110 protein-coding genes, 1 rRNA gene, 2 pseudogenes, 3 riboswitches and 1 other annotated feature (1 of these 117 running past the window's edge) are annotated in these 115,343 nt (G+C 41.7%); of the genes and pseudogenes, 30 read left to right on the top strand and 83 right to left on the bottom strand.

All coding sequences use genetic code 11. The features are described 5' to 3' along the window. A protein-coding gene (gene resA, locus AC1DIV_RS12220) for a thiol-disulfide oxidoreductase ResA (protein WP_340874162.1) crosses the window boundary here: on the top strand, positions 1 to 342 show its 3' portion. The gene continues 186 nt to the left of window position 1, outside the view; only the last 342 of its 528 coding nucleotides appear in the window; its start codon lies off the left edge, out of view; its stop codon occupies positions 340 to 342. Positions 343 to 372: 30 nt separating this feature from the next. Beyond that, positions 373 to 1,080, top strand: coding sequence for a cytochrome c biogenesis CcdA family protein (locus AC1DIV_RS12215; protein ID WP_340874161.1), 708 nt, complete (start codon positions 373 to 375; stop codon positions 1,078 to 1,080). 800 nt (positions 1,081 to 1,880) lie between these two features. On the opposite strand, the gene AC1DIV_RS12210 is transcribed toward AC1DIV_RS12215, so the two are convergent. From AC1DIV_RS12210 to AC1DIV_RS12200, 3 genes are all read right to left on the bottom strand, one after another. Continuing rightward, the gene (locus tag AC1DIV_RS12210; protein ID WP_048684972.1) at positions 1,881 to 2,195 is read right to left on the bottom strand and encodes a hypothetical protein; all 315 of its coding nucleotides are present in this window, start codon (positions 2,193 to 2,195) and stop codon (positions 1,881 to 1,883) included. A gap of 255 nt (positions 2,196 to 2,450) precedes the next feature. Then, complete coding sequence (locus AC1DIV_RS12205; protein ID WP_318292569.1) at positions 2,451 to 3,686, bottom strand: S1C family serine protease; 1,236 nt, start codon at positions 3,684 to 3,686, stop codon at positions 2,451 to 2,453. Positions 3,687 to 3,876: 190 nt separating this feature from the next. Then, positions 3,877 to 4,557, bottom strand: a complete 681-nt coding sequence (locus AC1DIV_RS12200; protein ID WP_340874160.1) for a hypothetical protein — start codon at positions 4,555 to 4,557, stop codon at positions 3,877 to 3,879. Positions 4,558 to 4,746: 189 nt separating this feature from the next. On the opposite strand from AC1DIV_RS12200, the gene AC1DIV_RS12195 reads away from it, so the two are divergent. Continuing rightward, a complete protein-coding gene (locus AC1DIV_RS12195) occupies positions 4,747 to 5,103 on the top strand; it encodes a hypothetical protein (RefSeq protein ID WP_048684962.1) in 357 nt (118 codons plus the stop codon). A 109-nt stretch (positions 5,104 to 5,212) separates the two neighbouring features. Here AC1DIV_RS12195 and AC1DIV_RS12190 read toward each other — a convergent pair whose 3' ends face one another. The 3 genes from AC1DIV_RS12190 to AC1DIV_RS12180 all read right to left on the bottom strand — a co-directional run bounded on the left by AC1DIV_RS12190 (position 5,213) and on the right by AC1DIV_RS12180 (position 7,934). Further along, the gene (locus AC1DIV_RS12190; RefSeq protein WP_072272349.1) at positions 5,213 to 5,665 is read right to left on the bottom strand and encodes a helix-turn-helix domain-containing protein; all 453 of its coding nucleotides are present in this window, start codon (positions 5,663 to 5,665) and stop codon (positions 5,213 to 5,215) included. A 650-nt stretch (positions 5,666 to 6,315) separates the two neighbouring features. After that, entirely contained in the window at positions 6,316 to 7,299 is a 984-nt protein-coding gene (locus AC1DIV_RS12185; RefSeq protein WP_063595309.1) for a ketoacyl-ACP synthase III, read from the bottom strand. 284 nt (positions 7,300 to 7,583) lie between these two features. Further along, a complete protein-coding gene (locus AC1DIV_RS12180; RefSeq protein ID WP_034305903.1) occupies positions 7,584 to 7,934 on the bottom strand; it encodes a winged helix-turn-helix transcriptional regulator in 351 nt (116 codons plus the stop codon). A 125-nt stretch (positions 7,935 to 8,059) separates the two neighbouring features. Here AC1DIV_RS12180 and AC1DIV_RS12175 point away from each other — a divergent pair, with 125 nt between their 5' ends. After that, positions 8,060 to 8,683 carry a nitroreductase family protein gene (locus tag AC1DIV_RS12175; RefSeq protein ID WP_048685545.1) on the top strand — a complete coding sequence of 208 codons (624 nt, stop codon included), beginning with the start codon at positions 8,060 to 8,062 and terminating at the stop codon, positions 8,681 to 8,683. 82 nt (positions 8,684 to 8,765) lie between these two features. Here the strand turns inward: AC1DIV_RS12175 and AC1DIV_RS12170 are convergent. Further along, a pseudogene (locus AC1DIV_RS12170) lies at positions 8,766 to 9,109 on the bottom strand (ABC transporter permease); the annotation flags it as partial. A gap of 353 nt (positions 9,110 to 9,462) precedes the next feature. On the opposite strand from AC1DIV_RS12170, the gene AC1DIV_RS12165 reads away from it, so the two are divergent. Next, the gene (locus AC1DIV_RS12165) at positions 9,463 to 9,993 is read left to right on the top strand and encodes an NAD(P)H-dependent oxidoreductase (protein WP_063595312.1); all 531 of its coding nucleotides are present in this window, start codon (positions 9,463 to 9,465) and stop codon (positions 9,991 to 9,993) included. Positions 9,994 to 10,064: 71 nt separating this feature from the next. On the opposite strand, the gene AC1DIV_RS12160 is transcribed toward AC1DIV_RS12165, so the two are convergent. From AC1DIV_RS12160 to AC1DIV_RS12135, 6 genes are all read right to left on the bottom strand, one after another. Next, complete coding sequence (locus tag AC1DIV_RS12160; RefSeq protein WP_034305910.1) at positions 10,065 to 10,424, bottom strand: winged helix-turn-helix transcriptional regulator; 360 nt, start codon at positions 10,422 to 10,424, stop codon at positions 10,065 to 10,067. 285 nt (positions 10,425 to 10,709) lie between these two features. After that, positions 10,710 to 11,714 carry an ABC transporter permease gene (locus AC1DIV_RS12155; RefSeq protein ID WP_477576485.1) on the bottom strand — a complete coding sequence of 335 codons (1,005 nt, stop codon included), beginning with the start codon at positions 11,712 to 11,714 and terminating at the stop codon, positions 10,710 to 10,712. A 1-nt stretch (position 11,715) separates the two neighbouring features. Next, positions 11,716 to 13,218, bottom strand: a complete 1,503-nt coding sequence (locus AC1DIV_RS12150; RefSeq protein WP_477576483.1) for a sugar ABC transporter ATP-binding protein — start codon at positions 13,216 to 13,218, stop codon at positions 11,716 to 11,718. Positions 13,219 to 13,274: 56 nt separating this feature from the next. Beyond that, entirely contained in the window at positions 13,275 to 14,387 is a 1,113-nt protein-coding gene (locus AC1DIV_RS12145; RefSeq protein WP_477576482.1) for a sugar ABC transporter substrate-binding protein, read from the bottom strand. A 115-nt stretch (positions 14,388 to 14,502) separates the two neighbouring features. After that, a riboswitch (SAM riboswitch) is annotated at positions 14,503 to 14,608 on the bottom strand. 94 nt (positions 14,609 to 14,702) lie between these two features. Next, the gene (locus AC1DIV_RS12140; protein ID WP_477576480.1) at positions 14,703 to 17,444 is read right to left on the bottom strand and encodes a GTP-binding protein; all 2,742 of its coding nucleotides are present in this window, start codon (positions 17,442 to 17,444) and stop codon (positions 14,703 to 14,705) included. 476 nt (positions 17,445 to 17,920) lie between these two features. Beyond that, positions 17,921 to 18,094, bottom strand: a complete 174-nt coding sequence (locus AC1DIV_RS12135; protein WP_169792912.1) for a hypothetical protein — start codon at positions 18,092 to 18,094, stop codon at positions 17,921 to 17,923. Positions 18,095 to 18,301: 207 nt separating this feature from the next. Further along, positions 18,302 to 18,548, top strand: a binding site (T-box leader). Between the two features lie 98 nt (positions 18,549 to 18,646). On the opposite strand from AC1DIV_RS12135, the gene brnQ reads away from it, so the two are divergent. From brnQ to rluF, 4 genes are all read left to right on the top strand, one after another. Continuing rightward, positions 18,647 to 19,978, top strand: coding sequence for a branched-chain amino acid transport system II carrier protein (gene brnQ, locus AC1DIV_RS12130; protein WP_251542468.1), 1,332 nt, complete (start codon positions 18,647 to 18,649; stop codon positions 19,976 to 19,978). 122 nt (positions 19,979 to 20,100) lie between these two features. After that, positions 20,101 to 21,033: an aldo/keto reductase gene (locus AC1DIV_RS12125; RefSeq protein ID WP_053533641.1), complete on the top strand. Its 933-nt coding sequence runs from the start codon at positions 20,101 to 20,103 to the stop codon at positions 21,031 to 21,033. Between the two features lie 159 nt (positions 21,034 to 21,192). Further along, complete coding sequence (locus AC1DIV_RS12120; RefSeq protein ID WP_477576478.1) at positions 21,193 to 22,092, top strand: DMT family transporter; 900 nt, start codon at positions 21,193 to 21,195, stop codon at positions 22,090 to 22,092. 115 nt (positions 22,093 to 22,207) lie between these two features. After that, on the top strand, positions 22,208 to 22,915 hold the full coding sequence (gene rluF, locus AC1DIV_RS12115; RefSeq protein WP_034305927.1) for a 23S rRNA pseudouridine(2604) synthase RluF: 708 nt from the start codon (positions 22,208 to 22,210) through the stop codon (positions 22,913 to 22,915). A 472-nt stretch (positions 22,916 to 23,387) separates the two neighbouring features. Here rluF and AC1DIV_RS12110 read toward each other — a convergent pair whose 3' ends face one another. From AC1DIV_RS12110 to AC1DIV_RS12045, 14 genes are all read right to left on the bottom strand, one after another. Next, entirely contained in the window at positions 23,388 to 24,137 is a 750-nt protein-coding gene (locus tag AC1DIV_RS12110) for an ABC transporter permease (RefSeq protein ID WP_048685514.1), read from the bottom strand. Further along, positions 24,138 to 24,899 carry an ABC transporter ATP-binding protein gene (locus AC1DIV_RS12105; RefSeq protein WP_048685510.1) on the bottom strand — a complete coding sequence of 254 codons (762 nt, stop codon included), beginning with the start codon at positions 24,897 to 24,899 and terminating at the stop codon, positions 24,138 to 24,140. Between the two features lie 198 nt (positions 24,900 to 25,097). Further along, complete coding sequence (locus tag AC1DIV_RS12100) at positions 25,098 to 25,451, bottom strand: DUF1048 domain-containing protein (RefSeq protein ID WP_034305937.1); 354 nt, start codon at positions 25,449 to 25,451, stop codon at positions 25,098 to 25,100. Between the two features lie 69 nt (positions 25,452 to 25,520). Beyond that, on the bottom strand, positions 25,521 to 25,841 hold the full coding sequence (locus AC1DIV_RS12095; RefSeq protein ID WP_016131412.1) for a PadR family transcriptional regulator: 321 nt from the start codon (positions 25,839 to 25,841) through the stop codon (positions 25,521 to 25,523). Positions 25,842 to 26,459: 618 nt separating this feature from the next. Further along, on the bottom strand, positions 26,460 to 27,428 hold the full coding sequence (locus AC1DIV_RS12090) for a sugar phosphate isomerase/epimerase family protein (RefSeq protein WP_048686708.1): 969 nt from the start codon (positions 27,426 to 27,428) through the stop codon (positions 26,460 to 26,462). Positions 27,429 to 27,449: 21 nt separating this feature from the next. Beyond that, positions 27,450 to 28,490 (bottom strand): Gfo/Idh/MocA family protein, encoded by a 1,041-nt coding sequence (locus tag AC1DIV_RS12085; RefSeq protein ID WP_034305944.1) that lies wholly within the window; start codon positions 28,488 to 28,490, stop codon positions 27,450 to 27,452. A 17-nt stretch (positions 28,491 to 28,507) separates the two neighbouring features. Next, entirely contained in the window at positions 28,508 to 29,530 is a 1,023-nt protein-coding gene (locus tag AC1DIV_RS12080) for a Gfo/Idh/MocA family protein (protein WP_477576476.1), read from the bottom strand. A gap of 13 nt (positions 29,531 to 29,543) precedes the next feature. Continuing rightward, positions 29,544 to 30,272 carry a ThuA domain-containing protein gene (locus AC1DIV_RS12075; protein ID WP_034305948.1) on the bottom strand — a complete coding sequence of 243 codons (729 nt, stop codon included), beginning with the start codon at positions 30,270 to 30,272 and terminating at the stop codon, positions 29,544 to 29,546. Between the two features lie 218 nt (positions 30,273 to 30,490). Further along, positions 30,491 to 31,525 (bottom strand): LacI family DNA-binding transcriptional regulator, encoded by a 1,035-nt coding sequence (locus AC1DIV_RS12070; protein WP_034306559.1) that lies wholly within the window; start codon positions 31,523 to 31,525, stop codon positions 30,491 to 30,493. Positions 31,526 to 31,582: 57 nt separating this feature from the next. Beyond that, positions 31,583 to 32,401, bottom strand: a complete 819-nt coding sequence (locus AC1DIV_RS12065) for a carbohydrate ABC transporter permease (RefSeq protein ID WP_034305951.1) — start codon at positions 32,399 to 32,401, stop codon at positions 31,583 to 31,585. Beyond that, positions 32,401 to 33,261 carry a carbohydrate ABC transporter permease gene (locus AC1DIV_RS12060; protein ID WP_034305954.1) on the bottom strand — a complete coding sequence of 287 codons (861 nt, stop codon included), beginning with the start codon at positions 33,259 to 33,261 and terminating at the stop codon, positions 32,401 to 32,403. The genes AC1DIV_RS12065 and AC1DIV_RS12060 overlap by 1 nt, the downstream gene beginning before the upstream one ends. A 148-nt stretch (positions 33,262 to 33,409) precedes the next feature. Beyond that, entirely contained in the window at positions 33,410 to 34,699 is a 1,290-nt protein-coding gene (locus tag AC1DIV_RS12055) for an ABC transporter substrate-binding protein (protein ID WP_477576474.1), read from the bottom strand. 359 nt (positions 34,700 to 35,058) lie between these two features. Continuing rightward, a complete protein-coding gene (locus AC1DIV_RS12050) occupies positions 35,059 to 35,244 on the bottom strand; it encodes a hypothetical protein (protein WP_034305959.1) in 186 nt (61 codons plus the stop codon). A 154-nt stretch (positions 35,245 to 35,398) separates the two neighbouring features. Then, positions 35,399 to 36,238, bottom strand: coding sequence for a YitT family protein (locus AC1DIV_RS12045; RefSeq protein WP_034305961.1), 840 nt, complete (start codon positions 36,236 to 36,238; stop codon positions 35,399 to 35,401). 423 nt (positions 36,239 to 36,661) lie between these two features. Between AC1DIV_RS12045 and bioF the strand changes: the two genes are divergently transcribed. Genes bioF through bioC form a run of 3 tightly spaced genes read left to right on the top strand, consistent with a single transcriptional unit; the run spans position 36,662 to position 39,412 of the window. Then, the gene (gene bioF / locus AC1DIV_RS12040) at positions 36,662 to 37,861 is read left to right on the top strand and encodes an 8-amino-7-oxononanoate synthase (protein WP_336864986.1); all 1,200 of its coding nucleotides are present in this window, start codon (positions 36,662 to 36,664) and stop codon (positions 37,859 to 37,861) included. Further along, positions 37,858 to 38,607: an alpha/beta hydrolase gene (locus tag AC1DIV_RS12035; RefSeq protein WP_336864988.1), complete on the top strand. Its 750-nt coding sequence runs from the start codon at positions 37,858 to 37,860 to the stop codon at positions 38,605 to 38,607. The genes bioF and AC1DIV_RS12035 overlap by 4 nt, the downstream gene beginning before the upstream one ends. Beyond that, the gene (gene bioC, locus AC1DIV_RS12030; protein WP_477576472.1) at positions 38,597 to 39,412 is read left to right on the top strand and encodes a malonyl-ACP O-methyltransferase BioC; all 816 of its coding nucleotides are present in this window, start codon (positions 38,597 to 38,599) and stop codon (positions 39,410 to 39,412) included. Before AC1DIV_RS12035 ends, bioC begins: the two co-directional genes overlap by 11 nt. A gap of 168 nt (positions 39,413 to 39,580) precedes the next feature. Here bioC and AC1DIV_RS12025 read toward each other — a convergent pair whose 3' ends face one another. From AC1DIV_RS12025 to AC1DIV_RS12010, 4 genes are all read right to left on the bottom strand, one after another. Continuing rightward, on the bottom strand, positions 39,581 to 40,258 hold the full coding sequence (locus AC1DIV_RS12025; RefSeq protein ID WP_340874152.1) for an ABC transporter ATP-binding protein: 678 nt from the start codon (positions 40,256 to 40,258) through the stop codon (positions 39,581 to 39,583). After that, on the bottom strand, positions 40,255 to 41,361 hold the full coding sequence (locus AC1DIV_RS12020; RefSeq protein ID WP_340874151.1) for an ABC transporter permease: 1,107 nt from the start codon (positions 41,359 to 41,361) through the stop codon (positions 40,255 to 40,257). Before AC1DIV_RS12020 ends, AC1DIV_RS12025 begins: the two co-directional genes overlap by 4 nt. A 98-nt stretch (positions 41,362 to 41,459) precedes the next feature. Beyond that, complete coding sequence (locus AC1DIV_RS12015; RefSeq protein WP_477576470.1) at positions 41,460 to 42,839, bottom strand: sensor histidine kinase; 1,380 nt, start codon at positions 42,837 to 42,839, stop codon at positions 41,460 to 41,462. Further along, the gene (locus AC1DIV_RS12010) at positions 42,836 to 43,513 is read right to left on the bottom strand and encodes a response regulator transcription factor (protein ID WP_053533625.1); all 678 of its coding nucleotides are present in this window, start codon (positions 43,511 to 43,513) and stop codon (positions 42,836 to 42,838) included. The genes AC1DIV_RS12015 and AC1DIV_RS12010 overlap by 4 nt, the downstream gene beginning before the upstream one ends. Positions 43,514 to 43,833: 320 nt before the next feature. Between AC1DIV_RS12010 and AC1DIV_RS12005 the strand changes: the two genes are divergently transcribed. Together AC1DIV_RS12005 and AC1DIV_RS12000 are read left to right on the top strand one after the other, a co-directional pair. Beyond that, the gene (locus AC1DIV_RS12005; protein ID WP_340874149.1) at positions 43,834 to 44,811 is read left to right on the top strand and encodes a bile acid:sodium symporter family protein; all 978 of its coding nucleotides are present in this window, start codon (positions 43,834 to 43,836) and stop codon (positions 44,809 to 44,811) included. A gap of 828 nt (positions 44,812 to 45,639) precedes the next feature. Then, the gene (locus tag AC1DIV_RS12000) at positions 45,640 to 46,896 is read left to right on the top strand and encodes a DUF445 domain-containing protein (RefSeq protein ID WP_340874148.1); all 1,257 of its coding nucleotides are present in this window, start codon (positions 45,640 to 45,642) and stop codon (positions 46,894 to 46,896) included. A gap of 213 nt (positions 46,897 to 47,109) precedes the next feature. On the opposite strand, the gene AC1DIV_RS11995 is transcribed toward AC1DIV_RS12000, so the two are convergent. The 8 genes from AC1DIV_RS11995 to AC1DIV_RS11960 all read right to left on the bottom strand — a co-directional run bounded on the left by AC1DIV_RS11995 (position 47,110) and on the right by AC1DIV_RS11960 (position 53,959). Further along, complete coding sequence (locus AC1DIV_RS11995) at positions 47,110 to 47,301, bottom strand: hypothetical protein (RefSeq protein ID WP_057278530.1); 192 nt, start codon at positions 47,299 to 47,301, stop codon at positions 47,110 to 47,112. 211 nt (positions 47,302 to 47,512) lie between these two features. Beyond that, the gene (locus AC1DIV_RS11990; protein ID WP_400450365.1) at positions 47,513 to 47,806 is read right to left on the bottom strand and encodes a hypothetical protein; all 294 of its coding nucleotides are present in this window, start codon (positions 47,804 to 47,806) and stop codon (positions 47,513 to 47,515) included. 107 nt (positions 47,807 to 47,913) lie between these two features. Next, a complete protein-coding gene (locus AC1DIV_RS11985) occupies positions 47,914 to 48,303 on the bottom strand; it encodes a hypothetical protein (protein ID WP_477576468.1) in 390 nt (129 codons plus the stop codon). 122 nt (positions 48,304 to 48,425) lie between these two features. Next, complete coding sequence (locus tag AC1DIV_RS11980) at positions 48,426 to 49,448, bottom strand: ADP-ribosylglycohydrolase family protein (RefSeq protein WP_477576466.1); 1,023 nt, start codon at positions 49,446 to 49,448, stop codon at positions 48,426 to 48,428. A 9-nt stretch (positions 49,449 to 49,457) separates the two neighbouring features. Then, positions 49,458 to 51,611: an ADP-ribosyltransferase gene (locus AC1DIV_RS11975; protein WP_477576464.1), complete on the bottom strand. Its 2,154-nt coding sequence runs from the start codon at positions 51,609 to 51,611 to the stop codon at positions 49,458 to 49,460. Then, the gene (locus tag AC1DIV_RS11970; RefSeq protein ID WP_034306007.1) at positions 51,608 to 51,895 is read right to left on the bottom strand and encodes a YwqI/YxiC family protein; all 288 of its coding nucleotides are present in this window, start codon (positions 51,893 to 51,895) and stop codon (positions 51,608 to 51,610) included. Before AC1DIV_RS11970 ends, AC1DIV_RS11975 begins: the two co-directional genes overlap by 4 nt. Continuing rightward, the gene (locus AC1DIV_RS11965) at positions 51,895 to 52,320 is read right to left on the bottom strand and encodes a YwqH-like family protein (RefSeq protein ID WP_063577498.1); all 426 of its coding nucleotides are present in this window, start codon (positions 52,318 to 52,320) and stop codon (positions 51,895 to 51,897) included. The genes AC1DIV_RS11970 and AC1DIV_RS11965 overlap by 1 nt, the downstream gene beginning before the upstream one ends. 235 nt (positions 52,321 to 52,555) lie before the next feature. Continuing rightward, entirely contained in the window at positions 52,556 to 53,959 is a 1,404-nt protein-coding gene (locus AC1DIV_RS11960; RefSeq protein ID WP_477576463.1) for a M28 family peptidase, read from the bottom strand. Between the two features lie 271 nt (positions 53,960 to 54,230). Here AC1DIV_RS11960 and AC1DIV_RS11955 point away from each other — a divergent pair, with 271 nt between their 5' ends. From AC1DIV_RS11955 to AC1DIV_RS11945, 3 genes are read left to right on the top strand one after another with little or no spacing between them, the layout of a single operon-like run. Then, the gene (locus tag AC1DIV_RS11955) at positions 54,231 to 55,379 is read left to right on the top strand and encodes an iron-containing alcohol dehydrogenase (RefSeq protein WP_251542419.1); all 1,149 of its coding nucleotides are present in this window, start codon (positions 54,231 to 54,233) and stop codon (positions 55,377 to 55,379) included. Between the two features lie 12 nt (positions 55,380 to 55,391). Continuing rightward, the gene (locus AC1DIV_RS11950) at positions 55,392 to 57,011 is read left to right on the top strand and encodes a sensor histidine kinase (RefSeq protein ID WP_477576461.1); all 1,620 of its coding nucleotides are present in this window, start codon (positions 55,392 to 55,394) and stop codon (positions 57,009 to 57,011) included. Position 57,012: 1 nt separating this feature from the next. Then, a complete protein-coding gene (locus AC1DIV_RS11945) occupies positions 57,013 to 58,440 on the top strand; it encodes a sigma-54-dependent transcriptional regulator (protein WP_477576459.1) in 1,428 nt (475 codons plus the stop codon). Between the two features lie 42 nt (positions 58,441 to 58,482). On the opposite strand, the gene adhP is transcribed toward AC1DIV_RS11945, so the two are convergent. Next, positions 58,483 to 59,496 carry an alcohol dehydrogenase AdhP gene (gene adhP / locus AC1DIV_RS11940; protein ID WP_034306567.1) on the bottom strand — a complete coding sequence of 338 codons (1,014 nt, stop codon included), beginning with the start codon at positions 59,494 to 59,496 and terminating at the stop codon, positions 58,483 to 58,485. A gap of 313 nt (positions 59,497 to 59,809) precedes the next feature. On the opposite strand from adhP, the gene AC1DIV_RS11935 reads away from it, so the two are divergent. Continuing rightward, a complete protein-coding gene (locus tag AC1DIV_RS11935; RefSeq protein WP_053533610.1) occupies positions 59,810 to 60,109 on the top strand; it encodes a DUF3892 domain-containing protein in 300 nt (99 codons plus the stop codon). Between the two features lie 83 nt (positions 60,110 to 60,192). On the opposite strand, the gene AC1DIV_RS11930 is transcribed toward AC1DIV_RS11935, so the two are convergent. Both AC1DIV_RS11930 and AC1DIV_RS11925 read right to left on the bottom strand, forming a co-directional pair. Further along, positions 60,193 to 61,005, bottom strand: coding sequence for a CBS domain-containing protein (locus tag AC1DIV_RS11930; protein ID WP_057278518.1), 813 nt, complete (start codon positions 61,003 to 61,005; stop codon positions 60,193 to 60,195). Between the two features lie 106 nt (positions 61,006 to 61,111). After that, the gene (locus tag AC1DIV_RS11925; RefSeq protein WP_340878658.1) at positions 61,112 to 61,633 is read right to left on the bottom strand and encodes a YbaK/EbsC family protein; all 522 of its coding nucleotides are present in this window, start codon (positions 61,631 to 61,633) and stop codon (positions 61,112 to 61,114) included. Positions 61,634 to 61,805: 172 nt separating this feature from the next. Next, positions 61,806 to 61,850, top strand: a riboswitch (PreQ1 riboswitch). A 6-nt stretch (positions 61,851 to 61,856) separates the two neighbouring features. Between AC1DIV_RS11925 and AC1DIV_RS11920 the strand changes: the two genes are divergently transcribed. From AC1DIV_RS11920 to AC1DIV_RS11910, 3 genes are all read left to right on the top strand, one after another. Continuing rightward, positions 61,857 to 62,342: a QueT transporter family protein gene (locus AC1DIV_RS11920; RefSeq protein ID WP_048686195.1), complete on the top strand. Its 486-nt coding sequence runs from the start codon at positions 61,857 to 61,859 to the stop codon at positions 62,340 to 62,342. 123 nt (positions 62,343 to 62,465) lie between these two features. Then, positions 62,466 to 63,122 (top strand): TVP38/TMEM64 family protein, encoded by a 657-nt coding sequence (locus AC1DIV_RS11915; RefSeq protein WP_251542412.1) that lies wholly within the window; start codon positions 62,466 to 62,468, stop codon positions 63,120 to 63,122. A 116-nt stretch (positions 63,123 to 63,238) separates the two neighbouring features. Beyond that, on the top strand, positions 63,239 to 64,864 hold the full coding sequence (locus AC1DIV_RS11910; RefSeq protein WP_323599095.1) for a PAS domain-containing sensor histidine kinase: 1,626 nt from the start codon (positions 63,239 to 63,241) through the stop codon (positions 64,862 to 64,864). 59 nt (positions 64,865 to 64,923) lie between these two features. Here AC1DIV_RS11910 and AC1DIV_RS11905 read toward each other — a convergent pair whose 3' ends face one another. Next, entirely contained in the window at positions 64,924 to 66,417 is a 1,494-nt protein-coding gene (locus AC1DIV_RS11905; RefSeq protein ID WP_477576457.1) for a cadherin-like beta sandwich domain-containing protein, read from the bottom strand. 308 nt (positions 66,418 to 66,725) lie between these two features. On the opposite strand from AC1DIV_RS11905, the gene AC1DIV_RS11900 reads away from it, so the two are divergent. After that, a complete protein-coding gene (locus AC1DIV_RS11900) occupies positions 66,726 to 68,360 on the top strand; it encodes a copper resistance CopC/CopD family protein (RefSeq protein WP_477576456.1) in 1,635 nt (544 codons plus the stop codon). A gap of 18 nt (positions 68,361 to 68,378) precedes the next feature. Continuing rightward, positions 68,379 to 69,041, top strand: coding sequence for a YcnI family copper-binding membrane protein (locus AC1DIV_RS11895; RefSeq protein ID WP_053533603.1), 663 nt, complete (start codon positions 68,379 to 68,381; stop codon positions 69,039 to 69,041). Positions 69,042 to 69,087: 46 nt separating this feature from the next. Here AC1DIV_RS11895 and AC1DIV_RS11890 read toward each other — a convergent pair whose 3' ends face one another. The 5 genes and pseudogenes from AC1DIV_RS11890 to AC1DIV_RS11870 form a co-directional block, all read right to left on the bottom strand. After that, complete coding sequence (locus AC1DIV_RS11890) at positions 69,088 to 70,086, bottom strand: S8 family peptidase (RefSeq protein WP_340878654.1); 999 nt, start codon at positions 70,084 to 70,086, stop codon at positions 69,088 to 69,090. 327 nt (positions 70,087 to 70,413) lie between these two features. Further along, positions 70,414 to 70,491 (bottom strand): annotated as a pseudogene (locus AC1DIV_RS11885) (SEC-C metal-binding domain-containing protein); the annotation flags it as partial. A 619-nt stretch (positions 70,492 to 71,110) separates the two neighbouring features. Continuing rightward, on the bottom strand, positions 71,111 to 71,680 hold the full coding sequence (locus tag AC1DIV_RS11880) for a nitroreductase family protein (RefSeq protein ID WP_048686185.1): 570 nt from the start codon (positions 71,678 to 71,680) through the stop codon (positions 71,111 to 71,113). Positions 71,681 to 71,691: 11 nt separating this feature from the next. Then, entirely contained in the window at positions 71,692 to 72,864 is a 1,173-nt protein-coding gene (locus AC1DIV_RS11875) for a toxic anion resistance protein (RefSeq protein ID WP_477576454.1), read from the bottom strand. Further along, positions 72,861 to 73,517 (bottom strand): 5-bromo-4-chloroindolyl phosphate hydrolysis family protein, encoded by a 657-nt coding sequence (locus tag AC1DIV_RS11870; protein WP_340878652.1) that lies wholly within the window; start codon positions 73,515 to 73,517, stop codon positions 72,861 to 72,863. Before AC1DIV_RS11870 ends, AC1DIV_RS11875 begins: the two co-directional genes overlap by 4 nt. 354 nt (positions 73,518 to 73,871) lie before the next feature. Between AC1DIV_RS11870 and AC1DIV_RS11865 the strand changes: the two genes are divergently transcribed. After that, positions 73,872 to 74,204 (top strand): coiled-coil domain-containing protein, encoded by a 333-nt coding sequence (locus AC1DIV_RS11865; protein ID WP_034306570.1) that lies wholly within the window; start codon positions 73,872 to 73,874, stop codon positions 74,202 to 74,204. Positions 74,205 to 74,720: 516 nt separating this feature from the next. Here AC1DIV_RS11865 and AC1DIV_RS11860 read toward each other — a convergent pair. From AC1DIV_RS11860 to AC1DIV_RS11850, 3 genes are read right to left on the bottom strand one after another with little or no spacing between them, the layout of a single operon-like run. After that, complete coding sequence (locus AC1DIV_RS11860; protein WP_477576452.1) at positions 74,721 to 74,948, bottom strand: hypothetical protein; 228 nt, start codon at positions 74,946 to 74,948, stop codon at positions 74,721 to 74,723. A 45-nt stretch (positions 74,949 to 74,993) separates the two neighbouring features. Beyond that, positions 74,994 to 76,271: an ammonium transporter gene (locus AC1DIV_RS11855; RefSeq protein ID WP_340878648.1), complete on the bottom strand. Its 1,278-nt coding sequence runs from the start codon at positions 76,269 to 76,271 to the stop codon at positions 74,994 to 74,996. Further along, positions 76,268 to 76,672: a hypothetical protein gene (locus AC1DIV_RS11850; RefSeq protein ID WP_340878646.1), complete on the bottom strand. Its 405-nt coding sequence runs from the start codon at positions 76,670 to 76,672 to the stop codon at positions 76,268 to 76,270. Before AC1DIV_RS11850 ends, AC1DIV_RS11855 begins: the two co-directional genes overlap by 4 nt. A gap of 273 nt (positions 76,673 to 76,945) precedes the next feature. Here AC1DIV_RS11850 and AC1DIV_RS11845 point away from each other — a divergent pair, with 273 nt between their 5' ends. The 4 genes from AC1DIV_RS11845 (at position 76,946) to AC1DIV_RS11830 (ending at position 80,006) form a co-directional block, all read left to right on the top strand. Next, positions 76,946 to 77,149: a DUF1657 domain-containing protein gene (locus AC1DIV_RS11845; RefSeq protein ID WP_034306054.1), complete on the top strand. Its 204-nt coding sequence runs from the start codon at positions 76,946 to 76,948 to the stop codon at positions 77,147 to 77,149. A gap of 535 nt (positions 77,150 to 77,684) precedes the next feature. Beyond that, the gene (gene spoVAD / locus AC1DIV_RS11840; protein ID WP_340878644.1) at positions 77,685 to 78,704 is read left to right on the top strand and encodes a stage V sporulation protein AD; all 1,020 of its coding nucleotides are present in this window, start codon (positions 77,685 to 77,687) and stop codon (positions 78,702 to 78,704) included. Between the two features lie 204 nt (positions 78,705 to 78,908). Beyond that, positions 78,909 to 79,115 (top strand): DUF1657 domain-containing protein, encoded by a 207-nt coding sequence (locus AC1DIV_RS11835; RefSeq protein ID WP_340878643.1) that lies wholly within the window; start codon positions 78,909 to 78,911, stop codon positions 79,113 to 79,115. A gap of 30 nt (positions 79,116 to 79,145) precedes the next feature. Further along, positions 79,146 to 80,006, top strand: a complete 861-nt coding sequence (locus AC1DIV_RS11830; RefSeq protein WP_340878642.1) for a DUF421 domain-containing protein — start codon at positions 79,146 to 79,148, stop codon at positions 80,004 to 80,006. A gap of 8 nt (positions 80,007 to 80,014) precedes the next feature. On the opposite strand, the gene AC1DIV_RS11825 is transcribed toward AC1DIV_RS11830, so the two are convergent. Then, positions 80,015 to 80,563 carry a YitT family protein gene (locus AC1DIV_RS11825; protein WP_309247786.1) on the bottom strand — a complete coding sequence of 183 codons (549 nt, stop codon included), beginning with the start codon at positions 80,561 to 80,563 and terminating at the stop codon, positions 80,015 to 80,017. 451 nt (positions 80,564 to 81,014) lie between these two features. Beyond that, a complete protein-coding gene (gene rlmD, locus AC1DIV_RS11820; protein ID WP_340878641.1) occupies positions 81,015 to 82,385 on the bottom strand; it encodes a 23S rRNA (uracil(1939)-C(5))-methyltransferase RlmD in 1,371 nt (456 codons plus the stop codon). Positions 82,386 to 82,574: 189 nt separating this feature from the next. Between rlmD and AC1DIV_RS11815 the strand changes: the two genes are divergently transcribed. Beyond that, positions 82,575 to 82,793 carry a hypothetical protein gene (locus tag AC1DIV_RS11815; RefSeq protein ID WP_034306063.1) on the top strand — a complete coding sequence of 73 codons (219 nt, stop codon included), beginning with the start codon at positions 82,575 to 82,577 and terminating at the stop codon, positions 82,791 to 82,793. A gap of 44 nt (positions 82,794 to 82,837) precedes the next feature. On the opposite strand, the gene AC1DIV_RS11810 is transcribed toward AC1DIV_RS11815, so the two are convergent. The 16 genes from AC1DIV_RS11810 to AC1DIV_RS11735 form a co-directional block, all read right to left on the bottom strand. After that, entirely contained in the window at positions 82,838 to 83,365 is a 528-nt protein-coding gene (locus tag AC1DIV_RS11810) for a GNAT family N-acetyltransferase (RefSeq protein ID WP_477576450.1), read from the bottom strand. Positions 83,366 to 83,472: 107 nt separating this feature from the next. Continuing rightward, complete coding sequence (locus AC1DIV_RS11805) at positions 83,473 to 84,387, bottom strand: diacylglycerol kinase (RefSeq protein ID WP_034306067.1); 915 nt, start codon at positions 84,385 to 84,387, stop codon at positions 83,473 to 83,475. Positions 84,388 to 84,567: 180 nt separating this feature from the next. Next, positions 84,568 to 85,494, bottom strand: a complete 927-nt coding sequence (locus tag AC1DIV_RS11800) for a LiaF transmembrane domain-containing protein (protein ID WP_340878639.1) — start codon at positions 85,492 to 85,494, stop codon at positions 84,568 to 84,570. Next, positions 85,491 to 86,561 (bottom strand): hypothetical protein, encoded by a 1,071-nt coding sequence (locus tag AC1DIV_RS11795; protein ID WP_340878638.1) that lies wholly within the window; start codon positions 86,559 to 86,561, stop codon positions 85,491 to 85,493. Before AC1DIV_RS11795 ends, AC1DIV_RS11800 begins: the two co-directional genes overlap by 4 nt. Beyond that, positions 86,554 to 87,021 carry a hypothetical protein gene (locus tag AC1DIV_RS11790; protein WP_340878637.1) on the bottom strand — a complete coding sequence of 156 codons (468 nt, stop codon included), beginning with the start codon at positions 87,019 to 87,021 and terminating at the stop codon, positions 86,554 to 86,556. Before AC1DIV_RS11790 ends, AC1DIV_RS11795 begins: the two co-directional genes overlap by 8 nt. Next, the gene (locus AC1DIV_RS11785) at positions 87,018 to 87,560 is read right to left on the bottom strand and encodes an RNA polymerase sigma factor (RefSeq protein ID WP_340878636.1); all 543 of its coding nucleotides are present in this window, start codon (positions 87,558 to 87,560) and stop codon (positions 87,018 to 87,020) included. Before AC1DIV_RS11785 ends, AC1DIV_RS11790 begins: the two co-directional genes overlap by 4 nt. Positions 87,561 to 87,723: 163 nt before the next feature. Continuing rightward, entirely contained in the window at positions 87,724 to 89,151 is a 1,428-nt protein-coding gene (gene gatB / locus AC1DIV_RS11780) for an Asp-tRNA(Asn)/Glu-tRNA(Gln) amidotransferase subunit GatB (RefSeq protein ID WP_048680586.1), read from the bottom strand. A gap of 12 nt (positions 89,152 to 89,163) precedes the next feature. Continuing rightward, positions 89,164 to 90,624 (bottom strand): Asp-tRNA(Asn)/Glu-tRNA(Gln) amidotransferase subunit GatA, encoded by a 1,461-nt coding sequence (gatA, locus tag AC1DIV_RS11775; protein WP_034306080.1) that lies wholly within the window; start codon positions 90,622 to 90,624, stop codon positions 89,164 to 89,166. A gap of 12 nt (positions 90,625 to 90,636) precedes the next feature. Then, on the bottom strand, positions 90,637 to 90,927 hold the full coding sequence (gatC, locus tag AC1DIV_RS11770) for an Asp-tRNA(Asn)/Glu-tRNA(Gln) amidotransferase subunit GatC (RefSeq protein WP_034306082.1): 291 nt from the start codon (positions 90,925 to 90,927) through the stop codon (positions 90,637 to 90,639). 372 nt (positions 90,928 to 91,299) lie between these two features. Further along, entirely contained in the window at positions 91,300 to 92,469 is a 1,170-nt protein-coding gene (locus AC1DIV_RS11765) for a CamS family sex pheromone protein (RefSeq protein WP_251542390.1), read from the bottom strand. 11 nt (positions 92,470 to 92,480) lie between these two features. Further along, positions 92,481 to 94,487 carry an NAD-dependent DNA ligase LigA gene (gene ligA / locus AC1DIV_RS11760; protein WP_477576448.1) on the bottom strand — a complete coding sequence of 669 codons (2,007 nt, stop codon included), beginning with the start codon at positions 94,485 to 94,487 and terminating at the stop codon, positions 92,481 to 92,483. A 103-nt stretch (positions 94,488 to 94,590) separates the two neighbouring features. After that, positions 94,591 to 96,837, bottom strand: a complete 2,247-nt coding sequence (pcrA, locus tag AC1DIV_RS11755; RefSeq protein ID WP_048680596.1) for a DNA helicase PcrA — start codon at positions 96,835 to 96,837, stop codon at positions 94,591 to 94,593. A gap of 61 nt (positions 96,838 to 96,898) precedes the next feature. Next, positions 96,899 to 97,582 carry a heptaprenylglyceryl phosphate synthase gene (gene pcrB, locus AC1DIV_RS11750; protein WP_034306092.1) on the bottom strand — a complete coding sequence of 228 codons (684 nt, stop codon included), beginning with the start codon at positions 97,580 to 97,582 and terminating at the stop codon, positions 96,899 to 96,901. Between the two features lie 220 nt (positions 97,583 to 97,802). After that, positions 97,803 to 98,117: a YerC/YecD family TrpR-related protein gene (locus tag AC1DIV_RS11745; protein ID WP_034306094.1), complete on the bottom strand. Its 315-nt coding sequence runs from the start codon at positions 98,115 to 98,117 to the stop codon at positions 97,803 to 97,805. 26 nt (positions 98,118 to 98,143) lie between these two features. Then, positions 98,144 to 99,181 carry a DUF3048 domain-containing protein gene (locus tag AC1DIV_RS11740; protein ID WP_477576446.1) on the bottom strand — a complete coding sequence of 346 codons (1,038 nt, stop codon included), beginning with the start codon at positions 99,179 to 99,181 and terminating at the stop codon, positions 98,144 to 98,146. Positions 99,182 to 99,224: 43 nt separating this feature from the next. After that, positions 99,225 to 100,970 (bottom strand): adenine deaminase C-terminal domain-containing protein, encoded by a 1,746-nt coding sequence (locus AC1DIV_RS11735; protein ID WP_477576444.1) that lies wholly within the window; start codon positions 100,968 to 100,970, stop codon positions 99,225 to 99,227. A gap of 145 nt (positions 100,971 to 101,115) precedes the next feature. Here AC1DIV_RS11735 and AC1DIV_RS11730 point away from each other — a divergent pair, with 145 nt between their 5' ends. Further along, complete coding sequence (locus AC1DIV_RS11730; protein WP_048680606.1) at positions 101,116 to 101,382, top strand: YgaP-like transmembrane domain; 267 nt, start codon at positions 101,116 to 101,118, stop codon at positions 101,380 to 101,382. Positions 101,383 to 101,427: 45 nt separating this feature from the next. Here AC1DIV_RS11730 and purD read toward each other — a convergent pair whose 3' ends face one another. The 14 genes from purD to rrf form a co-directional block, all read right to left on the bottom strand. Beyond that, positions 101,428 to 102,702, bottom strand: a complete 1,275-nt coding sequence (purD, locus tag AC1DIV_RS11725; protein ID WP_063595366.1) for a phosphoribosylamine--glycine ligase — start codon at positions 102,700 to 102,702, stop codon at positions 101,428 to 101,430. A gap of 19 nt (positions 102,703 to 102,721) precedes the next feature. Further along, positions 102,722 to 104,257: a bifunctional phosphoribosylaminoimidazolecarboxamide formyltransferase/IMP cyclohydrolase gene (gene purH, locus AC1DIV_RS11720; protein ID WP_477576442.1), complete on the bottom strand. Its 1,536-nt coding sequence runs from the start codon at positions 104,255 to 104,257 to the stop codon at positions 102,722 to 102,724. 18 nt (positions 104,258 to 104,275) lie between these two features. Next, complete coding sequence (purN, locus tag AC1DIV_RS11715; RefSeq protein ID WP_477576440.1) at positions 104,276 to 104,851, bottom strand: phosphoribosylglycinamide formyltransferase; 576 nt, start codon at positions 104,849 to 104,851, stop codon at positions 104,276 to 104,278. Next, the gene (gene purM / locus AC1DIV_RS11710) at positions 104,851 to 105,876 is read right to left on the bottom strand and encodes a phosphoribosylformylglycinamidine cyclo-ligase (protein ID WP_048680618.1); all 1,026 of its coding nucleotides are present in this window, start codon (positions 105,874 to 105,876) and stop codon (positions 104,851 to 104,853) included. Before purM ends, purN begins: the two co-directional genes overlap by 1 nt. A gap of 42 nt (positions 105,877 to 105,918) precedes the next feature. Continuing rightward, the gene (gene purF, locus AC1DIV_RS11705) at positions 105,919 to 107,334 is read right to left on the bottom strand and encodes an amidophosphoribosyltransferase (RefSeq protein WP_048680621.1); all 1,416 of its coding nucleotides are present in this window, start codon (positions 107,332 to 107,334) and stop codon (positions 105,919 to 105,921) included. Continuing rightward, complete coding sequence (gene purL, locus AC1DIV_RS11700; protein ID WP_340878631.1) at positions 107,319 to 109,538, bottom strand: phosphoribosylformylglycinamidine synthase subunit PurL; 2,220 nt, start codon at positions 109,536 to 109,538, stop codon at positions 107,319 to 107,321. Before purL ends, purF begins: the two co-directional genes overlap by 16 nt. Beyond that, the gene (gene purQ, locus AC1DIV_RS11695; protein WP_048680628.1) at positions 109,522 to 110,208 is read right to left on the bottom strand and encodes a phosphoribosylformylglycinamidine synthase subunit PurQ; all 687 of its coding nucleotides are present in this window, start codon (positions 110,206 to 110,208) and stop codon (positions 109,522 to 109,524) included. The genes purL and purQ overlap by 17 nt, the downstream gene beginning before the upstream one ends. Next, positions 110,205 to 110,459 carry a phosphoribosylformylglycinamidine synthase subunit PurS gene (gene purS / locus AC1DIV_RS11690; protein ID WP_034306118.1) on the bottom strand — a complete coding sequence of 85 codons (255 nt, stop codon included), beginning with the start codon at positions 110,457 to 110,459 and terminating at the stop codon, positions 110,205 to 110,207. The genes purQ and purS overlap by 4 nt, the downstream gene beginning before the upstream one ends. Continuing rightward, complete coding sequence (gene purC, locus AC1DIV_RS11685; RefSeq protein WP_048680630.1) at positions 110,452 to 111,171, bottom strand: phosphoribosylaminoimidazolesuccinocarboxamide synthase; 720 nt, start codon at positions 111,169 to 111,171, stop codon at positions 110,452 to 110,454. The genes purS and purC overlap by 8 nt, the downstream gene beginning before the upstream one ends. A 102-nt stretch (positions 111,172 to 111,273) precedes the next feature. Then, positions 111,274 to 112,566 carry an adenylosuccinate lyase gene (purB, locus tag AC1DIV_RS11680; protein WP_034306123.1) on the bottom strand — a complete coding sequence of 431 codons (1,293 nt, stop codon included), beginning with the start codon at positions 112,564 to 112,566 and terminating at the stop codon, positions 111,274 to 111,276. Next, positions 112,563 to 113,723, bottom strand: coding sequence for a 5-(carboxyamino)imidazole ribonucleotide synthase (purK, locus tag AC1DIV_RS11675; protein WP_340878630.1), 1,161 nt, complete (start codon positions 113,721 to 113,723; stop codon positions 112,563 to 112,565). The genes purB and purK overlap by 4 nt, the downstream gene beginning before the upstream one ends. Continuing rightward, on the bottom strand, positions 113,707 to 114,195 hold the full coding sequence (purE, locus tag AC1DIV_RS11670) for a 5-(carboxyamino)imidazole ribonucleotide mutase (protein ID WP_034306127.1): 489 nt from the start codon (positions 114,193 to 114,195) through the stop codon (positions 113,707 to 113,709). Before purE ends, purK begins: the two co-directional genes overlap by 17 nt. Positions 114,196 to 114,374: 179 nt before the next feature. Next, a riboswitch (purine riboswitch) is annotated at positions 114,375 to 114,476 on the bottom strand. Positions 114,477 to 114,550: 74 nt separating this feature from the next. Continuing rightward, complete coding sequence (locus AC1DIV_RS11665; RefSeq protein WP_048680636.1) at positions 114,551 to 114,751, bottom strand: NETI motif-containing protein; 201 nt, start codon at positions 114,749 to 114,751, stop codon at positions 114,551 to 114,553. Between the two features lie 482 nt (positions 114,752 to 115,233). Further along, a 5S ribosomal RNA gene (gene rrf, locus AC1DIV_RS11660) occupies positions 115,234 to 115,343 on the bottom strand; the annotation flags it as partial.

Genomic DNA, 115,343 nt, shown 5'->3' with positions numbered 1-115,343 from the left:
GGAAAAGGTGTTTTCTTGAACTTTTGGGGAACATGGTGTAAACCATGTGAAAAGGAAATGCCCTATATGGAGCGTCAATACAATTATTTCAAAAATCAAGGGGTTGAAATCTTGGCAGTAAATATAGGTGAAAGTGACGTTGCAATCGAAACATTTGCCAAACGGTATGGCCTAACATTTCCAATACTGAAAGATAAGAAAAGTGTTGTTACAGAAACTTATGATATTACCCCTATTCCAACCACTTTTTTAATTGATAAGAACGGCATAGTAACGAAAGTGATAACAGGAAGTATGACAGAAAGAGATATAGCAAATTACATGGAAGAAATAAAACCATAAACATAATAATACTTTTCAGGTGGTTAAATCATGGAACAGCTTAATTTATTTCTTGCATTTGGTGCAGGGTTTTTATCGTTTTTATCCCCATGCTCTCTCCCTTTGTACCCAGCTTTTCTTTCTTATATTACCGGGGTATCTTTAAATGACTTAAAGAAAGAAAAAGGGATTTTCAAAAAGGAAGCTTTTATACATACTATTCTGTTCTTAATAGGGTTTTCCTTAATCTTTTTAGCTTTGGGGCTTTCCACCTCTTTTATAGGAACATTTTTCATGCAGTACCAAGACTTATTAAGGCAACTAGGTGCTGTAATAATGGTGTTTTTTGGTCTAGTTCTAACCGGTATGCTTAAATTTGATTTCTTACTTACCGATAAGAAAATGAACTTTAAAAGGAGGCCTTCAGGATACACTGGGTCTATCTTAATTGGCATAGGTTTTGCTGCAGGGTGGACCCCTTGTACAGGTCCTATACTGGCTGGTGTCATTGCTCTAGGAGTTACAGATCCAGGAAAAGGCATGCTTTATATGCTGTTCTATATTCTGGGTTTTTCAATCCCTTTTCTAATAATGTCATTATTCATTGAGAAGATGCACTTTATTAAGAAGAAAAGTTCTATATTAATGATGCTTGGTGGCATATTAATGATCTTGATGGGAGTATTATTATACTTTAATATGATGACTAAAATCATCTCCCTTCTGACTCAATTGTATGGAGGATTTACAGGTTTTTAATTTTAAACTAATTATTTATCAGAGTTTATTATTTTTGATGCGGATTTAATAGCCTTCATTGAGTCACAAAAAAAGAGTCATGTGCTATTCTTTTTCATTTAGACACTTATCCCAGTGTTATATACCAATAAAGTTGTTTACCTTTAACATCAAATTTTCATTATTCTTCCATTTGAAAATTCGACTTTTTTTAAAAATTTTTATCTCTCTCTTATTCAGTAGGACTCACTTTAACGACAATATAGTTTTTTACTTTTGTTCTTTAAACAAATTTAACTTCAATTAGGATATCTACTTCTTTTATTACAAGTAAGTCAGGGTGTAAACGGAATTTTGGTAAATAAAAAAACACAGAAAGCGTAGCTTTCAAGATATTTTTATAAATTTCACTTTTAACTACAAATAAGGGTACTTACTACTCAAGAACCCCATATAGATACATGCATCCCTTTGCATCTTCAAGTAAAAGTACAAAAAAAACCACAAAAAAAGGACTTTTGAAAAAATGTCCTTTTCTCGTGGATATAGTTCAAAATGTAAAGTTAGAACTTCCTGAATACGGGCAGTTCTTTGGATATCCAAGCACATCGTATGCATTCAATGAAAGGGTTCCTTAAAATATTTTAATACATAACGAGTGCCGTGTATTGTATTAAAATTTAATCGTTACAAATGATATGAAAGCGCATTCAATGAGTGAAATCAAATTGGCTCCCTGATAAACGAATCAGCTAGTTTTGTTCAAACATGTTAGTGAATCTGATGATAGTAAGCCAATTCATTACGCTATATTCTCGGTTTTAGTTACTGAATTCCGTACTTCTTTTTGTATGAGTTTTAGCCTTTGATTTCATTTTTATGATTTTAGTCGTTTCCGGTTCAATTCTTTCACCTTTATGTGTATTCATTACCATTTCTTCTGTCAGGACAAAAAATATACCAACTAGAAAAATGGCAGCTGCACTTAGTGTGATGGCGATTCCAACAACGGTAAATATATAATCCTTATTGTAATCGCTTACAAAAAAACTTAAAGCAAAAATAATAAATCCGATTACACAACCTGTGCCCGATACCCATTTCACTGCATCTAACATCTTCTGATTAGCTTCCATAATTTCATCCCCTTTCTTTCTATTTTATGACATTTCACAAATTTGTCAAATCTTTTCTATTTTTTAACATATTAACGATGAAAACCTTGACAAATAGAAGCCGCTACCATTCACTCTTAGGTATTCAAGACTATATGAAAAATATGTAAAACAGTGCAAATACACTATCTATTTTTCCGATATTAACCTTTTGTATACTATTAAAAACTTCTAAATAAAAGGCCCCTGATGAATGATCAGGGGCCTTATCTCTTTCTATGGTTTTTGCAAGGTTATCGTTACCGTTTTCTCTTCAGTACCTCGATACACTTTAATTTTTACTTTATCGCCGATTTTCTTATCTGTATATAAGTATTTCCTTAATGCTGCGGCAGTATTTATTTTCGTTCCATCAATATCAACAATGATATCCTGTTGCTTAAGCCCTCCGTTCGCCGCTGCCGAGCCCGCTTCTATACTCGTCACCATTACGCCGGATTCTGCAGCTTCTGGAACATTTTGAATGTAATATTGCGGCAGTTCATCTATACTGGCCAAGCTGACTCCTAAATACGGACGCGTGATTTTTCCATTTTCAATCAGTTCCGTAACAATCGGAATCACATCATTACTTGGTATGGCAAACCCTAAGCCTTCCACACCGTTTTCGGAAATCTTCAGACTGTTTATGCCAATCACTTCCCCAGCGGTGTTGATCAATGCACCGCCGCTATTACCAGGGTTGATCGCTGCATCTGTTTGAAGGACATCAAGTGCCCACTCCCCGTCCGAGGTATCGACTGAAATGGTGCGTCCGGTCGCACTTACGATTCCTTGTGTAACCGATCGTGAAAAATCAAGTCCAAGTGGGTTGCCAATTGCCAATACTTCTTCACCTGGACGCATGCTATCAGAATTCCCGAATTTAATTCCCTCCGGTGCTTTCGAGGAATCAATTGTCAAAACCGCCAAATCCGTCAAAGCATCAGCCCCGACAACAGCTGCCGTTGCCTTTTGTCCGTCATACAATGAAATTTCGACTTCCTTAGCTCCTTCAATAACATGATTGTTCGTGATGATATAGGCTTTCCCATCAGCTTTTTTATAAATGACCCCTGAGCCAGTTCCGCTCTCTACCGTTTCGCTCTCCGTGCTTTGCCGCTGGTACGGGTTCTGGCTTTGCATCTCCTGTAAATTCACGACCCCTACAATCGATTTGGATGCTGATTCGACCATCTCTGCCCTATCATTTGAATCCGTACTTGCCGATAACTTTTCCGCCGTGACACTTTTATCCTTTTCAACACTGTCCGTTTGCTGTATTCCTGCCGTTTCGGTTGACTCATTCACTGAACTTTTCCCTTGATCTATAAAGTCTCCGCCAAATAGAAATACAGACGATGTAACCATAGAAGCAACCGTTCCGGAAACAAGGCTAGTTATCCAGAGAGACTTACCCTTTTTCCGTTCTGCCTTGACTCTGACTTGCTCCTCACCATTATAATTCTCCATCTTTATCCCTCCTATGATTGTCCTTTACTTGCCTCAATCATAAACAGGAAATATTAAAAAATTCTTAAGAAAATAAAGAATTAGGCTACCTTTTAACAAAAATCATAAAATTTTATCGAATCCTGTATGTTTCCGCACCACAAAAAAAAAGGCCACAACAGAGGCCTTCAATTCGACCATTCAGTTATCCTTACATGACTTCATAAACTTCTTTGGTCTCCTTATTCACGCCATACCAGCCCCAAGTGGTTTTGTGGCCGCTTTTCTGACTAGGTTCATCTACCTCGAAAACATGAAAAATATAATCTCCCTTTTCGGCATCATGATCATATTCGATTTGTAAATGTGAAAAGTTTTCCATATCCACGTAATCCTTCACAAGCTTCTCCGCCTGAGATTTACTTAAGGGATGATCCGAATCCTTGCTTCCTTCTTTGCCTTTTGTATCCGTTGCCGCCTCATCTTCTGCCTTGGATCCTTCCTCAGTTGTTTCCTCCGCCGGTTTCGCTTCATCATTTCCCACTACTGCTTCTATCGTGGCTGAGTCTGAAACCGGGTGCATTTCCGCCGCCTTTGAAACCATTTGTTTACCTTCCCGGTATTTTGCTTTATATGCGGTTGCTTCTTCAAAATCTTTTTTGGCCGATTCAAAATCCTGTTCGTCGTATTTCTTCATTCCACTCGCCAGCAAACCGGAAAGATTCATTAACTCCCTTGATTTAGGTGTTTTTCCTTCTTTATAAGCTAATTCAAATGCCTCGTGGGCTTCTAAATAATTTTCCTCATTCAACTGACTTTTCCCTAAATCCATATTGGAGTCATAATTCCTTGTTACGCAGCCTGAAGCAATCAACACAAAAAAAACAACCATGATTGACCTCTTCACTATATCACCACTCCATTTACCATATTATCCTGTAAATCCATCTTAAACCATTTGATAAGGAATCCGATACCTTTATTTCCTATCTTTTTCATTAAGGAAATGTTTACTTTCATGATTAACTTTTTACAAATAGTGGTACAGAATAGATAAACGCTTGAAAGGGTGATGTGCAGAATGATACAGGAAAAACAGACCTACCATGTCGATTTGGTCAGCGGCGACGTACTCGGACAAAAACTTGAAGAGAATCCGAGCTTCACTGTACACGCAACTGATGAGGAACTTGCAGAATTGAAACAATGCTTGGAGGAACACCGGACAGATGACCTGGAGGCATATGCCCGATCACATGTGCCCTACCTTCTCTATCATCATGACCGGGCAAATGATAAATACGATGCAGCCATGAAAAGGCTTTATGCCCTCATTTATAAATTAGGGGATGAAACGGCACGAAATCATATTGAAGAAATTGGCATATTGAAAGATAACAAATTCGAGGGAAATGAAGAAGTGCAAAAGTTCAAATAAGAAATAGGAACAGAACCCGAAATTCAAAGGTTCTGTTCTTTTATGATCAAGTTTACAAAAGGGTTTCATTCCCTTGGGAATCACTATGCATTTTTAGAAGAGAGTATTTTTAATCCACATATTTATCCTTCAAATAATCCGAACCGATGCCGCCAATAACCATCAAAGCTAATGGTAAAAAATTCGATACAACTGGCATGCTTTTTAAAATGGTAATATCGGTGCCAGCAAATTTGTTAAGACCAAAAATAATTAATTTAGACACTAATAAAAATGCCCCTATTACTAACACGATATCAAAAAACATTTTCCTTTTTGGAAATGCTAACTGCTTACTTTCCCGTATTATTTTTTCTTTCAATTCCTCGTCACTCCTTAATAATTCATCTACCGTAATCTGAAATAAATCACTCAGATTAATGAGTACCTCAATACTTGGGTAATTTTTTCCTGTTTCCCATTTGGACACAGATTGGCGACTCACATGAATCTTCTCTGCAAGATCATTTTGTGACCAATTTCTTTTTTCCCGTTCTTTTTTTAATCGTTCGCTAAAAATCATAATGAGTTCATCGCCTTTCCTTCTCCTAGTATTGTGAGATGAATCGTGCAAAGTAAAGATAGTAATGAGCGCAATACTATGCAACCTATGAGTGACACCGAGGAATACCTTGATATATCAGGGTTTTCCGTTTAATTTTATGAAACTGCTGCAGAAAGAAAAAACATGAAAACTTCCAGTTGATTTCAGAAATCCGCTCCCTTTCCGCCGACTGTCTGCCAAGCCTCCTCGGCGCAAGCGCCTCCGGAGTCTCGGCTAGACAGTTATTCGGCAGGAGTGTCGCAAATTTCTTCAATCTAATGAGGGTTTCATAAAACAATAAAACATTAATAAGTATAACCTATTTAGTTTTAAAATCATGGTTCGGGATGTACCCACTCTAGAACCCTTTGATCTGACCCAATAAAGTTAGAATATATCCATTATTACAATCATCAGCTGTTCATAGTAAAATTAAAAGGCATGAGCCCGGTAGATAAACCGGGTTCATGCCCTCTAAATGCCTAACATTTTGGGTACACTTCAGTTCAAAGGTTCTGTTTTTGAAAAAGGATGTTGGGACATACCTCTGGAGAGTCATACCATAAGAAGGAAGCCAATCGGAGGCCTTCTTAAAGTGCAAACTAAATTATTAGTTGTAGAAAATAGCTTTATAGGGTCCAATCGATAAGCAATCCAGCTTGAGCTAGTCCACCGCCGAAACCATATAATAAAACCTTCTCACCACCACGGAGCTTCCCTTCTTTTATCCCTATTTCCAAAGATAATGGAATTGTTGCTGAAGAAGTATTTCCATACTCCACTAGGCTATATAAAGTTCGTTCGATTGGAAAGCCGCTTCTTTCACATATTGACTCGATCATTCTTAAATTTGCACTATGCGGCACGAACCAATCAACATCATTCAATTGATATTCAGCATTTTTCATCACAGTTTGCATTCCTTTTGGAACGGTCGTGACAGCCCATTTATAAACCTCACGTCCATTTTGTACAAGGTTGCCGCTATCATTTAAGTCTTCACCATTTATGCGTGTCGATAGGTTTGTACTATATAAATGTTTTCCGCCTTCACCCTCCGAATATAAATGTGAAGAAAGAAAACTTGGCTGTTTTTCATCATATTCTACAAGAACTGCTCCTCCGCCATCTCCAAATAAAATACAAGTGGCTCGATCTTCATAGTCCATAAGTTTTGATAAAGTATCCGCTCCAATAACTAGGATTTTCTTATTTAATCCCGATGTTACTAATCCATTAGCTACATGCAGCCCATAAGTAAATCCTGCACAGGCAGCGTTTAAATCAATAGCTCCAGTATTCTTAATGCCTAGCTTTGCTTGGACTAAAGATGCTACACTTGGAGTGTTGAAATCAGGAGTAAAGGTACAGACAATGATCATATCAACATCTTCGACAGATTTATCATACCGTTCCATTAAATCCTTTACAGCTTTATAACCGATATCACTAGTAAACTCCTCTTCATGTGCAATTCTTCGTTCTTTAATACCGGTACGTTTAACAATCCATTCATCATTGGTTTCAACCATTTTTTCTAAGTCTTTATTTGTTAACCTTTTTTCAGGAACATACGAACCTATCGCAGTAATACGTGCTTTGGATTTGAACATAGAATAGCCACCTCGTGTGTATGAATTGCATCATTTTATAACTTGATATTAACACCTGGTACTAATTATAAAGCAAAAAAAATCTTATGCAACTAACCGTTACATTAAAAAAGAGCGGGGCGGGGCAAAGCAGCTTTAAAGTAAAGCACCTGTTAGTTTAATACAATCTTTAGAGAGAATGCCAAAAGTCATCTTCAAGACATTTCCTCTAATAATATTAAATTCTGCTTGCCTTACTGAACTTGTCAAAAAAATCAACACTCCTTAGTTGAAGCAGATCTTACTTATTTATGATGACGACAGATTTGATCTTGCCTTTCGAGGTTTTGTTCGACTGCATATGTAGTGCCCCATTCACACATTGTATTTAATACAGGTACAAATGATTGACCTAACTCAGTTAAACTATATTCTACTTTTGGTGGTACTACTTTATATACTTCTCTTCGGACAAGCCCATCTCTTTCCAGCTGCTTTAATTGGTCGGTCAAGACTTTCTGGGTTATGGCCGGTATTAGAATATAAAACTCTTTTGTCCTCATTGGTTTTTGACTCAGAAAAAAGAGAATTAAGCATTTCCACTTTCCTCCTACAGTATTCATGAAAATATTTATTCCCGTATTTAGACTCTTCATTCCTCATTCCTCCTGAATAGGCACATAAAGGTGGCTATGCCACTTTATTGTGCGTTATTTTCTTCTACATCATGGGTCCATTATACTCTGATTATAAAGCAAATATAACATTGGGAGTGAACACGATGAGTGTAAGAGAGACTATAGAAAAAAGACGTTCCGTAAGGCAGTATGATCCCCATTATAAAATTAGTCCAGAAACGTTGGCGACACTTATTGAAGGAGCCAGTAAATCGCCTAACGGAAACAATATTCAAGCAACACGATACCTGGTTATAGATGAACCATATTTAAAGAATTTGTTACTGCCCATCGCTTTTAATCAACAACAGGTAATTGAAGCCTCAGTACTGGTTGTTATACTAGGTGATTATCAAGCATTTGAAAAAGAAAATATCATAATGATACATGAGGATGAATTTCAAAAAGGTTATTTTGACGCATCAGTAAGAGATTATCTAACAAACGCGGCAATCAATTATTATCTAAATAAATCAAAAGAAGATTTAAAGGTTGAATTAATAAGAGACGCAAGCCTGGCGTCAATGTCGTTAGTTTTATTGGCGAACGAGGCAGGTCTTGAAACCATTACAATGTCCGGGTATGATTCCGAACAATTAAAGTCAGCCTTAAACATTTCCGATAGGTATTTAGATGTTATGCTTATTGCCATGGGGAAAGGAATGAAAGAAGGTCACAAAACAGTAAGACACGATGTTAACAAAGTCATTTATAAAAACAAAATATAGTGAGTGTATTGGAAAGAGGGTTAAAAAGAACCCTCTTCCTCTTTCTTCTTAATCTTTCGTAAAACTTTAGTGTTTTAGCTAGCTTGTAGTAGGTTACCGCGAGCGCGAGCGCAAGGGCAAGAACTGTTCCTTTGACGATATCCATCGCATAATACGGAACGGACATCCATGATCAGCCCATTTTGAAGGATTCCGATCAGGACTGCACCGATGAAGGTTTCAAAGGCATTCGGTTTTCCCGCTCCTAAAACGGAGGAACCCAATGAAGGCTGCCGCGACGGTATTAATAGCGGAATCCTGAATTGATTTCCGATTTCATGCCCCTTAAAGCAAGGACAATTCCCCCGATTGCAGCAAATAAAGCTGAAATAGATAGATATTAACTGATATCCCGGAAAGTCTAGCCGCTTCCTTATTTCCCCCAATCTAAAAAGGAATCAATCACATCTCTTACAAATTCCCATTCCAGGCGCTTTTGTTTAAAGCCTTCTTCACCCACTGATGTAAGTCTGTAATATTTTCTTCACGAACAATTTTTGGCTAATTCAAAGCCGTACATATCCCTCCTATGTAAAAGTGACAGGATGAGCGGGTCTATCTGACCTTTTAAGTTTCCCTTATTAACATCTTCCTCATATTGGAATTTACAGATTGTTTTTTTAGTTATACCTGATTTAACACTCTCCTTTAGGTAAGTACCTATACTAAAAGTGCATACTTACGTACTTGCAGAGTGCAATTTATACTTAAAATAAATAATAATTAAGGAGGAGAAATCTTTGAAAACTCTTGTTATCGTAGCACACCCCAGTCTAGAAACATCCCTCATAAATAAGCGATGGGTAGAAGCGCTAAGGAAATATCCGGAAAAGTATACAGTACACGAATTGTATAAGGTTTACCCTGACGGAAACATTAATGCGGAAAAAGAACAGCAATTAATCGAATCGCATAGTAATCTTGTTTTACAGTTCCCTTTTTATTGGTTTAATTGTCCGCCTCTCCTAAAAAGATGGCTTGACGATGTTTTTACTTATGGTTGGGCTTATGGTTCAAATGGAGGGGATAAATTAAAGAATCGCAAAGCTGCTTTAGCTGTATCTGCCGGAATTAACAAAGAGGATTATAGTGAAGAAGGAAGATATCGCTATACACTTGAACATTTATTATCTCCCTTTGAAACTACCTTCCTTTACTGCAATGCAGATTATCGTTCATTCTTTGCGTTTTATGGTGCTGAAAATGAGCCATCCGTGAGCGAATTGGAAAAAAGCGCACAAGATTATTTGAATTTTGTCGATAACCTTTAATAGGCAGTTCATTAAAGAAGTATTTCCTTGTCAGGGAAATACTTCTTTTGATTTAATCAAAATAGCTACACCTACTGCTGTTTAGTCTCCTGAACTGGCAAACTGTTTTTCTCTCCCCACTCGCACATCATATTTAACAATGGGATGAGAGATAGACCACGTTCAGATAATGAATATTCTACTTTTGGAGGTATTTGGGGAAATTCCTTGCGTATGATAAGGCCGTCTGCCTCCAACTCTTTTAACATGATGCTTAGCGTTTTAAAGGAAATGGTACCGATACTTCGCTTCAGCTGATTATGACGCATGACCTTATTTTCAGACAGCCAATACATTATGATCATTTTATATTTGCCGCCTATCAAGGACAGCGTATATCCAAAGCCAGTTTCATTCGGTTTCACACCTGCCGGAACACAGGTTTCGCGCATAAGTCTACACTCTCCTTTAGATAAGTATATGATATGAATGTTCATACTTTACAATAGATCATTATCAATCTTATTAAAAGGTAAATAAGGTTCCTATAAAAATTACAATTGCGGTCAATCTTTATACTCCAACAATGAGGGTTCAAAAAGTGCTCCTGCCACCATTTTAGCGTAAGTAAAATGATGACGATCTCCTTAACCCATCCCTTTTTAAAAAGGAAAAATCCTGTTGCATTACAACAGGATTTTTTTTGGATTTTTGTAGAGTAACGCAACGAATACATTTTACTGTTTTTGCTTGTAATAGGTTACCGCGAGCGCAAGGGCCAGCACTGTTCCTTTGACGATATCCATCGCGTAATACGGAACGGACATCATGATCAGCCCATTTTGAAGGATTCCGATCAGGACTGCACCGATGAAGGTTCCAAAGGCATTCGGTTTTCCCGCTCCTAAAACGGAGGAACCAATGAAGGCTGCTGCAACGGCATCCATTAAATAGGGGGATCCTGAATTGATTTCCGATGTCATGACCCTTGAAGCAAGGACAATTCCCCCGATTGCAGCAAATAGAGCTGAAATCAGATAGGCAAGTATTTTGTATTTATTAACCGATATCCCGGAAAGTCTCGCTGCTTCCTTATTCCCCCCAATAATGTACATATAACGACCGTGCTTCGTATAAGTCAAAAAGATATGGGTCGCTATCACAATGACGGCCATGATCAGGATTATCCATGGTACTTGGCCAATTTTGGCGAAAAACGGGCTGATCAGTCCTGTTGCGAATGTCCCGTCGGGCATGACCATATTTTGCGAAACCGTGGCCCCTTTTGTATAAGTAAGGGCAATTCCCTGAATAATGAACATGGTAGCCAATGTCATCAGCATGTCGGGAATTCTTAATTTAACGATCATGAATGAATTCAAAGCCCCTACGAAAAGTGAGGCACCGACCGCAGCTAATATGGCGATGAATGTATCCTGGGAAAACCAGACAAACATCGAGATGACGATGGCATTGGCCAATGATGCGACGGAGCCCACGGAAAGGTCGAAGCCATCCACGGTCAGTGATATCGTAATGCCGATCGCAATAATGGTCACGATTGAAATGGAACGCAGGATGTTTATCAGGTTAGACGTTTGGATGAAAGATGGATTGGATACGGCGAAAATTCCAATCAGAATGATAATCGTCAATATTGTGCCGTATTTATAGAAAAAGTCGAATAGTTCCACCTTTTTCTTCGCTTTCGCTGTCTGTGTAACAGGAATGGGTATGCTCATCCTATTTACCTCCTGTTGAATAGAATAGTAGTTCTTCTTCATTCGTTTTGCTTGTTTCTAATTCGATGACAGTGCTCCCGTCATATAACACATAGGTCCGGTTCGTAATGCCAATGATTTCGGAAACCTCGGAGGATGCATAAATGATCGCTTTTCCATTCCTTGCAAGCTTTGCAATCAATTCGAATATATCCTTCTTGGCTCCGACATCGACCCCTTTCGTTGGTTCATCGAATATGTATACATCCGCATCTGCCATAAGCCATTTTCCAATGGCAACTTTTTGCTGGTTACCACCGGATAGGTTTTCGACCTTCACTTCCCCTGAAGGAGTTTTAATGCCGAGAATTGCGATTATTTCCTTCGCCTTTTCCTTTTCCGCCTTACGATCGACGACACTGAATGTTTTGCAGAATTTGCCGAGACTGGCTGCAGTCAAGTTTGCCGAGACTGATTCCTGTACAAGGACCCCTTCTTTCCTGCGTTCCTCAGGTACAAGTGCCAGCCCGCTTTTTACTGCTTCATGCGGTGATTTCAGAGAAAGCTTTCGACCATTCAGGATGACTTCACCCGCTGTGATGGACGTATGACCGAAAAGGGTTTTACACAGCTCCGTTTTCCCAGCCCCGACCAACCCAGCCAAGCCGATTATCTCTCCTGCTTTAATATTCAAACTGACATTCTTAACTTTCTCGGCATCTGACAATCCGTTCACTTCCAGAATTACGTCTCCAATCGAAGCATTCACTTCAGGAAACTGTTCATCCATGGTTTTCCCGAGCATGTTCTCTACCACTTCGGTACGGGTTATGTCCTCGATTTTTCGACAAGTGACACGCTCCCCATTCCTCATGATCGTAATTTCCTCACAGATTTCAAAAATCTCAGGCAGACGATGTGAAATGAAAATGATTGCCACGCCTTTTTGCTTTAACTCATTTACAATTCGAAAAAGTTCCGTCGTCTCCGTATGACTTAACGGAGCAGTTGGCTCGTCGAGAATCAGGAATTTGCATTCTGTCGAAACGGCTCTTGCTATCAGGACCATCTGTTTTTCAGCCAAGGTAAGGTCTCTAACCAGCTTTTTCGAAGGGACATGAATTTTCATATCTTCAAGAATAGAAGTGGCTTTGTTGTGCAGTTCTTTCCATTGTACCCTTTGTTTTTTTCCCATGTTTTGGACCATATCATTCAACATTACATTTTCCCCAACTGTTAAATAAGGGATGAGGGCGGTATCCACTTCCTGATAAACTATTTGAATGCCCTGTCCCTGAGCAGCTTTTGGCGAGCGGATATCCCACTTCATCCCATCAATAAAAATGTCACCTGAATAATGAACATGGGCTCCCGATAAAACTTTCATTAACGTCGATTTCCCTGCTCCGTTTGCACCGACCAATGCGTGGGCTGTTCCTGATTGTACGGAAAAATCAACATCACTCAGCGCCTTCACCCCCGGAAATTCAATCGAAATCTTCTTCATTTCTAGTTGCTTGCCCATGTCCATTCCCCCTTATAGAACAGACACTCCCTTCGCTGGAAAGAGAGTGTCTCTTTTTATTTTTTATAATGATCTTTCAAAACCTTCATCCAATCTTCTTCAAATTCCGTCGATACCCCCCAGCCATCGACAATATCAGACAGGTTTGCCATGTTTACCGCTTCTTTTGAAGCTTGGATTTGCTTTTGCGAAATAAGTGATGCCTCCAAATCATATGTTTGCGGCGTTTCTTCGCCAGCTAATTTTTTAGCCAATATCCTCATATTCACTGCACCGATCAACTTGGGATCGACTGCTGCCGTGTAGGACCATGAGCTATCAGCCGATTGGATCTCCTGGAGATCTGCGTTCGAAACATCAATTCCATATATCTTTACTTCATCGCGGCCCGCTTCTTTAATCGCCCGGGCTGCACCGATAGCAAAGGCATCCCATGTTGCGAAAATGGCATCCAATTTACCTTTAGGGTATTTATTCAGCATTGCGGCTACAGCATTTTGTGTCTGCACCGAAGTATCAGCGGATGCCACTCCGAATCTTTCGACTTCTTTAATCCCAGGATTTTCTTTTAATTTTTCCTGATATACTGCATTTCTTCTTACCATTGGAGGAAAACCATCCACCCAAAGATATGCAATTGCCGCTTCACCTTTCTGTTCTTTTATCAGTTTATCGAAAGCCAGTGTTGCCAGCGCTTCATCATCTTGTGAAGTTAATGTCACGCCCTCTATTTTAGATAGATCGCTTATTGAATCGAATGTGACAACGCTTTTACCTGCATCAACCAACTTCTGAACGTCATTTACAGTTGCAGCATCATCACCATGTGAAATGATATAGCCGTCGTAATCTTCCTCCAAAGCCTGTGCTATCGCATCATGGAATTTAGCCGTATCACCATTGGCTGTGTACGTATCGACTTGAAACCCCAGTGCTTCTCCTTCTTCTTTCGCCCCCGCCAGGTATTGGGCAGTATGATCATCACCGCCAATTTTACGGATCACCTTGATTTTGGCTCCATCGCCATCAGCAAATCTCTCCGGGACATTTTCAAATGATACTTTTTCTTCTTTCTTCGATTCTGTGGAACTCTGCCCTGCAGTGCAACCCGTTAAAAGCAAAGCCGAAGCGATGGCAGAAATGAATATCCCTTTAATAGACCTTCTCATCTTGTTTCCCTCCATGTTTTCTCATTAGTCTTATCAGTTAAGTCGGTGTAAATCCCAAAATAAAAACCTCTCTAATATAGAGAGGTTTAATCGGCTGTTTTGCAGACTTGTCCCTCTCTTATCTGTCAAAACATTTCTGTTTTGCAGGATTTAGCACCAATTCCTAATGGAACGGTTGCTGGGCATCTTAGGGCCAGTCCCTCCGCCACTCTTGATAAGAGATATATTGTGTTACGTTTTCGTAATTATCACTTTATAGGGATATAGTCGTAAAGTCAATAGATTTTTGAATATTTGAAATGTTTCCCGTTATTTTTATTTTCTTTGAAGCTGGGCTAGACGCTTTTTCTCGATTTTTTCAAGCCTCTCCAACTGCCTTAATTTCACTTCGAACAACGTGATCGGATCACGGTAAACCTCAGGATTTTCTTTCATATGCTCCAATGCAGCCTGGTAGTCTTTTATTTCAGTCTGCGTCTGCTCTATCGTTTTTTGAAGTAAGGCAAATGAACTGCGATAGAAAAGTGAGATGTCCCGATCCAGTGATTTTTCAAACAATCCAAATTGGGTTAGGAAACGTTCCGTGATCATTTCGGCAACATCCAGGTAATCTTCACTTTCCAGGTATTTCTTGTAACGATTGTACATATTGGCCTTATTTTGCGGTATCGCCCCAAATAGCTTCCCTGCTCCTTTAAGCAGCAATTGTGATGGAGTCCTGCGCAAAAGGATATTAACGTTTTCGATGCGGATACTGCTTGTCATCCGGTCGGCATCACGGCGCCAGTCATCCAATACCCTGAAGTCACCTGCCAGTGTAATCCGTTCTTCTTTGTATAATTCATTGAATCCGGCACTCATCTCATCCATGAACTGCTGGCTTTGTGAGAACTCCATTTGGGAACTGGCAATCCAGTCTTGAAGAGAACGGTAATATTGAGGCATGATCTTGTCAGAAATGAAGTTTTGAATCCGCTCATTCATTTCCTGGTTTAACTGTACATGGACCTGACTGAAATCACTGCTTTCCGTTAACGATTTAGAGCAATCCCTCAGTAATTCAGGAATTTTTGAATAAAGCTGACTTTTCACTTCGTCCTTAAGCGAACGATACGACCTTATGATATTTTCACTTTTTTCTTTTTCCAGATCAGCCAGTTGATTGACCGCTCCATTCAGTTTGACTTCCATCTGCTCATTCCAAGAGATGGAATGCTCGCATTTCCGCTCATTGGCTGCCCGTTTTTCTAATAGATAAGATAAAGTTTTACGAATGAATGCCAGGATTTTTTCAGATCTTCTTTCCTTCCAATTATCATCTTGATAATTCGATTGAAGGAAGGCTGAAAGGTCCTTCAATTGCTGCCTGCTGTCATAATGTTTGGAGAAAGCGAACACTTTCGCATTCGGGAAATATGCATTCACTTTATCCCATGTTTCGTCTTCCATCCGGACTGCGACCTGATCACTGTATATCGTATCCATTTTATTTAATAGGAAATGGATCGGCAGTTTCGGAGCCATCATTTGAATTTCCAATAACAGATCCCTTTCGCTGCCGGTGAAAGGAGCCCGGGCGTCAAGAACGAACATCAGGCCATCACTGCCATGTAAATAGCCTTGGAAATCGGATTCCACGCTTTGTTCCCCATTGAACCCCGGTGTATCCAATAACCGCAGATGATTATTTCTTAGGTAGTCACTGATGATTGTCACATCGACAATAGTCCCGCGCTGACGGCGTGTTTCATCCAAATCAGTTAGCTCCTCGACAACTTTGCTATCTGTATCGGTAATTTCAAGGATTTCCAAATCATCCCCGTCTTTGACACTGACTAGGGAAGAATGGTCCTCAGCAGCAATGCTCTCGCCAACGATTGACTGAATAAAGGATGTCTTGCCATTTCCTGTACTTCCTGCAAGAAGGAGATTGAAATTCCTGGTATCCTTAAGCCCCTCCACCATCCATTTAAGCTTATTGCCAACCCTTAAATCATTATCTTCAGCCCACTGGATAATGGAATTGAACAGTTTCTCTCCCGCTTCCAGTCCGCCTCCCAATTTAGGCGATTTCGAAAGCAGGCTCTCTGCATCCTGAATGACCAGCGCATTGACCGTATCCGGGAAGATTTCATTCCAGGACAACGTGGATGCCGCCGCAAACAGCGAAAGCTCCCCGTCTGCGATTTTGAGCCAGTTTTCCAGCAACCTTGGCACGACAGGACTTAATTCTTTGATTAGATGCGTTCCTTCTAACAGACCTGCATATGCATCCCTGTAATAGACGGAAAGCTCATCCCATACATCCGCATGGTTCAATTCGATGGTATCTATCAAATTATTAATCACTCTTAACCATTCGAAATAAGAATCCGTATATTTATAATTTTTCCAAAGGGCAACCGTCATTTTCTCGAAACGTTCCTGGTCGCGTGTGTATAGCGAACCAAGGACAGTTGAGAAATAATCCGGCTCCATCGATTGGGCAACACCCTGCTGGATATACGTTTTCAGCACATCGAACCAGCCCATTGACTCTGTACGGATACTTTCATTCGCCGCTAATACCACCGCACTGTTCCAATCCTTTTGTTCTTCAAAAAAGGCGCGTGCGATTTCCGTGACATTCGGGTAGTCCGGTTGAAACTCGACTGCTTCTTTCACGACTTTGGAAGCCAAATCATTTCTCGATTCCACTATGTACAGGGAAAACAGCTGCAAAAGAACTTCTGTTTTCAAGACAGCTTCATCCGTATCGACGGATTTATAGATATCCTCTGCGGTTGAATACATTTCCAATTCAAAATACGCATCAGCGATGTTTTTCTTCGCCCATGAACCAAGTTCCCCTTCTATGTTTTCCCATTTAAAAATGGCTGCTTCATAGTCATGATGCTGAAAATATACCTCTCCTTGAGCAAATCTAATTGCGGTTAAATCGGATCTTTCCTTTTTTTGTTCCACGAGAAACATTTCACCCAAAGCTTGAATGGGGTGCTTCCTTGTATCCTCAAGCATCGTTTCATAATATTTTTTTCCGATCAGACGTTCGTCCATCTTTATTCCTCCGATATATTTCATATTTTCAATTAAAGGATAATCACTGATTCTATTAGACTTATAGCAGACCTAATATTCAATTTATAGGTTCCTTTAGTTAAAAAATCATTTACAAAACCTTAAAATGTTATTTTAGCAAAACAATATGGTAACAACATGTCACCACTCTTACAATTTTAAAACAGAAACAACTGGAACTGTAATGTTTTTAATAAACCGATACAGAGATGTCATTTCCATTTTCGAGAAAATATGTTTTTCTAGTCTAACCACATATCAGCTAGAAGTGAGCGAACCATTCTTCATCCCTCTAAATGACCAGAAGCCCAGCCCTCCAACTTACCTATAAACGGTAAAAAACAAAATCACCCTGCCTCTTCCATTAAACATATAAAAAAGCAGTACCCTCATTCATAAAAGGTAACTGCTCAATGATAAGCTCCGAACAGTACTTGTCCTTTGACGAATTAGGATTATACCCCTGTACGCTTACGTTGGTTATTCGGCTTTTTGGTCAACTGGCTTTTAAGCTGTTTCGTTTTCTTCACAACGCCTGTTTCCAGTTTATCTTTACTTGATCCCGCTTGCTTTTGAGCCAGTTTTTGTTTGACTGCATCCGCCAGGCTTAATTTTTTATTATCAGACATGCTGTTGTCTCCTTTAGTGTTCTGCCTTCTATTATAATATAGTTGCGATTAGAAAGATAATAGGGAGTAATATCCTATTCTTCTTCAAAAAACAATCTTAATAAAGGAGGTTTCGCCAAATGGGGACTAATTTCCTGCTCCTTTAAAAGGATTAATGATAAATTATGTTGACTTCATAATCAGAATTTGCTAAATTATCTTTATATTATAAAATCTATGAAGAGAAAGAGTAAGATGAGAACCCTGTTCCACAGAGAGTCGACATGTGGTGGAAGTCGATGTCCAAGGCCTATCCGAAAATCATCTCTGAGATGCAAAGCTGAAAATGCAGTAGGCTTTGACGGGTTTCCGCCGTTACAATGGATCACGTATGAATTCGTACGTTGACTGAGTGCCGCAGCTTCTTTGAAGTGCGGAATATGGGTGGTAACGCGAGCACAAACTCGTCCCTGATTTTTCAGGGGCGAGTTTTTTATTTGCACAAAACACTTTAATTAGCCTTTTTCAGGCCAGTCGGCGGGAGTTATCATTTTAAAAAAAGGAGAAATCACCATGAAAAAAACAGACACATTATTTATCGGCCTTATGCTTTTCTCAATGTTCTTCGGAGCCGGGAATCTCATATTCCCTCCATTTTTAGGAGCATCTTCTGGAACTTCTTTCTGGCCAGCCATCGCCGGTTTTGTCGCCACCGGAGTCGGCCTGCCAATTTTGGTGCTTCTTGCAGTCTCACTTGTTAAAGGCGGGGCACAAACCATCGGTGCCCGAGTACATCCCCTATTCAGCACGTTGTTCATGGTCGTAATCTATTTAAGCATCGGGCCGTTTCTGGCCATTCCGCGGAATGCGAATGTTGCCTATGAAATGGGCTTCAAGCCGTATCTTGGCGACTCTGTGGATCAACCACTATTTCTATTCATGTTCACAACCATATTTTTCATCATCGTTTATGCCATTTCATTGAATCCGGAAAAAATGGAAACCTTCATGGGGCGCTGGATTACACCTGTTCTACTTTTGTCCATGGTCATTCTCTGTGTCGTTGGGTTCGTAAAGCTTGATGCTCCTTTCCAAGCTCCAACCGAAGCATATGCTGCAGGAGCCTTTTCAAAAGGGTTCATCGAAGGCTACAACACGATGGATGCTCTAGCTGCCTTGGCCTTTGGGATCGTCATCCTTACTTCAATCCAGCAAAGGGGGATTTCCGAACGAAAACAATTGACGAGATATACAGTAAAAGCGGGTCTCATCGCTGGCGTTTTGCTTTCTTTAGTTTATATCTCCTTAGGTGTAATGGGAGCACGCATGGCGGCTGGTGGGTCATTCGAAAACGGAACGGATATCCTCACTGTCGCATCCACCCTTTTACTAGGAACCGGCGGGAAGGTCCTTCTTGGCATCATTTTCACTTTGGCATGCTTCACCACCGTTGTCGGGTTGACGACTGCTTGCGGACAGTATTTCTCAAAACTTTTCCCAAGGCTGAAATATAAAACCGTCATTCTGATTGTAACAATCGTCGGTTTCATCCTTTCAAATATGGGTCTGAATCAAATTCTGAAAGTATCGGTACCATTCCTTGTGATGGCTTATCCGCTAACGATCGTCCTGATTGTCCTGACATTCTTCAGCCGTCATTTCAAAAACCCGAAGAAGGTTTATCGCAGTGCAATGACTTTCACAGGAGTTTTCGCCTTGATGGATGGGCTGAATGCTTTCGGCTTACAATTAGGACCCGTACAAACCTTGACTGATGTCCTTCCCCTTTCCGCTTACGGCATGGAGTGGGTCATCCCTGCTCTCGTCGGTACAGCCCTTGGCATTCTGCTCAGTCAAATCGGACAAACAGCTCCAGCTGAGGAGATGGAAATCGAAACACTATAATAATGAAGTAAGCAGGTGATTTTACCGGTCATCTGCTTATTTTGTACACACCTTCATTGCTTTATTTTGGAAATCGGCAACGACTTTTTGTTATGATGGGGTCAAAGGAGATGATAAGTAATATGTCTAAGCAAACCCGTATTGGTAAAACAGATCTGTATGTAAACCCGATTGGCCTTGGCACGAATGCAATTGGCGGACATAACCTTTTCCCTAATCTAAGTGAGGATACAGGAAGGGATGTTTTGAGAACGGCATTGGAAGAAGGAATCAACTTTTGGGATACAGCTTACATTTACGGTCCTGAACGTTCAGAAGAACTTATCGGTGAAATCCTTAAAGAGAGTCGCAAACGCGAAGACATAGTCCTTGCCACTAAAGGGGCACACAAATTTGTCGATGGCAGCATCGTTTTTGATAACTCTCCCGCTTTTCTGAAAAATGCCGTGGACTCGAGTCTAAAAAGGCTCCAAACAGACTACATCGACTTATTCTATATCCATTTCCCTGATGGTGATACCCCTAAAGATGAAGCAGTAGGTGCCTTAAAGGAATTGAAGGATGCAGGCAAGATAAAGTCAATCGGCGTCTCTAACTTTTCGTTCGAACAATTGAAGGAAGCGAATAAAGACGGCTATGTCGATGTCCTGCAATCCGAGTACAATCTATTCAAACGGGAGGCAGAACAAGACCTGCTGCCATATACAGCCGAAAATAATATTTCCTTCATTCCTTATTTCCCCCTTGCTTCCGGTTTGCTCGGCGGCAAATATAATCAGGAATCAACATTCGATGACGGCCGGGCAAAAAGTCCGCTTTTCCAAGGACAAGCCTTTGTAAGCAACTTGCAAAAAGTGGAAGAAGTACGGGCGATTGCCAACAGGAAGCATACCGATGTCGCCGATGTCGTACTAGCTTGGTATTTAACTAGGCACTCGATAGATGTACTGATTCCTGGAGCGAAGAAACCAGAACAGGTCACACGCAACCTACAAGCCTTGGACGTCGATCTAACCATGGATGAAATCGCCGAAATCAGTGCCATTTTCGCTTAATATAGATGTGTGAAAAGGCTGTTCAGCTAAAGATGAACGGCCTTTTTATCCTGTTCAGTGGTTCATCCAAAATTGACTGATAGGCCCCCTATATTGCTTAGGTACCCCTATTTTGCTATATTTAGTGAATATTCCATAAATTGAGGAAGAGGCAGTCAGATGAAAAAATCTATTGTTATTTTATTTCTTATCTTGGCAAATTTGTTCTGGGCCGGTAATTATATATTCGGAAAGTACGTTGTGACCGAACTTTCCCCGATCCAACTAACATTTACGCGATGGCTAATCGCCGTTTTCTTATTGTTTCCTTTAGCGCAATGGATTGAAAAGCCAGACTGGAAGAGTGTATGGAAAGCCTGGAAATTGTTATTAGTCATGGGTGTGCTCGGGATCATCAGTTATAATTTTTTCCTTTATTGGGCTCTGACCTATACAACTTCCATGAATGCCGCTCTTGTCAATTCCATGAACCCTGCATTAATTGTTCTTTTTTCCGCTTTGCTGTTAAAGGAGAAAATTACATCCCTCCATTCACTCGGACTTATCATATCTTTATTCGGCGTTTTATTGGTCTTGACAAAAGGACACCTTCTGGATATATTCCAGCTCACTTATAATAAAGGCGACCTATTGATGATCCTGGCTATTCTCGTTTGGACCTTCTATTCTATAATCGGGAAAAAATTGAAAAACATTCCGATCATCTCAGCCACTGCCGTTTCCGTATTTCTCGGATTGATTCTCATTGCTCCATTTGCCATTGGCTCGGGAATGAACCTTGATTTAAGCAGTAAAGCCATCATCGGTCTCTTATATATCGGGATTTTCCCTTCTGTCGGGTCATTTATTTTCTGGAATATTTCCCTTCGTCATATCAATGCCGGCCAGGCTGGGATTTATCTAAATCTGATTGCAGTATTTACAGCCATTCTTAGCCTTATTTTGGGTCATGCGATTACGATCATCCAAACCCTCGGTGGCCTCCTTGTTTTCCTCGGGGTCTACCTGACAAGCAAAAAGAAAAAAGCAGATCCGTCAGCTGTCACGAAGAACATGTAAAGGGCATCCAGTGATACTCATCAACTAACGCTTTCTTCTCTTTTCCCCTTGTCTATGCACCATGATTTACGTTATCCTTTAAAGAAGAAAATCTGAATGTAAAGGTGTGCTTTAGTTGAGGATCAATAAATTTATCAGTGAATCCGGAATTACCTCGCGACGAGGCGCAGACAAATGGATAGCCGAGGGACGTGTGACGATTAATGGCACTGTAGCTGAGCTCGGCAGTCAAGCTGAACCCGGCGATGATGTCCGGGTGGACGGCAAGCCGATAAAAGTCGAACAGCAAAATGTCTATATTGCACTGAATAAACCGATAGGGATTACAAGTACGACCGAAAAACACATAAAAGGGAACATCGTTGATTTTGTAAATCATCCGCTTCGCATTTTTCATATCGGACGGCTGGACAAAGACTCAAGCGGCCTGATCCTTCTTACAAATGACGGAGATATCGTTAATGAAATCCTTCGTGCAGAAAACAAGCATGAAAAAGAATACATCGTAACCGTAGATAAGCCACTTACCGCTTCCTTCATTAAAGATATGTCATCCGGAGTGGAGATTTTGGATACAAAAACACTTCCTTGTAAAGTTGAGCAGTTGACCAAATACACATTTAACATCACTTTAATGCAAGGGCTGAACAGGCAAATCCGCCGTATGTGTTCCGCACTAGGTTATGAAGTCCGTGATTTACATCGAATCCGGATCATGAACATCCATCTGGACGGACTGGCGATCGGACAATGGCGCGATCTGACCGAGGATGAATTGACGGAACTATTTAAGGAATTGGATTATTCCCCTAGGAAAAGATAATAATGAAGATGCCCCCAGAATTCCGGGGGCATCGCTTTTTAATTTCAGGAGAATTTCCTGCAATCATTTTGCTTTTATTCGTAGTTTTGCTGATTTACTCGTGAGTTTTACGCTTTTACTCGTGAATTTTGTACTTTTACTCGTGAATTACGTCGATTTACTCGTGAGTTCCACGCATTTTATGATAATGAAAGGAATTGGTTTTGTTTCTGAATCTATTTCCATCCAATTACATCTATGTGCTTTATTCTTTTCATTTCTCCTCTGCGAATGACCACTACCCTTTTGCTGTAAATTCTTCTAAAGCAAGTATGGCAAATCTCATTATGGGTTAAGTGGCAGATACCAATCATACCAATTTTAAGGTTTCCATGATTTCATCGAAGGTTGCCCCTGCATTTAAGCAATCTTCCATGTGATGCATTCATCGCATCAGCTGACTATGAAATGACCAATCCCGATAATGGTGTACTTACCCGAACTGGCGTTTAAATACTTTACTGGCGAAGAAGTAAGCGATGACCATGATGCCGACACACCAGGCAAGCGCAATCCAGATATCGTTCCCAACAGACCCTTCATACAAAAGGGCACGAATCGCATTCACGATTGAAGTCACTGGCTGGTTCTCGGCGAACGCACGGACAATTTTAGGCATGGTTTCGGTGGGGACGAAGGCCGAACTGATAAACGGCAGGAAAATCAGCGGGTACGAGTAGGCTGTCGCCCCTTCCAAAGACCCCGCTGTCAATCCAGGAATGACCGCCAGCCATGTCAGCGCCAGCGTAAACAGCACGATTATCCCAGCTACCGCTAGCCAATCCAGGATATCAGCGCTGGAACGGAAGCCCATCAAGAGTGCGACGAGGATAACCACGACGACAGTAAGCAAATTGGATACAAGCGAGGTCAACACGTGAGCCCACAATACCGACGAGCGCTTGATGGGCATGGTAATGAAACGCGCCATCAACCCGCTCTTTACATCCGTAAACAGCCGTACGGAAGTGTAAGCGACGCCGGATGCGATAGCCATCAGCAAGATTCCCGGCAATAAATAATTGACGTAGTTGTCCGTGCCTGCCTCTATGGCGCCGCCAAATACGTAGACAAACAGCAGCATCATCATAATCGGCGTAATCGCCACCGTGATAATTGTATCCGGGCTGCGCATGATATTGCGCATTAAACGCCCTAGTAATACCCCTGTTTTGTTATTCATTTACAACTCCTCCTTTTTGCCGATGATTGCGAGGAAAATTTCCTCCAATGTCGGCTGCTTCTCGATGTACTCTACCTTTGCTGGCGGGAACATCTCCTTGAGTTCGGTAAGGGTCCCGGTCGAGATGATCTTTCCGCCATGCAGGATGGCGATACGGTCCGCCAGTTGTTCGGCTTCCTCAAGGTACTGGGTCGTCAGCAGAATTGTCGTGCCTCCTCCAGCTAGCTCCTTAACTGTATCCCAGACTTCAATCCGCGCTTCGGGGTCAAGCCCTGTCGTCGGTTCGTCGAGAAAAATGACTGCTGGCGTCCCGATCAGGCTCATGGCGATGTCAAGCCGGCGCTTCATCCCGCCGGAATATTTATCCGCCCGGCGGTTGGCCGCATCGGTCAGGCTGAATCTCGCAAGCAGATTGTCGGCGACTTGAGCGGGATTGGAAACTCCCCGCAGCTTGGCGATCATCAGCAGGTTTTCCCGCCCGGTGAGCATGCCGTCTAAAGCTGCAAACTGCCCTGTCAGGCTGATGCTCTGGCGAACATGATCCGGTTCACGTTGAACGTCAAAGCCGCAAATACCTACTTCGCCGCCATCGGACTTCATCAGAGTCGAGAGGATGTTGACCGTCGTCGTCTTGCCCGCTCCATTTGAGCCCAGCAGTGCGAAAATTTCGCCACGCCGCACCTCAAAATCCACCCCCTTTAAGACTTCATTGTCTTTAAATGACTTTTTTAACCCTTTTACTGAAATCACTGCATTGCTCATATTTTTTTCCTCCTTTTAATAGCGCAGTAATGCCGCTTGTAAGATTCGTATTTATCCTTCCGAGCGCCTAGCGGAACTAAATTGCCTATAGTTCTCTATTTAGTCTGACTGATAATCCGTATGACTTACTACCGAGTTAAAATATAACTGAATAGCGAAGGTGGCATTTCACATTTGTAACCAGCTATTCAGTCGGAATTATTTATTGAATTTATTTTTTCCCAATCGCTTCATGATACTGTCATTCAAATCCTCACGATACTTGGCGAAATAGGTTCTAGCATTTGCCACTAGTTCGTCGGCAAAGGATGCCACATCGTCCCCAGTGATTTCCAGCACTTGCCTGCCTTCCGCAGCACCGGCTTCGAACAACTCGATTAATTCATACTGCATGTGCAGCATATCCATCCCGTTGCCCGCTGAGAAATTCCACATATAGTTTTGAATTTTCTTAAATACAAATTGGTAGTCCTCTGGCAGAGCTTCAACCCGTGCCATCATCATTTTATACTCTTTTTTATCACCAATCATTTTTTTGAATAATTCCATCATGTTATTTTTCCTCCCTTTTTTATAAACAAGACACTCCAACAAAAATAGCGTACGGAATATCTTATGAAGCTAGATTGACTTTAAGACATTGATTTTCGATGATACAAAATCCCATTTTTTCCAAAACAATTCAAGTTCCTGGCGTCCAGCCTCATTAAGTGAGTAAAACTTGCGGGGCGGCCCCATATCTGACGGTTTCTTCTCTATGTTCACCAGTTTTTTCTTTTCTAATCGCACGAGGATGGTATAGACCGTCCCTTCCACGACTTCAGTAAACCCAAGCTCATTCAGGCGGCGGGTAATCTCGTAGCCATAGGTTTCATGGCGGCTGATGATTTCCAGCACGCAGCCTTCCAGCGAACCCTTCAGCATTTCAGTTAAATTTTCCATGTTCAGCCTCCTCTATTTGTGACTTATATTATAGCGTAGTTCCGAGGGGAATTTTTATCCTGAATAGCTTTTGGGAAATCACGCTATTTAGTATTACTTATTACAACTAAACTGTAACACCGAGTAGCGGAGGTGTCAACTTTTTTTCTTAAAAATATTTCTGCAACTTCACTACTCGGTGATATCGGTATCTTGCGTTACTTACTACAAGGTATGTTGTAACACGCAGTAGAGTGACTGTCAAATTGATTTTTTTAAAAAACCAGCTCTCTCCATTAGATACATCCGACGTAAATTATCCTGTTTTACTCGTGAATTCCGCTTTTACGAGTTTCGCACTTTTACTCGTGAATTATGCTGTTTTACTCGTGAATTTCACTTGTACCTGTGAGTTTCACGCTTTTACTCGTGAGTTTCACGCTTTTACTCGTGAGTTTCACGCTTTTACTCGTGAGTTTCGCACTTTTACTCGTGAATTATGCTGTTTTACTCGTGAATTTCACGCTTTTACTCGTGAGTTCCGCACTTTTACTCGTGAATTCCACTTATCCACTTTTGCACGAGTAAGGGCGAAAATAAAAAGCAACCTGCATTAGGCTGCTCGTTATCGGCTCAAAATTATACCCACCATAAATCAGTTGGACTTTCGTTGATGAGTACAGTTTTCAGATTGGTTACGGCCCGTTGGAATCCTTCTTCAACTGACATCAGCGGATCTTCGTGTTCGATGCTGACGACGTAATCGTAACCGTATGTGCGAAGGGCGCTCATGATGTCGGACCACTCTTGCAGGCTGTGGCCGCATCCTACAGAGCGGAAGTTCCAGGCACGGCTCTGGATATTGCCATAAGGCTGCATGTCGGTCAATCCATACATATTGATGTTATCCTGATCCAGGTATGTGTCTTTTGCGTGGAAGTGGTAGATTGCTCCCGCTTTCCCTAGGATTTTGATGGCTCCTACTGGTTCGATGCCCTGCCACCAAAGATGGCTTGGATCAAGGTTGGCGCCTATCGCATCAGATGTAGCTTCCCGCAGTTTTAACAAGGTGTAGGGTGTGTGGACGAGAAAGCCCCCATGCAGTTCAAGGCCGATTTTTATATTGTGTTCATCGGCAATGGCGGCCACTTTCCTCCAATAAGGGATCAATTTTTCTTCCCATTGCCATTTCAGCACATCTGTATACTCATTCGGCCATGGGGCGACGGGCCAGTTTGGATATTTAGCTCCTTCGTGATCACCCGCTGTACCAGAAAAGGTATTGACGACCGGGACGTTCAGTAAGGATGCAAGCTTGATTGTTTTGATCAGTGTTTCATCACTTTCTTTAGCGAAGGCTTCATCAGGAGAGATTGGATTGCCATGGCAGCTGAATGCACTGATCGTTAACCCTCTTGTTTGAACGGCTTCGAGGTATTTTTGGCGCTTTTCTTCACTTTCGAGCAGTTCATCGAGTGGACAATGGATATTCCCTGGATACCCGCCTGTACCGATTTCAACTGTTTTTAATCCGGAATCCGCGACATAATCAAGCATATCCTCGAATGATTTTTGAGCAAATAGCACTGTAAAGATCCCTAATTTCACATGCCCCACCTCACCTTTTCATTAATTTATGCTCATGACCTTCCCACTTGCCGAGCTTTGATAAATCGCTTCGATTATTTTCGAAACTTTCATGGCTTCCGATGGTTTTACCAATGGTTCTGCCAACCCCAGACAGCTATTAATAAAGTTCTCTGCCTGTTGCAGGTCTGGTGTATCCTCCCCTGGCATCCATACTGCCTCACTGTTTAAAAGCATGCCGTGCTTAGCCTGATTCAAGACCAGCGGGAACACATCAAGTCCGCCCTGCGTTCCGGATAAACTCAAAACAGTTGCTTCTTCACGGATATTCGCGGCCCAAGAAGTTTCGAATAATAGAGATGCTCCGTTGGCAAATTTGATATATGCCGTGGCATGGTCATCCACTTCAAATACCGAGGCATCGAAATTGCCCCATAAATTGACCTGATCGACACCCTTACTGACATAATTATATGTCGAACCTACGATTTCAATCGGTTCTGGGTCATCCATCAGCCATAATGCCAAATCGAGCAAATGGCAGCCGTAATCGATCACGCTTCCCCCGCCTTGCAATTCCTTGCTTGTAAAAACTCCCCAGCCAGGGACTTTGCGCCGCCTGATTGCCTGTACACGCGCTACATAAGGTTCACCGATTTCACCGGCCTGAATCATTTTCTTTGCAGCCTGGGCTTCCTTCATGAAGCGGTAATGATAGGCAGTCGATAACACTTTACCGGATATGTTTGCAGCCTCGGTTATCGCTAAACATTCCTCGGTTGTAATGGCCATCGGCTTTTCGCATAACACATGTACACCCGCTTGCAGGGCAGCAATGGAAATCTCCGCGTGAAACTTGTTTGGTGTTGCGATTGTAACGGCATCCACTTCAGCAAACATTTCTTCATAATTGGTGAAAACCTTTTCGATATGAAATTCCCGCGCCACTTCCCGCGCCTTCATTTCATCTATATCCTGAATGGCGTATAAAACCACTTTATCTTGAAATTTTTGAAAAGCTGGGATATGCCTTTTTTGGGCAATTCCGCCAGCACCGATAATACCCATTTTTAATTTGTACATGATGACTTTTAACCCCTTTATAAGCGGATGATTTTTCGGGATGCATTTGATTCCATCGCGCCAAGAATGACTTTTAATGACTTTAATCCTTCAACTCCTGAGACAAGAGGCTCCTCATTGTCCACCACACATTTTACAAAGTGGCTGATCACTTCGGAATCATGCTGTCCTTCTGAGTCATTAGTCTGGATGCTTCCTAATTGGATGGTTTCTGTCTTTCCATTATCATGATGGATGATCAGTGAGTATTTCGGATCGTCTTCAAGGCGCAATACCGCTTTTTCCGCATAAATGACCGTAGCATTGTCTTCTTTTGCATAAGACCAGCTGGCGGTAAGAGTTCCGATGATACCGTTCTCCGTCCGGAGGATACAGGCCGCACTGTCATCAACGTCTGTGTTTTTCTTGGCAGTCGTTTCCACAAAGGCTCCCACTTCAACAAATTCTTCTCCAAGGATATACCGTAATAAATCAGCTTTATGAACGCCTAAATCGCCCATTGCACCAATGACCGCCTGATCCTTTTTAAAAAACCAGCTTTCCAGTCCGTCCACGCTCCAGGTTTCCGGCCCGGAATGTCCAAAAGCCGTCCGGAAGCTATAGACCTTCCCTACCTCCCCGCTCTCAATAAGCTGTTTCGCTTTTTGATGAGAGGGAACAAATCGCTGATTATGACCAATCATTAGTATTTTGCCGCTTTTCGCTGCTGCTTCATTCATTTTTTCAGCGTCTGCTAAAGAAGTAGCCATTGGTTTCTCACATAGGACATGCTTACCCGCTTCCAAGGCCGCAACCGTGATGCGTGCATGCAGGTAATTCGGTGTACATACACTGATCGCTTCAATCTCCTCATTCTTCAAAAGTTCTATATAATCAGTATATGCTTGCGCTCCATACCTTTGTGCTGCTGCATTCGCCCGGTCCGGCACAATATCACAAACGGCAATGATCTCCGTTTCCTGATGTGATTCATACTCCGGAAAATGCCTGTTTTTTGCGATACTCCCGCATCCAATGACTCCTACCTTCATTATGCCCATTTTGTTCTCTCCTTCACTTCAGCTCTTTGGATGAGATGGATTCCAACGGTTCGGCTTTACCATAGTTCGTTGCGATTCCAAATTCCGGCTTGACCCAATCAACGGCATTTTTAATCACACGTTGAATCTCCGGATTATGGTAGGTAGGATATGTTTCATGTCCTGGACGGAAATAGAAAATCCTCCCTTTACCCCGCTGATACGTGCAACCGCTTCTGAATATCTCCCCGCCTTCAAACCAACTGACGAATATTAATTGATCTGGTGCAGGAATATCAAAATGTTCCCCGTACATCTCTTCTTTTTCAAGCTCAATATATTCTCCGATTCCATCAACGATAGGGTGACTCGGATCGACTACCCAAAGCCGTTCCCTTTCATCCGCCACCCGCCATTTCAAATCACAAGTCGTTCCCATCAATCGTTTGAAGATCTTTGAAAAATGACCAGAATGGAGGACGATGAGACCCATTCCCTCGAGTACTCGCTTGTGAACCCTTGCAATGATTTCATCTTGAACTTCATCATGTGCAACATGACCCCACCAAAGCAGTACATCGGTTCGTTCCAGTACTTCCTCGGTTAATCCGTGCTCTTCTTCATCGAGAGTAGCGGTCCTCACCTCGACCTGTTCACTTTGTAAAAAGCCGGCAATTGCACCATGGATGCCATCCGGATATACTTTTGCTACTTCGGGCTTTGTTTTCTCGTGGCGAAACTCATTCCATACAAGGACTCTCATGAACAACCTCCTCCATTCAAGAATCACAACTTGTTTTGATGTTTAACTATTACCTCTTTATTCAAAACGCAAACGTTTGCGTTAGGGATGATCAAAATATAAGAACATACTTATCGACCTTAGAAAGTATGAATTTTCAAAAATAATAGTGATAATCTATATTGTAAATTTATGTTAGCAAAAATCAAGCTTTAATTGGTAAAACATTTCTACAATTTTCATTTAATTTCCTTTTCAGCAACAAAATGCGACTCCCGCTTTATGATTTTGGTAGGAATGCTGATGCTCTTTTCCATCATTTCCGGATTCGCAATAAGATCGAACACGCATTTTGCGGCTTCATACCCTAACTGATACGTATGGATATCAACCGTTGTCAGCGGGGTACTTAAAAATTCTATGAATTCTGAGTGGTTAAAACAGACAACGCTTATTTGCTGCGGCACTTTCAAGTTCTTTTCGGCTAACACTCCAAGTAAGAGCACACCCAATAAAAGATCCATAACCAAAAAAGCGGTTGGTGCCTCCTTCAATTCCAGCAATTCGTCAATCGCCTTTATTCCATCCGTTCGATTTAAAGGAATCAATTTGATATATTCCTGTCGCACATCCACCCCGGCCTGTTCCATCGCTTGTTGAAAGCCTGTCAAGCGGTCCTGGATCACTTCAAACTCGGGGCTGCCTCCTAAAAAGGCGATTCGCTCATGTCCAAGATTGATTACAAACTCCGATACTTCCCTGGCCGCTTGAACATTATCGTTATCAATGAATGTGATACCGCTCATGTTCGTACTTGGCTTCCCGATCAAAACGAACGGGAAGCCCTGCTTCAATAAATACGGCACCACTTTATCGTCCTTTTTAGAGTACAAAACAATCATGCCATCCACTCTTCTGCCCTGGACCATTTTCACGACATCCTCAAAGATGGCATCCTCCGTCTCGCCGGTAGTCAGAGAAAGACTGTACCCTTCTTTATTACAGAAATCCCCGATGCCCCGGATCACTTCGGGAAAAAAGGGATTATAAAGTGATTCCCTTGCCGAACTTTTCATGACGATCCCAATGGCCTTAGTTGACTTCGTGACTAAGTTCCGGGCATTTTCATTCATATGATAGCCCATTTCCTTTAATACCTTGCGTACCTTGCGCTTGGTCTTTTCACTGATTGTCGGGCTGTTATGGATTACACGCGATACCGTTGATGGAGCGACATTTGCTTTTTTGGCAACGTCTTTTATAGTAACAGACAAATTCATCAACACTCCCCGTTCACCGCACATGGTTTAATATTCCCTATATTTAAATAGTTATTTAACGGCTCCATCTGCAATTCCTTTAATAATTTGCCTCTGAGCAAAAAAGTACGCAATGATGACTGGAATGATGGATAAAGTAAGTCCAGCCAAGGCGAGATGCCATTGCTTCGTATATTGTCCGAAGAAGAAGAATAATTTAAGTGGAATGGTCTCCGATCCCGCGCCGCCAATAACAAGGGATGGCAGCAAATAGTCGTTCCATATCCAAATGACATTCAAGATCCCAACTGTAATGGACATCGGCTTTAATAGTGGAAATATGATATACCAAAATACTTGAAATCGGTTTGCACCATCAATCTTTGCTGCCTCATCAAGTGAGAGGGGAATCCCTTTTAAGGTACCATGATATAGAAATATGGATAGACTGCAGCCAAAACCTAAATACATGAAAATCAGTCCTGCCTTGTTCAGCATCCCAAGCTGTCCGAATTGGGCAACGAGCGGTATCATCACAGACTGAAACGGGATCAGCATGGCAGCTACAAACACAAAGAAAAGCAGGGAACTTATTTTACTTTTGTTTCGGGAAAGAGCGTATGCTGCCATCGCAGAAAAGATGATGATGATGACTACACTGACGCCCGATATCAATAAAGAATTGAATAAAGTCCGGAGGAAATCCAATTGCTCGAAAGCTTGAGTGAAGTTTTCCAATGTCCAGGTTTCAGGCAGTCCCAATGTATCGGCAAATATATCCCGTTTCATTTTAAAAGCATTGACAAGCATTAAATAAAACGGAGTGAGCCATAATATGGCCAAAATGAATCCGATGAATCCAATCAGCCACAATTTCCATTTTCCCTTCATTACAGCTCAACCTCCCGTTTTTTATTGAAATAGACTTGTGTCAGCGAAACGACCGCCACGATTACGAAAAAGATAACGGCTTTTGCCTGTGCATATGCCATATCGTTTTCGGTGAAGGCGGATTTTACAATGTTCATCGCAACCATTTCAGTTGAATTATAGGGAGCTCCATTCGTCAAAGAAAGATTTTGATCATAGATCTTGAACGAGTGGGAAAGCGTCAAAAACAAACTGACGGTAAAAGCAGGTGCCACTAGCGGAAAAGTTATATGTCGAAAACGCTGGAAGCTGTTCGCTCCGTCAATTTTTGCCGCTTCGATCAAGTCTTCAGGCACAGCCTGCAGATAGGCAATATAAATGATCATGATATATCCGGCCATCTGCCAAGACGTTAAAATGATCAATCCCCAAAATCCTGTATCAGTCGTTGATAACCACCCATTAAATGCTTCGATCCCCGTTAAATCACCAATCGCACCGAAGACCTTAATAAAAATGAACTGCCAAATAAAGCCGAGTATCAAGCCGCCAATTAAATTGGGCATAAAGAAAACTGTCCGCAATATGTTGCTTGATTTAATTTTCGAAGTCACGATGAGAGCCAAACTTAATCCGATGATATTGATTACCACAATTGCCGCTACGGAAAATTTAATCGTGAACCAAAATGTATCAAGGAACCCTTTATCCGTAAACAAGTCTATATAATTCTTAAAACCGATGAAATCCGGTGTCCCTAAACCGTTCCAATTCGTAAAGGAATAATAAAATCCGTAAATGAGTGGCACGATCACAACCAAAATGAGTGCAGCAAGAACAGGTGTTAAAAACAGCCAATATGCGGCATCCCGATTTCTCAACGAAACCGACCTCCTTGAAATGATTTAATAGTTAATGGGTTAGATCATGACTGGGTTATTTGATGAATCCCTTAGCGGCTTTTCTATAATAAGGAACAACCAATCGACACGTTTTTCTTGCCGATTGGTCACTTGCATTTCCCAACTCTTATTTGCTATGAATCTTCTCCCAATTTTCAATGTTCTGTTGGACAAGTTCCTCCCAAGTCAATTTACCAGTTACGTATTTTTGGACACTTGCACCAAGATCATCATTCCAACCGACCGGATATCCATTAAACACCCACCCAATCGTATTTCCTTCTTGAGAGTATTTATAAATTTCTTTTGAAATTGGATCGGCAATTTTTTCTACATCATATCCTTCATAAGCAGGAATGAATTTAAAATCTTCCAAAACGGCTTTTTTCCCTGCTTCGGATGTATACATCCAGTCGAGGAACTTCTTCGCTGCTTCCTGTACCTTTTCATCCGATTTCTTGTTCACTGCCCAATAGTTCGGTACACCGACCGGCATGCCTGCATTGTCTCCATTTGGAATCGGGATGATGCCAATTCCCTTTTCAGCTAACTCAGGATCCATATCATAGACTGTGTTATACACCCAGTTACCTTGCTGAATGATCGCAACCTTTTCAAGCGAGAACAGCTCCTCCACTTGTTGGGAGTAATCAAGACTTGCTGTCGGCTGGACGGAATACTCATTTTGGATATCGACCAATTGTTTAAACTTGTCACCATCCGTGAATTTAACCGTCGATGCCTTACTTGCTTCTAACACATTCCCATCAAACTCCGGTGATAAGAATACATTGGATAAATGGTTTCCTGTCACCCACTTCTCTTTGACCGGATAAGCGAAAACTGCATCGATTTTCAATTTGTCTTTTTGTGAATCGATTTTCTTAACTGCCGCCTCTAAGGCTTCATAACTTGTAATTTCTTCAGGATTGATTCCGGCTTCTTTAAATATCCGTTTGTTATAAATCAAGCCGTATCCTTCCTGGTTAAATGGAAGTCCAAGGACTTGCCCGTCCTCTTCCACGCCATCCAAAGTACCGTCAAGTGCTGCAGCAGCAGCCTTCGTGTCCTTTAAATCTGTTAATCTATCTTTATATTGTGCGACATCTACCGGTCCGCCAATGTTAAACACCGCTGGCTCCTCACCTGAAGCGAACTTTGCCGTAATGGCTGATTTATAATCATTTCCGCCGCCGACTGTCGATACCTTGATCTTCACATTTGGATTTTCTTTTTCATATTGTTTTGCCAATGTCTCGAATTGCGACTTGAATTCTACCTTGAATTGAAATATATCCAGCGTCACGACATCCTTTGAGTCGCTGTTTCCGCCAGTTGAAGAAGAGCATCCAGCCAAAATCACACTAAAAATCAATAAAACAGTAAGAATTCCCCCGTACCATTTTTTACGCTTCATGCCTACCCACTCTCCCTTTTTCTCATAATATTCATGCAATTTTAAGAAAACGTTTGCATAAAATTAGTAAAATAAAAGCCATTCATTCTATAAAATTCATAGTCTATCGTACTTCTTTTACATCACCTCCTCACAAAAACATTGCAAACGTTTACATTTATGCGCTTTATATTACCACCAAATTCCATACTTTACAATAAAATTGTAGTATATTGTAAAAAAAGGATGTTAAGAACTCTCTTAATCTAATTATATGATTCAGAAACCTTTGATTATTCCTTTATCCGATTATTTATTGTACGGGCATTTTCATTCCCGGCATTATACGAAAAAAGGGAAACCCGTCGGTCCCCCTCTTTTCACTTCAATATCATCTTCACATTGGAAGGACCGTATTCATCCTTCAATTCATAATATTTATCGCTTGCTTGTCCAAATTCCTTAAACACACCGCTAATGATCAATTCATTCGTTTCCTTATCAACGACACTGTACTTGATATTGCTTTTCCCAAACTTTCTGTCATCCACTTTTAAAAGGATCATCTTGGACACCTCCACATTTAATGGCTGCACTCCTCAGGGTGTGTGGTTTCTTACTTACATAATATAACAAATTATTCGGAATTTACAGATTTTTTGCAGTACAAAATAAAAAAGCCTAATTAGGCCTTTTCATTTCGCTTATACATTATTACCATCAGGACTTCGAGATATCCAGGAAACCTTCACCGAATACGTCCCGAACATCATGTATGGCTATAAAAGCATTGCTATCCGTTGACTGCACTATTCTCTTTAACTTTAGTACCTCTTGCTTACTTATAACGATATATAAAATATCCTTGGATTCTTTTGTATAGTATCCATGACCACTAAAAACAGTGACCCCCCGGTCCATCAATTCGGTTACTTGTTTTGCAATCTGGTCCGCTTCTTTTGAAATGATGGTGATCGCTTTTTTCGGATTCAATCCCTCAATGATGAATTCCATCGTTTTTGTTCCAATATAAAGCATTAGTATAGTGAGCATCAGACCTTCTGCGCCAATTATGAAATAAGATGAGAACGCAACGATTAAATCGAAAAACAGAAGTCCGTAGCTTAAGCTCCATCCCAAATACTTATTCGTAATTCGGGCAAGGATCGTCGTACCGGCAGTAGTGCCTCCAACACGAATGATCATGCCAATACCTGCACCGGCAAAAACCCCGCCAAATATCGCATTGATGACCAATTCATCTGAAGATATCGTCCAGCTTTCGGTTAAATGAAGGAAAAGTGAATTAAAGGCAACGGCTACGATTGTATATACCGTTGTCATTTTCGACAAAAATTTATAACCGACAATGAGCAGGACAGCGTTAATGATCAAACTTAACAGCCCTGGTGACCATTCAAAAAGATAAAACAGAATGATGGTTATCCCCGTGACTCCTCCCTCACCAAGCTCATTGGGAATGACGAAAAGATTTATTGCCAAAGCGAAAATAAAAGCTCCTATTAATATAAAGAAAACATCCAAAGAAATCTTTTTCATATTTATACCTTCCTTTATGTAATGGTTAATGTGAATTCTGTTAAATTTCACTGCTCTATAGTAACATGGAATTCCATTTAATCCTTCAAAGATTTCAAGGTTTAACAAAAAGACTACCTTGGAAGTTAGATTATCTTCAATGAACGAGCTTAATACATAAATGCACCAATTTCATTAAGCTCTTTTATACATTAGCTTAACAAAACCGCCTCCCGATTCCCCTTAAACTTATTTTTTATGGTTAGATACATATCTAAATAATCTACCAGCCTTTTCCGACCCTTGAATTCTCCCAGATTAATGGATCATTACTTTATTCTCATGCTCCTTTTCAAAGCTTGACAGTTTCATTGAGTCATGATTAGAATATTTTATATGTTAACCTATATTAATTTTAGTTAACATATAAAAAGGAGAATGGCCATGCACAGTGAAAAACGTTTACCATGTTGGGAAGAAAAAATAAAAAAAGAACTGTCTCATTTAGAAGAGATTTCGCAAAAGCGTGAACTCGTATCAACCGAATGTGCCGAGCAGCCTTGGCTTACGATCAACGGGTGCAGGATGCTTAATCTAGCTTCTAATAACTATTTAGGATATGCAGGAGATGAGCGGCTGAAAAAGGCTATGGTTGATGCCGTACATACATATGGTGCAGGAGCAACGGCTTCACGTTTAATTGTTGGCAATCATCCTCTTTACGAGCAGGCGGAACAAGCTCTTGTCAACTGGAAGAGGTCCGAAGCAGGACTCATCATCAACAGTGGATATAACGCGAACCTTGGAATAATCTCCACTCTGCTGTCCCGTAACGATATTATTTATAGCGATAAATTGAATCATGCAAGCATTGTCGATGGAGCACTTTTAAGCCGTGCAAAGCATATACGCTATCGTCATAATGATTTAGATCATTTAGAAGCATTTTTGAAAAAATCACCGATTGAAGCACGTAAATTAATCGTGACGGATACGGTCTTCAGCATGGATGGTGACTTCGCTTATCTTGAAGACCTAGTTCGGTTAAAGGAACGTTATAACGCAATGTTAATGACAGATGAAGCACATGGAAGCGGCATCTACGGTAAAAACGGTGAAGGCTATGCCGGTCACCTCCATCTTCAAAATAAAATAGATATCCAAATGGGAACATTCAGTAAAGCGCTTGGTTCATTCGGGGCCTATGTTGTCGGGAAAGAATGGCTCATCGACTATTTAAAAAATCGCATGCGCGGATTCATCTATTCAACTGCACTTCCCCCTGCCATACTTGGTGCTATAAAAACAGCGATTGAACTTGTACAGCAAGAACCAGAACGCCGCTCACTGCTCCAAACACATTCAGAATACTTTAGAGAAGAACTCACAAATTACGGGTTTAACATTTGCGGAAGCCGATCACAAATTGTTCCTATCGTCATCGGGGAAAACGAAAAATCGATGGAATTTGCTGCACGTTTGCAAAAAGAAGGAATTGCCGCTATTGCTGTCAGGCCGCCGACCGTTCCTGAAAATGAAGCGAGAATCCGGTTTACCGTAACGGCTCTCCACGATAAAAAAGATCTCGATTGGGCAGTTCAAAAAATTTCGATCATTGGAAAAGAAATGGGTGTTGTTGAATGAAGCAGCCGAATTTAGTGGTGCTTCCTGGCTGGGGAATGGAAAAAGAGGCTTTTCAACCGTTAATCAAACCGCTGTCAGAACTATTTCACCTTTCATTTATAGATTGGAGAGATATGAAGGCACTAAATGACTTTGAAGAACGGGTCATAAACACAATCGCTTCCATCGATGGTCCTCTTTATTTATTGGGCTGGTCATTAGGATCACTAGTATCACTTGAACTTTCAAGTTCTTTTCGAGAAAGAATAAAAGGTTTTATCCTTTTTGGCGCAACAAGTCGGTTCACTACAGGAGAAAATTATTCATTTGGCTGGGATCCGCGAATGGTCGAGCGCATGAAGAAACAACTGCCGCGCAATAAAGAGAAGACTTTGACTTCCTTCTATGAAGCGATGTTTTCCGATGCTGAAAAAGAAGCAGGTTTTTATCATCAATTCACCAAGACAATTGAACATGAGTTTCATGGAGATGATGTGTTTTCGCTTCTGGTTGGTTTGGATTATTTACTTCAGAAAGATGCTCGAGCAAGACTCCACCGGATTGAAGCCCCCTTTTTAATGCTTCATGGGAGGGAAGACAAAATTTGTCCACTTGAAGCCTCATCTTTCATTAAAGAGAATTTGGGTGGGAAAGCCGAGGTTCGTATTATCGAAGGTGCTGGTCATATTCCATTTTTCACAAAACCAGAGGAATGTATAGAGCATATAAAAACATTTATTCAAAAGGAGTACGTTCATGATAGATAAACGATTGTTAAGCAAGCGATTCAGTGAACACGCGCAAACATATGATGCGTATGCCAATGTTCAAAAAAACATGGCAAAGCAATTAGTGGTTTTGCTTCCTCAAAAAAACACCAATCATAAAATCAATATTCTTGAAATCGGCTGCGGCACCGGTTACTTAACCAGGTTACTCGTCAAAACATTCCCTAATGCCGCCATTACGGCTGTTGATTTGGCACCCGGTATGGTTGAAGTGGCAAAAGGATTGACAAAGGAAGACCGTGTTACATTTTTATGTACGGACATCGAAGAAATGGCGCTAAATGAAAATTACGACTTGATTATTTCCAATGCAACGTTTCAATGGCTGAATGATATTCCTGCAACCCTTGAAAAACTTTTTACACGATTAACGGCGGAAGGAAGCCTGATATTTTCAACGTTCGGAATAGATACCTTTCAAGAGCTTCATAGATCATATGAACAAGCGAAAGAAAAGCTTCAACTTTCCATGGATAGTTCACCAGGCCAAACGTTTTACACTCTGGAAGAATTATCCCAAGTTTGCGAAGCAGCAATCCCCTATTCAGCAGCAGCTCCAATCGAGATTACAAAAATAGAAAAGCTTGAACTGGAGTACTTTCAGACAGTACGTGAATTTTTCACTTCAATCAAAAAGATTGGCGCTGCTAACAGCAACAAAGAAAACTACTGCCAGCGCCCTTCCTTTTTTCGAGAGTTAATCAACATATACGACACAGAATACCGAAATGATTCAGGTGTGAAAGCAACCTATCACTGCTTGTTCTTTAAAATAAAAAATTGATTAATCCGCAGATAACCATCTGGGATTATACATAATCGCAAATCGTTTATATAAAGTAACGACTAGTATTCCATCCGCTTACTGTCGGTTAACCATCCCCTTCATGCAATTCAGTCCACCGCCACTCCTAATTCCTTTGGAGAGGCGGCGGACTTTTTACGTATAACTTCATCCAAATACCTTGCCATCCGTAATATTGACCACTCGATCACATAAATCCAACATTCTTTCATCGTGGGTGACCATGATGGCCGCTTTATTTCTTGATTTCACCTCATGTGCAAGCATTTCAACAACATCCCTGCCTCTTTTGGAATCAAGACTTGCGGTTGGTTCATCCGCTAAAATGATTTCTGGATCATTCATCAGCGAACGGGCGATTGCTACCCGCTGCCGCTCACCGCCCGACAGTGCTTCTGGCAGGTGACCTGCCCGATGGCCAAGTCCAAGGTGGCTAAGCAATTCGTCCGCTTTTTTCACAGTTGTTTTATCTCGCTTGCCGATCAATTCAGAAAGCAGCAGAAGCTGATCTCGTACGGAGAGATATGGCACAAGATTCGACGATTGGAATACAAACCCGATCTTTTCAAGGCGCACCCGAGTCAATTCTTTTGGGGAGAGTGTTGTTATATCCTCACCATTCAGCAGTAAGCGGCCTTTGCTCGGGGATAGTAACGCACCTGCTATTGAAAGGAAAGTACTTTTTCCTGAGCCCGAAGGACCCACAATCGCGACGAATTCCCCCGCTCTTACATTCAGGGAAATATCATCAAGGGCTATTACCTTATTATCGCCTTCCCCATAAACCTTACTGACGTTTTCAAATAATAGTTTATCCCCCATCATGATACCCTCCCTATTGCTTCGATCGCATCTATCTTCGCTACTCGGTATAGTGATAGCAGCGAACCCAATACGGATACAGCCAAAAGTAACACGGAATATTTAATGACCAAATCGGCACTCAATTCAAATGGCATTCCTTCTGGCATGATTAAAGTGACGCCGTATGTCAGGGCAACACTGATGGCTATGCATGTCACGGCAAGCAGCATTACTTGACCAACGATGCTTTTTGCCAGGTAGCCCGTATTGGCCCCGAGTGCTTTAAGGACTCCAAATTGATTCGTCTTCTGCAAGGTAATCACATAAAAGAATACGGCCAAAACGAAAGCTGCGATGACAAACAAGAAGGCAATCATCATCGTCAACGTCCCCTGTTCCTCTTTGTAGCCTGGTATACTCTGAAGTGATTCTTCTTTCGAAATGAGCGTTAATCCTTCAGGCAATGATTCACGTACATTCACTTCTGCCTTCGAATCCATTTGCACGGCTATTGTGCTGATTGAGTCTTTTCCGTGATTTCTCAATCCAGGATTAATCTCCTGCCACCCCTTAACATTCATGTAAACTGCCGGTGTATGGCTATAAGACTGCTTTTCAGTAAAACCAACAATGGTGAAAACATTACCAGATAGGTCATCTTTGAGTGAATCACCCAATTTATAACCGACTTCTTTTAAAGAACGATCTGCAACGACTTCACCTTGTTCCTTATTGTCATAGCTCGTTCCTTCTATGACCTTCGGTGCTAAAATCCCACTGGCATCGGTCGCAAAAATCGTGACATCCGTTTTCTCCGAAGAGCTGACTTTATTCAATGTGATCATCATTTGCCCAAGTCCTTCGGCTGCTTTAACATCCGATATAGCCCGGATTTCATCCAGCTTTTCCATCGATATGATCGATCGATTCAATTTATTTTTAGAGTCATGCTCCATAACGAAATAGTCAGCCTTCATGTTTTGTATGGATGAGGCATTATCTGAAGAAAGTCCATTAGCTAATCCTGAAATGATAAAGACAAGCAAAGCGACCAATATCATGATCAGTCCAATCAGCAGATAACGTAATTTGGAATGCTTTAGTTCACGTATTGCCAAAAACATCATTTCATCTCCCATTACTTTTGTTTACCGATCAAGTCCTGTTTGATCGGTATGACCCGATTGTAAACAATCAATATGAATGGAAGATGAACAACTGATTACATAAGGGGCAGCCGTATATAAAAGGTGGTCCCTTTACCAAGTTCGCTTTGAACTTCGATCGTTCCCCCATGAAGATCAACCGTCTTCTTCGTAATCGAAAGTCCTAATCCGCTTCCGGTTTCACTCCGGTTCCTCACTTGGTCGACTTTATAAAAGCGATCAAGGATATAAGGAAGGTCTTCTTCTGGAATTCCGATGCCCGTATCCGCGATCATCACTTCAACAGTACTGTCTATTCTTTTAATCCGAATATTGATTGAACTGCCGCTTTCCGAGTATTTAATGCTATTGGTTATCAAATTCGTCCAAACTTGATTTAAAAGTTTCTCATCTGCAGAAATGACGGTGGACGGCAAATCCATTTCGATCACCATATCCTTTTCCCGCCAATTCCATTCCAGCATGAACAACACCTGCCGGATTTGCTGCGCTAAATCAAACGTTGACCGCTGCAGCGGATCATCTACTTTATCCAACGAAGCAAGCATGAGCAGCTGTTTGCTTAACGACGACATGCGCCTGCTTTCTTTTTCAATGATGGATAAGTACTGATTTCTTTGTTCCTTTGTTAATTCCTCCGATTGGAGGGTTTGGGAAAAACCTTGGATGGATGCAAGCGGAGATTGAATTTCATGAGATACATTCGATACGAACTCCTGCCTCATATCATCCAACCGCTGTATGCTTTGAGTCATTTTCGAGAAATGCTGTGCCAAGTCCCCTATTTCATCGCTTCGGGAGACATTCAATTCACTACTATAATCCCCATCGGCGATTCTTTTTGTAGCCTCCGTTAATTTCGTAATCGGCTTAACGATGAAACGCGTATTAATGATCACAAATAAAAAACTGAGAAGTAGCGTCAGTACGAGCAAAACTGCAAGGAAAAAGCGAAATTCGCCAAACTGCAGCTCTATATTGGGCCTTACAAACAATGCATACTTTTCGCCATTCACGGTCATCGGGACCCCAATGCTATTAATTAATACATCTTCAAAAAACCCCGTAATAAATAACCCATTATTATAATTGGCGATCCCTTGATAGATATTCCCATTCAAGACTCCGGAAATCGTGTCACGGTCCAAATTCGTTTCCCGAAACGGCTCACCATATAAAGTTCCTTCACCCTGCTCATTAAATAGATACATTTGATAGTGCAATCCTGCAATATGATTTAAATACGCATCAATATCCTGATCAGGATTCTCCTCATATAAAGAGACGATCTCATTTGCGACTTTGCTTATCTTCTCACCATTGTTGGGTTTTTGAACCTTATGATAATAGACATTGGAAATTAAAAAAGCGATGACACTGGCAAGCACCATGATCAAAATGGTTTGAATAACTATCCTGAAATAAAGTGTTTTCACTTCTTGTTGACCTCCAGTTTATAACCTAAGCCACGGACAGTCGTTATGACAAAGTCATCTGTCCGGCCGGCAAAACGTTCCCTCAACCGTTTAATATGGACATCAACCGTTCGATCGTCCCCTGCAAAATCAGCACCCCAAACCAGTTCAATAAGCTGCTCACGCGTAAAGACCTGATCAGGAAAACTCCCCAGCTGGGCCAGCAGCTCAAATTCCTTAAGGGGCAGGAGCAGCGTATTCCCCTTTATTCGCACTTCGTAACTTTTACGGTCAATCACCGTTTGATTCAATGAGATGGATTCAGAATTCACCATACGGTATCTTCGCAATAGCGCTTTTATCCGAAATAGAAGCTCCCTTGGCTCAAACGGCTTCACGAGGTAATCATCCGTACCCGCAAAGTACCCCTTTTCCTTATCGATAAGTTGATCTTTAGCTGTCAATAAAATGACGGGCAGATCATATTGATCCCGGATTTCCTTACAAAGATCCAGTCCGTTTTTATACGGCATCATTATATCGACAACAGCCAGATGGATCCGTTCCTTCTCCAGTAACAAGGAAGCTTCATTACCGTCCTTCGCTTCCGATACCATGTACCCTTCCTTTTCCAAGTGAAATTTAAGCAACTCCCGAATATGCCGATCATCATCCGCAATTAATATATGTATCAAAGAAACCACATCTCCACTTCTTTTATAGCCCTGGCTAAACATACAATAGCAATAATTAAACCTGTAAAACAACAAATACTAATTCAATTTCCGGTTCCTTATAAACTAGTTTGCCACTAATATACAGCACCCTCTTATTTTTTTAAAAAAATAAAGTCAAAAGCGGACAGAATCTAAAAACCCTGTCCGCTTTTTTCCTATAGTGAATCGTCATATTTACACTAGTTCAGCTCTATTGATATTTTTATTGCTTAAAAGGGTTTTAAATATTCTGAATATAAATTATAATTGTTTTATTTTAAAACATCTAGGAGGTCACTATGGGAGTAGTAGAGAAAATCAGCGGATTTGCTGGTAAAACGTTTACCTTATGGGTCATTTTATTTGCAGTTATTGCGTATATCTTACCTAATCAGTTTATATGGATTGGAGACTATATTGTTCCATTACTAGGAATTGTCATGTTTGGCATGGGACTTACATTATCAGCAGCGGATTTTAAAGAAGTATTCCGACGGCCAAAAGAGGTCGCACTAGGGGTAGCAGGTCATTTTATCATTATGCCCTTATTGGCATTCGGATTAGCAATAGGGTTCGATTTGCCCAAAGAAGTCGCTGTTGGTGTTATTTTGGTAGGATGTTGCCCTAGTGGAACGGCTTCAAATGTCATGGTGTTTCTTGCGAGAGGAAATGTTGCGCTTGCAGTTGCCATTGCTTCTGTTTCCACTATTCTAGCGCCTATCGTAACGCCCCTGCTTATTCTGCTCTTGGCAAGTAAATGGGTCAACATCAGTATTGGGTCATTATTCTTTTCGATCATTCAAGTGGTGATTATCCCACTGATACTAGGATTTCTTGTTAAAAAGTTTTTCGGCAAACAGGCAGAGGCCGGTGCAAAGGCTTTACCTCTAGTATCTGTCATTTCCATCGTTCTGATCGTATCTGCCGTAGTAGCTGGCAGCCAAGATCAGCTGGCTAAAACAGGTTTGCTGATTTTTGCAGTAGTCGTTCTTCATAATGTTCTTGGTTTTTTACTCGGCTTCTTCTTTGCTCGTTTATGCGGGATGGATTTAGCTAAACAGAAAGCTGTTGCAATGGAGGTCGGTATGCAGAACTCTGGTTTAGGTGTAGCCATAGCAACAGCCCACTTCTCGCCTTTGGCCGCTGTTCCAAGTGCCATTTTCAGTGTTTGGCATAACATATCAGGTTCCGTTCTGGCCTATATCTTCAGTCTCATGAAAGATAAAAAAAATTTAGGCACCGATAAAAATAATTCGATAAAAACAGACGCATCATAATATGTTGGAGATGAACAAAAAAATGCTTTTCAGTAAATGAATAAAAAAAGCCGATTGAGTGAATCGGCTCAGACTGTAGACAAACTCGATGAAAATCGAGTTTGTCTATTTTTATGGCTTGTACAATTTGGACGTTGATTGGAACGTAGGGCACTCGCTTTCCGCTGGCGGTCGGGAGCCTCCTCGGCTTTCGCCTGCGGGGTCTCCCCTAGACGCGCTTTTCCCGCAGGAGTCTCGTACCTTCCGTTCCAATCAACTTTGTCTTACCTTTTAGATAGAACACTTTTGCCTGGAGTCATTTTTGTTTTAAAGTAGAAGTATTAAAACTTGAGGTGATGAGGAGGCTTTCTAAACATGATTCTATTCAGCGAGATCAACTTGAAATAATTACTTTAGATCAACTGGTGCCACCGAACCATTTGGTTCGTAAAATGGAGGCTGCCATTAATTTAAAGAAGATGGTCAATTGGGCATGGCGAGGTCCAAAAATGGCCTAACATGTGGGCTCGTAGAGCCGCAATCTCTTAACCTTAGGAGAAAATTCAAAGGGAATTTCAAAAGGGGTTCAGAATTTTTTAATTCCGAACCCCTTTTGTCTACAAACTGAGCCGATTGAGTGAATCGGCTTTTTTTGTGCATTTATCATCAGAATATTGAACATTAAAGGGAAAATGACAATATTCAATGCCCAAAAATAATGAACTTACTGCCTTGTTGTGGTTATTTTTTTGTACTACCTGCTATACTACTAGATGAAAGTAAGTTATAAAATTTGCTAATGATTCGGTTTATAGTAATTGACTATCATTTTAAGGATGAGGGAATATAATGTCACCAAAAATAAAATCTTCAAGAAAAATAGCTAGATATTCACTAATTATCATGGGGGCGGGTTATATTGCAACCACTCCATTTCAAGGTACATTGCCTTTAGATTTATTACATGGAGGGTTTGAGGCTGGTTTAGTCGGCGGATTGGCAGATTGGTTTGCAGTCACTGCATTATTCCGCCATCCGCTTGGATTACCAATCCCCCATACAGCGCTTTTGCCCAACAATCGTAAAAGAATGACAAATGCACTTGTTTCGATGCTAAAAAACGACTGGCTTTCTAAGGAAAGCATTCAGGACAAAGTAAAACATATTCCTTTTACTGAAAAATTGATCCCTATTTTAGGAAAAGAGATTCAAAGTGATACTTTTAGAAAAGTCCTGATTAAACTGATCAAGCAAATGATTGGTTATATAGATATAGAAAAGATTACGCCTTTCGTTGCAAAAAAAATTAAAGCATCACTTTCTGGCATAGACATGAGCAAGATTCTACATTTAGTAAGTTCAGAGTTACTTAACGAAGAGTTTGATAAGAAGGCTTTGGATCATGTTTTGAAAAAAGCTGAAGATTGGTTAGGAAAAAAAGAAACCAGTCACCGACTTGGCACTGTTTCCATGGATGTACTCAGCAAGATTGAACTGGAAGGTATGCTTCAGTTCGCCGTTAAGTCCATTCAAAGTCTACTTAACGAAGAGAAACTTGGGAATATCATCCAAAACCTGCTATTAAGTGTCGTAAATAATTTACAAAACGAGAAAGAACCAAATAGAGAGGCTTTAATCTTATATATCAGGAAAGAGATACAAGGCATTAACCATAACCGGGAACTGTTAGAAGGAGTTGAAAAATGGAAAAAACAACTTCTGACAAAATGGGAGCCTGAGGCGACAATAGAGGGAAGCCTAAAACAAATTAAACAAGAAGCATTGGTTTTCGTCGAAGAAGAACACTTCATGGATACTTACCTGACTCCAATGATTCATCATATACTGGACAATATTAAGGAAAATAGCACCCGCATCGATCAATGGATACAGAAACAAATTACTGTTCTCATTGAAAAAAATCATACGCAAATCGGCAATCTTGTACAAGAAAACTTAGATAAGCTAGACAACGAAACGCTGATTGATATGATGGAAAACGGTGTTGGAAAAGACTTGCAATGGATTCGGGTGAACGGGGCGGTCTGTGGTTTTATCATAGGGCTTATCCTAACAGGTGCACAGGCTTTGCTTAAGCTATTATAATCCAGGCATAACAGCAGAATAGTGTCGCTACCAAATCAACTGGGACTGATTCGTTTTTCTGAAAATGAAGAGATAAATAAAAAGCCAGCCAAGGTTTTCATGAAACACCTCGGCTAGCTTTTCCTTTTTCATATTAACATGTTTGCATCAATAGACTTAGATTACAGGTACACATATAAATCAAAGCTCCACTTACAGCAGGGCTTCAATTAACTAAGGGTTGGATTGCTGATCACTAAGCCAGCCATCAATATGATCCAAATTAAAAATCAGCAAATTATCGATGGGTCTGAGATGGGGGATCTTTTTATTCAATATTAGATCATTGATTTCCTCTTCGGTAATTGGATAATTTACCGACTCAAGGTAAATCATCAAACTTTTTATACCATAGGCTTTCCTCATTTAATCACCTCCCACCAAATTCTCCTTATTCAACATAAAGAAAACTTAGTGCTAGATATTAAATGGAAGACCGCTTAATACTATATACCCACTTTTTTAAGAAATAACCGCTTTTACTTTATGTAGGCACTTTAAATTAGGAAATTAATCTAATGTATAGGGTTTTCTCTCCTCGATTATTTTCACTTCTTCTGCCTGCTATTCCTTACACTTACTTTTTGTTTAAGTCTAATACAAGATGCAATTCTTTATGTAAGTTTTCAGCTTTATGTAATTCTCCTAATAACGGATTTTGATAGTCATTATAACTATCCATATAAGCCCTTACGCCGCCAATAATATTTAATTCCCTTATATCTTCATTACACTCCATTACATCCAATGCATTCTTATATCTAATATATATAAGTTGAAAAACGCCGCTAGTAATTTCATTACTATAATCTTTTTCAAGATTATTTATCACAACTTTTAATTGATCGATTAACTGCTTTTTCTTATCCATTTCATCTTCCTATCTACTCGCCTATAAAGGAGACCCTTAACAAAACAGTTCCAAAGCTCATTAGAGGGGATAGTACAATAAATATAATCGCGTTTGAAATGAAGAAATTAATCTAATGAATAAGGTTTCCTATCCTCGATTATTTTCACTTCATCCCATTCCACAGATTTGGAGTACATATATTTATCTGTCCGTTCAAACCCCATCCTTTTAGCAAGTTCAGTGTTTGTTGTAGCCAACAATACATTTCCGGTTTTTCTTTCTTGTGATGCTGGAAACACCTCTTCCTTATATATAGCATAGGGATTAATAGAATATAATTCTTTAACTTCATCTAAACCTACTATTTTCGTGTAAATATTATTTTTGTAATAAGTAAAGCCATTGTCCATTTCATTTTTATCATTGCTAATTAATTCAACAGCTTCTACTGTATCAGATTCTATGAATCTATACTCTTTCCCATTATAGATAGTATACTCACCTTTTCTTAGCATTTTCCCACTCCATTATTTAATTTTCCATCACCGTTTAACATAGCATAAACTGAACTTTGGACATAAAAAAAACCCTATAAAGGGATTTTATAGGAGTTTTTTGTTTATATTGGGGATTTACATCAAGCCCCATACTTTTCTTTAATGGCTTTATCTGCACAAAAACTATGGAATTGGTTGATTAATTCATCAATATCTTCTTTTCTTGTGATTTTCTCAAGCCATTCTTTAGGAATTTCGTCCATTTTATAGTACATACCTGCCATTGTCCCTGTAATGGCACCTACTGTATCCGTATCATCCCCTAGATTCACTGCTGTTAAAACGGCATCGCTAAACGAATTTGAATTTCCTAAACACCAAATGGCTGCTTCCAACGTATGAACGACATAACCATCTGACTGAATTTCTTCTTGTGGTAATGAAAAGAAATCTTCCTCAAAAATCCTTGAATAGGATTGCAGCTCTTTTTGGTATATATGACCTTTATCAAAATTCTCATCAAAAAGTTTTTTTGTTTGTCTTATTGCATCTTCAGGAGAATTATTATAATAAAGTCTAAGTAAAAACTCGACATAAATAATGGAACCTACCACAGAACGCGGATGTGCATGTGTTACTTCCGTATACTTTTTAATGGTTTGGATTTTTTCAATGAAATTAAAGTTATTAATAAGGATAAATGCTACTGGAGCGACCCTCATCAACGCCCCATTTCCATTATCAAACATGGCATTTCCGCCACATTCTGGCGCTGGGGCTCCATTTTTAAACTTAATTATGGCTTCACTGGTCGTTCTGCCAATATCGAACATTTCATGATGTGGTGTCCAATAGCCAGATTCCATATACTGAACGAATTTTTGCATGAGCTCCGCTGAATCGCCTTTTTCAATTAAGTTTTCAATTAAACATAAAGTTAACGAAGTATCATCCGACCAGGTGCCTGGCGGCTGATTATAGGTTCCATATCCCGATATATCATTAATAGTGAAAGACCCTCTTTTTTTAAATTCAACAGGAACACCCAGCATGTCTCCGATAATACTGCCATACATACTCGGTAATAATCTTTTCTTAATGGCTAAACTCATAAAAATCTTGTTATCGTCTTCCCATCTGTCTACCATTCTTCTGCCTGTCATTCTTTACACCTACTTTTTATTTAAGTCTAATACAAGATGCAGCTTACCATACGCATCCTCATTGGCTTCTTTGATAAGTAATTCTTGACCAGCATTTAAAAGTAACTCGGCCTCATCAGGAAATTCACTAATTTTCCCAACATAAGCAGCGTTCGCTCCTTTTGGAACATTTATAGTCCAAGAAACCTGTTTATAATCAAATGATGACTCTTTTACAATCGCAGTACTCACAAATGCTTCATCCTTAAAAGTCTTTCCTATTAATGAACCCAAATCTATATTACCATGGTCGTCTATTTTTAAAATACTTTCTAATGGCGTGAGGTCAGTTCCTCTAAAGACCTGCATATCATGTGGAACTGCTGCTTTATTCAGGCCACTTTTAATATCATCAATAACCTGCTTATCTATTCCATATAAAGAATTATCAATTCCTCTCAAATATTTATTAATATATTGGTAATCATTTCCTGTGTATTGTTTAATAGCTGCCTTTTCTCTTTCGGTCAAGGAATCTAACCACTTAGAGTAGTACGCTTCTCCCCATTCATGAGCTTCGGGTATATTACTAAATGTAGGGGGTGCTTCACTGGCCCCACCTCTAACACTAAATTTCTGCACGAGCTCCTTCACTTTTACTGAATCGGTTTCAAGTCCAACCATATTATGCCCAGCAGGTTGAAGGGATTGTCTGAGAACAGGCATTTTGATTTCACCAATAGCCCGGCCAGCCGCTTTCCCATGAGATACCGCAATTTCCTTAAAGTTTTTTGTTTCATTGGCAATGAAGCGGCCGGTTGTTTTAGCAACCTGCCCGGTGGCTTTGCCCACCTTTATCACATTTTCATATGTGGCTTTGCCCATACCGCTGATGATGGCTTGAACCTTCTGAACCTGCTTTTGCGCAAATTCCTTGCTGTAAGGGACGAACTTTGTACCACTCGCTACTTTATCTGCGACTTTAGCCGCACCAGCCACACCGCCGATTCCAAGTGCCATTAACAGCCCGTTCTGGCGCTGTTCCTCGGTTAGCTGGTTGCCGAACATGTCTTTGCCTGTGGCTGCTTCACCGAGGCCGTTGGCTGCGAGGAGCCCGTATATCCCGTATTCGGTTTTCTGGAGGAGGCTAAAGCCTTTTGTCGTTTTATAGGCATCGAGCGCGTGGTCTGCTGCGTTGAGCCCTTTCGCCGTTTTGTATATGGCGCTGCCGCCTTTGATGGCCCGGCCGGCCCAGCCGACGACGGGGATGAATCCAGCGGCTGCCATGGCGCCGGCGGCGATTCGTTCGGCATCGGACAGCTTGCGGCCCGTTACTGGATCGACTCCGGTCGAGGCCCTGATTGAATCATAATATCCCGTGAATTCCCCTGTAAAGGTTTTTGTCGTATCCCAGGCTTTTTCGTACCATGGACGATTTTCGAATTCTTCCATTTCCTGTTCGATTTTCCGGGCTTCTGCTTGTTCCTTTTTGAAGGTTTGATAGTCTTTCATCTGACCGGCGACTTCATCCTTCACTTGATAAACATCACTGCTCTTGAATGCCGATTGGTTGAATGTCATCGGCGAAATGTTGCCGTCCTGCTTGGTGGCATCAAGCAAAGCACGGAAGAGACCAACGGCCACGTTTTCCTGCCCGATGGACACATCATATTCCTCGACCAATTGCCGGTCGACATTCTCGACCTTTGTCACGGTGTCATCCAGCCTGTGCCCGGCCAGCGTGATTTTTTCATTAAAGTCCTTTTGGTCGAACATATCAAGAGGCAGGATATCTTCAATGCTGTTCAGGATCCTTTGAAGATCGTTCGCTTGTTGATCGACCAGCGACTTCGCTTGGTTGATGCCGTTTGAGACTTCGCCATCTAAAAAGGGGACCTCGACCACCGTATTTCCGGAGAGGTCCGCTTCTTCCAGACTGGCCGGTATGCCTTCCAAAAAACTGATCTGGGTCGTGAATAGTTCCATCCAGGCGTCCGCCACCTCGATTTGTGCTTCATAGAAGCTTTTGATGGCGGTAGCACCGGCTCCCTGGAACTCGTCATCCAGGCCGACGATGCCCTGAAATTCCTTTTTCAGGGCTGTGACTTCCTTCTTTAGTTCTTCATATTGCTTGGCGCGCGACTTGGTTGCGGCCGTCAATGTCTCGGCTTCATATATCTTCATCGCTGATACCCATGTGAAGACGTATGGGCGATGGCTTCATCCTGTTCTTTTAATAAGTCAATGTTGGCACGGGTATCTTCCACATTTTTCTGGACGATTTTGATATATTGCTCAAAGACCTTCTCCAGGTTCGTTTCCCGATCGATCCATTTCGAGGTGAATTCCAATTTATTGTTGCCAAGCTCGCCTGCCGGCAAATTTCCAAGCGTGACTGTACCAAGTGCCGTCTTCACTTGATCGACTTGCTTCGTTACGGCAGGATGATTCAGTTTGATTGTCGTCATTAAAACAACCATCCTTTTAAATATGATATTTTGCTTTCCAATTGATCTATGACGGCTTCTCCTTTGCCTAAAAGAACATCCGCTTCATGTGCTATCGTACCTGCTGCACTCAGAGCCTTTTTCTCTATATTAAGCATCATGATTTTACCGTCGATTTTCTCTTGATAGTCATCATAATCATCATGAATGATTGTTGACATTGCCTTGTATGCATCACTGCGGGCATCTTGAAAGTCTTCTGCACGGTTTCCCGTCCAGCTTTTTGCCAAGTCCGGATTTTTAATTTTAGCTATTTCCCCAAGACAAGCATTCTGTTCTTCTTTGATTTGTCTTTTTGCCTGCTCCAAACGATTGATTTTTTCATTCACATCGGAAGTTTTACTAGAGAGGGCAGAGTGAATTTCACTCAATGAATTTGCATACACCTAAAAAATCACCTCAAACATACTATTCTCATTATGTAGACTGTCATATTTTTCATAATTTTTATTATAAGGATTATAGTCTTAGAGTTAAATAGGGATAAATAAGCTATTTATGCTACGGAATTAGGAAATTCAGCCCGCACGCTCCAATTCCCGATTAGACTTTTTACCCCTGTATTTCCATTTTTAAACACAAAGAAAGGGTGCAGGCTGCACCCTCTGAATATTTACTGCATTATTTGAATTCCTTTTCGCCAAATAAATGCGGAACTTTCACCTTTTTCCCTTTTTTATGATTGAAATCAGGTTTTTTAGCTTCGATTTTTGCTTGGTCATAGACAGCTGTGCCGACAATTTCAGCAACATCTTGAAGCTTTTCTTTTGAGATTTTATCAATGGTATCATCAGGAGTATGATACCAAGGTTCTGATGGACTGTGGATGAATAAAGCAGCGGGTATTCCAGCCTCAGCAAATGACACATGGTCACTTCTCCCGCCTTGTCCATATGGAGTCGGCTCACCATTCAGTCTTGTACTTGATGCCTGGGCCAGCTCGGTTACAAGGTTCATTTCTCCATCATTAGTCAAAATGACCAAATCTCCGGCATCCCTGCTTCCTACCATATCCAGATTGAAATTGGCAATGGTCCGCTTGATATCATCATCAGGAAGATTGTCCACATAATGCTGCGAACCCAGCAATCCATTTTCCTCTGCCCCAAAGGTGACGAAGCGAATTTCCGTATCTGTAGGAAGATTCTTCAGAACACGGGCAAGTTCAAGGGTGACGGATGTTCCAGATGCATCATCATTCGCTCCGGGTGCCCCCGCGACGGAATCATGATGTCCGGTAATATAAATGATATCGCTCTTTTTTGCTTTATTGTTCTTTGTTGCTTTTTTCGTTGCCACTACATTATAAGAGGTTTTTTCTCCGGAATGGGCACCTTCTATTTTTAATGAGGCTGTCAATTTGACTCCATCATTCAATTTTTCCAAAAGGGCTTCTCCATCCTTTTTGGTGATCGTGACGGATGGAATATACCTGGCATTATCCTCTCCGAGTGTCCCGTTTAATTCCCCTTCTGCATTATTGAATAGGATGACTCCCGCTGCCCCTTTTTCCGCTGCATTCAATACTTTCTCTGCAAAAGTGAGGTTCCCTCTTTGTATAAGGGCAATCTTCCCTGCTACATCGGTTTGCTCAAGCTCTTCTTTTGTTCCTAAACCGGCATATACAACGTCACCGGATAGGTTCCCATTAACTGAATAGGTTAAATGGTTTGCCTGGATTTCCCCATCAAATCCGGCAACGGATAGCTCGACCAGATTTGGGTCTGTATAAGATAAAAAATTGAACTCTTCGATATCGGCTTTATAGCCATAAGATTGGAATTGCTTTTTGATGAATTGGACGGCTTTATACTCAGAATCAGTACCAGCCACCCGAGGTGTTTGTGAGAGGTATTCAATATTCTTGTAGATTTTATCGGCATCGATTCTTTTAATGACTTGCTTGTCCGTGGATGGCTCAGATATCACCGGCGATGAATGCGGCGCTGCTAAAGCGGTGGTTGTCCCCGCTGTCCCGAGTGTCAATGCTGTAATTAATGTTAACGACAGAAATTGTTTTTTCATAGATTGCCTCCCAGTTTAATAGTTTCTACCATGATTTTACAATATATAGAAAATACTAACTAGGTAGGTTTATCCCTATTCATACATGTCTAAAGTACCGATTTTTCAAATACAAGAAATTATCAGGTGATTTGACCTGTATCAAAAGTCCTTCTCTATTCGATATTTTGTCATATTATATAAAAATACCTGTAATCCAAACAGGATTTTCGCACTTTTTCGGGAAAATTATACAGAAGATATTGAATTTTTACAGGGAGAAGGCGCAAAGATGTCGATAACTAAATTCGTGATGCCGGAAGTGATTTTCGGTAAAGGTTCGATTGAACAAGCTGGCGAGGCCTGCTTGCGGCTGGGTGCCAAAAAGGCGCTGATCGTAAGCGACTCCGGGGTGGCCAATGCTGGCTGGTTGGATAAAGTCATTGAATCCTGCCAAGATGCAGGCCTTGCTTTTGCTACCTTCATTGAAATGACGACCAATCCGAAGGACAGGGAGATCGAAGCCGGCTGTTTTGCATTTAAAGAACAAGAATGTGATGCCATCATCGGTTTGGGCGGAGGCAGTGCTTTGGATGTTGCCAAAGGGGTAGCCCTTTTAGTAACGAATGGCGGCATCATCAGTGATTATGAAGGTGTTGATAAAGTCCACTCTCCCCTCCCTCCCATGGTGATGATCATGACCACTGCAGGATCAGGTTCGGAAGTATCCCAGTTTTCGGTGATCGTCGATTCATTCCGCGAGAAAAAAATGACGATCATTTCAAAATCACTCGTCCCCGATATTGCAATAGTTGATCCTGCCACCTTAACCACCTTGGGACCGGATTTGACCGCAGCTACCGGAATGGATGTGTTAACCCACGCCATTGAATCCTATGTTTCAATCGCTGCGACACCTTTGACCGATGTACAAGCTAAAAACGCGCTTTCCATCGTTTCCCGCCACTTACGCCCCTCTGTTGCATCCAGGCATAATGAGGAAGCAAAAAAGGCGATGGCGATGGCCAGCCTGCAGGCTGGACTGGCTTTTTCCAATGCCATTTTGGGAGCTGCCCATGCCATTTCACATGCCATAGGCGGCAAGTACCTCCTTCCGCATGGTGAAATCAATGCGATACTCCTTCCCCATGTCATGGATTTCAATCGAATTGCCTCACCAAGGCGATTCAGCGAGATTGCAGACATCATGGGCATCGATACACGGGCATTGACGGAGCAGCAAGCAGGAATGGCTGCCATTCATTTCGTAAGGGAATTATCACAGGATATAGGGGCTCCCAAGAGTTTAAGTGATGTCGGCATTACGAAAGAAATGATAGATCCCATAGGGATGACCGCTCTTGAGGATGCCTGCATGATCACAAACCCCCGTGATATGTCCTTAGAACAGATAAATCAGCTGCTTCTTACAGCCCTATAAGAGGTGAAAAGCATGAACAAACATGAATTGATAGATTTAATGACAGGCGTTAAATCTTCAAAGAAAACGTATTACACGGAACTTAAGAAAACCGTGGATCAGCTGAAGAAGAAGAATATGCAACTTGAAATCATGAATGACATTACAAAAAATATGAATATGGAAATCGACATCCAAGAGATTCTCCGAAATGTTATTGAAAAACTTAAGCAGCTCATTACCTTCGATGACAGTCATTTTGTCATATTGTATGAGGAAGAACCTGCCCTGCTTCACATCTGCCCTAATGGTCACTGCGATCTTGAAATGGATCCCAAAAACCTGTTACACCCTTTTCAGGAATTCTCATCGGCCTTGAAAGAAAAGCAGCCGATTCAGGTGGAAGTTAACCAGTTACCGGACTTCCCAGAAAAAGAGCGTCTATTATCCCTTGAGATCGAATCACTTCTATTAGTTCCTTTATACGGAAAAAGTAAAAAAATCGGAATTTGGACTTTCGGCAGGAAGAAAAAGAAAACATGGCATGAAGCTGAACTCGAATTTCTTGAGCAACTATCCAATCAGCTTGCGTTAACTTTGGAGAATGCCCAGCTTTATAAGGAAGTTCTTCATTCCAAACAGGAGTGGGAGGATACATTCAAGGCAGTTGAAGATATGATCATCGTCTTCGATCACAAAGGAACCGTCTATCAATCCAATGATTCAGCCAGGGTCTTTTCCAACTTGGTTCCTTTAATTGAAAAATCGCAAAATCTGATTCAGGATACCTTTTCATTTAATAAGCCAGGGTTTCAGGAAATACTCCTTCAGCATGATACCATCTTGGAAATGCATGCTTACCCGATTCAGAATAAGGAGCATCAAGTATATGGGGTCATTGCTTATTATAAAAATGTCACCGAAAGAAGACAGATGGAAGTCCAGCTATTACATGCCGGTAAACTTGGGGCGATTGGTGAAATGGCAGCTGGGATTGCCCATGAGTTGAACAGCCCATTAACGGCCATTCTTGGTAACTCACAACTTTTATTACGGAAAACCCCACAGGACAATCCGGATTATATGCTATTGGACGACATTAAGATTTGCGGGGACCGATGCAGGCAAATCGTGAAAAGCCTGCTTACCTTTTCTAGGCAGGATGAGTATAGGTTCCACTATTACTCTATTAACGAGGCCATTCACCAGGTTCTGAACCTATTGAAGTTCCAACTTGGGAAGAAACAAATCTCCCTCCATCTTAGCCTTCAGGAAGACCTTCCTTTCATAAAGGGCAGCCAGCCGCAGATCGAACAGATCATCATCAACTTGCTATTGAATGCCAAGGACGCATTGGATGAGTCCGCGCAAACGGAAAAATCGATTTCGATCACTACCTATTCAGAAAACAAGTTCATGGTGGTTCAGGTGACTGATAACGGAACGGGGATTGAAAAAGAACGCCTGCCCTTCATATTCCATCCCTTTCATACGACTAAAGACCGTGAAAAAGGTACAGGTTTGGGGCTGTCTGTAAGCCTTGGCATCGCCAAGGACCATGGCGGAAAGATCGACGTTTTGAGCACACCAGGACATGGAAGCACTTTTTTCCTGAGGCTTCCCTTACTAACAGAGGAAGAAAGGGGATGTTAAGGTGGTTTATTTACTTGTGGTAGACGATGAGAAAGAGGTTGGGACTTTTCTATCCCGCCTTTTTACGATGAAAGGTTACCTCGTACAAGTTGTGAATAGCGGGAAGGAGTTTCATGAAATCGACTGGAATCAGCAGCGTTTTGATGTCGCAATGATAGATTTGAAGCTTCCGGATTGCGATGGACTTTCCCTCCTGCAGCATCTAAAACAACTGCAGCCGCGTTGCAAGGTACTGATCATGACCGGATACAGCACCGTCAAGACCGCTGTTGATGCCATGAAACTCGGCGCGAGTGATTACATGGAAAAACCCTTCGTGGATATTGAAGTACTGGAAAGGCAGATTGACAACCTATTGAATGAAAATGAAGCATTGAACCAGCATTTCATCCATAAGCTTGCCGAGGATTCAGGACTCATTGTCGGTGAAAGTCCTTTAATGAAGAATTTGATTGAAACGGCCTTCAAGGTTGCCCAAAAATCCGTCAATGTATTAATCGAAGGAGAAACCGGAAGCGGGAAAGAAGTGCTTTCACGCTTCATCCACATAGCCAGCCCCCGAAACCATGAACCTTTTATCGGCATCAATTGCGGAGCGATCTCTGAATCCCTGCTTGAAAGCGAATTATTCGGTCATGAAAAGGGCGCTTTCACCGGAGCGACCCAGCTGCGAAAGGGTTTTTTCGAAATTGCTGGGAACGGGACGCTTTTCCTTGATGAAATTGCGGATGCAAGTCCGTCCATTCAAGTCAAATTGCTTCGGGTTTTGGAAACGCGGGAATTCATGCGGGTTGGCAGCAGCGTGACATTACGGACGAACGCCCGGTTAGTGGCGGCCTCCAATGAAAACCTGCAGCAGGCAGTGGACAAGAATAAATTTCGGGAAGACCTATTTTACCGACTGAACGTCGTGACTCTCGATATCCCGCCATTAAGGAGCCGAAAAGAGGATATTCCGTTGCTTGTCCGTCACTTGGTTGAGAGAAATGGTCATGGAGATATCTCATTTTCCAATGAAGCCATTGAAAAATTACAGCAATACAACTGGCCAGGCAACATACGCGAACTATCTAATGTGGTCATGCGCACGCTAACACTTGCAGACAATAAGTCAGTAATAACCGCCAATGATATCTCACTATCCAACAGCCAGATCACACCTGACAAAAATGTGTTACCAGAGATACAGTCAACAGAAAACCTTCTTGAAGAGTGGCGAAAAAGGCTGGTGGCTGATTTTAATGAGAAAGATGAACTGATGCTTGAAGAAATCCTTACGGAAATCAAACAGCTTCAATCAACAATTGGAAAGGAACTCGTCATGCAGGCACTGCAAAAAACCTACGGCAACCGGAATGAAGCTGCCAAACGCTTGCAAATATCCATAAGGAAATTGCGTTATATATTAAATGAAAAGAGCCAGACATAATAAAAAGGAGGATGCCCCGTTCCAGGGCTTCCTCCTCTGTTCCTATTCTAGCGTCAATACGATGCGGCCGTTGATTTCTCCGTTTTCCATCATTGAAAACACGTCATTGATTTCATCAAGCTTTCTTGTTTCAATATTCGTTCTGACTTTACCCTCAGCCGCAAATTGAACAGCTTCCTGTAAATCTTTTCTCGTCCCGACGATGGACCCTTTTACAGTCACCCCATTTAACACTGTATCAAAAATCGGGATTGGAAGTTCATCATTCGGCAATCCGACTACAACAAGTGTGCCGCCCCTCTTGACTGAACTGTAAGCCTGTTCGAATGCTTTTTTCGTAACCGCCACAGAAATGGATGCCTGCACGCCGCCAACCTTATCCTTAATGGCCTGTACAGGATCGGTTTTAAGCCCATTAACCGTGTAATCCGCCCCCAGTTCCGTTGCCAGATCAAGCTTATCATCTTGAATATCGACAGCAATGACATTAAAGCCCATCGCTTTTGCGTATTGCAGGGCAACATGTCCCAATCCGCCAATTCCATAAATCGCTACCCAATCGCCAGGTTTTGCTTCTGATACCTTAAGCGCCTTATAAGTCGTTACACCTGCACAGAAAATCGGTGATACCTCCGCAAAGTCAAGCCCTTCAGGAACCTTCACCACATATTTGGCTGGTGCTTTACAATATTCCGCATACCCGCCGTCCACGGAATATCCTGCATTCAATTGATCCAAGCAAAGCGTTTCCCTGCCGGTCAGACAATATTCACAATCGCCGCAGGCCGAATAAAGCCAAGGGATCCCAACACGGTCACCCACTTTCAAGGAAGTTACGCCTTCCGCCACCTTTTCTATAATGCCCACACCCTCATGTCCCGGGATAAGCGGAAGCTTGGGTTTTACCGGCCAATCACCATGTGCAGCATGTAAATCGGTATGACACACGCCACAGGCTTTAATTTTCACTAATATCTCACCATATTCCAATTCCGGGATCGGTACTTCCTTTATCTCAAGTTTTTGGTTAAATTCATTGACGACCGCCGCTTTCATTGTCTTGATCTGTTGTTTTGCATTTACAGTGCTTGCCCCTTGTTTTACATTCATGATTACTATTCCTCCCTTAATCTAGTGGATATTATTTCTTGCTACTGCTTACACCTACTACTTAAACTTGCACTACTGCACTACTTAAAATAGTTGCAAGTGCCATGCCAATGCAAAAAGGCCAAGACGACAGCATTCAAAAAAAAAAAGTGCCGAAAGATCGGCCCATTTGGACGAATTAACGGCCCAAGTTGGACGAAATCCGGTTTGTATATTGCAGGAAAAATGGTTCACCCTATAAATAGGAGGTGCCTAAAACATGGACAAATTTGAAGAAGCCTATGAGTCATATAAACAGCAGGGAACACCGCAAGCAAACCAAAGTGATTCAGCAGCAGGAAAAGAAGAAATCATCGCCGTAAGGAAAAATGAAGAGGACAATATTATCGCCATCAAGACGGACTCCGGCCGCGAACTCGACTACCCCACAGCCCTTGCGGAAGCCAAAGCTGGCAACCTGGCCAACGTTGACGTCTTTCATAAATATGGACGTGACATATTACGGAGTGAGCCCGATGGGATTAAAGAAAATAACCTGGATCAACTGCCGGAGTTTTGAGTTTTTCGGGGAGACTGCCTGATATGGGCAGTTTTTTTCTATCTGGATGCGCAAAAAAAAGAACCAGCATGATTAGCCGGATCTTATTTTTCATAAGGATAGGATTCAGAGATTTCGAGCAGTCGGCCGCAGGACTCGACAACCTCGATGATTTCCATCCATGACATGTCCAGACCCAGTTCATTAGCATGGGAAATCTTATCCCGTAATTTTCGGATGGCATTCGCATCCTTCTTCCCTTTACTTTTCGAAGGGATTTGGAAGAAGTGCCTCAATTCTTTATCTTTATGTATAATATCGAATTTATCACTGATTTGCAGGCACTCTATTATATTGATATCCTCATTTTTATCGATTCTCCTTTTATATAATTCAGTTGCCTTTTCTAAACGGTCTTCGCTGATCATTGGATACCAGCTGCCATCGCCGAATCTATCCAGGATGATATCGCTCATCCTCATTTCCAATAAGGTAATATATCCGAATATCAGCATCCTGATCGGAGGCTTTTGGAGGTCGGCATGGGTAATCAACATTTTAATTGAATTATTCTCTAATACGAACACCCTTGTCTTATTCTTAAAAATATGGAGAAGCTGGATCAAAGGGGTTGAATTCGAAACCATTTCCCTTGGTGAGAAGTTTCTCATATATTCAGAAATACTTCCTTCACCTAGTTCTTGCCTTTCGATATATCCGATGATTTCCCCTTGATCTTGGACTGCCAATATATCAAAATTCTTTTTTTTCATTGCTTTCTGGATATCCAGCGCCAGATCGTTTTTATGGCAAAACTCAAGCTCCTGGGCAATGCTCTTAACCGTTATATTTTCTTCATAAAGAGTTTTAAGACTCAGATAGCTGCTATTGCTTTTTCTTTCGCTTCCATTTAACATCTTTCACCCTCCGATCAGGAACACTTTCTGCCCGTTTTCCGCTTTAATAAAAGAAATGCATGAGGCCCCCGCAAATAAAGTTCACTGTAGTGGATTCCATCCCATTTCAAATGCCATCAACTGCATTTCCTGCCGCCGTATCCACATTCCGCTTTTCTTCCCACCCCTTACAAACATCTACCCAATCCTTGGCACCTGAATATTCAAACAATTCAGCGAGTGTAAGTTCTATTGCAGAGTTTGAACTGCCGCAAGCCGGAAACAATGACTCGAAGCGTTTCATCGATACATCAAGAAAAACAGCTAAATCGTTTGCCAGGCCAAACGGGCAAACGCCTCCGATTGCATGGCCGGTCTGTGCAAGCACTTCATCAGGTGAAAGCATTCGTGCCTTGAAACCGAACGTCTGACGAAATTTCTTATTATCCACTTTCGCGTCCCCTGCGGCAACGACCAAAATCGCGTGTTCACCTTCCCCTTTAAAGGAAAGGGTCTTGGCAATCCGCGCTGGGATAACACCGATGGTTTCCGCTGCCTCAATCACCGTTGCACTAGATGTTTCGAACTCCTTTACGTCGCCTTCCCGATTCCATTGTTTAAAATGGCTTTTGACACTTTCGATCGACATATTAATATTCACTCCTTTTTATGTACATATTGAAATAATATCATCCTTCATTGCAATAATTCAAAATCCAATTGTGCTGCTTCATCTGATTGGAAACCTATAAATTAAAACCATTCTTTACAAATTGACGAAACAAGCTTACATGGGATACTATTAATCATCGGGTAAACGCCTGCACGTGGTTCGTAACCATCCCACGATAAAAAACTAGGGAGAGAGTAAAATGAATGTTCGTACACTCGTGATAAACGGGTTATTGGCTGCCTTGTATGTGGCGGTCTCATTGGTGTTTAAACCAATAGCTTTTGAGATGTTCCAATTCCGTGTACCGGAAATGTTGAATCATCTGATTGTATTCAATAAAAAATATATCTACGGTATCGTTGGAGGAGTCTTCATATCGAATCTGCTCTTTTCGCCGATGGTGCCATATGATTTGATTTTTGGGGTGGGGCAATCCCTGCTCGCCTTATTGCTTGTCATTTATGTTTCTCGTTTCATAAAAGGCATTAAAGGACGTATGATCGCTACGATTATCTTTTTCACGTTCACAATGTTTTTAATTGCAATTGAACTGAACCTTGCCTTTGGCTTGCCATTCTGGCTAAGCTGGATGACTACAGCTGTCGGTGAGTTCGTTGTCCTTTTGATTGGAGCGCCAATCATTTATGGAATGAACAAAAGAATTCAGTTTGAAAAGTGGCTTTAAAAGGAATCTTCGCGCCGTTAAGCCACTATAATGGAAAAGAGCTGTCTGCATGATGCGGCAGCTCTTTTTTTTCACCATTGAACTCGAAAATGATAAACTATTAGTAAGAATGGTGGTGGCCCTTTGAAAAAAGTCCTGACCATAATCGGTCTACTTGTAATCGCAATTTTTATATACTCTAATGCAGAACTGTTCACTTTGGTTTGGAAAAGTGATTTGGATTCTGTTATTGGCATATTGAAGGAAAATCTTTTGCTTACATTTATTGTGACATTCGTATTGATGTTTGTACAAAATTCTTTTACAATCATCCCCTTAATTTTGCTCCTGACCATCAATGTCACGATATTCGGATTCATATATGGCTATCTATGGAGTTGGTTTACAAGTGTTGTTGCCTCAGGATTCATTTTTTATGCAGCCAGAAACTGGTTTCAGGAGCTTCTTTTAAAGAAGATTGGTGAAAAATGGCAAGAATCTGTAGTGGAGCATGGCTTCATGTACGTGTTTACAGGCAGGATTTTCCCGCTTATCCCAACAAGCTTAATTAACTTGGCAGCTGGAGTCAGCACCATCACTTTCAAAGACTTTTTATTGGCGACGGCACTTGGCAACCTTATATACTTTTTCTTCCTATCACTGATTCCCTATGGACTGCTATCTGTTGAAATGAACCAATATACGCTAGCTGCGCTTGCACTCCTCTTCTTACTATTCTTCATGATCTATAAGCGTGCAAAAAAGAAGAAGAAACTAACCCTCTTCAGAAAAAACAGGTGACCACATTGGCCCCTGTTTTTTTATTTAGAGATTCTGCATATATTTTTTTCCGATAGTTTGTTAAAATGTGTATGTAATTTTACCTTTGAAATGTCTTAAAATCAGGGAGAATCTCCATGTCCAAACGCTCCATCTTAGCAATATATATCCTATCCGGGATTCTTACATTAGTCGTATTCGACTATTTTTTAACTACAAATATCCATAATAAAGAAGTCTTCATTCAACTCCAAAGGGCGGAAGGCATTGTTTTCCTTTTATCAATAGGCTTAATTCTATATCTTTATTTAGCTAAAAAAGAAGAATTCAAACGATTAAAAGAAGCGGAACAACGTCGGCGCACACTCATCAATTCAATGGTGGATTTCGTTAATTTCAAGGATGGGGATGGCCGATGGCTTGAATCCAATACCTTCGGGCTGCAATTATTTCAATTGGAGCATGTAGATTATAAGGGAAAAAGAGATAGCGAGCTCGCGGAATACTCCGAATTTTATAAAGAATCTTTGATCTACTGTGAAGTTTCCGATGAAGAAACGTGGGTAAAGGGGGAAATTACTAGGTGCGAGGAAATCATCCCTCTTCCCGATGGCAATCACAAGACCTTTGATACGATTAAAGTTCCCCTGTTCAATGAAGATGGTTCTCGTAAAGGCTTAGTCGTCATTGGCAGGGATATATCTGAAAGAGTTGTCGCGGAGAATCAATTATTCGATAGCGAACAACGCTATAAATCATTGTTTGAACACAACCCTTATCCGATGCTGATGCTTGATTTAAATGGAATGATCACGACCGTGAATCCAAGGTTTGAAACGGTAACAGGCTTTCAACAGGAAGAAATACATGGCGCCTCATTCATTAATTTGAATTTTTCAGCAGAAGACGCGGAATTGATCCGTACATCATGCCAATATGTCATGGAAAACCAAAAGGGGATCAAAAAAGGGAAAGATATAGAATTCCTGACGAAGTACGGGAAGTCCATCTTACTTTCTTGTACGTTTGTCCCGATGATGGTTGGCGAGGATTTAGTCGGAATCATTACTTATGCTAAAGAAGTCACTCAAATTCGAGAAACCGAAGCACGCTTAAGAAGAACCGAAAAATTATCGATAGTCGGCGAACTTGCCGCAAGTGTAGCCCACGAGGTACGAAATCCGCTGACTTCTTTAAAAGGTTTCGTCCAGCTGCTTAAAAAGAGCGACCATCCCTATGAACATTACTACACGATCATGTTAAGTGAATTGGACCGGATCAATCTTATTGTAAGCGAGTTACTCGTTCTGGCAAAACCACAGGAACTTCCATTCAGCAAACATCAAATCATCGACCTGATGAATGATGTCAAAACCTTGTTGAAACCAGAGGCGGACTCGTACCCCACCCAAATATCAATATCTGTCAAAAATGAAATACCGCTTCTATTATGTGAGGGAAACCAATTAAAACAAGTTTTCATAAACATGCTCAAGAATTCCATGGAGGCATCCGCCGACCACATTTGGGTTGATTTCGAACGAATGAACAATAACCTTTCCATCACCATCAAAGATAATGGAAGCGGAATAGAAAAAAACCGCATAAAACATCTTGGAGAGCCTTTCTATTCTTCAAAAGAAAAAGGAACCGGATTAGGATTGACAGTCAGTTGCCGAATCATTGAGGCGCATCGGGGAAAGGTCCGGTTTAACAGTGAACTGAACCAAGGAACCGAGGTCCAAATCATTTTGCCCATATAAATATGAATTTCGAGGACAAGCCTGAACCTTGTCCTTTTTTTGCTGGATTCAAAACCATCCTATTTTAATAGGGAGGTGAAGAAATCCTTTATATTCCCAAAGAATGACACCGTCTCAACAGGTTGTTTCCCATTAATCTGGCCTCCTGAATCATTGGATGTTTCGCTCTCCGTCATACCAGCTGTACTCGTTTGCGCTGCCTCAACTTCCGCCTCTTTTGATTTGACATCATCCACGGTTTCTTCCTCATCCATTTCAACATCGATATCCTTTTCGAAAACAAGGACGTAAGTACGACGCTCCCCATCCTTTGAAACAGTAACGGAAATGGCCGTTTTCGCTTTATCCTTGATCTTCACTTTTGCACTGCTCGCACCGTCATATTCAATTGTTGCTCCGCTGGCATTTGTCGTTGCATTCATTTCGACTGAAGAAATATCATTATCGACCTCGATATGATAGGTATGCTCATTAGATTCAAAAGATTTGTTCCATACACCGGATGATACCGTCAGGCTGTTCAACACTGGTCCATTATTGCCTTCCTCGCCTAAAGAATCTGCGGACGTTACTTTCTCAACAGAATCCGTTTTCACTTTTTGTGTTGAAATACTTTCAATTTGCTGTGCATTCGTTACTTGACTGACACCACTGCTTGGCTTTTGATAATTGGAGGATCCTGCTGATGTTAAAGATGTTTTACTCCCCTTATCCGAGGATCCTGCTGATGGTAAAGATGATTTATTCCCCTTATCCGAGGAAGGTTGGGCTTTGCTCGTTCCTGTTGAGGGTTCCTTTTGAACTTCATCCTCTTTTGGAGCAGCTTTCGATTCCGTTTCCTTTGCTGCGGCTGCAGCCCGTGCAATCGTAAGTGTATATGCTTTTTCATCACCATTTTCCGCTGTAACGGTTATCTTCACCGTTGTCTTACCGACTGGAAGGGTAACCTTTACACCTGCACTGGTTGCATCCTTTCCATTTACCTTTACAATTGCCTTACTGTCACTCAATGTCGGAGTTACCGTAACCGACTGGACTTCATTTTCAACTGAAGCATGATAAGCTGTCACTTTAGAATCGAATGTTAATGAGCCTTTTGATAATCCAATCGATGTTAAAAGGTTATCATCACTTTCATGTTTTTCGACCTTGAGAGTATAGGTTACGGTTTCATTTTCCCCATCGCTGACGGTGATTACAAACGTATTCATGCCAGTTTGAAGAGTTAAATTCTTCAATTTACCATCTGTCATTTTGACACCATTCACATATATGGCTGCATTCTCGTTAGGGCTTGCTGCAAGCAAAGTGATCTTTTCCACATCATTCCCCACTGTTGAACTATAGTCGTGTACATCTTCTGTAAACTTTTGATCCAGTGCTATACCCTCTATCTCTAGCTTTGAAAGACTATTTACCGTTTGTGCCTCTTCCAAAATGACAGAAGTGCCTTCCGCAGCTTCTGCCGCTGGCATATAAGTGGATGTTCCCATCCCCACAAGGGAACCAACCAAGATCACCTTCACACTTGTTTCTTTTAATCCCTTTTTCATCAAAACCTATCCCTCCAAATTCCTTAAACATGATAGGCTCAGATTACTAAAGGAACCTTAATTATTTCTTAATGGAGTTTATATCAAAAGGAGGATGCCTATTTGGTATAAACTTTATGCAAAGTGGAATTCCCACCACTTATTTATGGCTATACTGGAGTGGAAGGCAAAACTAAAACTTATTGTTCTCATTTTCTAGCGAACCTCTTAAACTGCCTTTAGATAACTAAATTATTTTCACTGTTTTTTCACATTTTCCTTTTATAATGGGCTTACATAATCGGATGAAAGGATGATGGCACACCAAGATGAAAAAATATTTATGGCTGGTAGTCAGCCTATTCAGTTTGCTTTTATACCCGGCAATGGCTTCCGGTCATGCTACAGTAATCAGCTCTAATCCTAGCCCGAATGAAGCGATGGATACTCTTCCTGAAAAGATCACCATTCAATTCAGCGAGAATATACAACCAGCTTTTCATTCGCTTGAGGTATTCAGCCAAGATGGAGACAAAATTCAAACTCAAGACAGTACAATCTCTGAACAGAGTGAAAAAATACTGGAAGCTAAGTGGAAGGGCACGATCGATGAAGGGATTTACTATATTAAATGGAGAGTGGTTTCGAGTGATGGCCATCCCATTGAAGGAACAATTCCCTTTCAATTCGGAGATCCGGCCGGCCTATCAGATCAAAATAATTCCGAAGTGAATGAAAGTTTTCCGAATTCCATCAACGTTATGCTGCAAAGTCTACAATACATATGCTTCGCTGCCCTTACCGGAATCCTTTTTTTCAGATTATCGCTAATGAAGGATTCTCGACTTTTTGAAGCCAGCAGAAGAACCCGTCTATACCTTTGGCTTTCATATGCTGGTTTAGCATTTTCCATCTTCTGCAGTCTGCCTTTAAGAGTTACGATCGATGCTGGCGTAGGTTGGACCGATGCATTTAATGTTAGTTATATAAAGGAAGTATTGAATGCTACAAACTTTGGGACGATCTGGATCATGGAAATTCTAATATTGCTCCTTCTATTTTTAGTAATTTATTTCATGCTCGAGAACTCATTGAATAAATCACTACCTTTCATTTCATTCATCATAATTGCCAGCTTGGTGATTTGTAAGGCTTTCACCGGACATACAGCAGCCGTTCCTAATCAGGCTCTGGCCGTTTTGATGGATTTCCTTCATTTATTGTCCATGGCTTTATGGCTCGGCGGCCTTATGGCCTTATTGGTGATTTTGCCTGGGCTTGCAGATCGGCAGGCAGTCCAAGAAGATAAGAAAACCTTTTACTGGTCGATCATTCAAAGGTTTTCCAAATGGGCATTTCTGTTTGTAATCATCCTGATTATTAGCGGAATCTATAGCAGTTTACAGCATGTACCAACTATCCATTCAATGTTTAACACAACATATGGCCAATTGTTACTAGCGAAAATCGGTCTCATGTTAATCATGATCGTTTTAGGCGGCTTTCATTTTCTCAGAGGGAAAAAGCAAACGAAAAAACTTGGTTATAGTGTGGGAATGGAGTTTGGTTTAGGAATCGTCATCCTTCTCATTGCAGCTTTATTGACAAATGTCCAAACTGCCATGTCTTCTCCCGGCCCCATTGAAAAAACGTTACGGACTGAAGAAAATAACGAGGTTACATTAATGGTGACGCCCAATGAAGTCGGGGATAACCTGATTCAAGTAAATCTATCCAATGAAGGCAAGCCAATTGCTGAAATAGAGCAGCTTACGATCACGATGCAGCCATTGGATACGCCACGTGGTGAAATAAAGCTGCAAATGGAGGAGAAAAAAACAGGGACATTTACATCAAAGTCTATATTAACCATGCCAGGAAAGTGGAATATCCATGTTCATGGATTGACTGAAAGCCTGGATTCAATCAATGCTGATTTTATAATTTTCATAGGGAATTCATAATAGGAGGGATTTATACAAATGAAAAACATTTCAAAGCTACTTATTTTTACATTTGCTGCATTATTCATTTTTTCCGGTTCAGCATATGCTCACGTTACGGTCAAGCCTAGTTCATCTGCACCTGAGGCGTGGGAAACTTATACAATTAAAGTACCCGTAGAAAAAGAAACTGCCACTACAAAGGTGACTTTAAAAGTACCTGAAGGGGTTACTTTTGAAAGCTATCAGCCTGTACCTGGATGGAAAGTAACGACAGAAGGTGACAAAGATGGGCATGTAAAAACGGTAACTTGGGCCGCAACTGACAAAGGAATAGCCGCTGGACAATTCCAGCAATTCTCTTTCGTAGCACAAAATCCCAAAGAAGAAACGAAAGTTGCCTGGGATGCATTTCAATATTACGAAGATGGTGAAATTGTTGAATGGAGCGGTGAAGAAGGCTCAGACCTACCTCATTCTGTAACGGAAATCACGGTTGCACCCAAGGCTGATGCTGAACCTGCGGACCATGGTCACGAAGATGAAGCTGACACTAATGATTCCACGACACCTGACAATTCAAAGGATGCAGCAACAACAGAAGGTGATGGCAACCAAACGCTGATCATTACCCTGGCTGTCATATCATTAATTCTTTCCATTGTAGCGCTTTTTGCAGCTCTAAGGAAAAATAAAAAATAATCATTATGGAAGGTGCCCCAAAAATTTCTTGAGGCACCTTTTTTCTCTAATATTCCATGACCACCGATTTACTCGGTAACTTTAGATTTTCTGATTCTATCGTAATCTTAATCGATTTTTCAGCTCTTTGTTCCGTAATCGTTAAGTTAAGCAGTCCATTTCCCTGCGCTTTTTTGCTTATTCCCAGATCTTCCGTACTTTTCACCAGCTGTGCATATAATTCCGCTTCAGTTAAATTGCGTTCAAATTCTTTTTCAGCAATCACTTTCAAGAGAGCTGCCGCACCGCTTACATGAGGCGTAGCCATTGACGTTCCGCTCAACCTGGCATATTTATTTCCTGGATACGTAGAGAGAATATCAACCCCTGGCGCCACCAAGTCAATTTCATCATTCGTATTTGAAAAATCCGCTAAATTTCTGCTTAAATCCACAGCCCCCACTTCCACTACCTCGGGATATGCTCCTGGATAATCCAATTCATCCGTTTCATGACGCCCATCACCGCTATTTCCAGCTGCACAAACAACAAGGATATCGTTCTGAAGGGCCTTTTGAATGAGTTTGTGTTCAGTCTCATCGGGAGGTCCGCCAAGCGAAAGTGAAATAACCGAAACCTTTTCTTCATTTGGTCCCCGCCAATTGATGGCATACTCTAGAGCACCATTAATCCAATCAATGTCGCCTTGTCCTTGACCATTTAGGGCCTTTAACGCTAATATGCTTGCTTTAGGAGCCACTCCCACTACACCAGCATTATTAATGGCAGCAACAACCGTACCGCTAACATGTGTCCCATGTCCGTTATCATCTTGATAATCCCCGGTATTGGTAAAATCCTTCCCGCCAATGATTCTTTCCTTGAGGTCTGGATGTCCCTTGTCAATGCCTGTATCAATGACGGCAACTACCATGCCCTCACCATAACTGCTTTTTTCCCAAATTGCCGGTGCTTTCACAAGCTCGACACCCTCAGGAATCTTCTCTTTCACCGTTTCCATTACTTCAAGAACTTTGTAAGGTATTAATCTTTTTTCTCTTGTCATTTGATTACCCCTTCCTTCGTTCAATAAGTTAAACTGCCATCAGTGTAGGGATTTTCATCCCGTCTGGTTGCCGTCTACCGTTGAAAGAGATGAGATCAAAAAACTCTTCTCTCTTATATATACCAGATTTATGAAAATAAAAAAGAAGTTTTTGGAAAATTCCATCTAAATGACTACTTTTTATTTCTTTTTGTGTAATTATCTGGTACTCTCTCATTATAGAACAAATGTTCGTTTAATACTACACTTTTTTCTCAATTTTTTTCCCAAGCACGCACTTTTCCAATAAAAAAGAAGCGACTCCGAATCGAGTCAGCTTCCAAGATGTTAAGCTGCACCGCAGCATTTTTTGTATTTTTTCCCGCTTCCGCATGGACAAGGCTCATTTCTGCCAATGACCGGTTCTGCATGAACATGCGGCATTTTAGCTGCCTTTGCACTTTCCGTGATAATTTGCGTGCCTTTTTCCTTCATTTGCTGATACCGCTGTTTAAATAACTCCATTACATCTTTACTGTACTTCAGCGTATCTTCCGCGATATCCATCGCCTTTTGCTTCGAAATATTATAATCCTCCAGGACAAATTGATTATCCCCGAAAGAAACCCTCACTCCAAAATGCTGTCCCGCCTGTTTATTGCCTTTAAGCTCCTCAACGAATTCAAGGTATACTTCCTGGCAATCACAAGTCTGATGCATGCAATAATAATCATATATCCAATACGATTTATCTTCGTATTTACTCTTTAAAGCAATGCCATCCTCAACGCCAAACACATCCAAATATTTTATCGCTTTTCCATCGAGTATCTCAAATGGATCAATCGTTCTCATCTATAGACACATCCTAATTCATCAAAATTTATTCTTCCTTTGTATTGTACAACCTAATTCATCAATCGTCACTTGAAACGAAGCCTGACAAAGTCAAATCCCTTTCAGTAAAAGCATAATTAAGGAAGCCTTATTGAAGGCAATAAAAAAAGCTGCATCAGTGTCAATAAACTGATGCAGCCCCTAATCCTCATCCGATCCATGTGGTCAATTCGTCAATCGGTGTTTTCTTAGCAGGTTTCGGCTCCATGTCAGGATAACCCAAGTATATGAAAGCCAATACCTCTCCCTTAGAGGATAAATTGAAAAATTCACGGACCTTGTCATGATAAGTTATTTTCCCCGTTCTCCATACAGCTCCCAAACCTAGAGAATGTGCTGCAAGAAGCATATTTTGGATGGCACTGTTCACAGCCGCATATTCTTCTGCCACGAGGACATTATTCTTATCACTAGGCTCTATGCCCACTGCGATGATGACTGGAGCCCTTAATGGATTCTTTTTTTGCCTTTCGAGCTTGCTGATTAAACTTTCGGGGGTATCATCAGCATTTTCGATTCTTGTTATTTCTTCGAATACCTGCCCAAGTTTATTTCTTCCTTCCCCTGTCAAAACAAAAAAACGCCAAGGCTCCGTCCGATGATGATTGGGTGCATATGTTCCGGCTTCAATGATTTGCTCGATCATTTCTTTAGGAACCGGATCTTGCTTAACGATTCCAATGCTTCTTCTCGTTTTTATAGCCTCGATAGTCTCCATATTATCTCCCCTTATCCCTTTATCTCTAATAGCTTCTGTTTCAGTTCATTTTCCATTGACGCCAATTCCTGTTCAGCTTGACGGCGTTTATGCCTGCCTTCTTCTTGAATCCGCATGGTCTCCTCAAGCGTGGATATCAAGCTGGCTTGAGTTTTCTTTAATGTTTCAATATCGACAAGTCCGCGCTCATTTTCTTTTGCGGTTTCAATGGTATTCGTTTTCAGCATCTCGGAGTTCTTCAATAACAAGTCATTTGTAGTCTTGGAAACCTGTTTTTGTGCTTCTACAGCATGCCTTTGCCTGATTAGGGTCAGTGCAATCGCAACCTGGTTTTTCCAAAGTGGAATGGCTGTCATGATCGAAGATTGGATTTTTTCGACTAGTGCCTGATTCGTGTTTTGGATCAGCCTGATTTGCGGTGCGCTTTGGATCGTGATTTCACGGCTCAACTTCAAATCATGAAGCCTTTTATCCAACCGTTCAGCAAATTGCAGCATATCATTTACTTCTTGAAACTTCATTTGATCATTACTTGATTCAGCGGACTTCCTTAGCTCCGGAATCGTTTTCTCATGGATTTCTTCGAGTTTGATTTCCCCAGCTGCAATATAGACATTCAATGCCTGGAAATATTCCTTATTCGTTTCATATAGCTTTTCGAGAATTACGATATCCGATAACAGGATATTCTTGCTCCGATCGAGTTTTACACTGATTCGGTCGATTTGGGCACCGGTTTTTTGATACTTGGATAGCACCTCCTGTACAGATCCCGAGAGCTTCCCGAACATACGCGCAAAAAATGAGGGCTTATCCGGTTTTAACTCATCCGGGCTGAGTTCGTTTAACTTTTTCATTAAATCATTGATAATGATGCCCACTTCACCCACATCTTTTTTCTGGACATGCTCAAGCATGGAATTAGAAAAGGTCAGGAGCTTTGATTGGGCGGGTGTACCATAGGATATCATTGCCTGATGATTCGTTGGGTCGATTTGTTCGGCAAGCTGATAAGCCTTTGCCCTGTTCTCTTCAGGAATGACATCAATCAGTTTAACCGGTTTCACTTCCTGGGAAGATACTTTCTCAAGTTCCTGCACCCCATCAAATGGATTGGCTAAAAGGTCATCGATCAAACTGGCGTTATTCGTTTTATTCAACAGGTTTGGATCATTGTTATTCATTTTAACCTCCTGCTTTCATCAATTACTTGTGACTCTTTTCTAGTTTTAATGGATTGCTTAGCAACATCCAATTCGAAGTTAAGGTTATCGATATCATCGGCAATCACTTTATATAAATCCTTTTCTATCGTATTAGTGAGTTCCTTTAAAGTTTTACGAGTCTCCGTTAAGGAAAGTTCGAGTTCCCTATTCTTTTTTGGCTGCTGTGCTAGAAAAACATATTTCTCCGCAAGCTCCATGGCAGAATCCAGATGCGAGTAATAAAACTGTTCTGCCTGATAAAACCGCCTCGGTTCTTTTTTTGTCAGACTGTATATTTTCCTGATCATTTTAATCATCTCTTTCCTCTGTTTAAAAGAAGAGATATGCCTGACCGAGATTAGTGCTTTTTGCACCCTCCATATCTTCGGTTTTGCTTCGATTAAATTTTTCTTTATATATTGATATTCTTTTCTCGTCAATTCATGTTTTTTGAGGTATCTTGATGAAAAATATACGGAACTCAGCCAGTATGCAAGTACCCCTCCTGTTAAAGATATGACAACGGAAAGGGCAAACGGTTGATTCAATACGAAATAACTAATCATCCAAACCGGCAAAACCATTGGAAATGCAATCAATATCGGAACAAAATCAGCAAGAAATCGATTCATTATCATTACACTCCTGACTTACACTCTTTTCTTTATATACGGATTATCCTTGGAATTGGTTTCAAGATGAAAAAAAGAATTTCTCCTATCCTAAACGATATAGGAACCGGATGGTTTCTGCAAATTTATTGAAATTTTTTCTGTGAATTGCCTCTTCTTCCCATTCATATGGGCTAACGCCTAGTCACTTCACCGGAACTGACATAAGTTATAGGGTATCCACCCTGATTTTAAAAAGGAGAGTTGACCATGAATTCATACGGATTTTATCCTTATCCACAACAAAATGGAAATCATCAGTACTTTGAACCAAATTTCAACCCCTACTTCCAACAGCCTGAACGATTTGATTATATGCCACAGCAAGATTGGAACTTTCAGCAGGTACAAGAAAATCCATATAGCCAGGTGCCAGACCAATTCGATATTGAAAGGCAGCCTCAACAACTTGAAAGAAGAATCCGGGAACTTGAGCGTCAAAACGAGCGTCAAACGAGGGAACTCAATCGGCAGAACCAAGAAATCACGCGGATAAATCGTGAAGTGAACCGCATTAACCAGGAAATCACCAGGCTAAGTCAAGCGGACCAGCGACATACGAATAGGTTAAACAGACTGAATCAAAGACTTCGGGCCGTGGAAAGAAACCTTAACATCCCCTTCACCGCAACAGATGATGGTTTTTAATGAAGGAAATAGCGGGAGTTCATTGCGAGCTCCCGCTTTTTCATTTGAGATTTAATCAAACGATTGATTAATCTTCAAAGGTTCACCAAACCCTTGTCCAGTGTTACAAAGCTTTACGATTTCACTATTGTTTTCGCCGCCTTAAATGTGAATCCTGCTACTTGCTTTAAAAAAGTAGTTACAATACTGATCTGCAGAATAAAAAATAGGAATCAGCCATATTCCCGCGGAATTCATCAAGTTATTTATAAGAAAATGGCTGTTTTCACATACTTTGTTGCTATTTACCAAGTAGTGAGGTGTGGTTGATTTCCCCTCCAGATGCTCGCTTTCCGCGGGGCGGGCGGTGAGCCTCCTCGGCTGTGGGGTCTCACCTGTCCCGCCGCTCCCGCAGGAGTCTCGCACTTCCGCTCCAATCAGCCTTAGATAGTTTCGTTTTAAAAAAAGCAATCTTTACGAAAAGAGCCAAGAAAATAAAAGAGCGGGAGTCATATTTACACTCCTGCTCTTTCTAATTTACATCATGATCCGTTTCAACTTGTCGTTTCTAGATTCCTGTTCCTCCTGGGTAGACAAGTCATATTTCTTCAATAGATGAAAAAGTTCATTCAATGTTTCCTGCGAATTCCCTTTTTCAAGATATCGATCTAATGTTTGACTCAATTGTGTTGGTAAAAATGCCTTTTGGCTTTCAAATTTTAGCCTGACATCTTGTTGCGAATGATTAAGATTGCATGCACCCATTTAATAATTCACCTCTTACTTGATTTTACCATTGTCTTATAGACATTACCTTGTCAATTCTTCATCCTGCTTATAGTAATCCTCCACCTTGATGAACTCCGGCGAGGTATGTGTGGCCATGATGCCATGATAACTGATATCCAACCCAAGTTCTTCTTCTTCTTCAGTCGATCTTATAGGCAGCCAAACATTTATAACTTTAAAAACAAGCCAGGTCACTGAAAAGCCCCAGATGCATAACACCACTAATCCTAATATTTGAACTCCGAGCAAATGCCATCCCCCGCCGGCAAACAGTCCGTTTTCAGTGGAGAAAAGCCCTACCGCTATCGTACCCCACATTCCTGATGCCGCATGGACAGGAAAGGCACCGACCGGATCATCGATTTTCCGGGCTTCCAACCAATTTGTCGCAGCTAACATCAACATTCCAGAAACTGCTCCAATCAGCAAAGCCGCCAGATCACTAACGAATGCACATCCAGCTGTAATCCCGACAAGACCAGCAAGTGAGCCATTGATGACGGAAGGTGCATCCGAGCGTCCATATCTAAACAGTGTATAAAGCAGGGTCACCGCTCCCCCTGATGCAGCTGAGAGCATCGTGACAATGGCAATATGTCCAATGCGGACATCTGTAGCTTGCAAGGTGCTTCCTGCATTAAATCCAAACCAGCCAAACCATAAAAGGAATGCCCCAACAGATGCCAATGGGAGATTACTCGGCAGCGAAATGGAGCTGGTCCCCCTTGAAGTGAATTTACCTGCTCTCGGCCCGATTACAATGGCAGCCGCAAGTGCTGAAAAACCGCCTAGTGCATGAATGACACCAGACCCTGCGAAGTCCTGCATGCCCAACCTGCTTAACCAGCCGCCACCCCATACCCAGTGACCGGCAATCGGATAGATGAATGCTGTCATCATTACGACAAAAATAAGATACGCCCGAAAATTGATCCTTTCCGCAACTGCTCCCGAAACGATGGAAATGACGGCGATGACGAATGCCCCTTGAAATAACCAATATGCGTCCATGGAAATCGTAAGGTCGATGTGCGACAAATCACCTTTCAGCAGAAAGCCACTTGCCCCGATGATTCCAAATACATCCATTCCATACATTAAGCCAAAACCAACGACGAAATAGCAAAGCGTTCCGATCGTTATATCGGCAAAAACCTTCATGATGATGTTCACATTATTTTTCGTACGGACGAACCCTGCCTCCAATAAGGCAAACCCGCCCTCCATCAATAGTATCATGGCTGCTGTCAGAACCACCCAAATCGTATCCAAGCCAGCGTTTAACGTTTCTAGAGTCATCTCGGCGTTCCCTCCGCTTTCTGCCAGGCCATTATTTCTTTAATGATGTCTGATGGTAAATTCATTTCCCTTTTTTCCGGTTCAGCCTCAAGTACACCAATCACCTCATTTAAAAAAGCGATCCGCTGTTTTATTTTCTCGATTTGTTTATATCTATCTTTCACATTCACCAAATGTTCAACCGCCTGGTGATGACTTGGGGCACGCCCTGTAAAAAAACGTTTAAATGGTGATAGGGATTGATACCAAGCTTCCTCAGCTCTTCGTTTTTGCTCATATTTATGAATTTTACCTTTGATCGATTCAATTTCCGACTCCTGTTTGCTTTTGTGGAATAGCAGTCCTTTTATTACTTCTTCAGATGAAATTTCAATAACAACCCTACTATATAAATCGTCCATAATATAAATGTCATATCACCTCACGTAATCACGTTATGTTTTCTACAATTATATTTAAAATTCTGAATTCGGTCAATGATTAAACAATAAAAACGATTCGTACAACGAAAAAGGAGGATTAAAACAATGAATTCTGCCTGTTTCCATTCCATTAATCAAACGTTTGATTAATAAGCTAGTCACTTGATTTCACTCATAGATATATTTGGAAGGTATAGATAATCATTTTTTCCCCACTCTAATAAGGCAGTTAAAAAATTAGGGGGTTCATATATGACAGTTATAAATGATGTCAAAACAACTATAGCAGGGTTAAAAAGCGCTCAAGCGAGCTTTGAAACCTTCGCCCTTTCTACAGATAATGAGCAAGCCAAACAATTGTATCAACAAGCTGCCCAACAAACACAATCGATTGTTGACAGCATCACTCCTCGCATTGAAGAGATTCAAAACGAGGAGCCTCAATATAAACAATGATCATTCATATAAAAAAGGTTGGTTAAAGCAACCAGCCTTTTTTATATCTTTCCAAACCAAGAATGAAATTTTCATTCCTTTTTCTATATCAAAAAATAATGTAGAACAGAATCTTTAAGCCAATCTCAAACTACCAAAGGGTTACATACCTGCCTTGAACTGATTCAGTACGGGTCGCGGAAGAAAAAGCTGTAATTCAAATCATGATCGACTGCCACTTAGAAATCATCATAGAAGCTCGTTTTGAGGATTACGATTGTCCTGGACCTCAGAAAGACTTTTAATGCCGAATGAAGTGATACGAGGATGCTAAATGATAAAAAGTAAAAGCTGACTGCTTTATCACCGGATTTTGTTTGACCGAATTGGCCGCTTTGTTACTTTCAGGTTGCGGTAATACCGCAGCCATTGAACACCGGGCCAAAGGTTTCCTTTTAGGTAATGGCTGTACTATATTCAAATTGGCTGAAGGATTTTTATGTTATTCCTTTGTTTTATCTTACTGACAATACTCATACAATGGGGTGGTTTAATAATGCTTACGGGGCATCGCACATGGGTGTTTGATCAAAAGCCTGTCATCGTCTCCACAGGAACCGTTGGCGGTCCATTTGAAGCAGACGGTTTGCTTGCGGATGATTTCGATCTTCTCCATTCCGATTTATGGATCAATCAAGATACCTATGAAAAAGCACATAAAGTCTTATTGGAAGAAGCGAGTACAAAAGCAATCGAGAAGGCGGGTCTACAAAAGGAACAGATACAATTTTTCCTTGGAGGCGACCTGATCAATCAAATAACCCCTACCAGTTTTGCCTGTCGAACACTAGGAACACCTTATCTCGGCTTATTTGGCGCCTGCTCCACCTCCATGGAGGGACTGGCTCTTGGTGCATACCTTGTCAATACCAAAGGAGCAGAGTACTTATTGACAGGAGCATCAAGTCATAACGCCGCAGTAGAAAAGCAATTTCGCTATCCAACTGAATACGGAGGGCAAAAACCTCCAACAGCCCAATGGACCGTTACGGGGGCTGGCGTGGCTTTATTAAGCAGTGCCGGGAAAGGCCCAAGGGTCACTTCAGCTACGATAGGCCGTGTCATCGACATGGGATTGACCGATCCTTTCAATATGGGCGGTGCCATGGCTCCGGCCGCTGTAGATACGATTGAAGCACATCTTAGAGAAAGAAACCTCGACCCATCCTATTATGATTTGATAGTGACCGGGGATTTAGGAAAGATCGGACATGAAGTTTCTCTGGCATTATTTAAAAAACATGGCACGCCGATTAAAGAAGAGCAATATAAAGATTGCGGTTTAATGATATACAGGGATGGTCAGCCGGTCCTGGCCGGGGCAAGTGGCCCTGGATGTTCCGCAACCGTCGTTTATGGTCATTTATTGAATCGCATGAAAAAAGGAGAAATAAAACGATTGCTCGTCGTGGCCACAGGTGCCTTGCTATCTCCTCTATCCTTTCAACAAAGCGAGACGATCCCATGCATCGCCCATGCCGTATCGATTGAATATGACGGAGAAACACAAAACTAAGGTTTGATGTTTGAACACACACACCTGCTCATACTGGGTAGAACATTTCTTGGCTGCGGAGGTTGTTTCCGTACCCTAGCGGAAAGCATCGATTGATCGGGTTGTTGCCGCTGGCATGTTTGAAGCAACCAGTGCCTGGTTAACAGCCGCTCATGGTTCCGAGTCATTATTCCAGACGACTTAAAAAGATAAGGAGGATGCTGCATGACGATAGCTTCCAATGTCAAACAATGTGTCTCTAGCTTAAAAGGAGTTGAAGCAGGCTTATCCAGCTTAGCACTCCGGACTCAAGATGATGAATCTAAACGGATTTTGCATGAAACGATGCTGGTGGTGAATGAAGTTAGGATGGATGTACAAACGCGCGTGGGCGAGTTAGAACGGGAAGAACCACAATATAAAGGTTTTTAATAACCATGATCAAGCAGGAGGTGTTTGGTAATGCCGGATTGGATAGAAATTCTTTTACGCTCATTTTTCTTTTTAATTGTTCTTTTTTTGATCACTAAAGTGTTAGGAAAAAAACAATTGTCCCAGCTTTCCTTTTTTGAATATGTAACGGGCATAACCATTGGTAATGTTGGGGCAGAATTAGCTACAAAAGTGGAGGGCAATATTATACATGGCGTACTGTCCATTCTCGTTTTTGCCATAGCACCCTTCATTGCAGGATTAATATCCTTGAAAAGTAAAACTTTTCGTGATCTTATTGAAGGAAAAGCATCGGTATTCATCAAAGATGGGAAAGTCATGGAAGATAATTTAAAAAAAGAGAAATATACCACCGATGAATTGCTGGGATTGCTCCGAAAAAAGGATGTCTTCGATATTTCTGAAGTTGAGTTTGCCTTATTGGAAGCCAATGGGGATTTTTCCGTAATGTTAAAGAAGCAAAATCAACCTGTAACACCTAAGGACCTTAACATGCCAGTGGCTGCAGTAAAGGAGCCACAAACCATCATCATGGACGGCCTTATACTTGATGAACCACTTTCCACGATAGGTCTGAACCGACATTGGCTTCATACTGAACTGGATAAGTTGGGGGTAATCCTCGATAATGTTTTTCTTGGTCAAGCCAATTCTAACGGAGAATTAACTGTGGATCTTTTTGATGATAAACTTAAAGTTCCTTCTCCTCAGGAAAAACCTCTTATGCTCGCGACCTTGAAAAAGTGCCAAGCGGACTTGGAGTTGTTTGCACTTGGAACTGAATCAAAAGAAGCTAAAGAGATGTTTAGCAAAAATAGCGAAAAGCTGCAAAAGGCAATAGATAACGTAGCCCATATCTTAAGGAACTGATTATATATTCATTCCCTCACTTTCATAAGCGATGTGACCAGTCCAATAATGACGATCGTCACACATGAAAAAAGAAAAATTTCGATACCTAAGGTGAATGCTGCAGCTGAAATGATTAGTGTATCTATGACGATAATCGCCAAAGCGATATCCATGGAGGTGGATTTAGAGATGATTTTGGCTAGCATATCCGTTCCCCCGCTGCTTGTCTCATATCGAAGCATGAGTCCTATGCCCATTCCTATGATGACACCGCCAATCAAAGAGCTTGTCAGTATTGAAATGGAAAAAACCTTTTTCAATGGATTAAGCCAGTCCATAAAAAGGGATGTTAAAAGCAATCCGTGAACGCTGCTATAGAAAAAAGGGCGTTCATAATACCAGGCATATAAAAATATAGGAATGCTAAGGACCAACATGGATAGTCCCGTTTGAAAACCAAAGAAATAATGAAGGATGAGTGCAATCCCAATTACGCCGCCATCTATTAAATGATGAGGAACCAAAAATCCATTAATTCCAATGCCCACCAAAAAGCTACCAACAATAACAGCCACCGCTTTTTGAAAATTAATAAAATCACCTTGCCTCCCAATCCATATATTTCTTAATATATGTCCAAGTAAGAGCGTCAAGAATAAACTTGCAAAAAAAAAAATCCCCCTCCCTTTTCCTCAATTTAACTACGTGAAAAAGGTCCCGGTCATTTAGACCAGGACCCACAGTTTGTTGACAAAGGGGTCGGGAACTTATCTTTCTTCAAATATTCTCCCGAAACAACCTAACCCAAAGCAACCCTGCAACTCCTTTAGGCTGGTCTCCTTTCTAACTGTTGTAACTAAGTTGATTGGAGAGACTCCTGCGGGAAAAGCGCGCCTAGTGAAACCCCTCAGGCGCATGCCGAGGGACGACCACCCGCAGAGAGCGAGTGGGTGGATCGGAAGTCAATCCATATTGTACAAACATAAAAAATGCGGGCCCAGTCAATTAGACCGGGCCCACATTCAATCATTTCAACTCTAATAACACTACATTTTCAACATGTGTCGTCATTGGGAACATATCGACAGGCTGGATATCAACTGCTTTATATCCGCCTTCTTCCAAGATATGAAGATCACGTGCTAGAGTACCTGGGTTGCATGATACGTATACGACTTTGTTAGGCTTCATCTCGATGATCGTATTCAGAAGGGATTCTTCACAACCTTTGCGTGGCGGATCCACCACGATGACATCAGCAGTGTTGCCCTTTTGATACCATTCAGCAATAACGTTACCTGCATCGCCGACCATGAATTCTGCATTTGAGATTTCATTCAATTCAGCGTTGCGCCGTGCGTCTTCGATCGCTTCTTCGACCACTTCGACACCGATTACTTTTTTCGCTTTTTTAGCTAAAAATAAAGAGATGGTCCCAATGCCGCAATAGGCATCTATCACCGTTTCTTCACCAGTCAGCCCTGCATAGTCAAGAGCTTTATCATAAAGGACTTTCGTTTGATCTGGATTGATTTGGTAGAAGGATTTTGCCGATATCGCAAATTTCACATCACCGATCATATCATGGATCACTTCGTCGCCCCATAGCACAGTCATTTTATCGCCTAAGATAACATTGGTTTTCTTGGAATTCACGTTTTGAACGATGGATTTAACTTGTGGAAGCCGTTCAACGATTTCCTTCACGATGGTTTCGATGAAAGGGATACTTTTCGTTCTAGTAACAAGAACAATCATTAATTCCCCTGTTTGCTTGCCATAACGGGCCATGATGTGCCGCAATACACCTTTATGTGCCTCTTCACTGTAAGCGGGGATACCAAGTTTACCGAAAATCTCTTTAACGACTTGAACGGCTTCATTAATCACTTCATTTTGGATAATGCTTTCTTTCGTTTCAACGATTTCATGTGTCCGCGGTTTGAAGAACCCTGCTATTAGCTTGCCATCCTTTTCACCAACAGGCACTTGCGCTTTATTGCGATAATGGGTTGGATTCTCCATCCCGATGATCGGATGAACCTTCACATCCTCAAGTTTCCCAATGCGTGTCATCACTTCACGTACTTGCTTTTCCTTGAATTCCAACTGTCCTTCATAGCTCATATGCTGCAGCTGACAACCACCGTACTTATGGTAGTCTTCAGTCGTGACCTCAACCCGGTATGGACTGTTTTCGATAATCTCCATCAAGCGTCCGAAGCCATAACCCTTATTAGCCTTCATCACTTTGATTTTTGCTTTTTCACCTGGAAGGGCGCCCTGAACAAAGATCGGGTAGCCATCGACTTTAGCGACGCCAGCTCCTTCATGTGTTAAATCTTCAAATAAAACCTCTACTATATCATTTTTAGCAACTGGTGCTGTTTTTTTCATATCATCTTCTCTTTTCTTTTTTATGCTAGCCTGTATTTTACCACAATAGAGGCCTTGCCACAAAACCACTCACCAATTTACCCTGGTTTTCATAAAAATATAGTGGAAGGAATTACGGATTTTTCATAGTTCCATGAATAAAAGTTCAATAAAAAAAGAAAAATAAGGAAAAACAAAAGAGGTGAGGAAATGGGTTTATTTAACTCTATATCGGCCTGGAATGCTACAAGGATAGAAAAACATCGAGCGAGTATGGAGGAAAAAGGCCTCTGTCCGGATTGTTACGGACGTGGATACAGCTCCTTCGTACCTACGGAATATCATTTTTCCGATATACACGACTGTCCCGGCTGTAATGGCACCGGAGCTTACGCTGATTGGGCAGCCATGAATGGGCAGCAAATGTAATCGCATACAATGCCAAACTTCAAAGAACTAAAAAGGACCCCCTGTTAAACAGGAGGTTCTTCTATTTCCTTTACCATATAGCGAAATTCATGGCCGCTAATCGAAATGGTTTTCATTTCTATATATCCTAATCTGCCATAGAGACGATTCGCCGCTTCATTTTCATTTTCAACGACTAAAGAAATTCTTGGATACCCCATATGTTTAGCGTATTCCTCCACATATTGAATCAGTGCACTGCCAATTCCTCTTCCTTGAAAATTCGGGTCAACGGACACGGTATCCAAATAAAAGTCTCTCATTTCCGCTTCCTTATCGAGCGTAACGCTTGGGTCTTTCATTTTCATCCTTAATTGTTTCACTATTGGTTCATCCAAGCTTTCGGCATCCTTGCCATGGTAAGCAATGATCAATCCAGATACTTGTCCATCATGTTCACTGACAAGCGTATTTTCATAGCTGACCCGATTCCCACTTTTCCTGAACAAATCGGCAAGAACGGAAAGTATTCTTTCTTCTTCCGTTTCACCTGTCAAAACCTCTGCAATTTCCTTAATCGCTAACCGGGTCAATATGGCTGCCTTGTCCGCATCCTCCGGTGTCGCTTTCCTGATATATGTTGCAATTCTCCTTGCTTCATTAAACTGAAAAGGCCACCAGATTCAGTGGCCTATTCACCCTATTTATTTGCCGGATCATCCGGCAGTAGTCCTTGCGGGATGAATACATCAAAATGGCGGTACTGATTGACGAATTCAGCTGGGGCCATCCCGCCAAATTCCCCATCCAAATTAAGCATCATATCCTTTTTGGCCTGTACTTTAATTCGATTGGCTTTTTCATAAATGACGTTTTTATCATGGATATGCTCACCGCGCATTGCCAATGTTGCGACACGGACAATATCAGCCAGGTTTGCCTTTTTTAAAATAAGCAACGTGAACATACCATCATTCAGAGAGGCGTCAGGGGCCAGTTTCTCGAAGCCGCCGACCGAATTCGTGTTAGCCACCAAGAAAAGCATGATCTCCCCTTCAAAAAGCTTTCCATCATATTCAATAGAAACTTCCGTCGGCTTAATTGAAGGAAGCATTTCAATTCCTTTAATATAGTACGCTAGCTGACCGAGCATCGTTTTCAGCTTGATCGGCACGTCGTAGGTCAATTCGGTCAATCTGCCCCCGCCAGCAATATTGATAAAATACTTATCGTTCATTTTCCCGATATCGATCGGCATCGTATGCCCGCCGGCAATAATTTCGGCTGCCCCTTCGATCGACTTCGGTAAATGCAGCGCCCGCGCGAAATCATTGGTCGTTCCCGTCGGGATGATTCCTAGTTTCGGACGTTTCTCTGCAGTGGCCAGTCCATTAACAACCTCATAAATCGTACCGTCGCCCCCTGCTGCAATAACTACCTCATAGCCGCGTTCAATCGCTATCTTTGCCGCTTTCGTCGCATCCCCAGCACCGGTCGTCGCATGTGCAGAAGCTTCATAACCAGCTTCTTCAAGCTTCGCTAGCACACCTGGCAGGCTCTTCTTAATGGCTTCCCGGCCCGAAGTCGGGTTGTAAATCAACCTTGCTCTTTTCATTTCCCATCATCCTTATACATATTGATTCCATAATTTACATCTTAATCCTTCGTTACATGAAAAGCAATATTCGAAAAAAAGAGGACCGTATTTCGGTCCATATCTTTTGCATTTTACTAGAAATCTTATCAGGGAAAATTATAATGCTTTTTACAATTTTATTCTAGTAAATGATTTCAATCAGGGATATTGAACATTCACGTTAAATGTGTCGGTAACCGTTAATGTATGTTTCCCTTCACCAGTATTGAATATCCCATTCTTTTTTACAATACCTTCTTCATTTGTTTCTTGTTTCACTTCAGTCATCTTCCAGCCATTCTCAGGACCTTCAAGTTCCTCGGCCTCTCTGGCATCTATCTTGATATCACTATTATCCTGAAGGAATACACTTAGATTTCCGCTATCTTTCACACTCCAGTCATTCAAGAGCTTTCTAGGCTTCAAGACAAGATCGGTATTTTGACCGTCTATCTCCACTGCCAACTCAGCAGGGATTATAAGGGTGGCCTTAAGATTCATTGTACCACTGTCCAAAAGTCCATTTTGAATCGGCAAATCCTTGAAACTTATATAAAGCGTATCACCATTTCTCTCTACGAGTAAATAATCTTCCGCCTTCTTCAACAATGAATCAGCATCTTCCATTACCCGCTCACCATATGTTCCAAAAACGGAAACTTCTCCGTCATTACCACTTTCAATGGTCAATGGGTATGGGCCAGGGTCCAGGACAACTCTCTGTATGCCTTTTCCTGCCTTTTGATTGAAACCAGGCAAATTGACCGTTTTCTCTTCACTATTCACGGCAGCCCTAACTTGATCCATCAATCCGCTTGATGTAAGCAGAATTAAAACTATTCCCGTCGTTCCAAGCAATCCCACGAAAAGAATGCTAAGAATATCATACTTCACAAAAGAACTTTCTTTTCTGGAAAAATAAATATAGAAGAGAATCTCTGCACCCAAGATAATGAACAGCAACGGCCACCATGATAGCAGAATCGTCGTCAAATTCATATCCGCAATTTGAGAAACCAGTAAAACCAAACCCAAACCAACCAGTGAGATTCCCATTGAAATCGTTCCGACTCTCCATGTTCTCATTTTGTCTCCTCCTTGACGCTCCCTTTTTTACTTCCCGACAGCAATTTGATTCCTCCGCCTATTAGAAGGATGCATACAAGGCCTTTTTGAAAATAATCCCTAAACCAATATTCCAAGTTGCTTCCAATCCATTCATCTAAATGGGGAGCGATGGCCGGGACGATCATATTACTAGCCAAGAAATAGATTCCAATTCCCACCAAACCCAATCCTAACCATTTTTGATGATTGACCATTCCCGAAATGATGGGCGTATCTTCTACTGGACCCTCCTCCATTTTTGATGCTTTTTGCAATCCATCAAAAAAACTATAAAACCAGATAATCGGAATAAGGAAGAAGAAGAAACCCAACCGGAGTAAATCCAGTATGTAAATGGCGAATAAAAAGCCGGCCATCAATTGTATCCCACGTTTTTGCAGCCCCAAATATAAGTGACCTGCACCAGGGAAAATAGCGAATAAAGTCGCGACCGCTTTACTCTTCTTCCCGGATTCCCGTCTCTCCTCGAAATCTTCCAAAACGGTCCGATCGATAAGCTCCTCACCTCTTTGCTTTTTATTCAGCTGTTGAACAGAATCAAAAAAGCTGTAAATCCAGATAACAGGCAATAGTGCCAGGAATATTAACAGACCTTCCATTTGTGTCATCACACTGATGAATATCACCATGATGCCAAAGCCTAAAAAGCTGATGAGAAAAATGAGCCCACGGTTCATGAGGCCTAGCTGAAAATGCCCTAACCCAGGAACGAATGAAAGGATGATTACATAAAACCTTTCCGCTTCCGGCTGATTTGCCATTCCCTCCACATCCTCTTCACTTTTAGGATTCCTCAGTGAGGTGACCACCAAATCAAATATACTGATGAAATAAAACACCATTCCAATAACGGAAAATGCCAGAAACGCATCCGATTGACTGATTAACGAAAGAAAAAGACCTCCAAGCCCCAATCCAGCTGTGGCAAGAAAATAAAATAGCCCTTTATATTGCCTTCCTAGGTAAAAATGTCCGAAACCTGGCAGAAAGGATAATAAAAAAGCTAATACCGGACTTTTATTCATTTCTAAACCCCTCCTTATTTTTCTTTTCGATTGTATCCATCCAAGTAAATGTTTTATCAATAAGGTCCTCGGTCAAGGACTGCGTTTTCTTATCACTGCTTGATTCCACAGAATCCACGTATTCTGTCAATGATTGAAATACTCCGCCTGCCATTAATAAAATCGTAAATCCGGCCGCAATCAGGTAATGTCTTGTGATTGTCCGAAGTGACTTCTCTTTTCGATGTGGCCAAGAATCTTCAACAGAGCCGCCTTTCAATCGGCTAATCGAGTCCATGACCGGACCTGCAATATCAAATCCTTCAAGGTCCAGACTTGTTTCATCTTTTTCCATCGCTTCCATATAGACGGACAAACACTTGTCACAGGAGTATAGATGATTTTCATATTCAATTTTTAAAGCCTCTGGTATTTCATCTGCCAAATATGCAACCCATTGTGCCTCTGAAACATGATTCATGAAAAATCCTCCTCTTTCCAATGTTTTCTCATCCAATTTCTTGCCCGGTATAGCTTTACTTCCACAGATTTCACTTGAATCTTCTGTTCCTCTGCAATTTGCTTGAATGTCTTTTCCTTTATGTAATAGCCATATACAACGTCCCGATATCCCTCTGGAAGGTCATTCAGCTTCCGTAATACTTGCTTTCGCCTTTCATTCCGAAAAAATACTGCCTCGACATCATCCGTTAAGCCCAAATTAACTTCCGATGAATGTTCGTCCTGTAATTCTTCCTTTTGGCGTTCCCTCTTTCTCTTTAGATCGATTGCATGATTGACGGCAATTCGGGTAATCCAAGTTTTGAAGCCTTGGTTCTTATATTGAGGAAGAGAAGTGTATATTTTGATAAAGACTTCCTGGGTAACATCTTCTGCATCCTTTTGATTCCGCAAGACGGAATAGACGGTTCTATAAATCGTCTGTTTATAAGTTTCGATCAACATTCGGAATGCATGATCATTCCCAGCCCTTACCTTCTCTACTAACTCATCGGACACTTCTCTTCCCCCTTTCCTGATAAACATTCATGTAATAGACGACACAAAAAGGAGTTACCCCTACAGATAACTCAAAATTATTTTTCCGCTTATTATTTTTCTCAGTAAACTTTTTCCTTAATCAAGAGAAAACCGTACCACTTTAAAAGTGATACGGTCAATATTAACGTTTATTGATTTCTTCCACCAAAATTTTATTAACAAGTTGTGGATTGGCTTGTCCTTTTGTCGCTTTCATAATCTGCCCGACAAGGAAGCCGATTGCCTTTTGTTTACCCGCTTTAAAATCTTCAATGGATTGCGGGTTATTATTCAATGCTTCTTCAACGGCTGTACGCAATGCGCCTTCGTCGGAAATTTGGACTAGTCCCTTCTCCTTGACGATCGTTTCAGCATCCCCGCCGTTTTCAATCAATTCTTTGAAAACCTTTTTAGCGATTTTAGACGAAATCGTGCCATCTTCAATCAGCTTGATCATTCCAGCCAATGATTCAGCAGTCAATTTGACATCATGCAGCTCTTTGCCTTCTGCATTCAAGAAAGCGGAAACCTCACCCATGATCCAGTTAGATGCTAGTTTTGCATCGGCACCTGAAGCAACTGTCGCTTCAAAGAAATCCGCACTTTCTTTCGTTACCGTTAAAACGGCTGCATCATATTCAGGTAAGCCAAATTCTTCGACATAGCGTTTTTTCCGGGCATCCGGAAGTTCCGGGATTTCGGCAGCGATACGAGCTTTCCATTCTTCATCAATATGGATCGTCAATAAGTCCGGTTCCGGGAAATAACGGTAATCATCGGAGCCTTCCTTAATTCGCATTAGTACGGTTCTGCCTGTAGCTTCGTCGAACCGGCGAGTTTCCTGTTCGATTTTGCCGCCTTCATTCAAGATTTCCGCTTGTCGGATTTCTTCATGCTCCAACCCTTTGCGAACGAAGTTGAATGAATTCAAGTTTTTCAATTCGGTTTTCGTACCGAATTCCTTTTGGCCAACAGGTTTCAAGGAAATGTTAGCATCACAACGAAGTGAGCCTTCTTCCATTTTACAATCGGAAACGCCCGTGTATTGAATGATGGATTTCAGCTTTTCCAAATAAGCATACGCTTCTTCCGGGGAAGTGATATCCGGTTCGGATACGATTTCAACAAGAGGCGTACCTTGGCGGTTATAATCGCAAAGCGAATAGTTCCCTTTATGTGTCAGCTTTCCAGCATCCTCTTCCATATGAATGCGGGTAATGCCAATTTTCTTTTTCTTGCCGCCCACTTCGATTTCAATCCAACCATGTTCACCGATCGGTTGATCGAACTGTGAAATTTGGTATGCTTTAGGATTGTCCGGGTAAAAATAGTTTTTCCGGTCGAATTTCGTAACTTCCGCCACTTCGCAATTCAGGGCAATTGCAGCCTTCATTGCAAAATCAACAGCCTTTTTATTGACGACAGGCAATACACCTGGGTAGCCTAGGTCAATTACAGTCGTGTTACTATTTGGAGCGGCACCAAAATGATTTGGGCTCGCTGAGAAAATTTTAGAATCCGTTTTTAATTCTACGTGTACTTCTAGACCAATCACCGTTTCAAAGTCCATTATTTTCACCCCTTACAGCTTAGGAAATTGTTTATGAAAATCTGTTGCTTGCTCAAATGCGTGAGCCGCGCGGTAAATCGTGCTTTCATCAAAATGCTTCCCAATCATTTGCAGTCCAAGCGGAAGACCATTCGCTGCGAATCCACATGGCACGGATATACCCGGTACGCCAGCAAGATTGACTGGAATCGTCAAGATATCATTCGCATACATCGTTAATGGATCGTCGACTTTTTCACCAATTTTAAATGCAGGCGTAGGTGTAGTCGGCCCAACGATGACATCATATTTTTCAAAGACATCTTCAAAGTCTTTTTTGATTAATGTACGTACTTTTTGAGCCTTTTTATAATAAGCATCATAATAACCGGAACTTAAGGAGAACGTTCCAAGCATGATACGGCGTTTCACTTCGTCACCGAATCCTTCTGCACGGGTTTGCTTATACATTTCTATAAGAGTTTCTGCATTATCTGTCCGATGTCCGTAACGAACACCGTCAAAACGTGAAAGGTTAGCCGAGGCTTCCGATGAAGATAGAAGATAATAGGCAGCTAAAGCATATTTGGAATGCGGCAAGGAAACCTCTTCCCATTGAGCTCCAAGACCCTCTAGTACTTTTAACGCTTCAAGTACGGAATTACGTGCTTCTTCACCAACGCCTTCGCCAAGATATTCTTTAGGCACGGCTATTTTCAATCCTCTAACATCGCCTGTTAATGAATTCACAAAATTCGGCACGTCAACATTAGCAGAGGTCGAATCCATTGGATCTACTCCTGAGATCGCTTCAAGCAAATAAGCGTTATCTTCAACAGTTCTTGTAACCGGTCCGATTTGGTCCAATGAAGACGCAAATGCTACAAGGCCGAATCGGGAAACCCGTCCATATGTAGGTTTTAAGCCGACGACTCCACAATATGCCGCTGGTTGGCGGATCGATCCACCCGTATCGGAACCTAAAGAGAATAGGACTTCACCGGAAGCGACAGATGCAGCCGAACCACCCGAAGAACCGCCTGGCACATATTCCGTATTCCAAGGGTTGCGTGTTGCTTGAAATGCTGAGTTCTCATTGGAAGACCCCATCGCAAACTCATCCATATTCAATTTCCCGATCGTAACCGTTTCTGCCTTCTGTAGCTTTTGAACAACGGTTGCATCATAGATTGGATCAAAGTTCTCCAAAATTTTGCTCGCGCAAGTCGTACGCAAATTTTTAGTGACAATATTATCCTTCACTCCGATTGGCATACCAAATAAAGCGCCTTCGTTCTCGCCTTTTACCAATTGATCATCCAATCGTTTTGCTTGATTGCGGGCGTTTTCTTCATCAAGTGTCAAAAATGCCTTCACCTTGTCCTCTACCTGTCCGATTCGCTTGTACGATTCGTCAACAAGATCAGTGACACTTATCTCTTTCTTATGTAAGCGTTCATGAAGCTCAGAAACCTTTTGTTCGAACAACGACATCATTGTCCCTCCTTATTCAATTATTGATGGTACACGGATATATCCTTCTTTGCTATCCGGTGCATTTTTAACTACTTCTTCTACTGGCAATCCCGGTTTTGCGACATCTTCGCGCATAACATTCTTCATATCCAAAACGTGAGAAGTCGGGTTTACTTGATCCGTATCAAGCTCATTCAACTGCTCCGCGAATGAAATCATTTGGTCAAGCTGATGCTGAAACTGTTTTGCTTCTTCCTCCGTAATGGCCAAACGGGCCAAATGGGCAACGTGTTTAACTTGTTCCATAGAAATACGTGACATTCTCTTCACCTCCGAAAAAATATCCAAATCGACTGAATTTCGTCGCTTTTCTCCATATAATCATCGTTTAAATCATATCAAACTATTGCACAGTAAAGCAACAAGAGATACAATGTCGAAATTCAATTATTTCTTAAGGAAAAAGAGATATTTTCCGGGAAATATGAGAAAGTTGCCGGAATTTCCGGGGAAATGACAATTAGACTATTAAAATTCGACAAATGTTACCTTTTTTAAAGAACTTGTTCCCTAAGATGGAAGGGTTTACTTTCTATTATATATCTTTGTTCATTGTTAAAGATTAATTTGACATTCACAAGAAATACATTCCAGTCGAAAAAAAGGATGAAGCCGCTAAGCTTCATCCTTTTTTCATTCGTATATATGAACGGTTGGTTCGTCCTGATTCGCTTCACGGACTATGAGCGCTTCAGGTCCATTTACAGATGTAATGGATACCTGTACGGCAATATAGTTCGGGAAACGTTCCATTATGAGCCCAGCAACATATTGGGTAAAGCCTATCGCTTCCGAGTTCCCATAAAATTGAATGGGGATATCGATGTTCAGGCTTTGCAATTGATCATCCATATAGAACGCCCTGCCGATGACTCCATTAAAGTTAGGGAAGTATTCTTCGACATCTTCTTTAAAGTTCGTGAAAGTATTGACGTCATCACGGTATTTCTTTTCAGCAGCAGCAGAAGGAAATAGGAAATACTCTTCGTCCAAGTTCGTCCATTTCCCAATATTGTTCGAGTTTTTATCGATATTTGTATAGGAAATGAAATTCCCAGGGACTACTGAAGATTTTTCATTTTGCTCGAATAAGGCAATCGTAATCGGAACATTTTTCAGCTTATCCATATTACGCAGCCTTTTTAGGACTACTGCAGCAATTTTTTCCCCTTCTTGCTTTAGCTTTTTACTATCGATTTTATTTTCATAGGTGGCACCGAATGCCTCTTTTTGATAGTAATGCACTGAATTCAACGCAAGACCTATTACTACTCCGCCAAGGCTCACCGAATTATCTTTTGTTTTGACCAAGTAATTATGTTCTAAAATATGAGCAAGATAAATTGGATTTTCTTCATTCCGTTTATCAATGTCTCCTTTACCTGGATCAACCGGATTCAAGCCAAGGTTCTCAGAGGCCTTCATCTTCTTTTCTTTCAACTGACTATCGGTATATTTTCTGTTCAGCCAGGAAGATATCTTGGAACTATCTAGCATTTGCCCCTCTTGAAACAGGTAATCTTCCGGGTCGAATTGGGTTTGGGCCAACCGCATCAATCCATTTTCGAATTCTTCAATGTCATATCGGGTATTTAGATTGGATACGACCAAACCGCGTGCCTTTGATGGTTCAAAAGGTAGGATTGTTTGATAATATTCTTCCGAAATTTTATACTTCGGAATAATTGCCGTTTCTTTTTTGTCTTTGGAGTCTTGAACTACCTCTTGCTTATCCTCGAAACTAGGCGCACATCCAGCAAGAAGCAGTATAAGAATCATCCCCAAAATGGAGTGTTTCCTCATAGCTACACCTCTTATTTATTTAGTTCCTCAATCAGTCTCTCTTCATCCCATACCATGACGCCTAGGCTTTCGGCTTTTTCCAGTTTGGAACCGGCATCTTCACCAGCTACGACCAAATCGGTTTTCTTGCTTACACTTCCAGCAACATTAGCTCCTAGCGCCTCTAATTTCTCTTTAGCTTCGTTACGTGTTAACTGATGCAGTTTTCCCGTTAAAACGACTGTTTTACCGGCAAAAATGGAGTCGATATCTTCTATAGCAACAGCTCTTTGCCCTTTGAAAGTAAGATTCACACCGGCTGCATCCAACTCATTCAATAAAGCATGGACTTCTTCCAATTCAAAATAAGCTACGATGGAATCAGCCATCTTATCGCCTATTTCATTGATGGCCGTTAGTTCTTCACGGCTCGCCTTGCTTAAGGCTTCCATCGTTCCGAATTCCCTCGCAAGCGTCTTGGCAGCTTTTGAACCAACATGGCGAATGCCCAGCCCGAATAGTAATTTTTCCAACGAGTTGGCTTTCGAAGCTTCGATCGCTTGAAGAAGTTTAGTGACGGATTTATCCCCCATCCTTTCCAAAGCAATCAGTTGATCGTATGTAAGCTTATAAATATCAGCCACATCTTGTATGAGTTCTTCTTTAAATAACAAGCTAATCACTTTTTCACCAAGACTATCTATATTCATAGCTGTACGGGAAACAAAGTGAATCAAGCCTTCCCGTATTTGTGCAGGACACTTCGGGTTGATGCAGCGTAAAGCAACCTCCCCGTCCAGCCGGACAAGTTCACTGCTGCACTCAGGGCACTCAGTCGGCATCTGAAACTCGACTTCTTCCCCTGTACGGCGCTCTGCCAGTACATTGACTACCTCTGGAATGATATCACCCGCTTTTTTCACAACCACTTGATCTCCGATTCTGATGTCCTTTTCACGGATTAAGTCTTCATTGTGAAGTGAAGCTCGCTGCACAGTAGTACCTGCTACCCGGACGGGATCCAAAACGGCAGTCGGGGTCAATACACCCGTACGGCCCACATTCAGCTCGATATCCCTTAGGGTTGTAATGACTTCTTCAGCTGGGAATTTATAAGCAATGGCCCATCGCGGACTTTTTGCAGTAAAACCTAATTCATCCTGCTGTTCAAGGGAATCCACCTTTACGACAATTCCATCAATATCATAGGCTAAGTTTGGACGTTGTTCCGTCCATTCTACTATATAGGCCAGTACTTCCTCTATATTCGAGCATGTTTTTCTTTCCCGGTTCGTCTTAAACCCGAGTCGATCCAATAAATCCAGACCCTCGCTATGGGAACGGACCCCCGTTTCCCCCAAATCGGCAATCGCATAAAGGAAAATATCCAAGTTCCGTTTCGCAGCAAGTTTCGGATCAAGCTGCCTTAACGAGCCGGCAGCGGCATTTCGCGGGTTTGCAAATGGTTCCTCATCGCGTTCTTCCTTAGCCTTGTTTAATGATTCGAATGATTTTTTTGGCATGAAGGCCTCACCGCGCACTTCTATGGCGACCGGCTCCCGTAACTTCAATGGGATCGACTTGATCGTTTTCAAATTAGCGGTAATATCTTCACCGATCGTTCCGTCTCCACGGGTTGCCCCTCTTACGAAATATCCATTCTCATATTGAAGTGTGACGGCAAGTCCGTCAATTTTCAATTCACATACATAGGAAAAATTGTCACCTACAGATTGTCTGACCTTTCTGTCGAAATCCCGCAAGTCACTTTCGTTGAAGGCATTGCCTAAACTAAGCATCGGAGTGGTATGCTCCACCTTTTCAAACATATCCAAAATGGCGCCACCGACCCGTTGTGTCGGTGAGTCCGCCGTTTGCAGTTCCGGAAATTTCTCCTCATACCCAATAAGTTCACGTAGCAGCCGATCATATTCAGCATCAGGTACTGATGGCTGGTCCATCACATAATATTCATAGCTGTATTGGTTCAATAACGTTTGCAGTTCCAGAACTTTCTTCTCTGCAGCTTGTAAGTCCATACGTTCAATCCTTTCTAAAGAAGACTCCACCGCACTTCTGATAGAAGAGCGGTGTCTAAAGTCAGATATCCCTATTCTTTACCAGCAGGAGCATATTAATAGCTTATGCTTTTTCAACTGGTGCAAATTTCGCCAATAGGCGTTTGATGCCGATTGGACTTGGAAAGGCAATATCCAATTCCTTTCCTTCGCCTTCCCCTTTTACGCTCACCACGGTTCCTATACCCCATTTTTTATGGGAGGCACGGTCACCGACAGCCCAGCCGATTTCTTCACCGCCCGTTGCGGATGGTGCAGAAACAGCTTTTCCAAAGGCAGGCACTTTTCTTGTTGAAGCCGTTGAAGGAGACCCGGTTCTCGAAGAGCTGAAAGGCGTTTGCCTAGCTCTAGGAGCAGGTTTCGGTTTTAGGTCTTCTAGAAGTTCCTCTGGTATTTCACTGATGAAACGTGAAACGGGATTCATGCTCGTCCGTCCATACAATGTCCGCATTTGGGCATTGCTTATGAATAGTTCATTTTCGGCCCTTGTAATTCCCACATAAGCCAGACGGCGTTCTTCTTCCATCTCCTCTTCATCCATAAGCGAGCGGCTGTGAGGGAAAACCCCTTCTTCAAGGCCCAATAGAAAGACTACCGGATATTCAAGTCCCTTCGCTGAATGCAATGTCATCAACGTTACCGTATTTGTATTTTCTTCGGTATTCTCGTCAAGTTGGTCTATATCGGCAACCAACGCCAGGTCAGTCAAAAAGCCCACCAATGATTTGTCCTCGCTGTTATCTTCGAATGCTTTCGTAACAGATAAAAACTCATCTATATTTTCAAGCCGGCTTTGTGATTCAATCGTTTTTTCTGCCTGCAGCATCTCACGGTAACCAGTTTTCTCGATGACTTCCTCCACAAGTTCCGTCACGGATAAGTACTCCTGCTGATTTGTATAATTAGTGATCAGCGTATGGAATTCCCTTGCCGCTTTGGTGGCCTTCCCGCTTATCCCTGCCATTTCCACAGACTCCAGTGCTTTATATATGGAAACATCATATTGATCTGCATAATCTGCCACTTTGTCCATCGAAGTTGCACCAATTCCGCGTTTTGGCACATTGATTACACGGCGAAGGCTGATGTCATCATCAGGGTTCGCAATAAGTCGAAGATAGGCAAGTAAATCCTTAATCTCTTTACGGTCATAGAACTTAGTGCCCCCGACTATTGCATAATTAATATTGGATTTAAGCAGAACTTCCTCCATGACACGTGATTGTGCATTCGTTCTGTAAAGTATTGCTATATCTGAATACTTCCTGCTGCCGTCCTGAACTAACTCATTTATCTTTCCGGCTACGAATTGCGCTTCCCCTTGTTCATTGTCCGCACGGTAATAGAATATCTTATTGCCATCTGCATTCTCGGTCCAAAGATTTTTCGGCTTACGGTTTTGATTGTTATCGATGACCTTATTCGCTGCTGCAAGGATTTTTTTCGTCGAGCGGTAATTCTGTTCAAGGAAAATCATGTTGGCATTCGGATAATCTTTTTCAAATGAAAGGATATTCGCAATATCCGCACCGCGCCAACGATAAATCGACTGATCGGAATCCCCGACAACACAGAGATTACGGAAGCGTGAAGCCAATAATTTAACAAGCATATATTGAGCCCTGTTCGTATCTTGGTACTCATCAACATGAATGTATTGAAATTTACGCTGATAATATTCAAGCACCTCAGGTACGAGCTGGAACAATTGAATCGTCATCATGATCAAATCATCGAAATCGAGCGCTGAATTTTTGCGCAGCCGTTTTTGATATTCCGTATAAACATCGGCCGTTACTTTAGTGAAGTAATCAGACGCCGTCTTCAGGTACTCTTCCGGCCCGACCAATTCATTTTTCGCTGAACTGATGCTGCCCAAAATGGCACGATAATCATATTTCTTTGTATCCATATTACGGTCTTTCATGATTTGTTTTATGACCGATTGCTGATCCGTCGTATCCAATATCGAGAAGTTCCTATTAAATCCGATACGGTCGATATCTCTTCGTAGAATGCGGACACACATCGAGTGGAAAGTCGAAATCCAGATATCTTCGGATGCACCGCCAAGTATGGCACGGATCCTCTCCTTCATCTCACGTGCCGCTTTGTTGGTGAACGTGATTGCAAGGATGTTCCAAGGCGCTATTTCCTTCTCGACCATCAAGTAAGCTATTCGGTGAGTCAGCACACGCGTCTTTCCACTTCCTGCCCCAGCCATGATTAAAAGTGGACCATCTGTTGCTTTCACTGCTTTTTGTTGCTGTTCATTCAAACCAATTAATAATTTTTCCGCTAAATATTGCATTATCACACCACCTATACGAACATTCGTTTCTGTTTTAGTATACTATATTTCTTACATGTTTTCATTTAACTGCCGTAACTGTTGCAAGGGCCACTTTCAAATCTTCATAAATCACATTGCCGACAACGATGACATCCGCAATCTTGGACATCTCTTTGGCCTGTTCAACCGATTTTATCCCACCGCCATAGAATAGTATGGTATCTTCCAAACTCTCTTTGGCCGCTTCCACCATCTGGACATCGCCATAATCACCGCTGTATTCCAAATAAAAGATCGGCAGGTTGAACATCTTTTCCGCCATCATCGCGTATGCACCCACATCATCCATATCCAAATCAGTATTGGCTTTCGTCAATTGGGCCGCCTTGCACTCAGGGTTCAGGATACAGTACCCTTCAACGAAAATTTCATCCCAATTCAAAAGGTATCCGTATTCCTTGACTGCTTGCTGATGCAATTTCATCATCCAATCCGGGTTGGTGCTATTCAGGACACTCGGAATGAAATATAAATCAAACCCTGGCGTCACCGTTTCAACTGAAGAAATTTCCATCACACATGGGACCGTATATCGCCTGACACGTGCCATTAAATGAAGCACATTCTCAAGCGTGATACCATCCGTTCCCCCGACCATGATTGCATCAGTACCGGATTCACAGACTTTCTCAAGGGCCTCATCACTTATTTCTTTATTTGGATCGAGTTTGAAAACATGTTTCCACTCGCGAAAATCGTACATTATAATCCTCCATTCACACTTCCCATTACACCATTATAGCATTAAGATTTTTCATTAAAAAAGAGAAGTATCGATAAAATGTTATTACCAAATGGAACCTTTTAATCTAAAATCCAATATAACATGGATACGGCTGAAAGACAGCCGGCAATGAGCGTGCTGGACACAAAATAAAAAGCCGGGAAATGAATTCCCCAGCTTTTTATTATAATCGAAAGAATTATGATTCAGTTGTTTCCTCTACGTTATCCTTAATACGGTTCAGAGCCATGGAATAAGCATCATTTCCGTAGTTCAAGCAGCGTTTGACCCTGGAAATCGTAGCCGTGCTTGCACCTGTTTCCGTTTCGATTTTATGATAGGTTTTTCCTTCTTCAAGCATGCGGGCTACTTCAAGACGCTGTGCCAATGATGAAATTTCATTAACTGTGCATAGATCATCAAAAAATCGATAGCATTCGTCCAAATCACGCAAGGAAAGGATCGACTTGAACAGCTGATCCGTTTCTTTTCCTCTTAACTTATCAATTTGCATGTTACTCCCCCTCAATTTCATGGGTATCAAAATGAGACGTCTCCTACTAAACCAGGTTCATCCGGAATAATATTGATCCAAGTTTTCCCTGGAATCAACCCTACCTCTTTATCGTTTTTCACTGGTGTAATACGACCATCCTTATTCACCCATTCTACTTCATTCGCTTTTCCTTTTTGAAGTAAATAACCATTTCCGCCACTTTTCAAGTCGATTTTTCGACGCCCTTTGTCGTCGATCACTTGATGAGCAGCCTCAATGATCAATATATTATCCAGTAAAATAGGTTTATTCGATTTATGCTCGACTGTTTGCTCTCCATTCGAATAACGTTTATATTTCTCTTCCGTGGCCTCGTATTCATACTGTACATCATACTCGTCTGATCCGTAGGAAACCTCGGTTTTCAATGCCGGTTCCCCTTGAAGTCCAGCTGCCTCTTCCTTTGTAAGGAAAGCATAAGGCTCCGGTGCACCATTCAACTCATAACCCTTTTCCTTTGCACCTTTTTCGATATCCTCAAAGGAGGTGTAGGAATTATGCGGTGCTTTTCGATCTGCCGAACGTTGAAACAAAGTACCATCATAATATAATCCGTTCAAGTTATCAATATACCCTCTGTCCAGCATGGTCTTTGCCTCGGGGCTATACCCATGACAGACATAGATGCAATCAAGGCCTTTAGCCAATTCGATATAATAGTCCCTTGCACTCCGAATCGGACCGATTTGACTAGGCATTTCACTTTGGAAGATAGCTAAAAATCTGGTTATGTCACCTTCTGCGAGCATTTCGTAAACCATATCGGCTTCTGAGAGACCCGATTGCGGGCGTGCTTCCGGATGATTATTAATCATCACTGCTGCAGCCCTTCGCTCACTGCCTGCTTCGGTGGCCATACCTGTAAGTGGAAACTCATTGGAAGGTTCATTTTTCACATCTGTATTTTTGATGACAGCTTGGTCTTTCGGCTTACTGTCATCCGATGCAGGATCCTCTTTCGTCGAACAGCCTGCCAGCAGTAAAATAGCAATAACGATGAAAAGAACTCTCTTAAAATTCATCTTTCCACTCCTCTGATTTATTAGCCATTTCTTCTCTTATATTTTAACGCATTATAGTGGGAAAGAGTATAGTTTTATTCATTACATCATATACTCCTCGCTGGGTCAGCCTTATATATGGCAGATGGGTTGTCGAAAAGAATGAAAGGGTATACACAGGATCGGCGAAGCGATAACCTCTCTCGCGCAGCAAATGTTTCAATTCATTTTCTTCTTTTATCAATTCAGGAACCTCCTTGGTCGACATGACTCCCTTTAATTTCAGAGGAAGTTCATGAATCACCTTGCCTTGTTCCGTCAAAATGATTCCACCGCCAATTTCCTTCAGCCGGTTAAATGCCAAATGCATATCCTTTTTCCTTTTACCGATCAGTATGATATCACCTGTATTTGTATAAGAGCCAGCAAAGCCACACAATTTGTCCGCAAACCCTTTTAATATCGTATTGATGCGCCATTTCCCTTCCCGGTCGATTAGCATGAAAAAGCATTCATCATCCTCAAAGTTCAGTTCTTCATGCCCAACATCATTGGCAAGGGAGTACGGTTTCGTAATTACATTATTAACCAACTCTATCCCGAACGGCATGGAAAATTCAAAATCTTCCTTTAAACTTAGATCCCAATCAAGATCGAGCGGTTTAAAATCGTAATCACTCCATTCGATTTCCTGTTTATCCGGAATGATCTCACCATCCCTTTTCACCCATTTCCCTTTCGCCATTACCGAAACCGGTGCGGGTTCCTTTACATCGGTCAGGAAGTTGATGTTCGCCACCCTCCCTGTGGCAATATTGCCATGAAGGTATTCAATGTTATAATATCGTGCGATGTTGATGGTCGCCATATTGTAGGCATCGATGACCGGAACGCCATGCTCTATCGCTATTTTGATCAAGCAGTCTATGAAACCACCTTCATAAAAGGACGGCGGTGATCCATCTGTCGTATAAAAGAATTTGTCATAATGGTCAATGTCCAGTTCATGGATTTCCTGTATCAGTTTTGGTAGATCCGGACGGATCGAAGAATGTCTTAACGATACATAATAGCCCTGCAGCAAGCGTGACATGACTTCATCACCTGTCATTGCCTCATGATCACAATCGGCGCCGAACAAGGTCATTTTTGCTAAAGTCTTCTCTGAAGCACCTGGAAAGTGTCCTTCTATTTTCTTCCTCATTCGCTTGGCCTCCTGAATCCAGTGCAACATCATGTCATCCCCATCGAGAAGCTTCGGCCATCCAGTTAGTTCCCCGCCCTGTAATACGGCATCATGCTCCAGCCATGATTTTACGGCCCCATGGGAAAAGACCATATCTTCATCGATCAATTCCGTTTGTCCGTCAAAACGGCTCCACCAATACATTGTTACAGGAATGTTACGTAATTCTTTCAAAAGAGAAAACGCTTTCTTTTTATCTAACTGCAATAGAAACGGCAAGTTATCATTGATCAATGTCGTTGTGCCAAAATGAGATGCATAACGTGAAAAAGAAAGGGGATTATATAATTGAGAAGGGTGTGAATGCGGCTCAATATAACCCGGGACCAAGTACTGGTTTGTACAGTCGACCATTTCACAGCGGTCTATATTATCAGGAAGCTTATCGCCAACATATATGATGCGATCTTCATATATCCATATATTCGCTTTTACCCATTTTCGTAAAGCCTGATTTAAATAAGTCGTATTTTTTAGCAGAATGTGTGGTGCCCTATTGCCATCCAGCACATCTATATGTTCTCTTAGATGTTTATTTTTCCATCTATAGCGCTGTTCAAGCATAAACATTCCCCCATAAGTTATTAGAAACAGTGTATGAAAAAAACCATTTTCAATCCAATTTTATTTCATAGTAACATACTTGCCCCATTAGAACAGTAATGTTATCCAGATTATTGTTAAATTTTTGTGAAGGGATGGATTTTATATGAAGTTTAAACAAAATATCAGTATAATAAATGCTTTAATGCGAATTACTTGTGGTTTTACATTTCTAACATGGGCTACGGCTAAAATGGTGAAAAAACCATGGAAAAACCAATCTTATATAATCGTGGCCATGCTTTCCGCCATGAAAATAGGCGAAGGAATCCTCCGTTATTGTCCTGTCGTAGATGCGATGGAAAACGGACAAAACTTGATGACAAAAGGACCAAAACAGGAAAATGAATCGAATCAATCTGATTCATATTAAGTCTTATAGAAGAAGCTGACTCCGCTTAGAGTCAGCTTCTTTATATTATGATGAAAAATTGTATTTTATTGCTCGGTAGCCAATATCCGTTCGCCAAAATAAACCGTCTTTCTCAATATGCCCTAACTCTTTATATACTTCAGCTTGCGCAGAGGCCAAATCTTTCCCTTTTGCAGCAACCAGAAGTACACGTCCGCCATTCGAGATGAAGTTCCCTTCATTATTGAGAGCCGTTCCAGCATGATAAACATGGGCTTTCGGATCAATCTTTTCCAAGCCTTTAATGATAGATCCCTTTTTATATTCCCCTGGATATCCATCAGCTGCGACGACCACTCCGAGCACGGCTTCTTCATGCCATTCAAGTTGTAAATCCTCTCCAGAAAGAACCGCTTCAAGCGTATCTACGAAGTCTGTCTTTAGACGAGGTAAAACGACTTGCGTTTCCGGATCGCCAAAACGGGCATTGAACTCAATGACTTTTGTGCCTTTTTCAGTGGCGATCAACCCGGCATATAATATTCCTGTAAAACTCCGATTCTCAGAAATCATCGCATTTACCGTGGGTTTAAGAATCGTTTCGACTGCAGTCTGGATCATTTCATCGGATATTTGCGGCACCGGTGAATATGCACCCATTCCACCTGTGTTCGGACCCTGATCTCCATCAAAAACCCGCTTATGATCTTGAGCAATGACCATCGGATACACTTTTTCCCCATTAACGAATGCCATCAATGAAAATTCCTCGCCATCAAGGAATTCCTCAATAACGACTTTGGCAGATGCTTCCCCGAACTTTGCTCCGACTAGCATATCATGGATGGCGTCTAACGCCTCTTCCATCGTCATAGCAACTACGACACCTTTTCCTGCTGCCAAACCATCCGCTTTTATGACAATGGGGGCACCCATTTTTTCGATATATGCTTTTGCTGAATCATAATCAGAAAATGTTTCATATTCCGCTGTGGGAATGCTGTAGTTCTTCATTAAATCTTTAGCAAAGGATTTACTTCCCTCGATGACTGCGGCACGGCCATTAGGGCCAAATACCTGTAATCCCGCTTCCGTAAAATCATCTGCAAGTCCATTCAACAATGGGGTTTCGGGCCCGATCACCGTTAATGAAACAGCATTCTTCTTTGCAAAGGCAACCAAATCCCCATGATTGTTTTCATCAATTGGTACAAGAGTCGCTACATCGGTCATCCCTGGATTTCCCGGTGCTGCAAAAACGGTCCCAACTCGTTTACTTTCAAATAGTTTGCGGGCTATGGCATGCTCCCTGCCGCCCCGGCCAATTACTAGTACATTCATTATCGCACCTCATTTTTGATTAATGTTTAAAGTGACGAATTCCTGTAAACACCATCGTAATCCCATATTCATCAGCTTTCTTGATTGAATCTTCGTCTTTAACAGATCCACCAGGCTGAATGATTGCCGTGACGCCCGCTTTCGTTGCCGCTTCTACAGTATCATCCATCGGGAAGAAAGCATCTGATGCCAATGCACTTCCTGTTGCTCTTTCCCCAGCTTGTTCCAAAGCAATTTTTGCAGCTCCCACGCGGTTCATTTGTCCTGCGCCAACACCTAATGTCATTTGATCGTTACAAACCACAATTGCATTCGACTTGACATGTTTCACGATTTTCCAGCCAAGTTCCATGGCTTTCCACTCTTCAGGGGTAGGCTCACGTTTCGTTGCCACTTTTACCTCTGCATCCTTTAAGCTATGTGCATCCTGATCTTGAATAAGCAATCCGCCTTCAATGGATGTCAATTTACGTTCAGGCTTTTTAACCGCGTCGAAATCGATCGTTAATAAACGAAGGTTTTTCTTGCTTGTCAATACTTCCACTGCCTCTTGTGTAAACCCAGGTGCAATGATGATTTCAAGGAAGATTTCATGAAGCTTTTCCGCAGTTGCCTTATCAACTTCACGGTTCAAAGCGATGATCCCACCGAAAATGGAAGTGGCATCTGCCTCATATGCTTTTTCATATGCTTCCAAAATGGTCGCACCGACACCGACGCCGCAAGGATTCATATGTTTGACTGCAACTGCAGCCGGCTCATTGAATTCTTTAACGATTTGAAGTGCTGCATCAGCATCATTAATGTTGTTGTAGGAAAGTTCTTTTCCATGTAATTGATTCGCTTCTGCAATTGAGAAAACGGAACCAAGCGGTTTTTTATAGAATGCGGCTTTTTGATGTGGATTTTCCCCATAACGAAGCGACTGTTTCAATTCATAGGTAACAGTCAATGATTCAGGATTTTCTTCATCGGCAAGCTCTGTCATATACTCTGAAATAACGGCATCATATGCTGCTGTATGACGGAAAACTTTTGCTGCCAGGCGGCGATTCGTGGTTTTTGATACCCCGCCGTTTTGTTTCAGCTCAGCCAATACGGTAGGATAATCATTGGAATCAACGATAACAGTCACATATTCGTGGTTTTTAGCAGAAGAACGAAGCATTGTCGGTCCACCGATATCGATGTTTTCAATAGCATCTTCCACAGTGACTTCCGGTTTGGAAATAGTCGCCTGGAATGGATATAGGTTCACGCAGACAAGTTGAATGGGTTCAATATTATGTTCCGCAAGCTGCGCTGCGTGATTTTTGTCATCATGTTTTGCCAACACTGCTCCATGGACATTCGGGTGAAGCGTTTTAACACGTCCATCCAATATTTCAGGGAAACCGGTGACGTCACTGATTCCAATTACCTCAATACCATTATCCTGCAGCGTTTTTTTGGTACCGCCTGTAGAAATGATTTCAAAACCTGCTTCAATTAATCCTTGAGCAAATTCTACGATACCTGTTTTATCCGATACACTAATTAATGCACGTTTCTTCATGTTATGTTGGTCCCTCCATTAAGTAAGTTTCTTGTGGCATAGCTCCTGCAAAACTGACGGATACAGGTCATGCTCCATTTCCTGAATCCTTTTTTGAAGGATGTCTTTCGTATCCCCCTCAAGAATCGGCACTGCTTTTTGGGCAATGACCGGTCCTGTGTCCATTCCATCATCCACATAATGAACCGTTACCCCCGTTTCCTTCACTCCGGCGTCAAAAGCCTGGCCAATTGCATCCTTGCCTGGAAAACTAGGCAGAAGTGAAGGGTGGATATTCACGATCCTCTGTGAATACTTTTGTAATAATGTCGGTCCGATCAAACGCATATAACCAGCCAGAATGATGAATTCTATCTCATATTGGCGAAGTTTTTCCAGGATTTCCGATTCATATTCAGTCTTGTTGGAGTAATTTTTTGCTGAAAAGGAGAAAGAGTCAATATTCTCAAGCTTGGCTCTCTCAAGCACATATGCGTCTTCACGATCGCATACGACAAGGCAGATTTCCGCCTTCAAATTTCCACTTTTTATTGCTTCAGCAATTGATTGAAAATTACTACCGTTACCTGATGCAAAGACAGCAAGGCGTTTCATTATTTGAACGACACTCCATTTCCATCCACAACCGTCCCAATAACTGAGGCTTCTTCACCGCAAGACCGTAGGTGGGCTAGCACATCGGATGCCACTTCTTTTTTCACGATAGCCGTCATTCCAACTCCCATATTGAAGATATTGAACATTTCCTCTTTTACAAGGTTCCCTTTTTCTTCAAGGAATGAGAATATAGTTGGAATTTCCCAGCTTCCAAGCTCGATTTCAACACCGCATCCTTCAGGAAGAATACGCGGAATATTCTCGATGAATCCTCCACCGGTGATATGGGCAAGACCATTAACCTCAAATTTTTCCAACGTCGATAAAACGGACTTCACATAGATTTTTGTCGGCTTTAATAATTCCTCACCCAACTTGCAATCCAGTTCCGGTACGAAGTCATGAAGCCCCATGCCTGAGTCCTCAAGAAGGATTTTACGAACAAGGGAATACCCATTACTGTGGATGCCGCTTGAAGCGAGTCCAATAACGACGTCACCAGCCGAGATGGCTTCACCAGTGATAAGACGTGATTTTTCAACGGCACCTACAGTAAAGCCTGCCACATCGTATTCTTCCGTCTCGTACATGCCTGGCATTTCAGCCGTTTCTCCGCCGATTAAAGCACAGCCCGCCTGCTCACAGCCATCTGCAATTCCTTTGACGATCATTTCAATTCGTTCAGGATCTGCTTTACCACAGGCAATATAATCTAAAAAGTATAAAGGTGCAGCACCTTGAACGACAACATCATTGACGCACATAGCTACACAATCCACTCCAATTGTATCGTGTTTATCCATCATGAACGCTAACAAAAGTTTTGTACCCACTCCATCCGTACCAGAAATGAGCACAGGTTCTTTAAGGTTCAAGGAAGATAAGTCAAACATGCCGCCGAAACCGCCCAGACCATTCATTACTTCCGGACGAAATGTGCGCTTTACATGTTTTTTCATTCGATTTACCGCTTCATAACCAGCCTCAATATCCACACCAGCCTGTTTATATGCATTAGCCATTTGAAATCCTCCTCCGAAAATCAATCATCATTGCCGACTTGATTAACATTTTGTTTTTTCTCGTTCGTATTCAAAAATTTCAGTCGGATAATTTCCGGTGAAACAAGCTAGGCATGAACCGCGCGTTTCTCCAGGAAACGGTCGTCCAATTGCTTCGACCATACCTTCGACACTTAAAAAAGTTAAGGAATCAGCTTCAATGATTTCCCTTATTTCCTCCACCGATTTTGAGCTTGCAATCAGTTCTTCCTTTTTAGACGTGTCTATGCCATAAAAACATGGATTCTTGATCGGTGGTGAGCTGATTACTACATGCACTTCTTTCGCTCCGGCATCTTTTAACATGCGGACAATCCTTCTGCTCGTTGTCCCACGGACGATTGAATCATCAACCATTATGACCCGCTTGCCTTCCACTACCCCTCTAACAGGTGATAGTTTCATCTTTACGCCTTGTTCACGCAGACTTTGTGATGGCTGAATGAAAGTCCGTCCAACATAACGATTCTTTATTAAGCCCATTTCATAAGGAATGCCTGCAGCTTCAGCATAGCCAATCGCTGCCGAGATGCTGGAATCAGGTACACCTGTAACTACGTCTGCTTCAATTTTGGTTTCGAGTGCCATTTGCTTACCAAGGTTTTTCCGTGCCGTATGAACATTGATACCATCAATGTTGCTATCCGGACGGGAAAAATACACGTACTCCATCGTGCACATTGCCTGTTGGCTGGAAAGCGAAAAGTATTCGGATGTGATTCCCTCATCATTAATGACAACGAGTTCACCCGGCTCAATATCGCGGATGAATTCTGCACCTACAATATCAAGTGCACATGTTTCAGATGCAGCGAAATATGCATCGCCTATTTTCCCCAAGGAAAGTGGACGGAAGCCATGCGGATCTCTTGCCATGATCATTTGGGTTTCGGTCATGATGACAAAGGCATAGGCTCCCTTTAGCATACTTAAACTGTTCTTCACGGAATCTCTTACATCCGAGTAGCCGGAGCGTTTAATCAGATGTGCCAGAACTTCCGTATCAGAGGTCGTTTGAAAAATGCTTCCTTGTCCTTCAAGCTGTGCTTTTAATTGATGGGCATTGACGATATTCCCATTATGGGCAAGTGCCAGCCCTCCTGTATGAGAATTGAACAGGAAAGGCTGAACATTTTGATACCCGCCGCCGCCTGCCGTTGTATAACGGACATGGCCTATTGCCGCTTTACCGCTACCGGAAAGTGCCTGCATTTTTTCCGCAGTGAATATCTCTGTGACAAGTCCTTCGCCCTTAGAGATGGACATCTGCTCACCATCCGTCACGACGATGCCCGCTCCCTCTTGACCACGATGTTGCAAGCTATGCAAACCGTAGTAAGCAAGCTGCGCTGCATCGGGATGTCCCCAGACTCCAACAACACCACACTCTTCGTTTAGGCTTCTTATTTCAGCAAGCATGGTATGGCTCCCTTCCAAGCTGTTTGTAAATCTTCAACGTCCGCTTCCAATACTTTGCTATCACTTGTTGCCACGACTAATTTATTATCAGCCGTTACTGAGCCTATGCAAATCGCATCTTCAACAAGAGCTTCAAATGCCGCTTGGTTTTGAGGACTGATGGACAGTAAGAATCGTGATTGCGTTTCACTGAATAATTCAGATACCGGTTCACCGGATATATTCACTTTAGCCCCAAGTTTACTAGCCGAGAATAAAGATTCAGCTAAAGCCACTGCCAAACCGCCTTCCGAAAGATCATGGGCAGATGCAACAAGTCCTTTTTGGATTGCAGTCAGAATTTGCTGCTGACGTTTTTGTTCAAGGTCCAAATCAAGTTCTGGAGCGCGTCCAAAGATTTTACCCTCGAGCATTTTCTGTAATTCACTGCCTCCGAATTCCACTTTCGCTTCACCGACCACGTAAATCAAATCGGATTCATTTTTAAATGTTTGTGTTGTGATGTGCTTAAGGTCATTGACTAGACCAACCATTCCAACCACAGGCGTCGGATAAATCGCTTCACCATTCGTTTCATTATAAAGGGAAACATTTCCGCCGATTACAGGAGTACTTAAGCTTCTGCAAGCTTCACTCATACCGTCTGCCGCTTTTTCCAGTTGCCAGAATATTTCTGGTTTTTCTGGATTCCCAAAATTCAAGCAATCCGTGATCGCTAAAGGTTCCGCACCCGAGCAAATGATGTTACGGGCTGCTTCAGCCACAGCGATTTTGCCGCCTGTTTCAGGATCTAAATAAATAAAGCGGGAGTTGCAATCCGTCGTCATGGCAAGGGCTTTATTCGTACCACGTACACGCACTACCGCTGCATCCGATCCAGGTGAGACGACTGTATTCGTGCGGACCATGTAATCATACTGGTCGTAGACCCATTCCTTACTCGAAATTGTCGGTTGCTTCAATAGGGATACCAATGTTTCTTTATAATCTTCAATGACTGGCACTTCTGCCGTCATGCTTTGGAAGTCACGGAAATATTGCGGCTCTGCAGATGGCTTGTGATAAATAGGAGCTTCTTCAGCCAATGCATCAACCGGAACCTCAGCAACGATTTCACCTTGATGGGAAAGTGTTAGGTTTTTATCATCCGTTACTTCACCAACAGCAACCGCTTCTAGGTCATATTTCGTAAACAAGTCGACGATTTCCTGTTCGCGTCCTTTAGTGACAACGATCAGCATCCGCTCTTGTGATTCAGAAAGCATCATTTCATATGCTGTCATTCCCGTTTCACGCTGCGGTACCAAATCCAGGTTCATTTTTATTCCTGAGCCAGCTTTACTCGCCATCTCGGCAGATGAGCTTGTAAGACCTGCTGCTCCCATATCCTGAATGCCAACAAGGGCATCATTTTGAATCAATTCAAGGCATGCTTCCAAAAGCAGTTTCTCCATGAATGGATCGCCTACTTGTACGGCAGGCCGTTTCTCTTCCGAAGACTCTGATAGCTCTTCAGATGCAAATGTTGCTCCATGAATGCCATCACGTCCAGTTTTGGCACCCACATACATCACTGTGTTGCCCACTCCATGCGCTTGGCCCTTTTTAATGTCCTTATGATCGATCAAACCGACACACATTGCATTGACAAGAGGATTTCCTTCATACGATGGATCAAATTGAATTTCTCCGCCGACAGTTGGAATTCCGATACAATTCCCGTATCCTGCAATCCCTGCAACCACTTCTTTAAATAAATATTTCACGCGATCATTGTCTAGCTCACCGAAGCGAAGTGAGTTCAACATCGCAATCGGACGGGCTCCCATGGAGAAAACATCACGGATAATTCCGCCGACACCGGTAGCAGCACCTTGATAAGGCTCTATTGCCGAAGGGTGGTTATGACTTTCAATTTTAAAAACGACAGCCTGATCGTCACCGATATCAACGATACCTGCTCCTTCACCAGGACCTTGTAGCACTTTCTCCCCTGTAATCGGGAATTTCCTTAAGATGGGTTTTGAATTTTTGTAGGAACAATGCTCTGACCACATAACCGAAAACAAACCAGTTTCCGTATAATTCGGCAGTCTGCCTAAGATTTTCTCCACCATTGCAAATTCATCATCGGATAGTCCCATTGTTGCGTACAATCGATCCGATTTAATTTTTTCCGGACTTGGTTCAAGCTGTAATAACATGTGATTCCCTCCAGTTTTTTACGATGGATTGAAAAATCTTTAAGCCGTCTTTACTGCCAAGCAGCGAATCAACAGCACGTTCGGGATGAGGCATCATTCCGAGGACATTTCCTTGTTCATTTGTAATTCCCGCTATTTGCTCCAAGCTTCCGTTTGGATTTTCACCATCATACGTGAACAAGATGCGGTTATTTTGTTTTAATTCAGCCAATGTTTCATCATCGCAGTAGTAATTCCCTTCACCATGTGCCACAGGGATCGTAATCGTTTCATTTAATTCATATCCTGTCGTGAACATCGATTGGTTATTTTCAACCTTCAGTCCTACATTGCGGCAAATGAATTTCAAGCCTTCATTACGGCGCATCGCTCCAGGTAAAAGTCCTGCTTCAAGTAAAATCTGAAAACCATTGCAGACACCCAAGACAGGCTTTCCTGCTTGTGCCGCTTTTACGACTTCAGCCATTACATTCGAAAAGCGTGCAATTGCTCCAGAGCGTAAATAGTCTCCATAAGAGAAACCTCCAGGAAGGAGAATCCCATCATACTGATCTAGATTGTCTGTAGAGTGCCAAACATACTCCACTTCTTCCCCCAGTGCATCCTTTATCGCATGGTACATATCGACATCACAATTGGAGCCAGGGAAAACTATGACAGCAAATTTCATTGGGTGATAACCTCCTCAACATCATAACGGTAAGCTTCAATTACCGTATTGGCCAATAGTTTTTCACACATTTCCTTCACAAGTTGATCTAAATCACGATCCGTATCCTTAATTGTAAGTTCAATGTATTTCCCCACTCGAACATCACTAACTTCGTTATATGTCAAGCTATGAAGTGATTGTTGCACTGCTGCTCCCTGTGGATCTAATACACTTTCGCGTAGTGTGATATATACCTTAACCTTATACATGTTGAGTGCCCTCCAACTTTGCTAGTATTTTTTCGTAAGCATCTGTTAAACTTCCTAAATCACGGCGGAATACATCTTTGTCTAATTTTTCGTTCGTGTTAATATCCCATAATCGGCAGGTATCAGGTGAAATTTCATCTGCCAGCAGAATGTCTCCATTCGGGGTTTTGCCGAACTCTAATTTAAAATCAATCAATTTAATGTCCAACTCTTTAAAGAAAGACGTTAAGACGATACTGATTTCTTGTGCCTTTTCTTTTAAAATCGCTACATCTTCCTTGCTTGCAAGTTCCAATTCTTCAATATGGTCTTCCGTTAACAGAGGATCGCCGAGCTCGTCGTCTTTATAGTAAAACTCAATCAGCGTTTTCTTGAGCGGCTGGCCTTCTTCAATGCCAGTCCTTTTAGAAAAACTGCCGGCAGCCGTATTTCTGACAACGACTTCTAGCGGAATGATGGATACCCTTTTGACTAGCTGCTCCCGTTCGGAAAGCATTTCAATAAAATGGGACGGGATATTCTCTTGGGCAAGCTTTGAAAATAGTAAGCTAGTAATTTGATTATTCAACTTACCTTTTCCTGCAATCTCTGACTTCTTCTCACCATTGAATGCTGTTGCCGAATCCTTGTATTCCACCCATACTATTTCACTGTTGTCCGTTGCAAAAATCTGTTTCGCTTTTCCTTCATACAACAATTCTCGTTTTTCCATCTGTCCAGACCCCCACATTGTGAATATTATGAATCTTCCTGCCATTGATCAGGCTTGGCAAACATATCACCATTAAAGGTGCCATGTTTGCCGCCTTCACTTTTATAAACCTAAACGATCAAAGATTACATCAACATTTTTCAGGTGATGTGTAGGATCGAAACAATCATCAAGTTCTTCTTTCGTAAGCAAGCTTGTGATTTTATCATCCTTTTCGATCAGGCTTCTGAATGGAACCTGAAGCTCCCATGCTTCCATCGCTTTCGGCTGAACCGTATCATAAGCTTCTTCACGGACAAGTCCTTTATCGATAAGGGATAGCAGCACACGTTGTGAGAAAATCAATCCCAGCGTACGGTCCATATTGCGTTTCATATTTTCTGGATAAACGGTCAAGTTCTTCACTATGTTGCTGAAACGGTTCAGCATATAGTTTAATGCGATCGTTGCATCCGGCAAGATGATGCGCTCAGCAGAAGAATGCGAAATGTCACGTTCATGCCATAATGGCACATTCTCATATGCTGTCATCATGTAACCGCGGATTACACGAGCCATACCCGTCATATTTTCAGAACCGATTGGATTCCGTTTATGAGGCATTGCCGAAGATCCTTTTTGTCCTTTTGCAAAGAATTCTTCCACTTCGCGTGTTTCACTTTTTTGCAAGCCGCGAATTTCCACTGCAAACTTTTCAATAGATGTCGCAATTAAAGCCAATGTACTCATATAATGTGCATGGCGATCTCGTTGTAATGTTTGTGTTGAGATTGGCGCTGCTTCAAGGCCAAGCTTTTCACAAACGAATTTTTCAACGAACGGGTCGATGTTTGCGTAAGTTCCGACAGCCCCAGAGATTTTCCCAACCTCTATGTTCTTTCTTGCTTCTTCAAAACGTTCGACATTGCGTTTCATTTCTTGATACCAAAGTGCCAGTTTCAACCCAAAAGTGGTCGGTTCCGCATGAACTCCATGTGTACGTCCCATTTGAACCGTGTATTTATGTTCTTTCGCTTTATTTTTCAGGATCTCCACGAAGTTATTTAAATCCTTGGCAAGGATCTCATTCGCCTGCTTTATCACATATGAAAGAGCTGTATCCACCACATCAGTGGAAGTCAGTCCGTAATGGACCCATTTCCGTTCTTCACCCAACGTTTCGGAAACCGCACGTGTAAAAGCAACAACATCATGGCGTGTATCTTTTTCGATTTCATTGATACGGTCGACATCGAATGTAGCATTTTCACGAAGAAGCTTCACATCTTCTTTTGGAATGACACCTAGCTCCGACCATGCTTCACAAGCTAAGATTTCAACTTCCAACCACGCATTAAAGCGGTTCTTTTCTGTCCAAATGTTTCCCATCTCTGGGCGGGTATAACGTTCAATCATTTTACTTCCTCCGTTTCAACCTGTTGATTCCATATTTTGCTTCGATCACTTTCCAAAAGAGCTTCCTCAATCGTTGGACGTAAAATATTCACATGACCCATTTTCCGCTTAAGCTTGGCTTCTTTCTTACCGTAAAGGTGAACCTTCCAATCTGAAAGCGTCGGAATTTCATCCATCAAGGGTCCGATATGCTCACCAAGGATGTTTATCATTACCACAGGCTTCAATAACGCCGTATTTCCGAGAGGCCAATTGCAGACAGCCCTTATATGCTGTTCAAACTGTGAAGTCTCACATGCCTCCATTGTATAATGGCCTGAGTTATGAGGTCTTGGCGCTAATTCATTAATGATGATATCATCCTGAGCGGTTAAAAACATCTCGACTGCCAATGTCCCCACCAAATCAAGTTTCTCTGCAAGCTGCAAAGCTTCATCAATAGCTTTCCGTTCAGCTTGGATACTGATACGGGCCGGAACAATGCTTTTATGAAGAATGTTTTCAATATGAATGTTTTCCGCAATCGGAAAATGACTTGTCTCGCCATCAGCCTTACGCGTCACGATGATGGATATTTCTTTTACGAAAGGAATCCAGGCTTCCAGCACACATATACCTGTTTTGAGCAGGGGTTCAGCCTTTTTGATATCGGCTTCTTCCTTAATGACCAACTGCCCTTTTCCATCATAACCGCCCCGCGTCGTTTTTAACACACTAGGGTACCCTAATTTCTCTATATGAAGGTAAATTTCTGAAATATCCTGTATTTCCTGATATGGAGCAACGGAAGCTCCTGCATCGGATATGGCTTTTTTTTCAGTCAATCTATCCTGTGTCAGCTTTAATAATTCTGAGCCCTGTGGAAGAAATGCATGTTGCTTTAACCAATCCAAGGCTTCTGAACTGATATTTTCAAACTCGTATGTTATGACATCACTGACGTCAGCTAACCTTTTCAATGATTCGATATCATCATAAGCACCGATGATTTCAATATCCGCCACTTGGGCACATGGGCCTTCTGCAGTCGGCTCAAGGACCGCTATCTTAAAGCCCGATGCCTTAGCTGACAAGGCCATCATCCTGCCCAATTGCCCACCGCCGATAATTCCAATGGTCTGTCCCGGTAATATGATTGTATTATTTAAGTTGTTCACTGCTCTGTAACACCTTTTCTCTGGTTTCGTCTCGTAAAGCCTCTAGCCTATCAGCAATGTCAGAATCAAAAGCCGCTAACATTTGAGCCGCTAACAAACCGGCATTGACTGCGCCGGCTTTTCCGATCGCAACCGTTGCAACCGGTACGCCACCAGGCATTTGAACAATCGATAATAACGAATCCATCCCATTTAATGCCTTCGACTGTATTGGCACGCCAATCACAGGGACAATCGTTTTAGCGGCGGTCATACCTGGAAGATGTGCAGCCCCGCCTGCTCCGGCAATAATCACTTTAATATCTCTATCTTTTGCACTCTCTGCATATTCAAATAGTAAATCCGGCGTCCGGTGGGCGGAAACGACTCTTTTTTCATAGGGGATCTCAAGCTGTTCCAATGATTCACAAGCGTACTTCATCGTTTCCCAATCCGAGACACTTCCCATAATAACCCCAACTTGCGGTTTCATATCATCTTTCCCTCCAACACTCATATTATGGCGTCCCGAGTATGCAGACAGACGCTTATCATTTATCTATAACATGTAAATTAAAAAACCGGACAGGTTGCTTCCTCATCGAGAAAGCAACCTGTCCGGAACAGAAAGCCCTTTTGGAAAATACAAAAAGACTTGGCTAGGTTTCCGAAATAGTCAGATGCTTTTCTCATAGTCCGATGATTTACGGTCATCAGGTAGAAACTTTTGGGCCATATCCCCATGATTATATGAGACGTATTAATGTAACTTCATCTTACCTTCCGGCCATTTTAATGTCAAGTTAAAATCGAATATTTTTACATGATATTAATTAATCGTTCGTGTTTTACTCGATTAACTTTGCTTCGAATACAATTTTTCGATCAACCGGCTCATAATGGACTTTGCCATTCTCGATTCTCTCGGCAAAGATAGGCTCTTCCGTTCGCCTTACAGGAAAGTAACCTGCCGCTTTAATTCGATCTAAACATGCATCGATCGTCTCGCCCTCGATAACTTCAAACTTTTCCTTACTCTTTTTACTCACAATACCGATCCCTTCATGGTTCTATTTTGTCTGCCTTCTTCCTTACCCATCCAACTTGCATATTATCAATAATAAATTCTTCCTAGTATAATGAAAAGAATAAGCAAAGACAAGAATGCATGTAAATAAAATCAATTACTTTATAATGGAAATTCCAAATACCTCAGAATTTGATCCCCCTTACCTTCCTAAAAGCATCTACTCTCATATACTCTACATCCCCTTCAATATCCTGCCCTTCTCCTCCCTCTGAATTACAATAGCTTCATTCATGAAATTACCTCTGCTCCATGATCGTTACATATTCGTATCTTGCTCCCATGAATTATTTCAATTCAAGTTTAGTCCGAATAAATAAGTCAGCTGATGGAATTAATTAGCCTGCAGGTCGATTTAGCTGTTAATTTACGTCATTCCTCCTGAAAGCTGAAAAATATCGCAATACAAAAAAAGACCAGCCGGATGGCTGATCTTTTTAAATGGCTTGGCGGCGTCCTACTCTCACAGGGGGAAACCCCCAACTACCATCGGCGCTGAAGAGCTTAACTGCCGTGTTCGGAATGGGAACGGGTGTGACCTCTTCGCTATCGCC

The sequence above is a fragment of the Peribacillus sp. 05N428 genome, from assembly GCF_056397085.1.
Note: the sequence above shows the minus strand (reverse complement) of the source record. Positions and strands in the feature narration are given on the sequence as shown.

Coding starts and splice junctions, on each gene's coding strand:
- AC1DIV_RS12215 (WP_340874161.1), top strand. CDS start 373: ATGGAACAGCTTAATTTATTTCTTGCATTTGGTGCAGGGTTTTTATCG.
- AC1DIV_RS12210 (WP_048684972.1), bottom strand. CDS start 2,195: ATGGAAGCTAATCAGAAGATGTTAGATGCAGTGAAATGGGTATCGGGC.
- AC1DIV_RS12205 (WP_318292569.1), bottom strand. CDS start 3,686: ATGGAGAATTATAATGGTGAGGAGCAAGTCAGAGTCAAGGCAGAACGG.
- AC1DIV_RS12200 (WP_340874160.1), bottom strand. CDS start 4,557: ATGGTTGTTTTTTTTGTGTTGATTGCTTCAGGCTGCGTAACAAGGAAT.
- AC1DIV_RS12195 (WP_048684962.1), top strand. CDS start 4,747: ATGATACAGGAAAAACAGACCTACCATGTCGATTTGGTCAGCGGCGAC.
- AC1DIV_RS12190 (WP_072272349.1), bottom strand. CDS start 5,665: ATGATTTTTAGCGAACGATTAAAAAAAGAACGGGAAAAAAGAAATTGG.
- AC1DIV_RS12185 (WP_063595309.1), bottom strand. CDS start 7,299: ATGTTCAAATCCAAAGCACGTATTACTGCGATAGGTTCGTATGTTCCT.
- AC1DIV_RS12180 (WP_034305903.1), bottom strand. CDS start 7,934: ATGAAGAGTCTAAATACGGGAATAAATATTTTCATGAATACTGTAGGA.
- AC1DIV_RS12175 (WP_048685545.1), top strand. CDS start 8,060: ATGAGTGTAAGAGAGACTATAGAAAAAAGACGTTCCGTAAGGCAGTAT.
- AC1DIV_RS12160 (WP_034305910.1), bottom strand. CDS start 10,424: ATGCGCGAAACCTGTGTTCCGGCAGGTGTGAAACCGAATGAAACTGGC.
- AC1DIV_RS12155 (WP_477576485.1), bottom strand. CDS start 11,714: ATGAGCATACCCATTCCTGTTACACAGACAGCGAAAGCGAAGAAAAAG.
- AC1DIV_RS12150 (WP_477576483.1), bottom strand. CDS start 13,218: ATGGGCAAGCAACTAGAAATGAAGAAGATTTCGATTGAATTTCCGGGG.
- AC1DIV_RS12145 (WP_477576482.1), bottom strand. CDS start 14,387: ATGAGAAGGTCTATTAAAGGGATATTCATTTCTGCCATCGCTTCGGCT.
- AC1DIV_RS12140 (WP_477576480.1), bottom strand. CDS start 17,444: ATGGACGAACGTCTGATCGGAAAAAAATATTATGAAACGATGCTTGAG.
- AC1DIV_RS12135 (WP_169792912.1), bottom strand. CDS start 18,094: ATGTCTGATAATAAAAAATTAAGCCTGGCGGATGCAGTCAAACAAAAA.
- brnQ (WP_251542468.1), top strand. CDS start 18,647: ATGAAAAAAACAGACACATTATTTATCGGCCTTATGCTTTTCTCAATG.
- AC1DIV_RS12125 (WP_053533641.1), top strand. CDS start 20,101: ATGTCTAAGCAAACCCGTATTGGTAAAACAGATCTGTATGTAAACCCG.
- AC1DIV_RS12120 (WP_477576478.1), top strand. CDS start 21,193: ATGAAAAAATCTATTGTTATTTTATTTCTTATCTTGGCAAATTTGTTC.
- AC1DIV_RS12110 (WP_048685514.1), bottom strand. CDS start 24,137: ATGAATAACAAAACAGGGGTATTACTAGGGCGTTTAATGCGCAATATC.
- AC1DIV_RS12105 (WP_048685510.1), bottom strand. CDS start 24,899: ATGAGCAATGCAGTGATTTCAGTAAAAGGGTTAAAAAAGTCATTTAAA.
- AC1DIV_RS12100 (WP_034305937.1), bottom strand. CDS start 25,451: ATGATGGAATTATTCAAAAAAATGATTGGTGATAAAAAAGAGTATAAA.
- AC1DIV_RS12095 (WP_016131412.1), bottom strand. CDS start 25,841: ATGGAAAATTTAACTGAAATGCTGAAGGGTTCGCTGGAAGGCTGCGTG.
- AC1DIV_RS12085 (WP_034305944.1), bottom strand. CDS start 28,490: ATGTACAAATTAAAAATGGGTATTATCGGTGCTGGCGGAATTGCCCAA.
- AC1DIV_RS12080 (WP_477576476.1), bottom strand. CDS start 29,530: ATGGGCATAATGAAGGTAGGAGTCATTGGATGCGGGAGTATCGCAAAA.
- AC1DIV_RS12075 (WP_034305948.1), bottom strand. CDS start 30,272: ATGAGAGTCCTTGTATGGAATGAGTTTCGCCACGAGAAAACAAAGCCC.
- AC1DIV_RS12065 (WP_034305951.1), bottom strand. CDS start 32,401: ATGAAGGGAAAATGGAAATTGTGGCTGATTGGATTCATCGGATTCATT.
- AC1DIV_RS12055 (WP_477576474.1), bottom strand. CDS start 34,699: ATGAAGCGTAAAAAATGGTACGGGGGAATTCTTACTGTTTTATTGATT.
- AC1DIV_RS12050 (WP_034305959.1), bottom strand. CDS start 35,244: ATGATCCTTTTAAAAGTGGATGACAGAAAGTTTGGGAAAAGCAATATC.
- AC1DIV_RS12045 (WP_034305961.1), bottom strand. CDS start 36,238: ATGAAAAAGATTTCTTTGGATGTTTTCTTTATATTAATAGGAGCTTTT.
- bioF (WP_336864986.1), top strand. CDS start 36,662: ATGCACAGTGAAAAACGTTTACCATGTTGGGAAGAAAAAATAAAAAAA.
- AC1DIV_RS12035 (WP_336864988.1), top strand. CDS start 37,858: ATGAAGCAGCCGAATTTAGTGGTGCTTCCTGGCTGGGGAATGGAAAAA.
- bioC (WP_477576472.1), top strand. CDS start 38,597: ATGATAGATAAACGATTGTTAAGCAAGCGATTCAGTGAACACGCGCAA.
- AC1DIV_RS12025 (WP_340874152.1), bottom strand. CDS start 40,258: ATGATGGGGGATAAACTATTATTTGAAAACGTCAGTAAGGTTTATGGG.
- AC1DIV_RS12020 (WP_340874151.1), bottom strand. CDS start 41,361: ATGTTTTTGGCAATACGTGAACTAAAGCATTCCAAATTACGTTATCTG.
- AC1DIV_RS12005 (WP_340874149.1), top strand. CDS start 43,834: ATGGGAGTAGTAGAGAAAATCAGCGGATTTGCTGGTAAAACGTTTACC.
- AC1DIV_RS12000 (WP_340874148.1), top strand. CDS start 45,640: ATGTCACCAAAAATAAAATCTTCAAGAAAAATAGCTAGATATTCACTA.
- AC1DIV_RS11995 (WP_057278530.1), bottom strand. CDS start 47,301: ATGAGGAAAGCCTATGGTATAAAAAGTTTGATGATTTACCTTGAGTCG.
- AC1DIV_RS11990 (WP_400450365.1), bottom strand. CDS start 47,806: ATGGATAAGAAAAAGCAGTTAATCGATCAATTAAAAGTTGTGATAAAT.
- AC1DIV_RS11985 (WP_477576468.1), bottom strand. CDS start 48,303: ATGCTAAGAAAAGGTGAGTATACTATCTATAATGGGAAAGAGTATAGA.
- AC1DIV_RS11980 (WP_477576466.1), bottom strand. CDS start 49,448: ATGACAGGCAGAAGAATGGTAGACAGATGGGAAGACGATAACAAGATT.
- AC1DIV_RS11975 (WP_477576464.1), bottom strand. CDS start 51,611: ATGAAGATATATGAAGCCGAGACATTGACGGCCGCAACCAAGTCGCGC.
- AC1DIV_RS11970 (WP_034306007.1), bottom strand. CDS start 51,895: ATGACGACAATCAAACTGAATCATCCTGCCGTAACGAAGCAAGTCGAT.
- AC1DIV_RS11960 (WP_477576463.1), bottom strand. CDS start 53,959: ATGAAAAAACAATTTCTGTCGTTAACATTAATTACAGCATTGACACTC.
- AC1DIV_RS11955 (WP_251542419.1), top strand. CDS start 54,231: ATGTCGATAACTAAATTCGTGATGCCGGAAGTGATTTTCGGTAAAGGT.
- AC1DIV_RS11950 (WP_477576461.1), top strand. CDS start 55,392: ATGAACAAACATGAATTGATAGATTTAATGACAGGCGTTAAATCTTCA.
- adhP (WP_034306567.1), bottom strand. CDS start 59,496: ATGAAAGCGGCGGTCGTCAATGAATTTAACCAAAAACTTGAGATAAAG.
- AC1DIV_RS11935 (WP_053533610.1), top strand. CDS start 59,810: ATGGACAAATTTGAAGAAGCCTATGAGTCATATAAACAGCAGGGAACA.
- AC1DIV_RS11930 (WP_057278518.1), bottom strand. CDS start 61,005: ATGTTAAATGGAAGCGAAAGAAAAAGCAATAGCAGCTATCTGAGTCTT.
- AC1DIV_RS11925 (WP_340878658.1), bottom strand. CDS start 61,633: ATGTCGATCGAAAGTGTCAAAAGCCATTTTAAACAATGGAATCGGGAA.
- AC1DIV_RS11920 (WP_048686195.1), top strand. CDS start 61,857: ATGAATGTTCGTACACTCGTGATAAACGGGTTATTGGCTGCCTTGTAT.
- AC1DIV_RS11910 (WP_323599095.1), top strand. CDS start 63,239: ATGTCCAAACGCTCCATCTTAGCAATATATATCCTATCCGGGATTCTT.
- AC1DIV_RS11905 (WP_477576457.1), bottom strand. CDS start 66,417: ATGAAAAAGGGATTAAAAGAAACAAGTGTGAAGGTGATCTTGGTTGGT.
- AC1DIV_RS11900 (WP_477576456.1), top strand. CDS start 66,726: ATGAAAAAATATTTATGGCTGGTAGTCAGCCTATTCAGTTTGCTTTTA.
- AC1DIV_RS11895 (WP_053533603.1), top strand. CDS start 68,379: ATGAAAAACATTTCAAAGCTACTTATTTTTACATTTGCTGCATTATTC.
- AC1DIV_RS11890 (WP_340878654.1), bottom strand. CDS start 70,086: ATGACAAGAGAAAAAAGATTAATACCTTACAAAGTTCTTGAAGTAATG.
- AC1DIV_RS11880 (WP_048686185.1), bottom strand. CDS start 71,680: ATGGAGACTATCGAGGCTATAAAAACGAGAAGAAGCATTGGAATCGTT.
- AC1DIV_RS11875 (WP_477576454.1), bottom strand. CDS start 72,864: ATGAATAACAATGATCCAAACCTGTTGAATAAAACGAATAACGCCAGT.
- AC1DIV_RS11870 (WP_340878652.1), bottom strand. CDS start 73,517: ATGAATCGATTTCTTGCTGATTTTGTTCCGATATTGATTGCATTTCCA.
- AC1DIV_RS11865 (WP_034306570.1), top strand. CDS start 73,872: ATGCCACAGCAAGATTGGAACTTTCAGCAGGTACAAGAAAATCCATAT.
- AC1DIV_RS11860 (WP_477576452.1), bottom strand. CDS start 74,948: ATGGGTGCATGCAATCTTAATCATTCGCAACAAGATGTCAGGCTAAAA.
- AC1DIV_RS11855 (WP_340878648.1), bottom strand. CDS start 76,271: ATGACTCTAGAAACGTTAAACGCTGGCTTGGATACGATTTGGGTGGTT.
- AC1DIV_RS11850 (WP_340878646.1), bottom strand. CDS start 76,672: ATGGACGATTTATATAGTAGGGTTGTTATTGAAATTTCATCTGAAGAA.
- AC1DIV_RS11845 (WP_034306054.1), top strand. CDS start 76,946: ATGACAGTTATAAATGATGTCAAAACAACTATAGCAGGGTTAAAAAGC.
- spoVAD (WP_340878644.1), top strand. CDS start 77,685: ATGCTTACGGGGCATCGCACATGGGTGTTTGATCAAAAGCCTGTCATC.
- AC1DIV_RS11835 (WP_340878643.1), top strand. CDS start 78,909: ATGACGATAGCTTCCAATGTCAAACAATGTGTCTCTAGCTTAAAAGGA.
- AC1DIV_RS11830 (WP_340878642.1), top strand. CDS start 79,146: ATGCCGGATTGGATAGAAATTCTTTTACGCTCATTTTTCTTTTTAATT.
- rlmD (WP_340878641.1), bottom strand. CDS start 82,385: ATGAAAAAAACAGCACCAGTTGCTAAAAATGATATAGTAGAGGTTTTA.
- AC1DIV_RS11815 (WP_034306063.1), top strand. CDS start 82,575: ATGGGTTTATTTAACTCTATATCGGCCTGGAATGCTACAAGGATAGAA.
- AC1DIV_RS11805 (WP_034306067.1), bottom strand. CDS start 84,387: ATGAAAAGAGCAAGGTTGATTTACAACCCGACTTCGGGCCGGGAAGCC.
- AC1DIV_RS11800 (WP_340878639.1), bottom strand. CDS start 85,494: ATGAGAACATGGAGAGTCGGAACGATTTCAATGGGAATCTCACTGGTT.
- AC1DIV_RS11795 (WP_340878638.1), bottom strand. CDS start 86,561: ATGAATAAAAGTCCGGTATTAGCTTTTTTATTATCCTTTCTGCCAGGT.
- AC1DIV_RS11790 (WP_340878637.1), bottom strand. CDS start 87,021: ATGAATCATGTTTCAGAGGCACAATGGGTTGCATATTTGGCAGATGAA.
- gatB (WP_048680586.1), bottom strand. CDS start 89,151: ATGGACTTTGAAACGGTGATTGGTCTAGAAGTACACGTAGAATTAAAA.
- gatA (WP_034306080.1), bottom strand. CDS start 90,624: ATGTCGTTGTTCGAACAAAAGGTTTCTGAGCTTCATGAACGCTTACAT.
- gatC (WP_034306082.1), bottom strand. CDS start 90,927: ATGTCACGTATTTCTATGGAACAAGTTAAACACGTTGCCCATTTGGCC.
- AC1DIV_RS11765 (WP_251542390.1), bottom strand. CDS start 92,469: ATGAGGAAACACTCCATTTTGGGGATGATTCTTATACTGCTTCTTGCT.
- ligA (WP_477576448.1), bottom strand. CDS start 94,487: ATGGACTTACAAGCTGCAGAGAAGAAAGTTCTGGAACTGCAAACGTTA.
- pcrA (WP_048680596.1), bottom strand. CDS start 96,837: ATGCAATATTTAGCGGAAAAATTATTAATTGGTTTGAATGAACAGCAA.
- pcrB (WP_034306092.1), bottom strand. CDS start 97,582: ATGTACGATTTTCGCGAGTGGAAACATGTTTTCAAACTCGATCCAAAT.
- AC1DIV_RS11745 (WP_034306094.1), bottom strand. CDS start 98,117: ATGCAAATTGATAAGTTAAGAGGAAAAGAAACGGATCAGCTGTTCAAG.
- AC1DIV_RS11740 (WP_477576446.1), bottom strand. CDS start 99,181: ATGAATTTTAAGAGAGTTCTTTTCATCGTTATTGCTATTTTACTGCTG.
- AC1DIV_RS11735 (WP_477576444.1), bottom strand. CDS start 100,970: ATGCTTGAACAGCGCTATAGATGGAAAAATAAACATCTAAGAGAACAT.
- AC1DIV_RS11730 (WP_048680606.1), top strand. CDS start 101,116: ATGAAGTTTAAACAAAATATCAGTATAATAAATGCTTTAATGCGAATT.
- purD (WP_063595366.1), bottom strand. CDS start 102,702: ATGAATGTACTAGTAATTGGCCGGGGCGGCAGGGAGCATGCCATAGCC.
- purH (WP_477576442.1), bottom strand. CDS start 104,257: ATGAAGAAACGTGCATTAATTAGTGTATCGGATAAAACAGGTATCGTA.
- purN (WP_477576440.1), bottom strand. CDS start 104,851: ATGAAACGCCTTGCTGTCTTTGCATCAGGTAACGGTAGTAATTTTCAA.
- purM (WP_048680618.1), bottom strand. CDS start 105,876: ATGGCTAATGCATATAAACAGGCTGGTGTGGATATTGAGGCTGGTTAT.
- purF (WP_048680621.1), bottom strand. CDS start 107,334: ATGCTTGCTGAAATAAGAAGCCTAAACGAAGAGTGTGGTGTTGTTGGA.
- purL (WP_340878631.1), bottom strand. CDS start 109,538: ATGTTATTACAGCTTGAACCAAGTCCGGAAAAAATTAAATCGGATCGA.
- purQ (WP_048680628.1), bottom strand. CDS start 110,208: ATGAAATTTGCTGTCATAGTTTTCCCTGGCTCCAATTGTGATGTCGAT.
- purS (WP_034306118.1), bottom strand. CDS start 110,459: ATGTATAAGGTTAAGGTATATATCACACTACGCGAAAGTGTATTAGAT.
- purC (WP_048680630.1), bottom strand. CDS start 111,171: ATGGAAAAACGAGAATTGTTGTATGAAGGAAAAGCGAAACAGATTTTT.
- purB (WP_034306123.1), bottom strand. CDS start 112,566: ATGATTGAACGTTATACCCGCCCAGAGATGGGAAACATTTGGACAGAA.
- purE (WP_034306127.1), bottom strand. CDS start 114,195: ATGAAACCGCAAGTTGGGGTTATTATGGGAAGTGTCTCGGATTGGGAA.